At 71.0% G+C, this 112,731-nt stretch carries 102 protein-coding genes, 3 tRNA genes and 2 pseudogenes (2 of these 107 running past the window's edge); 62 read left to right on the top strand and 45 right to left on the bottom strand.

From position 1 onward, the window contains the following. From OG349_RS18070 to OG349_RS18050, 5 genes are all read left to right on the top strand, one after another. Positions 1-49: the 3' end of a DUF721 domain-containing protein gene (locus tag OG349_RS18070; RefSeq protein ID WP_327238610.1), read on the top strand. Its footprint begins 494 nt before the window's first position; the window shows 49 of its 543 coding nt (coding positions 495-543); its start codon lies off the left edge, out of view; the stop codon is at positions 47-49. A gap of 500 nt (positions 50-549) precedes the next feature. Further along, positions 550-2,628: a DNA topoisomerase (ATP-hydrolyzing) subunit B gene (gene gyrB / locus OG349_RS18065; RefSeq protein ID WP_327235599.1), complete on the top strand. Its 2,079-nt coding sequence runs from the start codon at positions 550-552 to the stop codon at positions 2,626-2,628. Between the two features lie 51 nt (positions 2,629-2,679). Then, positions 2,680-5,373 carry a DNA gyrase subunit A gene (gene gyrA, locus OG349_RS18060; RefSeq protein WP_327235598.1) on the top strand — a complete coding sequence of 898 codons (2,694 nt, stop codon included), beginning with the start codon at positions 2,680-2,682 and terminating at the stop codon, positions 5,371-5,373. Positions 5,374-5,460: 87 nt separating this feature from the next. After that, on the top strand, positions 5,461-6,081 hold the full coding sequence (locus OG349_RS18055; protein ID WP_327235597.1) for a DUF3566 domain-containing protein: 621 nt from the start codon (positions 5,461-5,463) through the stop codon (positions 6,079-6,081). A gap of 58 nt (positions 6,082-6,139) precedes the next feature. Next, positions 6,140-6,213 (top strand) — tRNA-Ile (locus OG349_RS18050). Between the two features lie 295 nt (positions 6,214-6,508). Here OG349_RS18050 and OG349_RS18045 read toward each other — a convergent pair. Then, positions 6,509-7,015: a hypothetical protein gene (locus OG349_RS18045; RefSeq protein WP_327235596.1), complete on the bottom strand. Its 507-nt coding sequence runs from the start codon at positions 7,013-7,015 to the stop codon at positions 6,509-6,511. A gap of 464 nt (positions 7,016-7,479) precedes the next feature. Between OG349_RS18045 and OG349_RS18040 the strand changes: the two genes are divergently transcribed. Beyond that, complete coding sequence (locus OG349_RS18040) at positions 7,480-8,367, top strand: methyltransferase domain-containing protein (RefSeq protein WP_327235595.1); 888 nt, start codon at positions 7,480-7,482, stop codon at positions 8,365-8,367. A 95-nt stretch (positions 8,368-8,462) separates the two neighbouring features. Beyond that, the gene (locus OG349_RS18035) at positions 8,463-8,894 is read left to right on the top strand and encodes a hypothetical protein (RefSeq protein ID WP_327235594.1); all 432 of its coding nucleotides are present in this window, start codon (positions 8,463-8,465) and stop codon (positions 8,892-8,894) included. Positions 8,895-8,929: 35 nt separating this feature from the next. On the opposite strand, the gene OG349_RS18030 is transcribed toward OG349_RS18035, so the two are convergent. Then, positions 8,930-9,571, bottom strand: a complete 642-nt coding sequence (locus OG349_RS18030; RefSeq protein WP_327235593.1) for an HAD family hydrolase — start codon at positions 9,569-9,571, stop codon at positions 8,930-8,932. Between the two features lie 228 nt (positions 9,572-9,799). Here OG349_RS18030 and OG349_RS18025 point away from each other — a divergent pair, with 228 nt between their 5' ends. Next, on the top strand, positions 9,800-9,934 hold the full coding sequence (locus OG349_RS18025) for a DLW-39 family protein (RefSeq protein WP_003958712.1): 135 nt from the start codon (positions 9,800-9,802) through the stop codon (positions 9,932-9,934). Between the two features lie 217 nt (positions 9,935-10,151). Beyond that, positions 10,152-11,465, top strand: coding sequence for a hypothetical protein (locus OG349_RS18020; protein ID WP_327235592.1), 1,314 nt, complete (start codon positions 10,152-10,154; stop codon positions 11,463-11,465). Between the two features lie 65 nt (positions 11,466-11,530). Here OG349_RS18020 and OG349_RS18015 read toward each other — a convergent pair whose 3' ends face one another. Next, on the bottom strand, positions 11,531-12,862 hold the full coding sequence (locus OG349_RS18015) for a serine/threonine-protein kinase (protein ID WP_327235591.1): 1,332 nt from the start codon (positions 12,860-12,862) through the stop codon (positions 11,531-11,533). Between the two features lie 169 nt (positions 12,863-13,031). Beyond that, complete coding sequence (locus OG349_RS18010; protein ID WP_161310305.1) at positions 13,032-13,580, bottom strand: helix-turn-helix domain-containing protein; 549 nt, start codon at positions 13,578-13,580, stop codon at positions 13,032-13,034. Positions 13,581-13,769: 189 nt separating this feature from the next. Here OG349_RS18010 and OG349_RS18005 point away from each other — a divergent pair. Beyond that, positions 13,770-13,842, top strand: a tRNA-Ala gene (locus tag OG349_RS18005). Positions 13,843-13,917: 75 nt separating this feature from the next. Here OG349_RS18005 and OG349_RS18000 read toward each other — a convergent pair. After that, positions 13,918-14,313: an SDR family NAD(P)-dependent oxidoreductase gene (locus tag OG349_RS18000; protein WP_327235590.1), complete on the bottom strand. Its 396-nt coding sequence runs from the start codon at positions 14,311-14,313 to the stop codon at positions 13,918-13,920. A 102-nt stretch (positions 14,314-14,415) separates the two neighbouring features. Between OG349_RS18000 and OG349_RS17995 the strand changes: the two genes are divergently transcribed. From OG349_RS17995 to OG349_RS17980, 5 genes and pseudogenes are all read left to right on the top strand, one after another. Continuing rightward, positions 14,416-14,751 (top strand): hypothetical protein, encoded by a 336-nt coding sequence (locus tag OG349_RS17995; protein ID WP_327235589.1) that lies wholly within the window; start codon positions 14,416-14,418, stop codon positions 14,749-14,751. A 142-nt stretch (positions 14,752-14,893) separates the two neighbouring features. Beyond that, a pseudogene (locus OG349_RS34850) lies at positions 14,894-15,499 on the top strand (alpha/beta fold hydrolase); the annotation flags it as partial. A gap of 25 nt (positions 15,500-15,524) precedes the next feature. Continuing rightward, positions 15,525-15,707, top strand: a complete 183-nt coding sequence (locus tag OG349_RS34845; RefSeq protein WP_442806394.1) for an alpha/beta fold hydrolase — start codon at positions 15,525-15,527, stop codon at positions 15,705-15,707. A gap of 87 nt (positions 15,708-15,794) precedes the next feature. Next, positions 15,795-16,241: a VOC family protein gene (locus OG349_RS17985; RefSeq protein WP_327235587.1), complete on the top strand. Its 447-nt coding sequence runs from the start codon at positions 15,795-15,797 to the stop codon at positions 16,239-16,241. A 201-nt stretch (positions 16,242-16,442) separates the two neighbouring features. Further along, complete coding sequence (locus tag OG349_RS17980) at positions 16,443-16,565, top strand: hypothetical protein (RefSeq protein ID WP_327235586.1); 123 nt, start codon at positions 16,443-16,445, stop codon at positions 16,563-16,565. Between the two features lie 11 nt (positions 16,566-16,576). On the opposite strand, the gene OG349_RS17975 is transcribed toward OG349_RS17980, so the two are convergent. After that, complete coding sequence (locus tag OG349_RS17975) at positions 16,577-17,467, bottom strand: NAD-dependent epimerase (protein ID WP_327235585.1); 891 nt, start codon at positions 17,465-17,467, stop codon at positions 16,577-16,579. 71 nt (positions 17,468-17,538) lie between these two features. Here OG349_RS17975 and OG349_RS17970 point away from each other — a divergent pair, with 71 nt between their 5' ends. The 4 genes from OG349_RS17970 to OG349_RS17955 all read left to right on the top strand — a co-directional run bounded on the left by OG349_RS17970 (position 17,539) and on the right by OG349_RS17955 (position 21,483). Next, entirely contained in the window at positions 17,539-18,486 is a 948-nt protein-coding gene (locus OG349_RS17970) for a GlxA family transcriptional regulator (protein ID WP_327235584.1), read from the top strand. A gap of 171 nt (positions 18,487-18,657) precedes the next feature. Further along, positions 18,658-19,182 (top strand): class I SAM-dependent methyltransferase, encoded by a 525-nt coding sequence (locus tag OG349_RS17965; RefSeq protein ID WP_327235583.1) that lies wholly within the window; start codon positions 18,658-18,660, stop codon positions 19,180-19,182. A gap of 67 nt (positions 19,183-19,249) precedes the next feature. Continuing rightward, positions 19,250-20,629 (top strand): hypothetical protein, encoded by a 1,380-nt coding sequence (locus OG349_RS17960; protein ID WP_327235582.1) that lies wholly within the window; start codon positions 19,250-19,252, stop codon positions 20,627-20,629. A gap of 413 nt (positions 20,630-21,042) precedes the next feature. Continuing rightward, complete coding sequence (locus OG349_RS17955; RefSeq protein WP_327235581.1) at positions 21,043-21,483, top strand: DUF6344 domain-containing protein; 441 nt, start codon at positions 21,043-21,045, stop codon at positions 21,481-21,483. 58 nt (positions 21,484-21,541) lie between these two features. On the opposite strand, the gene OG349_RS17950 is transcribed toward OG349_RS17955, so the two are convergent. Further along, on the bottom strand, positions 21,542-22,246 hold the full coding sequence (locus OG349_RS17950) for a DUF5324 family protein (RefSeq protein ID WP_327235580.1): 705 nt from the start codon (positions 22,244-22,246) through the stop codon (positions 21,542-21,544). Positions 22,247-22,633: 387 nt separating this feature from the next. On the opposite strand from OG349_RS17950, the gene OG349_RS17945 reads away from it, so the two are divergent. Together OG349_RS17945 and OG349_RS17940 are read left to right on the top strand one after the other, a co-directional pair. Continuing rightward, the gene (locus OG349_RS17945; protein ID WP_327235579.1) at positions 22,634-23,161 is read left to right on the top strand and encodes a peptidylprolyl isomerase; all 528 of its coding nucleotides are present in this window, start codon (positions 22,634-22,636) and stop codon (positions 23,159-23,161) included. 136 nt (positions 23,162-23,297) lie between these two features. Then, the gene (locus OG349_RS17940; RefSeq protein ID WP_327235578.1) at positions 23,298-24,164 is read left to right on the top strand and encodes a rhomboid family intramembrane serine protease; all 867 of its coding nucleotides are present in this window, start codon (positions 23,298-23,300) and stop codon (positions 24,162-24,164) included. 277 nt (positions 24,165-24,441) lie between these two features. Here the strand turns inward: OG349_RS17940 and crgA are convergent, their stop codons facing one another. Next, positions 24,442-24,699, bottom strand: coding sequence for a cell division protein CrgA (gene crgA, locus OG349_RS17935; RefSeq protein WP_161312913.1), 258 nt, complete (start codon positions 24,697-24,699; stop codon positions 24,442-24,444). A 139-nt stretch (positions 24,700-24,838) separates the two neighbouring features. Between crgA and OG349_RS17930 the strand changes: the two genes are divergently transcribed. From OG349_RS17930 to OG349_RS17910, 5 genes are all read left to right on the top strand, one after another. Continuing rightward, on the top strand, positions 24,839-25,642 hold the full coding sequence (locus OG349_RS17930) for a DUF881 domain-containing protein (RefSeq protein WP_442806269.1): 804 nt from the start codon (positions 24,839-24,841) through the stop codon (positions 25,640-25,642). 192 nt (positions 25,643-25,834) lie between these two features. Then, entirely contained in the window at positions 25,835-26,008 is a 174-nt protein-coding gene (locus tag OG349_RS17925; protein WP_202534728.1) for a hypothetical protein, read from the top strand. After that, the gene (locus OG349_RS17920; RefSeq protein ID WP_327235577.1) at positions 26,005-26,643 is read left to right on the top strand and encodes an aminodeoxychorismate/anthranilate synthase component II; all 639 of its coding nucleotides are present in this window, start codon (positions 26,005-26,007) and stop codon (positions 26,641-26,643) included. The genes OG349_RS17925 and OG349_RS17920 overlap by 4 nt, the downstream gene beginning before the upstream one ends. Continuing rightward, positions 26,640-28,157, top strand: a complete 1,518-nt coding sequence (locus OG349_RS17915) for a class E sortase (protein WP_327235576.1) — start codon at positions 26,640-26,642, stop codon at positions 28,155-28,157. The genes OG349_RS17920 and OG349_RS17915 overlap by 4 nt, the downstream gene beginning before the upstream one ends. 46 nt (positions 28,158-28,203) lie before the next feature. Continuing rightward, complete coding sequence (locus OG349_RS17910; RefSeq protein WP_442806268.1) at positions 28,204-29,001, top strand: class E sortase; 798 nt, start codon at positions 28,204-28,206, stop codon at positions 28,999-29,001. Between the two features lie 100 nt (positions 29,002-29,101). Here the strand turns inward: OG349_RS17910 and pknB are convergent, their stop codons facing one another. From pknB to OG349_RS17880, 6 genes are all read right to left on the bottom strand, one after another. Beyond that, positions 29,102-31,159 (bottom strand): Stk1 family PASTA domain-containing Ser/Thr kinase, encoded by a 2,058-nt coding sequence (gene pknB / locus OG349_RS17905; protein WP_327235575.1) that lies wholly within the window; start codon positions 31,157-31,159, stop codon positions 29,102-29,104. A 170-nt stretch (positions 31,160-31,329) separates the two neighbouring features. Continuing rightward, a complete protein-coding gene (locus OG349_RS17900) occupies positions 31,330-32,790 on the bottom strand; it encodes a peptidoglycan D,D-transpeptidase FtsI family protein (RefSeq protein ID WP_327235574.1) in 1,461 nt (486 codons plus the stop codon). Then, the gene (locus tag OG349_RS17895; RefSeq protein WP_327235573.1) at positions 32,787-34,184 is read right to left on the bottom strand and encodes an FtsW/RodA/SpoVE family cell cycle protein; all 1,398 of its coding nucleotides are present in this window, start codon (positions 34,182-34,184) and stop codon (positions 32,787-32,789) included. The genes OG349_RS17900 and OG349_RS17895 overlap by 4 nt, the downstream gene beginning before the upstream one ends. A 25-nt stretch (positions 34,185-34,209) precedes the next feature. Further along, positions 34,210-35,778, bottom strand: coding sequence for a PP2C family protein-serine/threonine phosphatase (locus OG349_RS17890; RefSeq protein ID WP_442806267.1), 1,569 nt, complete (start codon positions 35,776-35,778; stop codon positions 34,210-34,212). An 84-nt stretch (positions 35,779-35,862) separates the two neighbouring features. Further along, positions 35,863-36,381, bottom strand: coding sequence for an FHA domain-containing protein FhaB/FipA (locus OG349_RS17885; RefSeq protein ID WP_327235572.1), 519 nt, complete (start codon positions 36,379-36,381; stop codon positions 35,863-35,865). A gap of 10 nt (positions 36,382-36,391) precedes the next feature. Further along, on the bottom strand, positions 36,392-37,258 hold the full coding sequence (locus tag OG349_RS17880) for a DUF3662 and FHA domain-containing protein (RefSeq protein ID WP_327235571.1): 867 nt from the start codon (positions 37,256-37,258) through the stop codon (positions 36,392-36,394). Positions 37,259-37,572: 314 nt separating this feature from the next. On the opposite strand from OG349_RS17880, the gene OG349_RS17875 reads away from it, so the two are divergent. After that, a tRNA-Leu gene (locus tag OG349_RS17875) sits at positions 37,573-37,656 on the top strand. Positions 37,657-37,914: 258 nt separating this feature from the next. Here the strand turns inward: OG349_RS17875 and OG349_RS17870 are convergent. Further along, positions 37,915-38,529 (bottom strand): FMN-dependent NADH-azoreductase, encoded by a 615-nt coding sequence (locus OG349_RS17870; protein ID WP_327235570.1) that lies wholly within the window; start codon positions 38,527-38,529, stop codon positions 37,915-37,917. Between the two features lie 145 nt (positions 38,530-38,674). Here OG349_RS17870 and OG349_RS17865 point away from each other — a divergent pair, with 145 nt between their 5' ends. The 7 genes from OG349_RS17865 (at position 38,675) to OG349_RS17835 (ending at position 44,813) form a co-directional block, all read left to right on the top strand. After that, on the top strand, positions 38,675-39,052 hold the full coding sequence (locus OG349_RS17865; protein WP_327235569.1) for a winged helix-turn-helix transcriptional regulator: 378 nt from the start codon (positions 38,675-38,677) through the stop codon (positions 39,050-39,052). Between the two features lie 208 nt (positions 39,053-39,260). Continuing rightward, positions 39,261-40,757 (top strand): DUF2252 domain-containing protein, encoded by a 1,497-nt coding sequence (locus tag OG349_RS17860; protein WP_327235568.1) that lies wholly within the window; start codon positions 39,261-39,263, stop codon positions 40,755-40,757. Between the two features lie 83 nt (positions 40,758-40,840). Further along, positions 40,841-41,731 carry a J domain-containing protein gene (locus tag OG349_RS17855; RefSeq protein ID WP_442806393.1) on the top strand — a complete coding sequence of 297 codons (891 nt, stop codon included), beginning with the start codon at positions 40,841-40,843 and terminating at the stop codon, positions 41,729-41,731. A gap of 58 nt (positions 41,732-41,789) precedes the next feature. Beyond that, on the top strand, positions 41,790-42,134 hold the full coding sequence (locus OG349_RS17850; protein WP_327235566.1) for a rhodanese-like domain-containing protein: 345 nt from the start codon (positions 41,790-41,792) through the stop codon (positions 42,132-42,134). A 56-nt stretch (positions 42,135-42,190) separates the two neighbouring features. Continuing rightward, complete coding sequence (locus tag OG349_RS17845; RefSeq protein ID WP_327235565.1) at positions 42,191-42,898, top strand: DUF5819 family protein; 708 nt, start codon at positions 42,191-42,193, stop codon at positions 42,896-42,898. Next, positions 42,895-44,139, top strand: coding sequence for an HTTM domain-containing protein (locus tag OG349_RS17840; protein ID WP_327235564.1), 1,245 nt, complete (start codon positions 42,895-42,897; stop codon positions 44,137-44,139). Before OG349_RS17845 ends, OG349_RS17840 begins: the two co-directional genes overlap by 4 nt. Next, a complete protein-coding gene (locus OG349_RS17835) occupies positions 44,136-44,813 on the top strand; it encodes a TrmH family RNA methyltransferase (RefSeq protein WP_327235563.1) in 678 nt (225 codons plus the stop codon). Before OG349_RS17840 ends, OG349_RS17835 begins: the two co-directional genes overlap by 4 nt. A 65-nt stretch (positions 44,814-44,878) precedes the next feature. On the opposite strand, the gene paaN is transcribed toward OG349_RS17835, so the two are convergent. Beyond that, positions 44,879-46,591: a phenylacetic acid degradation protein PaaN gene (gene paaN / locus OG349_RS17830; RefSeq protein ID WP_327235562.1), complete on the bottom strand. Its 1,713-nt coding sequence runs from the start codon at positions 46,589-46,591 to the stop codon at positions 44,879-44,881. Between the two features lie 168 nt (positions 46,592-46,759). Between paaN and OG349_RS17825 the strand changes: the two genes are divergently transcribed. Both OG349_RS17825 and OG349_RS17820 read left to right on the top strand, forming a co-directional pair. Next, entirely contained in the window at positions 46,760-48,283 is a 1,524-nt protein-coding gene (locus tag OG349_RS17825; protein ID WP_327235561.1) for a 3-hydroxyacyl-CoA dehydrogenase, read from the top strand. Beyond that, entirely contained in the window at positions 48,280-48,879 is a 600-nt protein-coding gene (locus tag OG349_RS17820; RefSeq protein WP_327235560.1) for a TetR/AcrR family transcriptional regulator, read from the top strand. The genes OG349_RS17825 and OG349_RS17820 overlap by 4 nt, the downstream gene beginning before the upstream one ends. 52 nt (positions 48,880-48,931) lie before the next feature. Here OG349_RS17820 and OG349_RS17815 read toward each other — a convergent pair whose 3' ends face one another. Next, the gene (locus OG349_RS17815; RefSeq protein ID WP_327235559.1) at positions 48,932-49,546 is read right to left on the bottom strand and encodes an Lrp/AsnC family transcriptional regulator; all 615 of its coding nucleotides are present in this window, start codon (positions 49,544-49,546) and stop codon (positions 48,932-48,934) included. 173 nt (positions 49,547-49,719) lie between these two features. Here OG349_RS17815 and pdhA (OG349_RS17810) point away from each other — a divergent pair, with 173 nt between their 5' ends. The 7 genes from pdhA (OG349_RS17810) (at position 49,720) to OG349_RS17780 (ending at position 57,996) form a co-directional block, all read left to right on the top strand. Next, positions 49,720-50,931: a pyruvate dehydrogenase (acetyl-transferring) E1 component subunit alpha gene (gene pdhA / locus OG349_RS17810; protein WP_327235558.1), complete on the top strand. Its 1,212-nt coding sequence runs from the start codon at positions 49,720-49,722 to the stop codon at positions 50,929-50,931. Next, positions 50,928-51,932: an alpha-ketoacid dehydrogenase subunit beta gene (locus OG349_RS17805; RefSeq protein WP_327235557.1), complete on the top strand. Its 1,005-nt coding sequence runs from the start codon at positions 50,928-50,930 to the stop codon at positions 51,930-51,932. The genes pdhA (OG349_RS17810) and OG349_RS17805 overlap by 4 nt, the downstream gene beginning before the upstream one ends. Further along, positions 51,932-53,314: a dihydrolipoamide acetyltransferase family protein gene (locus OG349_RS17800; protein WP_327235556.1), complete on the top strand. Its 1,383-nt coding sequence runs from the start codon at positions 51,932-51,934 to the stop codon at positions 53,312-53,314. The genes OG349_RS17805 and OG349_RS17800 overlap by 1 nt, the downstream gene beginning before the upstream one ends. Positions 53,315-53,379: 65 nt before the next feature. After that, positions 53,380-54,270 (top strand): NTP transferase domain-containing protein, encoded by an 891-nt coding sequence (locus OG349_RS17795; protein WP_327235555.1) that lies wholly within the window; start codon positions 53,380-53,382, stop codon positions 54,268-54,270. After that, on the top strand, positions 54,267-55,862 hold the full coding sequence (locus OG349_RS17790) for a molybdopterin molybdotransferase MoeA (RefSeq protein WP_327235554.1): 1,596 nt from the start codon (positions 54,267-54,269) through the stop codon (positions 55,860-55,862). The genes OG349_RS17795 and OG349_RS17790 overlap by 4 nt, the downstream gene beginning before the upstream one ends. Then, positions 55,859-56,938, top strand: coding sequence for a potassium channel family protein (locus OG349_RS17785; RefSeq protein WP_327235553.1), 1,080 nt, complete (start codon positions 55,859-55,861; stop codon positions 56,936-56,938). The genes OG349_RS17790 and OG349_RS17785 overlap by 4 nt, the downstream gene beginning before the upstream one ends. 71 nt (positions 56,939-57,009) lie before the next feature. Next, positions 57,010-57,996, top strand: a complete 987-nt coding sequence (locus OG349_RS17780) for an NAD(P)H-quinone oxidoreductase (RefSeq protein ID WP_327235552.1) — start codon at positions 57,010-57,012, stop codon at positions 57,994-57,996. A 155-nt stretch (positions 57,997-58,151) separates the two neighbouring features. On the opposite strand, the gene OG349_RS17775 is transcribed toward OG349_RS17780, so the two are convergent. The 6 genes from OG349_RS17775 to OG349_RS17750 form a co-directional block, all read right to left on the bottom strand. Then, positions 58,152-58,694: a bacterial proteasome activator family protein gene (locus OG349_RS17775; RefSeq protein ID WP_327235551.1), complete on the bottom strand. Its 543-nt coding sequence runs from the start codon at positions 58,692-58,694 to the stop codon at positions 58,152-58,154. A gap of 23 nt (positions 58,695-58,717) precedes the next feature. Next, on the bottom strand, positions 58,718-61,552 hold the full coding sequence (locus OG349_RS17770; RefSeq protein WP_327235550.1) for an ABC transporter permease: 2,835 nt from the start codon (positions 61,550-61,552) through the stop codon (positions 58,718-58,720). Further along, a complete protein-coding gene (locus tag OG349_RS17765) occupies positions 61,549-62,298 on the bottom strand; it encodes an ABC transporter ATP-binding protein (protein WP_327235549.1) in 750 nt (249 codons plus the stop codon). Before OG349_RS17765 ends, OG349_RS17770 begins: the two co-directional genes overlap by 4 nt. A gap of 112 nt (positions 62,299-62,410) precedes the next feature. After that, positions 62,411-63,106 carry a PadR family transcriptional regulator gene (locus OG349_RS17760; RefSeq protein WP_327235548.1) on the bottom strand — a complete coding sequence of 232 codons (696 nt, stop codon included), beginning with the start codon at positions 63,104-63,106 and terminating at the stop codon, positions 62,411-62,413. A 130-nt stretch (positions 63,107-63,236) separates the two neighbouring features. Next, positions 63,237-63,884: a hypothetical protein gene (locus tag OG349_RS17755; protein ID WP_327235547.1), complete on the bottom strand. Its 648-nt coding sequence runs from the start codon at positions 63,882-63,884 to the stop codon at positions 63,237-63,239. Positions 63,885-63,976: 92 nt separating this feature from the next. Next, the gene (locus tag OG349_RS17750) at positions 63,977-65,659 is read right to left on the bottom strand and encodes a protein kinase domain-containing protein (protein ID WP_327235546.1); all 1,683 of its coding nucleotides are present in this window, start codon (positions 65,657-65,659) and stop codon (positions 63,977-63,979) included. A 398-nt stretch (positions 65,660-66,057) separates the two neighbouring features. Between OG349_RS17750 and OG349_RS17745 the strand changes: the two genes are divergently transcribed. Further along, positions 66,058-67,656 (top strand): protein kinase domain-containing protein, encoded by a 1,599-nt coding sequence (locus OG349_RS17745; protein ID WP_327235545.1) that lies wholly within the window; start codon positions 66,058-66,060, stop codon positions 67,654-67,656. 58 nt (positions 67,657-67,714) lie between these two features. On the opposite strand, the gene OG349_RS17740 is transcribed toward OG349_RS17745, so the two are convergent. From OG349_RS17740 to OG349_RS17730, 3 genes are all read right to left on the bottom strand, one after another. Beyond that, positions 67,715-68,794 carry a phosphotransferase gene (locus tag OG349_RS17740; protein ID WP_327235544.1) on the bottom strand — a complete coding sequence of 360 codons (1,080 nt, stop codon included), beginning with the start codon at positions 68,792-68,794 and terminating at the stop codon, positions 67,715-67,717. Between the two features lie 33 nt (positions 68,795-68,827). Further along, positions 68,828-69,250 (bottom strand): pyridoxamine 5'-phosphate oxidase family protein, encoded by a 423-nt coding sequence (locus tag OG349_RS17735; protein ID WP_327235543.1) that lies wholly within the window; start codon positions 69,248-69,250, stop codon positions 68,828-68,830. A gap of 111 nt (positions 69,251-69,361) precedes the next feature. Next, positions 69,362-70,021 carry a response regulator transcription factor gene (locus OG349_RS17730; protein WP_327238606.1) on the bottom strand — a complete coding sequence of 220 codons (660 nt, stop codon included), beginning with the start codon at positions 70,019-70,021 and terminating at the stop codon, positions 69,362-69,364. 337 nt (positions 70,022-70,358) lie between these two features. Between OG349_RS17730 and pdhA (OG349_RS17725) the strand changes: the two genes are divergently transcribed. From pdhA (OG349_RS17725) to OG349_RS17715, 3 genes are read left to right on the top strand one after another with little or no spacing between them, the layout of a single operon-like run. Further along, on the top strand, positions 70,359-71,537 hold the full coding sequence (pdhA, locus tag OG349_RS17725; RefSeq protein WP_327235542.1) for a pyruvate dehydrogenase (acetyl-transferring) E1 component subunit alpha: 1,179 nt from the start codon (positions 70,359-70,361) through the stop codon (positions 71,535-71,537). Positions 71,538-71,539: 2 nt separating this feature from the next. Then, positions 71,540-72,520, top strand: coding sequence for an alpha-ketoacid dehydrogenase subunit beta (locus OG349_RS17720; RefSeq protein ID WP_327235541.1), 981 nt, complete (start codon positions 71,540-71,542; stop codon positions 72,518-72,520). A 14-nt stretch (positions 72,521-72,534) separates the two neighbouring features. Continuing rightward, positions 72,535-74,025, top strand: coding sequence for a dihydrolipoamide acetyltransferase family protein (locus OG349_RS17715; protein WP_327235540.1), 1,491 nt, complete (start codon positions 72,535-72,537; stop codon positions 74,023-74,025). Between the two features lie 78 nt (positions 74,026-74,103). On the opposite strand, the gene OG349_RS17710 is transcribed toward OG349_RS17715, so the two are convergent. Together OG349_RS17710 and OG349_RS17705 are read right to left on the bottom strand one after the other, a co-directional pair. Continuing rightward, positions 74,104-74,721, bottom strand: a complete 618-nt coding sequence (locus OG349_RS17710) for a GNAT family N-acetyltransferase (protein WP_327235539.1) — start codon at positions 74,719-74,721, stop codon at positions 74,104-74,106. A 111-nt stretch (positions 74,722-74,832) separates the two neighbouring features. After that, positions 74,833-75,744 (bottom strand): D-alanyl-D-alanine carboxypeptidase family protein, encoded by a 912-nt coding sequence (locus OG349_RS17705; RefSeq protein WP_442806392.1) that lies wholly within the window; start codon positions 75,742-75,744, stop codon positions 74,833-74,835. Positions 75,745-76,004: 260 nt separating this feature from the next. On the opposite strand from OG349_RS17705, the gene OG349_RS17700 reads away from it, so the two are divergent. Continuing rightward, the gene (locus OG349_RS17700; protein WP_327235537.1) at positions 76,005-76,676 is read left to right on the top strand and encodes a GntR family transcriptional regulator; all 672 of its coding nucleotides are present in this window, start codon (positions 76,005-76,007) and stop codon (positions 76,674-76,676) included. Further along, positions 76,673-77,974, top strand: a complete 1,302-nt coding sequence (locus OG349_RS17695; protein WP_327235536.1) for an MFS transporter — start codon at positions 76,673-76,675, stop codon at positions 77,972-77,974. Before OG349_RS17700 ends, OG349_RS17695 begins: the two co-directional genes overlap by 4 nt. Positions 77,975-78,025: 51 nt before the next feature. Here OG349_RS17695 and OG349_RS17690 read toward each other — a convergent pair whose 3' ends face one another. Then, positions 78,026-78,850, bottom strand: coding sequence for a maleylpyruvate isomerase family mycothiol-dependent enzyme (locus OG349_RS17690; protein WP_327235535.1), 825 nt, complete (start codon positions 78,848-78,850; stop codon positions 78,026-78,028). Positions 78,851-79,023: 173 nt separating this feature from the next. On the opposite strand from OG349_RS17690, the gene OG349_RS17685 reads away from it, so the two are divergent. Continuing rightward, complete coding sequence (locus tag OG349_RS17685; protein WP_327235534.1) at positions 79,024-79,848, top strand: carbon-nitrogen family hydrolase; 825 nt, start codon at positions 79,024-79,026, stop codon at positions 79,846-79,848. 99 nt (positions 79,849-79,947) lie between these two features. Here the strand turns inward: OG349_RS17685 and OG349_RS17680 are convergent, their stop codons facing one another. Both OG349_RS17680 and OG349_RS17675 read right to left on the bottom strand, forming a co-directional pair. Beyond that, a complete protein-coding gene (locus OG349_RS17680; protein ID WP_327235533.1) occupies positions 79,948-80,442 on the bottom strand; it encodes an LURP-one-related/scramblase family protein in 495 nt (164 codons plus the stop codon). 9 nt (positions 80,443-80,451) lie between these two features. Continuing rightward, positions 80,452-81,150: a phosphotransferase family protein gene (locus tag OG349_RS17675; RefSeq protein WP_327235532.1), complete on the bottom strand. Its 699-nt coding sequence runs from the start codon at positions 81,148-81,150 to the stop codon at positions 80,452-80,454. Positions 81,151-81,219: 69 nt separating this feature from the next. On the opposite strand from OG349_RS17675, the gene OG349_RS17670 reads away from it, so the two are divergent. Continuing rightward, a complete protein-coding gene (locus OG349_RS17670; protein ID WP_327235531.1) occupies positions 81,220-83,067 on the top strand; it encodes an NHL domain-containing thioredoxin family protein in 1,848 nt (615 codons plus the stop codon). A gap of 45 nt (positions 83,068-83,112) precedes the next feature. On the opposite strand, the gene OG349_RS17665 is transcribed toward OG349_RS17670, so the two are convergent. The 4 genes from OG349_RS17665 to OG349_RS17650 all read right to left on the bottom strand — a co-directional run bounded on the left by OG349_RS17665 (position 83,113) and on the right by OG349_RS17650 (position 85,978). Continuing rightward, on the bottom strand, positions 83,113-83,877 hold the full coding sequence (locus tag OG349_RS17665; RefSeq protein WP_327235530.1) for a WbqC family protein: 765 nt from the start codon (positions 83,875-83,877) through the stop codon (positions 83,113-83,115). Beyond that, a complete protein-coding gene (locus OG349_RS17660) occupies positions 83,846-84,514 on the bottom strand; it encodes a YdcF family protein (RefSeq protein WP_327235529.1) in 669 nt (222 codons plus the stop codon). Before OG349_RS17660 ends, OG349_RS17665 begins: the two co-directional genes overlap by 32 nt. 14 nt (positions 84,515-84,528) lie before the next feature. Next, positions 84,529-85,629 carry a helix-turn-helix domain-containing protein gene (locus OG349_RS17655; protein WP_327235528.1) on the bottom strand — a complete coding sequence of 367 codons (1,101 nt, stop codon included), beginning with the start codon at positions 85,627-85,629 and terminating at the stop codon, positions 84,529-84,531. Between the two features lie 196 nt (positions 85,630-85,825). Next, entirely contained in the window at positions 85,826-85,978 is a 153-nt protein-coding gene (locus OG349_RS17650) for a hypothetical protein (RefSeq protein WP_327235527.1), read from the bottom strand. A 134-nt stretch (positions 85,979-86,112) separates the two neighbouring features. Here OG349_RS17650 and OG349_RS17645 point away from each other — a divergent pair, with 134 nt between their 5' ends. Together OG349_RS17645 and OG349_RS17640 are read left to right on the top strand one after the other, a co-directional pair. Then, on the top strand, positions 86,113-87,234 hold the full coding sequence (locus tag OG349_RS17645) for an adenosylhomocysteinase (protein WP_327235526.1): 1,122 nt from the start codon (positions 86,113-86,115) through the stop codon (positions 87,232-87,234). A gap of 5 nt (positions 87,235-87,239) precedes the next feature. Further along, positions 87,240-87,782 carry an NUDIX hydrolase gene (locus OG349_RS17640; protein WP_327235525.1) on the top strand — a complete coding sequence of 181 codons (543 nt, stop codon included), beginning with the start codon at positions 87,240-87,242 and terminating at the stop codon, positions 87,780-87,782. Between the two features lie 223 nt (positions 87,783-88,005). Here OG349_RS17640 and OG349_RS17635 read toward each other — a convergent pair whose 3' ends face one another. The 3 genes from OG349_RS17635 to OG349_RS17625 form a co-directional block, all read right to left on the bottom strand. Continuing rightward, positions 88,006-88,221: a hypothetical protein gene (locus tag OG349_RS17635; protein WP_327235524.1), complete on the bottom strand. Its 216-nt coding sequence runs from the start codon at positions 88,219-88,221 to the stop codon at positions 88,006-88,008. A gap of 131 nt (positions 88,222-88,352) precedes the next feature. Continuing rightward, positions 88,353-89,651 (bottom strand): M18 family aminopeptidase, encoded by a 1,299-nt coding sequence (locus OG349_RS17630; protein WP_327235523.1) that lies wholly within the window; start codon positions 89,649-89,651, stop codon positions 88,353-88,355. Positions 89,652-89,833: 182 nt separating this feature from the next. Continuing rightward, positions 89,834-91,660, bottom strand: a complete 1,827-nt coding sequence (locus OG349_RS17625) for an acyl-CoA dehydrogenase (RefSeq protein WP_327235522.1) — start codon at positions 91,658-91,660, stop codon at positions 89,834-89,836. A 236-nt stretch (positions 91,661-91,896) separates the two neighbouring features. On the opposite strand from OG349_RS17625, the gene OG349_RS17620 reads away from it, so the two are divergent. From OG349_RS17620 to OG349_RS17610, 3 genes and pseudogenes are all read left to right on the top strand, one after another. Beyond that, positions 91,897-92,382 (top strand): SseB family protein, encoded by a 486-nt coding sequence (locus OG349_RS17620; protein ID WP_161307010.1) that lies wholly within the window; start codon positions 91,897-91,899, stop codon positions 92,380-92,382. 164 nt (positions 92,383-92,546) lie between these two features. Then, complete coding sequence (locus tag OG349_RS17615) at positions 92,547-93,503, top strand: pirin family protein (protein WP_327235521.1); 957 nt, start codon at positions 92,547-92,549, stop codon at positions 93,501-93,503. A gap of 81 nt (positions 93,504-93,584) precedes the next feature. Next, positions 93,585-94,676: pseudogene (locus tag OG349_RS17610) on the top strand (AI-2E family transporter); the annotation flags it as partial. 800 nt (positions 94,677-95,476) lie between these two features. Here the strand turns inward: OG349_RS17610 and OG349_RS17605 are convergent. Next, positions 95,477-97,768, bottom strand: a complete 2,292-nt coding sequence (locus OG349_RS17605) for an ATP-binding SpoIIE family protein phosphatase (RefSeq protein WP_327235520.1) — start codon at positions 97,766-97,768, stop codon at positions 95,477-95,479. 135 nt (positions 97,769-97,903) lie between these two features. Here OG349_RS17605 and aspS point away from each other — a divergent pair, with 135 nt between their 5' ends. Continuing rightward, positions 97,904-99,700, top strand: coding sequence for an aspartate--tRNA ligase (gene aspS / locus OG349_RS17600; protein ID WP_327235519.1), 1,797 nt, complete (start codon positions 97,904-97,906; stop codon positions 99,698-99,700). A gap of 124 nt (positions 99,701-99,824) precedes the next feature. Further along, positions 99,825-100,208: a divalent-cation tolerance protein CutA gene (cutA, locus tag OG349_RS17595; RefSeq protein ID WP_327235518.1), complete on the top strand. Its 384-nt coding sequence runs from the start codon at positions 99,825-99,827 to the stop codon at positions 100,206-100,208. A gap of 11 nt (positions 100,209-100,219) precedes the next feature. On the opposite strand, the gene OG349_RS17590 is transcribed toward cutA, so the two are convergent. Next, on the bottom strand, positions 100,220-100,672 hold the full coding sequence (locus OG349_RS17590) for a DUF5707 domain-containing protein (RefSeq protein WP_327235517.1): 453 nt from the start codon (positions 100,670-100,672) through the stop codon (positions 100,220-100,222). Between the two features lie 330 nt (positions 100,673-101,002). On the opposite strand from OG349_RS17590, the gene OG349_RS17585 reads away from it, so the two are divergent. Next, positions 101,003-101,812 carry a L,D-transpeptidase family protein gene (locus tag OG349_RS17585; protein ID WP_327235516.1) on the top strand — a complete coding sequence of 270 codons (810 nt, stop codon included), beginning with the start codon at positions 101,003-101,005 and terminating at the stop codon, positions 101,810-101,812. Positions 101,813-102,012: 200 nt separating this feature from the next. On the opposite strand, the gene metG is transcribed toward OG349_RS17585, so the two are convergent. Together metG and OG349_RS17575 are read right to left on the bottom strand one after the other, a co-directional pair. Next, a complete protein-coding gene (gene metG / locus OG349_RS17580) occupies positions 102,013-103,617 on the bottom strand; it encodes a methionine--tRNA ligase (RefSeq protein ID WP_327235515.1) in 1,605 nt (534 codons plus the stop codon). Between the two features lie 168 nt (positions 103,618-103,785). Continuing rightward, positions 103,786-105,942, bottom strand: coding sequence for a VWA domain-containing protein (locus tag OG349_RS17575; RefSeq protein ID WP_327235514.1), 2,157 nt, complete (start codon positions 105,940-105,942; stop codon positions 103,786-103,788). A 444-nt stretch (positions 105,943-106,386) separates the two neighbouring features. Here OG349_RS17575 and OG349_RS17570 point away from each other — a divergent pair, with 444 nt between their 5' ends. Then, positions 106,387-108,462: a PhoX family protein gene (locus OG349_RS17570; RefSeq protein WP_327235513.1), complete on the top strand. Its 2,076-nt coding sequence runs from the start codon at positions 106,387-106,389 to the stop codon at positions 108,460-108,462. A gap of 88 nt (positions 108,463-108,550) precedes the next feature. Here the strand turns inward: OG349_RS17570 and OG349_RS17565 are convergent, their stop codons facing one another. Both OG349_RS17565 and OG349_RS17560 read right to left on the bottom strand, forming a co-directional pair. Continuing rightward, positions 108,551-109,564, bottom strand: a complete 1,014-nt coding sequence (locus OG349_RS17565) for a hypothetical protein (RefSeq protein WP_327235512.1) — start codon at positions 109,562-109,564, stop codon at positions 108,551-108,553. Positions 109,565-109,584: 20 nt separating this feature from the next. Then, positions 109,585-111,075, bottom strand: coding sequence for an APC family permease (locus tag OG349_RS17560; RefSeq protein ID WP_327235511.1), 1,491 nt, complete (start codon positions 111,073-111,075; stop codon positions 109,585-109,587). 251 nt (positions 111,076-111,326) lie between these two features. On the opposite strand from OG349_RS17560, the gene OG349_RS17555 reads away from it, so the two are divergent. Together OG349_RS17555 and OG349_RS17550 are read left to right on the top strand one after the other, a co-directional pair. Continuing rightward, positions 111,327-111,752 (top strand): RNA-binding S4 domain-containing protein, encoded by a 426-nt coding sequence (locus OG349_RS17555; RefSeq protein ID WP_327235510.1) that lies wholly within the window; start codon positions 111,327-111,329, stop codon positions 111,750-111,752. A gap of 347 nt (positions 111,753-112,099) precedes the next feature. Next, the gene (locus OG349_RS17550; protein WP_327235509.1) at positions 112,100-112,534 is read left to right on the top strand and encodes an ATP-binding protein; all 435 of its coding nucleotides are present in this window, start codon (positions 112,100-112,102) and stop codon (positions 112,532-112,534) included. Here the strand turns inward: OG349_RS17550 and OG349_RS17545 are convergent. After that, on the bottom strand, positions 112,527-112,731 hold the final stretch of the coding sequence (locus OG349_RS17545) for an FUSC family protein (protein ID WP_327235508.1). The gene runs 1,883 nt beyond the window's last position; 205 of the gene's 2,088 nt are visible here — the last part of the coding sequence; the start codon falls outside the window, past its right edge — the gene reads right to left on this strand; the stop codon is at positions 112,527-112,529. The two genes, OG349_RS17550 and OG349_RS17545, sit on opposite strands and share 8 nt — an antisense overlap.

The raw sequence follows: 112,731 nt of genomic DNA, 5'->3' as shown, positions 1-112,731 counted from the left end.
CCGGCTGCGGGCGCCGGGGAGCAAGGGTCCTGGCGACACGTACGGATGAGGTGTGGGGTCCGTGGTGGTTCGGTGCGGGGGCTCGTACGGCCTCTTGCGCGCCCCCGGGAGCCCGTACGCGCCTGTTTCGCCGCTGTCCATGATCCGCGCAGGTCAGCGGGGTGGGAGCGGGCCCGGCGCGGTCCCAAGAGGGTACGGGGGCCGGCGGTACGGGGCGGCCGGGCGGCGCCCCCGCGCGCGCGGGCGCGTGTTCCTCTCCGGCAGCGCTGTGACCTGGGGAAGCGTCCGGGGAGGGTGAGGTGTCCCTCACCGTAGCGGAAGGTTGACAGGCCGAAGCGCTCAATGCCCGTGTGAGCCTCTTGGAGCCCCTTCCCGAATATGGGGAGTCGGTAGGCGCTCATTCAGGGCGGCACATGAGGACTCAGGTACCGGCAAACCCCCATTCGGGTCGGCGCTACCGGTAGACTGGTAGGAAATCCCGCTGTGCTTGCGGGAGACGTCGCTACAAGCCGAACGACGCAGCCGTCCCCGCTTGCCGGTGAACGGCCTGTGCTGTGCCAGAAAGGGCGCTTCGTGGCCGATTCCGGCAACCCCAAAGAGAAGACTCCGTCCGCCTCCACTGGTGAGCACGGCGAGGTGACTTCCTCGTACAACGCCAGTGCAATCACCGTGCTGGAGGGCCTCGACGCGGTCCGCAAGCGCCCCGGGATGTACATCGGGTCGACCGGCGAGCGTGGTCTGCATCACTTGGTGTCCGAGGTCGTCGACAACTCCGTCGACGAGGCCCTGGCGGGGCACGCGGACACCATCGACGTGACGATCCTCGCCGACGGCGGGGTCCGCGTGGTCGACAACGGGCGCGGTATCCCGGTGGGCATCGTCCCGTCCGAGGGCAAGCCGGCCGTCGAGGTCGTGCTGACGGTGCTGCACGCGGGCGGAAAGTTCGGCGGTGGCGGCTACGCCGTCTCCGGCGGTCTGCACGGCGTCGGCGTCTCGGTCGTGAACGCACTGTCGACGAAGGTCGCGGTGGAGGTCAGGACCGACGGCTACCGCTGGACGCAGGACTACAAGCTGGGTGTGCCGACCGCCCCGCTGGCGCAGAACGAGGAGACGGCCGAGACCGGTACGTCGGTGACGTTCTGGGCCGACCCGGACATCTTTGAAACGACCGAGTACTCGTTCGAGACGCTGTCGCGGCGGTTCCAGGAGATGGCGTTCCTGAACAAGGGGCTGACGCTGACGCTGACGGACGAGCGCGAGTCGGCGAAGGCCGTCGCGGGCGCGGACGTGGCGGGCGCGGACGCCGCCGAGGACGCGGGCGAGGCGCCGGCCCGTACGGTCACGTACTTCTACGAGGGCGGCCTCGTCGACTACGTGAAGTACCTGAACTCCCGCAAGGGCGAGCTGATCCACCCCACGGTCATCGACATCGAGGCCGAGGACAAGGAGCGGATGCTCTCGGTGGAGATCGCGATGCAGTGGAACGCGCAGTACAGCGAGGGGGTGTACTCCTTCGCCAACACGATCCACACGCATGAGGGCGGTACGCACGAGGAGGGCTTCCGTGCGGCCATGACGGGCCTGGTCAACCGGTACGCGCGTGAGAAGAAGTTCCTGCGCGAGAAGGACGACAACCTCGCCGGTGAGGACATCCGCGAGGGTCTGACGGCGATCATCTCGGTGAAGCTGGGCGAGCCGCAGTTCGAGGGCCAGACGAAGACGAAGCTGGGCAACACCGAGGCGAAGACGTTCGTGCAGAAGATCGTGCACGAGCACCTGACGGACTGGTTCGACCGCAACCCGACCGAGGCCGCGGACATCATCCGCAAGGCGATCCAGGCGGCGACGGCCCGGGTCGCGGCCCGCAAGGCGCGTGACCTGACCCGCCGCAAGGGGCTGCTGGAGAGCGCGTCCCTGCCGGGCAAGCTGAGCGACTGCCAGTCGAACGACCCGGCGAAGTGCGAGATCTTCATCGTCGAGGGTGACTCGGCCGGTGGTTCCGCGAAGTCGGGCCGTAACCCGATGTACCAGGCGATCCTGCCGATCCGCGGCAAGATCCTGAACGTCGAGAAGGCGCGGCTCGACAAGATCCTCCAGAACACCGAGGTGCAGGCGCTGATCTCGGCGTTCGGTACCGGGGTGCACGAGGACTTCGACATCGAGAAGCTCCGCTATCACAAGATCATTCTGATGGCGGACGCCGACGTCGACGGGCAGCACATCAACACGCTGCTGCTGACCTTCCTGTTCCGCTTCATGCGGCCGCTGGTCGAGGCGGGGCACGTGTACCTGTCGCGTCCGCCGCTGTACAAGATCAAGTGGGGCAAGGACGACTTCGAGTACGCGTACTCGGACCGGGAGCGCGACGCGCTGATCGAGCTGGGCAAGCAGAACGGCAAGCGGGCCCGCGAGGACTCGATCCAGCGCTTCAAGGGGCTGGGCGAGATGAACGCCGAAGAGCTGCGCATCACCACCATGGACCAGGACCACCGTGTCCTCGGCCAGGTCACCCTGGACGACGCGGCGCAGGCCGACGACCTGTTCTCGGTGCTGATGGGCGAGGACGTCGAGGCCCGGCGTTCCTTCATCCAGCGCAACGCCAAGGATGTCCGCTTCCTCGACATCTGAGTCGGTCCCAGCTGACGGATTCGAAAAGGCCGAAAGGAACACTGACCAGCAATGGCCGACCAGAACACCCCTGAGAACGGCGAGTCTCCCGAGGCCGCCGACGGAGCGGCCCCCGAGGCCCCCATCATCGTGGAGACCGCCACCCCGGTGGAGGGGCTGGCGCTGCGCGTCGAGCCGGTCGGGCTCGAGACGGAGATGCAGCGCTCGTACCTCGACTACGCGATGTCCGTCATCGTGTCGCGCGCCCTGCCGGACGTACGGGACGGTCTGAAGCCCGTGCACCGCCGGGTGCTGTACGCGATGTACGACGGCGGCTACCGGCCCGAGAAGGGCTTCTACAAGTGTGCCCGCGTCGTCGGTGACGTCATGGGTACGTACCACCCGCACGGCGACTCCTCGATCTACGACGCGCTGGTCCGTCTCGCGCAGCCGTGGTCGATGCGGATGCCTCTGGTGGACTCGAACGGCAACTTCGGTTCTCCCGGCAACGACCCGGCGGCCGCGATGCGGTACACCGAGTGCAAGCTGATGCCGCTGTCCATGGAGATGCTCCGTGACATCGACGAGGAGACCGTCGACTTCAAGGACAACTACGACGGCCGCAACCAGGAGCCGACGGTCCTGCCGGCGCGCTTCCCGAACCTGCTGATCAACGGTTCCGCCGGGATCGCGGTCGGCATGGCCACCAACATCCCGCCGCACAACCTGCGGGAGGTGGCGGCCGGCGCGCAGTGGGCGCTGGAGCACCCGGACGCCTCGCACGAGGAGCTGCTCGACGCGCTGATCGAGCGCATCAAGGGCCCCGACTTCCCGTCGGGCGCGCTGGTGGTGGGCCGCAAGGGCATCGAGGACGCGTACCGCACCGGCCGTGGCTCGATCACGATGCGCGCGGTGGTGGCGGTCGAGGAGATCCAGAACCGCCAGTGCCTGGTCGTCACGGAGCTTCCGTACCAGACCAACCCGGACAATCTCGCGCAGAAGATCGCGGACCTGGTCAAGGACGGGAAGGTCGGCGGGATCGCCGACGTCCGTGACGAGACGTCCTCGCGTACGGGGCAGCGGCTGGTGATCGTCCTCAAGCGGGACGCGGTCGCGAAGGTCGTACTGAACAACCTGTACAAGCACACCGAGCTCCAGAACAACTTCGGCGCGAACATGCTGGCCCTGGTCGACGGGGTGCCGCGCACGCTGTCCTTGGACGCGTTCATCCGCCACTGGGTGACGCACCAGATCGAGGTCATCGTCCGGCGGACGAAGTACCGGCTGCGCAAGGCGGAGGAGCGCGCGCACATCCTGCGCGGCCTGCTCAAGGCGCTGGACGCGATCGACGACGTCATCGCGCTGATCCGGCGCAGTGACACGGTCGAGATCGCGCGTACGGGCCTGATGGGCCTGCTGGAGATCGACGAGATCCAGGCGAACGCGATCCTGGAGATGCAGCTGCGCCGCCTGGCGGCCCTGGAGCGGCAGAAGATCGTCGCCGAGCACGACGAACTCCAGCTCAAGATCAACGAGTACAACGCGATCCTGGCGTCGCCGCAGAAGCAGCGTCAGATCGTCAGTGAGGAACTGGCCGTCATCGTCGAGAAGTTCGGCGACGACCGGCGGTCCAAGCTGGTGCCCTTCGACGGTGACATGTCCATCGAGGACCTCATCGCCGAGGAGGACATCGTCGTCACGATCAGCCGTGGCGGCTATGTGAAGCGTACGAAGACGGACGACTACCGCTCGCAGCGGCGCGGCGGCAAGGGCGTGCGCGGGACGAAGCTCAAGGAAGACGACATCGTCGACCACTTCTTCGTGTCGACGACGCACCACTGGCTGCTGTTCTTCACCAACAAGGGCCGGGTGTACCGGGCGAAGGCGTACGAGCTGCCGGACGCCGGGCGGGACGCGCGCGGGCAGCACGTGGCCAACCTGCTGGCGTTCCAGCCGGACGAGCAGATCGCCGAGATCCTGGCGATCCGCGACTACGACGCGGTGCCGTACCTGGTCCTGGCGACCAAGGGCGGTCTGGTGAAGAAGACCCCGCTCAAGGACTACGACTCGCCGAGGTCGGGCGGTGTCATCGCGATCAACCTCCGGGAGACGGAGTCGGGCGCGGACGACGAGCTGATCGGCGCGGAGCTGGTGTCGGCGGAGGACGATCTGCTGCTCATCAGCAGGAAGGCGCAGTCGATCCGGTTCACGGCGACCGACGAGGCGTTGCGTCCGATGGGGCGCGCCACATCGGGAGTTAAGGGGATGAGCTTCCGCGAAGGCGACGAACTGCTGTCGATGAATGTCGTCAGGCCGGGTACGTTCGTCTTCACCGCCACAGATGGTGGGTACGCGAAGCGAACCGCGGTGGGTGAGTATCGCGTCCAAGGACGTGGTGGGCTCGGCATCAAGGCTGCGAAGATTGTGGAGGACCGCGGTTCTCTGGTGGGCGCGTTGGTGGTCGAGGAGACGGATGAGATCCTTGCCATCACCCTGGGCGGCGGTGTGATTCGCACGCGAGTCAACGAAGTCAGGGAGACCGGCCGTGACACCATGGGCGTTCAACTGATCAATCTCGGCAAGCGGGACGCCGTCGTCGGCGTCGCCCGCAATGCCGAGGCGGGCCGTGAGGCCGAGGAGGTCGACGGGGTGGTTGACCCGGCGGCCGACGAGGCGGGCACGGCAGAGGCCGGTACGGGCGAGGTGGCCGGTACGGCCGAGGTCGCCGAGGGCACTCAGCCCTCGGCAGGGGAGCACGAGGAGTAAAGCGTGAGTGGAGCCACGGGCGCCGGATCGGCCGCTTCCGGAGGGAACGGTGCTCGTGGCCCTGCCACGGACTCCCAGGGGGTTGGGGTGACGGACACCCGGGGGCAGCAGCCCCCGTTCGATACGTACGGCGCTGAGCAGCCGAAGCCGGCCGCGCAGCCTTATCACCCGCCACAGGCGTATCCCTCGCCGGGCGGCGGGACCCACGTCGGCGGGACCGGCGGGACGCAGGGCGGGCAGCACGGCTTCACGGGCGCCGCTGCCGGGGCCGGCGGTGTCGCCGGGGCGCCCGCCTCGGCGGTGCGTCTGCCGAGGACAGGGGCGCGTACGACCCCTCGTACACGCAAGGCGCGACTGCGGGTGGCGAAGGCCGATCCGTGGTCGGTGATGAAGGTCAGCTTCCTGCTCTCCATCGCGCTGGGCGTGTGCACGGTCGTCGCGGCGGCGGTGCTGTGGATGGTCATGGACGCCATGGGCGTCTTCTCGACGGTCGGCGGCACGATCAGCGAGGCCACGGGCTCCAACGAGTCCAACGGCTTCGACCTCCAGTCCTTCCTGTCGCTGCCGCGGGTGCTCCTCTTCACGTCGGTCATCGCGGTGATCGACGTGGTCCTGGCCACCGCGCTGTCGACGCTCGGCGCCTTCATCTACAACCTGTCGGCGGGCTTCGTGGGCGGCGTGGAGCTCACGCTCGCCGAGGACGAGTGAGCAGCGGGTATCGATTTTGGGGCTGGCCCCGGAGTGCGCTAATCTTTGGGGGCAGCGCGGGGCTATAGCTCAGTTGGTTAGAGCGCATCCCTGATAAGGATGAGGCCACAGGTTCAAATCCTGTTAGCCCCACCCGCGTGAAGACCCCTAGGCATTGATGCCTAGGGGTCTTTGGCGTCTGCGGTGACTTCACGGGACGGGGGTTCTCCCCGGAGATCCGTGAGAAGTCACGCGGCGAAAGTGGTGTGGCTCGAAGTATCCAATCCCCTGAACGGCTTTCGGACGTGCCTTCGGGGGTGCGCCTTTGGGAACGCGCCCTTGGGGAGGCGCCTTCAACTGGGCGGGCAGGCAAGGCCGGTGGTGTGCCGGACCGGCCGCGCTGTGACGTCTCTCACGGGGGCGCGTTTCGTGGGGCGGCCGGAGGGTTTCAGCCCGGCTGGGTCTCTGTGTGTACGGCTGCTTCGACGATGTAGGGGTTGAACAGTTCCTGGATGCAGAGGAGCGGGCGCTCCTTGGTGTCGAGGGTGTACGTCTTGACCGCGCAGGTGGTGCCGTCCGGCCAGGTGGCCCGGCCTACGTGGACGATGCGCCGGCGCAGGGTCACGCCCGCTTCGGCGAGGGCGAATCCCACCGGTTGGGAGGGGTCGGCGACGGCTCGGTCCACTCGGGGGTCCACTCCGGTGAGGGCCGCGACCATGTTGTCCGACACGGGCCGGCCGGTGACTGTCAGCAGGCGGGCCCGGCGGAGCAGGCAGTGGTCGGTGCCGTTCGGGCGGAGGGCGGCGCGGATGTCGGGGGGGAGGGCGGCCGGGCTGATGGTCCGTACGTCGCGGGCGCGGGCGCGCAGGGGGCCGCGTACGAGCGCCTGGAGGAGGGGGGTGGTCAGGCCCTCGCTGGTCAGGAGCATCCGCGTGGCGGCGGAGGAGAAGGCCATCGCGGCAGGATCCAGGCCGCGCAGCGCGTGCTCCGGTCCAGGCTGAAGAGTATGGGGGGACACGACATCCTCGGTCTGGTCGACAGCCGTACATCGGCACCAAAGGGGGAGCAGCAACGATCCTGCAATTCACCCGTTGTGGCGCCTGTGACAGGTTAGACGTTTTGCGGCGGTAGAGGTGGGTGTGTCGTGCGCTGCCGCGACGATCTGTGGTGGGTCGGCTGAGGCGGTCTTCGCTGGTCAGCGGTGGTCTCTGTGGTGGAGCGGGGTGGGCGGGGCCGTGAGGGATGTCCGGTGGTCCGACCGGCGCTCACTCGAAAGTGCCGTACGTCAGAAGGGTGTTCGAGGTGGTTCCCGGGGGTGGGTTTGCCAGGGCCTCCGGCGGCGGGATACTACTTCTCGTGACATTCTGGTCACCGCGTGTTTCCTTGCCGTGGTGGCCGTGCGAGCCGAATCGAGGACACGTGAGCCAGGCGCCGACGACCCCCGTACGAGAAGTGGGATCTTCGGCGGTGGCCGAGGGTGTCGGGGTGGCTGAGCTGGTCGAGGTGGTCGAGGTGGTCGACTACCGGCTCGGGTCCTCGGGTGCCGAGCAGGAACGTCTCCTCGCGCAGTGCGAGCTTCTGCGGCCGGCCGCGGCCGCCCTCCTGGACACGATCCCCCTGCCCCCGCAGGCGAAGGCGCTCGATCTGGGGTGCGGCCCGCTGGGCGTCCTCGACCTCCTCAGCGAACGAGTCGGCCCCGCGGGGTCGGTCACCGGCCTCGACACCGATCACCGGATGATCGGCTGGGCCCGGGAGTCCGTCGCCGAACTCGGCCTCGACAACGTGGACGTCCGCCACGAGGCGCTGGCGCCCGCGCCGGCCGCCGAGGCGGTGTACGACCTGGCCCACTGCCGGCTGCTGCTGATCAACACGACGCATCCGCGCCGGATCCTCGGCTCGATGGCTGCCGCCGTCCGGCCCGGGGGGTGGGTCGCCGTCCAGGAGTTCGACTGGGCGACCTGGCAGTGCGACCCGCCCCACCCCGCGTGGAGCCGCCTCAAAGCCCTGCTCACCGAGGTCTTCGGAGGGGACGTCCACATCGGCGCGCGGCTGCCCGGCCTATTGAGTGAAGCGGGTCTTACGGATGTACGGGCCACCGCCCACGCCTACTACTGGCGGCCGGGTGACCGTTACCAGACCCTGCTCCTGTCCTTCGCCCGGCTCTTCCGCGACCGCCTCCTGGAGCACACCCCGCTCACGTCCGGGGAACTCGACTCCCTGACCGGCGCGCTCCACGAGCACCTTGAGCAGCCTCGTACCACGGTCCGCGAAAGCCTTCTTGTGCAGGCGTGGGGCCGCAAACCCTGACGGCGGTTCTGGCCGACCGCTCATGCGCGTCGACGGTTGATGTGGGCTTCGCTTCAGACAAGCCGTGGTCCCCAGGCGGACTAGGGGGTCGTTCCATGGCTCAGCCCTTCGTCGTCGGCGACGGACAGCGGGCGTGCGGCATCTGCCCCGGTCGCGTCCTGCCGCTCGGGGAGTTCGACGTCGCCGAACGGCCGTCCCGGGACTTCCCCTTCGACCCGGCCGACGGACACCGGTATACGGCCGACGGCATTCCTGTCTGCGTCCACCCGGAGAAGGTCGGCATTCCCGCGGGGCGATACCGAACCGACGGGATTCCCCTCGCCTGTCCGCTCGACCTTCCGGGCGATGTCAACGACCTGGACGACTACCTCCGCGAGGCCGTGCACAGCGCGGCACCGGCGGCGCTGGACGTCCTCATCGCGCGCGCCATGGAGGAGATCCCTCTCCGCTGGCCGGGAGTCGACGCGACCACGGTGCTGCGCCGTGCGCTCAACCAGCCTTGTGGGGCGGCGAAGCGCCGGCAGTGATTCGCCGTCAGGCGAACGGCGGCGCGGGTGGGGGGTCAGCCGGTGACGACGTCGATCAGTTCCTCCAGCCCGTTCACCCGCCAGTCGGCGGCCGCCACCACGTCCGGGTCGTCGGCCCAGAGCCGGCCCCAGGGACCACGGCGGAGGTGGGCTACGCGGAGTCCCGCTGCCGCGGCGGGGAAGACATCGTTCGCCGGGTGATCGCCGACGTAAAGCGTCTGGTCGGCGATTGTGCCGGAGGCCGCGAGCACGCGGGTGAAGAAATCCTGATCGGGCTTGGCGCATCCCCAGTCGCCCGACGTAGCGATCAGGTCAGCCGGCAGATCGAGGCCACGCAGCAGCTCGCCGACCCGGGTCGTCTGGTTACCGGCGATCACGACGCGTACCCCTGCCCGGCGGAGACCGGCGAGGGCCGGACGAACGTCCGGGTACAGGTCTGTCTCGTCGAGGACCTCGCCGTACCCGGCGGCCTCGCGGGCTGCGTACTCGCTCGCCACGTCGATACCTGGCCGAATGAGGCGTAGCGCGTCGGCGTTGTCCCGGCCCTGGGCGACGACGGCGCCGACGACGGCCGAGACCGTGTGTCTGGACGCGCCCAGCCAGTCCGCCCACGATCCCCAGTACCGATCGTCGCGGACGAGCGTCTCGCCGATGTCGAAGACCACTGCGCGGATCATGCGCGGATCGTATTGCGCACTCGGCGATGCACGAAAACGCCGCTTGTAGGGCCTCGGTGTCCGAGAGGAGGCACCAATCGGCTGGGCGCGGTGGGGCACTTTTGGGTGGGGTTGTTCGTCGTTCAGTAGGGGGGAGTTGGCGTGTGGGGAGGTCACCGATCGGTATCGGTCGGTGTGTATAGTCGGGCGCCAGAAGTCCCCTACGTCAAGGAAAGACGAGGTCGCGCGGTGAAGAAGCTTCTCTTGGTTGCACTGGCTGCCATCGGCGGGCTCCTCGTGTACCGCCAGATCCAGGCGGACCGCGCCGAGCAGGATCTGTGGACGGAGGCGACCGACTCCGTGCCCGCAGGTTCGGGTGTGTGAGACGCAGCAGTCCTGAATGCGAGCCCCGGTCGCCGAGCGGCCGGGGCTTCGTGCTGTCCGGTTGCCTTGGCAAAGCGGCCCTCGGCCGGCGATTCGGGCGGCCGGGCGGACAGCGGTGAGGGGTGCGGGGCAGGATGGACCCGCTTCGTGTGTGGGTGTGTGTGGGTGTGCGGGTGTGGGTGCGGACGCGGGTGCGGGTGCGGGTGAGGGGGGAAGCGTGCAGTGGTGGGGCCGTAGGGGGCCGGCGGTCGCGGCGGTGTGGGGCGTGGCGTGCGCGGGTTTGTTCGCCCTGGTGGCGGTGCCCGGGGTGGCCTCGGGAGCCGGGGCGCCCGCTCCGTACGCCTTCCAGCCCGGCGCCCGGCCCGTCACCGGCGCCGCCACGACCAGCGACGCGCGGCCCCTCGACGCCGGGGCCACCTACCGGGACTCCATAGGGCCCGGCGACCGGCTCACCTACCGCGTGGACCTGGACGCGACGACCAACGCGTACGTCTCCGCCGTGGCCGTGCCGCCCGCCACCGCCAAGGTCGCCTACGGGGACAAGATCAAGGTGTCGTTGCAGAACCGCCAGGGCAACGATTGCAGCTCCAACGACGCGCGGTTCGGCGCGGCGGCGCAGTTCCCCCGGCCGCTCGCCGCCTACGCCTACCGGATGATCGAGAAGGGCGCGTACTCCTGCCAGGAGGCCGGTCCCTACTTCGTCGTCGTGGAGCGCGTCAGCGACGACGGCTCCACCGCCACCCCGTGGGACCTGGAGATCCGCCATGTCCAGGAGCCCGCGGTCACGGCGCCCGGAGGTCCCACCACGGCGCCGTCCGTGTGGCCCAGTGCCTCCCCCGTACCCGCCGCCGAAGGGCCGAGGGCGCGGGCGGGCGGCGCGGGCTTCTACGACGCCAAGGGGCTGACCCGCGGCGAGTGGACGGCGAAGATCGAGCCCGGCGCCTCCCTCTTCTTCCGGGTGCCGGTCGACTGGGGGCAGCAGCTGTTCGTCAGCGCCGACCTGGGCAGCTCCCCCGGGCAGGGTTTTGTGAGCGGCGCGCTGGCGATGTCCTTGTACAACCCGGCGCGCGGGCTCGTCGGCAGCTCCGGCTCGGTGTCGTACGACGGCAGGCAGAAGACGACCGCGCTCGACCCGCTGCCGCCGGTCGCGTACGAGAACCGCTTCGGCTCGCGCACCGGCGACAAGGAGATGCGGTTCGCGGGCTGGTACTACCTGCGCGTCAGCCTCAACCCCGAGGTCGGCAGGACGTTCGGCACGAAGGCGTACGGGCTGACACTGCGGGTGAACATCGAGGGCACGGCGAAGAGCGGGCCGGGGTACGCGGGCCCCGCGGGCGACTTCACCGTGGACGAGGGGAAGTTGGACGAGGCGTCCAGCGGGCTGGGCGGGCCGGAGGCCTCGGCGGACAGCGGCACGATGGCGCTGGTGGCGGCGGCCGGGATCGGGACGGGCACGCTGCTGGTGTTCTGGCTGGCGGCGTGGACGCTGCTCGCGCGGCGGCGCGCGGCGCGGGTGCGGATCGCCCGGTAGGGCGGTAGGCCGGAGTGGGTGTGGGGTGGGGCGGGTGTGGGGCGTGCCGAGGCCCGCTGGGCCCCTCAGGTCTGTGTCAGGGCCCAGATGCCCACGGCGAAGCACGCCAGCGCGAGCAGCAGCACCGGGACCGTCACCTTCGGGGGCGGTCCCGGACGTGTGTGAGCCACCGGACGCCTGTGAGAAGGGGGAACCTCCGGGGCGCGAGCGGTGTAGGGAGCGGTGAGGGCTGGTTCGTACGGCCGTACGGCGGCCGGCTGTACGGAGACCGTCGGGGCGTGGGACGCCTCCGGCGGCGCCCCGTACGACTGGAGCGGAGGGATGGACGGGAGTGGTGGCTGTGGGGGCTGGGTGGCGGATTGCTGCTGGGCCTGTGGCGGCTGGGGGAATGACTGCTGGGGGGACGACGGCCCGTGCTCGTGCCGGACCGGCGGGGGCGGGAGGTGGAAGCTGCCGGTCTCCGACATCGAGCCGTGGCCCGGCCCGGCGTCCGGCGGGGGGTCCTGCGGCGGGGCCGTGAGCGGGCCCAAGGGTCCGAACGAGGAGGGGAGCGGGCCGATCTGGTCGAAGATCTCGACGGGTTCGTCGTCGCTGTCGGGTTCCGGGAGCAGTTCCACCGCTTCCGCCAGCGCCTTGCGCGCGCCGGTGGCCGTACGGAACCGCACCCGCGGGTCCGGCTGGAGCAGGCCCGCCAGGACCTGCCACAGCGGCTCGGGGATGCCCTGCGGCGCCCCGGGGGTGCCGTGCGCGGCGAAGTACTCGATCAGGGCCCTGGCGTCCGGCTTCTGACCCTGCAACAGGTAGAGCGCGACCAGGCCGACGGCGAAGAGGTCGGCGGGGAAATCGGGCTCGGCGCCCATCATCTGCTCGGGTGCGAAATAGCCGGGGGTCCCCAGCACGTAGTCGGTCTCGGTCAGGCGCGGCTCGCCCTTGCGCATGGCGATGCCGAAATCGGAGAGGCGCAGATGGGGCCGTGCCTTTCCGGTGGCCTCCATCAGGATGTTCGCCGGTTTGATGTCGCGGTGGACCACGCCTTCCGCGTGTACGGCGGCGAGGCCGGAGAGCAGTTGGTCGAGGAGGGTGCAGACGAACTGGGGAGGAAGGGGACCGTAGTCCCCTATGACGTGGGCCAATGACCCGCCGCTCACCAGATCCATGGTGAACAGCACCTTGTCGTCGTCCGCGGACCAGCTGGCCGGGGCGAGGACGTGCGGGTGGTCGATCCTGAGGGCCTGTTCCCTGACGAACCGCAGCAGGGCGTGCGCGTCGCTCTGCTGGAGGACCTTCGCCGCGACGTAGCGGCGGCGCCGGTGGTCCCAGGCGCGCCAGACGGCTCCCGCACCCCCGCGTCCGATCGGGTCGACCAGTTCGTACCGCCCCGCGAAGACCTCACCCATGGCGCCGCGTCCGCTCCCCGTCGTCCCGCTCGCTCTGTCTGCCCGGCCCGCTCTGCCTGGCCCGCTCTGTCCGCCGAGTCCGTCAGTCTGTCTGCCCGGCCGCTCTGTCTGCCCAGCCAGTCTCTGTCTGCCCGGCCGCCTTGCCCCCTGGCCGCGGCCGGGCCCCCGGCTAGTTCTGGTGCGCCTCGTAGTGGGCGACCGCCTCGGCGGTGCGCCCCGCGCCGTACACCCGGAGGAACTCTGCCAGTTCGGGCTGGGTGGGGGCGAGGGCGGCGGCCGCGTCGATGATGTCGCCGGCCGCCGCGACCGACCGCAGCAGCGACTGGATCTCGCGGACGACCCGGCGCACCGTCGGGGCGCCCGAGGAGTTGGTCGTCTGGCCGGTGCCGGTGAGGACGGAGCCGCCCTGCGACTTCTTGATCTCATCCATCCGGTCGGTGGCCTCCCCGGCGCTGACGCTGCCGTCGCACACCTGGGCCGCCAGGTCCTGGAGGGACTGGACGCGCTGGACGACGGCGGGGTTGCCGATCTTCGCGCGCTGGCCGCTCATCAGCTGGGAGAGCATCGGGGCCGACAGGCCGAGAACGGCGGCGAGCCTGGCCTGGTTCAGGCCGAGATCGTCGATGAGACGGCGGAAGAGCGCCCCCAGCGGCTCTCCGTACCAACTTCGTTGGAGTTCTCTGGCTCTGGCCGTCGATTCCTGCTGTGCGGCATCCATGCGCGTCTCCCCATCGCTTCCCCAAACGCGGCAGCTTCGCTGCTGCGAACCTCGTGGGGCATCTTACGGAGCGTGGTCGGGGACGGGGAGCCCCCATTATTTTGGAGGATCCCGGGGTACAACCGGTACGCTGTTCCCCGGTGACGGCCGAGGGCTTCTCTGCTGCTCGGTCGTACCCGACCCGTTCGCGGGGCCTTAGCTCAGTTGGTAGAGCGCTGTCTTTGCATGGCAGATGTCAGGGGTTCGACTCCCCTAGGCTCCACAGCATGTACGCCCCCCTGACCTGCGGAAACGCGAGTCAGGGGGGCGCTTTGGCGTGGAGGCCGCGCGTGGTGGCTCAGGCGATCTCGGCCGGGGCCAGGTAGGAGGTCTTCGCGGCGGAGAGGGTGTTCTTGACGAGCCGGGCCTGCGCGTCGGCCAGTACCTCCTCGTCGCCGGCTTCGAGTCCGTCGAGGGTCAGTCCGGCGATGTGCCGGGGGTCGCTCTTCTTCACGTCGAGGCCCGCGACGAATTCCGTGTCCAGGAAGCCGACATGGAGGCCCAGCACCTGGGTGGCCTGCTCCCTCAGGTCGATGCGCAGCGCGTTGGTGTAGCTCCACGCGGCGGACTTCGACGCGGCGTAGGCGGCCGGGAACGGCCGTGCGAACCAGGACTGGTCCGAGAGGACGTCGACGATCCCGCCCCCGCCGTTGGCGTGGACGACGGGAGCGAACGCCTGGCTGAGCCGGATCACACCGTAGAAGTTCGGCCTGGGCCGCGGCCTCGACGGATTCCGCGACCGTCACGTCCAGGGGTACGGGAACCACGCCCGGGGTCGCAACCGATGCCACGTCCCGTGCGCCCACGTAGACCTTCTTCGCGCCCCGCGCCAACAGTTCGGGATGACCCACGGCGGGTTCTAAAAGCCCGGCTGCCGGCCGACAGCGCGCCGCGGCAGTCGTACAGCGAGGGCATCAAGCGGACTCTCGCGGCCCTGGAAGGGCTGGAGGCGGCGCCCGGGGAGGGCGAGGGGGACGCCCGGCGGGGCGCGATCGTCTCGCCGGCCGCCATGGTCGGCGCGCTGACGCTCGCGCGGGCGACGGCCGGGGACCCGCTCTCCACCGAGATCCTCGACCAGGTCCACTCGGCCCTGTCCGCCGGGCGGCCGGCGGCGGAGCGTCCCGCGTCGTGATCGGCGAAGCTCCGGGCGGGGCCGGTCCGCGATGAGGTGATCCGTACGTATCCCCAAGATGCGGCGGTATGCCCCTTCTGCTCACATGGCATTGGTCGCCGGCTCGGGGGAGGCCGGGCGGTGACGGACGGGAGAGAAGCGCATGTCTGAGACAGCCGGTCTGCTGACGGCACCGAACGAGGGTGTCGACGGATGGAACGGGGTGCGGTACGCGTATCGCCGCTACGGCAATACGGACAACGCGGCGTTGCCTCTGCTCCTGCTCCAGCACTACCGCGGCAATCTGGACACCTGGGATCCGATTGTCCTCGACACGCTCGCCCAGGAGCGCGAGGTCATCGTTCTCGACAACAGAGGCGTGGCCGGGTCGACCGGAGCGGTGCCCACCACGATCCGGGAGATGGCACACGATGTTGTCGTCTTCACCCACGCCCTGGGGGTGACGCGGTACGACCTCCTCGGCTACTCCATGGGCGGTTTTGTCGCGCAGAGCGTCGCGCTGATCCGCCCCCACCACGTGCGGCGTCTGGAAGGAAGACATCCTGGACGCCCTCACCGTGGACGAACCCGGTGCGGAGGAACTTCTGACGCTGTTCTTCGAGTCGACCGAGACCAGCCGCCGGGCCGGCGAGGAATGGCTGGGGCGCGTCTTCACGCGCGAGAAGGACCGCGACGGATCGCCCACCGACATTCCCTCACGCGAGGCGCTGTACACCGCGATCCTGGACTGGAGCGTCCCGGACGAATCCCGTCTCGCGAGACTCGCGCACATCGTGCAGCCGACGCTCGTCGCCAACGGCGACAACGACCGGGTCGTCCCGACGGAGAACAGCTATCGGCTGGCCCGGCTCATTCCCAACGCCAAGCTGAGCATCTACCCGGACGCGGGGCACGGATTCCTCTCCCAGTACCCGGCGGAATTCGGCGCGGAGGTCAACGCCTTTCTGGGCCGCTGACACACACAGCCGACCGATTGACACACAACGGACCGATCAACAGACCGTCACCGATCAACAGACCGTCAAGGACGAGGTGCGACGACCATGGACATGCGACTTGAAGTGGTGGTGCTGCCGGTTTCCGACGTCGACCGGGCCAAGGAATTCTACGAGAAGCGCATGGGGTTCCGGCTCGACGCCGACGTGGAGGCCGGTGAGGGGTACCGGGTGGTGCAGCTGACGCCTCCCGGCTCGGGATGTTCGGTCATCTTCGGCGCCGGTCTCACGACGGCGGAGCCCGGCTCGGCCCAAGGCCTGCAACTGGTCGTCTCCGACATCGGGGCGGCCAGGGACGAGCTGGCGGGCCGCGGGGTGAAGGTGAGCGAGGTGTTCCACGACGCCACCGGCGTCTTCCACCACGCCGGCGACGCGGGCCGCGTGGCCGGACCCGCGCCGGAGCGGGCCAGCTACGGGTCCTTCGTGTCGTTCAGCGACCCGGAGGGCAACGAATGGTTCGTACAGGAAGTGACCACCCGGCTTCCGGGGCGATGACACTTTCCGGGGCGGCGACTGCGGACGCGGGCGGTGACAGCGGACGCGGAGGACACATGACTGGGCTCCACAGCAGATGCGCGCCCCTGACCTGCGAAATGCGGGTCAGGGGCGCGCATTGGTTTGCGCTGGAGGGCATCTTCTGAAATGGCATACATTGATCATTCTTGAATGGGCTGCTGGCGTATGTGCCATTTTCTCGTGACCGGCGGCAGGGGCGACCTCTGCGTCGACGTCAACGGGCGGGTCGGCGGGCAGGGGACGATCGGGGTCGGCTACTGGAAGCGCACCCTCAAGGGCAAGGAGGTCTGTGCGCCCTCCTGACCGGCAGCCCCCTAGATCACTTCCCGGAGCACGTCGTCCGGTGGGGTGGCCGTCACGCCGAACGTCTTCTCGGTCTCCGAGTAGTCGATGACGAACGGGTGGCCGGGCTCGGTGAGCACTTCGTTCATCTCGGCCCAGAACGGATCGGTGAAGGCGAGCAGGGTCAGATCGCGTTCGGTCAGCTCCTCCATCCGCGGTTCCGGTGCCCCCGCGAGTCCGGCGAGCCGTACGGCCAGGTCCCGGACCGACAGGGTCGAGGTGGGTACGTGCCAGGCCCGGCCGTACGCCTGGTCGTCGCGGCTCACGGCGACCAGCGTGCGCGCGGTGTCGCCGATCGCCGAGTAGCTGTGGGGCAGGTCGAGTTCCTGCGGCACCAGGACCAGCTTTCCTTCCAGGACCTGCCGCTGCACCAGGAAGCTGAACACCGAGAAGGCGCCGGCGCCGTAGAACTGGGCGGCCCGTACCTCGGTGACCTTCACCCCCGAGGCGGCGGCCTCCTCCCAGGCCCGCGCTCTGGCCCGCCCCTTGGGGCCGGTCGCGGCCAGGGGGAGGTCCGGCGTGATCGGCCCGCTCACGGGCCCGTACGCGTAGTGGTTGCCGAGCATGACGTACGCGGCCCCGGTCCGTATCACCGCGGTCAGCAGCGACGCCGACAGGACCGGGAACTGCTCGGGCCAGAGGTGGTACGGCGGCGCGGCGGTGGTGAACAGCGTGTCGGCCCCGTCCGTCAGCCCGGTGAGCCGGTCGGTGTCGGTCGCGTCCGCGGCGACCCGGTCGATGAGCGGGTGGTCCGGCCCGCCGCCGGTCCGGCTGATCATCCGTACCCGCTCGCCGTCCTCGGCCAGCAGCAGGGCGGTCCTCGACGCGGCGGCCCCGCGACCCACGATCACATGAGATTTCATGCCGAGAACGGTCCCGCGTCCCGGCCTCGTACGATACTGGCCGGAATGCCAACCCTCCGGAGGATCTGGCCATGGATCTGGCCCCGCACCGCGTCGCCGCGGTGGTCGTGCCTCCCGTGCTCGGCTTCGACGTCTCGATCCCGCTCATGGTGTTCAACAGCGTCCCGTTCTACGACGTGCGCGTCTGTACGGCCCGGCCGGGACCGATGCCCACCGTCGGCGGCCCCGACATCGTGGTGCCGGACGGCCTGGACGCCGTCGAGGGCGCCGACACGGTCATCGCCGTCGGCAGCGGCGGCGAGGAGGCTCCTAGGGAAGCCCTCGACGCCCTGCGGAAAGCCGCGGCCGGCGGCGCGCGGATCGCCTCCCTGTGTACGGGGGCTTTCGTACTGGCCCAGGCCGGCCTGCTCGACGGGCTGCGCGCCACGACCCACTGGGGGCTGGCGGGCGACCTCGCCACCCGTTTCCCGTCCGTCGACGTGCAGCCCGACCTGCTCTTCGTCGAGGACGGCGGGGTGTTCACCTCGGCGGGCGCGGCCGCCGCCATCGACCTGTGCCTGCACCTGGTCGCCGTCGACTACGGCGCGGCGGTCGCCAACAGTGCCGCGCGGCTCGCGGTCGTCCCTCCCGTACGGCCGGGCGGGCAGTCCCAGTTCATCGAGACACCGCTGCCGCCGGAGCGCGGCTCCTGGCTCGCCCCGACGCGCGCGTGGGCGCTCGAACACCTCGACCGCCCGCTCACCCTGGCCGACCTGGCCGGTCACGCCAGGACGAGCGTGCGCACCCTCAGCCGGCGCTTCCACGCGGAGACGGGGCTGAGCCCGCTCCAGTGGTTGCTGCACCGGCGCGTCGACCGGGCCAGGGAGCTGCTGGAGACCACCGGGCTGCCCATGGACCAGGTGGCCCGCGAGAGTGGTCTGGGGAGCGCGGACTCCCTCCGCAAGCACATGGTCGGCCGCTTCGGACTGACCCCCACGGCGTACCGCGCGAGCTTCAACAGAGCGGCTGCCGGGTCGTAGAGCGCCTTGACGCCGCGCAGGCGCTGCGGTCTCACGCCCGGTGAGGTGCTCGTACGCGCCCGCTTCCGTGGGCGTTCAACGCGTTCACGCACCCGGTCCCGGATCCGTTTCGCCTGCCGGATCGGCGGAGGTTTGCTGGAAGGTGCCGGCCTCCACGCGGAAGGACCATCGATGAACCCATTCGACCAAGCAGCCCTCGTCTACGAGGAGTTCTCGGCAGGACCGTTCCGGCAGCACCTCGAATTCCCCAGTGTCCTCGGCCTGTTGGGGGACATCTCGCAGCTCCGCGTCCTCGACATGGGCTGCGGAAGCGGTGTCTACAGCCGCACGCTGGCCCGGGCCGGGGCCGGGCACGTCCTCGGGATCGACGCGTCCCGGGGCATGATCGAGCACGCCCGTGACCGGGAGTCGAAGGACCGGCTCGGCATCAACTACCTCACCGGGTCGCTCCCGCCCGCCCTCGCGGGCACCTTCGACCTCGTTCTCGGTGTGTACGTGCTCCCGTACGCCACGACCTACGACGAGCTGACGGCCCTGTGCCGGTCCGCCGCCGACGCCCTGCGGCCGGCCGGCCGGTTCGTCACGCTGCCCGTCCACCCCGAAGTGGCGTACGACGCGGACCATTACTTCAAACGGAGGTACGGGCTGGAACCCCGCACCCTGCGGGCGTACGTCGCGGACGTGGCCGACCTTTAGTGACTTTGAGCGGCGGGCATCCCCCCGGCATACGCAGCAACACGCCGGGAAGGGCAGGGAACAAGGTATGGGCCGCAGCGACCCCAACACACTCCTCGCCGCGCTGCTCGTGGAGGCCCGGTGGAGTTCCGGGGAACTGGCCCGCGCGGTCAACGCCCTGGGCACCGCGCACGCGTTGGAGCTGCACTACGACCGTACGTCCGTGGCGCACTGGCTCTCCGGATCCCGGCCGCGTCCGCCCGTGCCCGACCTGGTGGCCGCCGCCCTCACCACCCGCACCGGCCGGCTGATCACCGCCCAGGACACCGGGCTGGTCCCGCTCGCCCGCGACCGGGACCGGCCCCCGCAGGTCTGGCCGGGACACACCGATCCGGTGGCGCGGCTCGCCGCCCTCTCCCGCGGCGACACGGACCCGGCCCGCCGGGCCTCCCTCCTCAAGTCCGCCGGCGCCCAGCCCGCCTACCCGCTGACCACCGTCAACCGGCTCGCCTGGCCCGACAGACCCCCGGTCGCGGCATCCTGGGCGGGCCGGTCGCGCCGCGCCACCACGGCGGACGTGCAGCGGCTGCGGGACATGACGCAGGTGTTCTCCGACCTGACCGAGCAGCACGGCGGCGCCCACGCCAGATCCGCGCTGGCCGCCTACCTCGCCGACGACGTCAGCCTGCTCCTCAAACGGAGCGCGCCCGACCGGCTCCGCGGCGACCTGCTCACCGCAGGCGCCCAACTCACGCACGTCCTGGCCGCCATGACGGCCGACACGGGCCACCTCGGGCTCGCGCAGCACTACTACCGCACGTCCCTGAGCCTCGCCCACGCGGGCGGCAGCCGTTCCACGTACGCGATCACCCTGCGTGCCATGAGCACCCAGGCCCTGCGCCTGGGCCACCACCGGCCGGCCCTGCACCTCATGGACATCGCCCTACAGGCGGCGGGACCGGCCGCCCCGCCGGCCACCCTCGCCTTCCTGTACGTCCAGCGCGCGCTGGCCCGCGCCCACGACCGGCAGCGGCGCGCCGCGCTGGGCGACCTGAGCACGGCGGAGACCCAGCACGGAGAGTCCTCGGGGCCGCCCGGCCCCTTCACCGCGTACCCGCGCGTCGGGCTCGACTACCAGCGCGCCCAGACCCTGCTCACCCTCGGGCACGCCGCGGACGGCCTGTCGACGCTGCGGGACTCAGCCGCCCACCGCGCCCCCGGCCAGCGCCGCGCCTTCGCCCTCACCCAGGCGGGCCTCGCCGAGACGCTCCTGACCCTGGGGCACCTGGAGGAGGCGTGTGTCCACTGGCACGCCTTCCTCGACCACTACCCCCATCTGAAGTCCGTCAGGACCGAGCAGTCCCTCGCCCGGCTGCGCGCCCGCCTGCGTCCCTACCGACGCCAACGGCACGCCGCCGCCGTCTGGGACCGCGCCCGGCTCCTCACCGCCTCGCCGGGCGGCGGCTGATAAGAGAACGGGACCGAGAAGATGAAGTACCGAAGGATCGTCCATGCCTTCTGTATATGCCAGAGGCATAACCCCGAGGTCATCTCTCGCGTCGCCACCCCTCGAGATCCACCAGCGAAACAATTCTGCTTGACCCACCTGCCCGCACCTCCACGGGGTACGGCTCGACTTGCCGGGCGTCGCGAAGGGTGCTGGGCGGTGTTGGCGCAGGTCGGAGCGGCCTTTTCGGATGGTGGGGGCGGGCGCGGGGGGCTTGGCCCCGAGGGCCGGTTGGACCGTACGAGTGGTGTTCATCCGAAGAACTGCGCAGCTGCGGCGTCGCTCCCTGGATTCCCGGGATGCGTCCACATCATGAGGAAGGTATGTAGATCGACCAACCCGACATCGCACCATCAGAAAGTGAAAGAGGGGTCATGGCCGCCATCAAGGTCAAGAAGTTGTGGGCCGTCTTCATCACCGCGTTCTTCGCGGTGCTCGCCTCCCTGGGACTCACGTCCCCCGCGACGGCCGCCGGCAGCGCCGTGTCGGCGCAGCCGGCCGAGCAGCCCGCGCCCGCTCCCGCCGTCGCCGTCGAACCGCACCGGCTCGCCGAACGCGTACCCACGAGGGCGGTGTTGCCGGTCGCGGTGCCACGGGGCCGGGCTCTGCCGCCCACGATCAAGCAGCGCATCACCGCCGAGGCGCACGGGTCGTCACCGTCGGTCCGTCACCTGCCCGCCGTCCTGCCGACGGAGACCGGGGCGGACGACCGTACCCAAGAGGCGGACCGTACCGAAGAGGCGGACCGTACCCAAGAGGCGGACCGTGGCCGGGAGAACGCCTACGCCGCCGACGCGGCTCTCGTCGCAGCGTGAGGCGCCGGAAGCCTTTCGGTCTTCCGGCGCCCGACACCGCCGCGGCCGAACCGCGTGATCAGCCCCGGTCGTCCCGGTCCTCACGCTTCTCCCGCTCGGCGGCCTCCGCCTCGGCCTGCTTGGCCTGGACCTCAGGATCGAGCGGATCCACCGCCTCCCGGCTGCCGTCCACGGACGTCAGCGGTGCGCGGTCGGACAGCTCCGTGGCGGCCGGCGGTTCCACCAGCCAGTCCGGGTTGGCCTGCTTGTCCCACCACTTCCAGGCGGCGAAAGCCCCACCGGTCACCGCGCCGAGGACCAACAGGCCCTTGGCGAGACGTCCGGCCCTGGCCCGCCGCTGGTGCTTCTTCACCAGCTGTCGTACTTCCTTCGCGGTGATCTGTCCGCGCAGAGCGGCCAGCGCGGCCGCCGAACGCGCCGCGGCCTCCTGGGCCACGGGCTGTGCGGTGGCCACCGCCTGCTCGACCCGCGGCACCGTGAAGTCGGCCGCCTGACGGGCGGCCTTCCTGGTACGCGCCGCGGCCTGGTGAGCGGCGTCATCGAACTTCGGGGGCACATGGGGCGCCACATACGCGCCGTACTGGATACGAGCTTGCTGAGCGGCCTTCGACACGGTCGGGGCCAGTCGTACACGCGCCTCGTGCGCGTACAACGCGGCCTGTTCCTTGGCCGTACCGGCGTATGGCGCCACCGCTTCCGCGGCGTGCTGCACGCTCTCCTTCGCCGAACCGGTAGCGGCGCGCACGCTGTCCATGCGGGTCACAGGATCATCCTCCTCGGTGGCGTTCCGTATATCGCCTGTCCACCCTTTTCGAGATCATGCCCGCTGGGCTCGGTCTCGGCATGCGATGCGGGCATCCGGGTCATGGAAGGCGACTTGGGTGATGCTCGGGCATTGCGGTCCTTTGGGACCTCGTGCACGACAATGCCACGCTTCGCTTCGGCATGCGCCTGTCCCGGCGGGACCCGGCGAGCCTTTTTTCGGCGTGTGTACTGCGCGTGTACTGGTCCGCGCCTGTCCGCCGAAGTGCCTCCGTACACCTCGAAGTGCCTCCGTACACCTCCCGGCGCCTCCGTACACCTCTGTCCGGGCCGTGTCTCTTCCGTGCGAGGATCGCGGGAGTCAGCGAAGACACACGGAAGGCAGATCGTGGCCGAGCAGCTTTACGCCACCCTGAGGACCAGCCAGGGGGACATCGAGATCCGGCTCCTGCCGTATCACGCGCCCAAGACGGTCAAGAACTTTGTGGAGCTCGCCGAGGGCGGGCGCGAGTGGACCCACCCGGCGACCGGCAAGAAGTCGCACGATCGTCTGTACGACGGCACGGTCTTCCACCGCGTCATGAGCGGGTTCATGATCCAGGGCGGCGACCCGCTGGGCAACGGCACCGGGGGACCGGGGTACGAGTTCGCCGACGAGTTCCACCCGGAGCTGGCCTTCGACAAGCCGTACCTCCTGGCCATGGCGAACGCGGGGCCCGGCACCAACGGCTCGCAGTTCTTCATCACCGTGTCGCCGACCACCTGGCTGAACCGCAAGCACACCATCTTCGGCGAGGTCAGCGGCGAGGCCGGCAAGAAGGTCGTGGACGCGATCGTCGGTACGCAGACGAATCCCCGTACCAATCGCCCGTTGCAGGACGTGGTCATCGAGTCGGTCGTCATCGAGACCCGCTGACCGCGGGACCGGACCGCCGCCGAGACCCGCCGACCCTGTCGGGAACCTCGTGCCCCGTCCGTCCGTAGTGGTTACATGACGGCCCGGCGGCCCGGCGCGCTCCGTGCCGGCCGCCGTCACCAGGCGGGAGGGACCGATGGACCAGGCGAGCGGAAGCCTGCCCAGCTGCTACCGGCATCCTGGGCAGGAGACCGGCGTCCGCTGCACGCGGTGCGAGCGGCCCATATGCCCCGCCTGCATGGTCGACGCCTCGGTGGGATTCCAGTGCCCGGAATGTGTACGGCAAGGTTCCGGTACGGGGCACCCGCCGGCCGCCGGCCAGCCGCGGACGGTCGTCGGCGCGACCGTCGCCCGCGACCCCCGGCTGCTGACCAAGATCCTGGTCGCCCTCAACGTCGTGGTGTTCGTCATCGCCACGCAGAGCGGCGATTTCGTCGACCGCTTCGACTTGGTCGGGAAGTACTTCGACCTGATGGCCGGACACGACGTCGGGGTCGCGGACGGCCAGTGGTACCGGCTGATCACCGCCACGTTCCTGCACGAGCAGGTCTGGCACATCGGCTTCAACATGCTGAGCCTGTGGTGGATCGGCGGACCGCTGGAAGCGGCGCTCGGCCGCGCGCGCTACCTCGCGCTCTATCTGATCTCCGGACTCGCGGGCAGCGCCCTCACGTATCTGCTCGCCGCGCAGAACGCTCCCTCGCTGGGCGCGTCCGGCGCGATCTTCGGGCTCTTCGGCGCCACGGCCGTCCTGATGCGCAAACTCAAGTACGACCTGCGGCCCGTCATCGGACTGCTCGTGGTGAACCTCATCTTCACCTTCAGCATCCCGGACATCGCCTGGCAGGCCCACATCGGCGGCCTGGTCGCGGGCACCCTCGTGGCCGTCGGCCTGGTCCACGCGCCCCGGGAACGGCGGGCCCTCGTCCAGTACGGGACGGCCGCGCTCGTGCTGGCGGCGACGCTCGCGATCGTCGTGGTCCGTACGGCCGCACTCACCTGAGAGCGCGGCCCGCCGCTCCACGGGTGCTCCACCGGCCGAGTTGTCCACAGTGCGTGTCGGATCTTGTGCATGCTGTGGGGAACATCAGTGCCCCTTGTCGCTGATGTGGGTCTGACCAGCAACGACAAGGGGCGGCTGTACGGCGGGAACGGCGGACGCAGTCACACCGGCGTCAACATTCCGTGGAGTTATCCACAGATCTTCTGACCTTTTCCCCTGCTGTGGACAACGCTGTGGATAAGCCTGGGGAGAGCTTGACGCCCGGGGGGTGGAGCGGCTACTTCCACTGGGTGGAGACACCGAAGCCGATGGCGATGAAGCCGAAGCCGACCACGATGTTCCAGTTCCGGAAGCTCTCCAGCGGCAGGCTGCCGTCGGTCACATAGAAGAGGACGATCCAGACCAGGCCGATCAGGAACATGGCCAGCATGACCGGGGCGACCCAGCTGCGGTTCGTCAGCCTTATGTTGGTCGCCTGCTTCGCGGCCGGCGGCGGCGTGAAGTCGGCCTTCTTGCGGATACGTGACTTCGGCACGAGGAACTCTCCTGTCGATGCGCTGCGTGACCGCGCAGGGGACTGAAACGGGGTGCCGGGCGGGGAACAGGGGGAACGCTGCCTCCCCAGGCGTCCGTTAGCGTAGTGCTTCCGTGGCGTCTAAGGAGATAAGGGTACGTTGAGCAATTCCGCCGACTCTCCGCCAGGGGTCCCCGAGGGGACTCCGCGGCCCGCGCCGGAAGGGCCGCGCCGCCGCCTGGTCCCCCGGCCGGTCAGGCTGCTCACGGCCGCCGTCTTCGCCCTCGCCGGCCTGATCTTCGTGACCAGCTTCAACACGGCCAAGGGCACCAACATCCGTACCGACGCCTCGCTGCTCAAGCTCTCCGACCTGATCCACGAGCGCGACCGCAAGAACGCGGACCTCGGGCGGTCCGCCGCGGAGGTACGGCGCGAGGTCGACGCCCTCGCCGGCCGTGACGACGGCTCCACCGAGGCCGAGGACGCCCGGCTGCGCGCCCTGGAGAAGACCGCGGGCACCGAGGAGCTCACCGGCTCCGCCCTCACCGTCACCCTCGACGACGCCCCGCCGGACGCCACCGCCAACCCCGGCTACCCCGAGCCCCAGCCCAACGACCTGGTCATCCACCAGCAGGACCTCCAGGCCGTCGTCAACGCCCTGTGGCAGGGCGGGGCGCAGGGCATCCGGGTCATGGACCAGCGGCTGATCTCCACCAGCGCGGTGCGCTGCGTGGGCAACACGCTCATCCTCCAAGGACGCGTCTACTCGCCGCCGTACAGGATCACCGCCGTGGGCGACCGGGAGAAGCTGTCCAAGGCCCTCGCGGACTCCCCGGCCATCCAGAACTACCAGCTGTACGTGAAGGCGTACGGCCTGGGCTGGCAGGTCGACGAGCACAAGAGGGAGACCCTCCCCGGATACACCGGCACGGTGGACCTCCACTACGCGAAGCCCACCGGATAGCCGGACAGGACGGCCGCGGGCGGAGGCGGACAGTCCGTTACGTGGCCCGTGCGCGCCGCGTTCACGGCGGCCGCTGTGACGAACGGCAAACCCGAACGTCCGTACAGCTCGCCGGTGCACCGCCCATGTGCCCCCGCCGCCCTTTAGTCTGTTGCTGTACCGGCTGGCGCGGTACCGAACGGAAGGGACAGCATGTACGGCTGGATCTGGCGGCATCTGCCGGGCAACGTGTGGGCGCGGGCGGCCATCTCGCTCGTGCTGGCGCTGGCCGTCGTCTACGTGCTCTTCCAGTACGTCTTCCCGTGGGCGGAGCCCCTGCTGCCGTTCAACGACGTGACGGTCGACGGATCGGGGTCGGCCGGATGAGCGCCCGCATCCTGGTCGTGGACAACTACGACAGCTTCGTCTTCAACCTCGTCCAGTACCTGTACCAGCTCGGGGCCGAGTGCGAGGTGCTGCGCAACGACGAGGTCAGCACCGCGCACGCGCAGGACGGCTTCGACGGCGTCCTGCTCTCCCCCGGCCCCGGGACCCCCGAAGAGGCCGGTGTCTGCGTCGACATGGTGCGCCACTGCGCCACGACCGGGGTGCCCGTCTTCGGCGTCTGCCTCGGCATGCAGTCGATGGCGGTGGCGTACGGAGGTGTCGTGGGCCGCGCCCCCGAACTGCTGCACGGCAAGACCTCGCTCGTCACGCACGAGGGCCGCGGCGTCTTCGCCGGGCTGCCCTCGCCGTTCACCGCGACCCGGTACCACTCGCTGGCCGCGGACCCCGCGGAGCTGCCCGCGGAGCTGGAGGTCACGGCGTGGACGGACGACGGCATCATCATGGGCGTACGCCACCGTGAACTGCCGGTGGAGGGCGTCCAGTTCCATCCCGAGTCGGTGCTCACCGAGCACGGCCACCTGATGCTGGCGAACTGGCTGGCGCGGTGCGGGGATCCGGGTGCGGTCGGCCGGTCGTCGGGCCTCGCACCGGTGGTGGGCAAGGCGCTCGCGTGACGGCACTCCGCCCGGAACACGACGCGGGCGGCCAGGGGGCCCCGTACGCGCGCGAGGCGTATGAGGAGGCTGTCGAGGCCGCGGCGGCGGAGGCCGCGCTGAGGGCGGCGGTGGGCGGCCTGGCGGACCCGCTGAACGATCCGCTTCCGGGACAGGCGCCGGGGGTGCCTTCCGGGCAGGTCCCGGGCGCGATCCCGGGGCAGCCGTCGGGCCGGCCGGGGGCGGGCGGTGAGACGGCGGCTCCCCGGGCGCGTCACGGCCGTCACCGAGGGCCGGAGAGCCGGCAGGAGGCGGGGCAGGCTCCTGTCGCCCCCGAGGCTCTTGGGGGCGCCGGACAGGCTCCTGTGGCCCCAGCGGCCCCTGTGGGGCCTTCTGCCCCCGCCGCCCCGGTGTCCGTGCCGCTGCCGCCCGAGCGGCCGGTGGCCGGTCCGGGTGCGGGTCAGGAGTCCGTACGGGAAGCCGGGCCCGCCCCCGCGCCCGTACCGGGGTCGATGGACGAGACCCTCATAGCCGGGCCCCTCTCTTTCACTTCGCCGGTCCGTCCTCCGGCCGACCTTCCCGACGACGCGACCATCGGCCTCCGTACGGACGATCTGCGGCGGGCGACCGCGGCGCGGTCCGCCGAGTCCGTCACCGCCTCGTCCGCCACCGGGCAGGACCAGGCCGGTTCCGAGCAGGGCGGGCGCGCGGAACGCCGTAAAGCCGCCAAGGGTGGCCGGGGACGCAGGCGGCAGGAGCCGGGGGCGGCCGAGGCCGAGAACGGCCCCGGGACGGCCGCGCACGGGTCCGGGCGGGCCAAGCCGCTCTCCCGCGTCGAGGCCCGCCGCGCCGCGCGCGCGGCGAAGGACAGCCCCGCGGTGGTCGTGAGCCGTGTCGTCGGTGAAATGTTCATCACCTTCGGCGTGCTGATGCTGCTGTTCGTCACCTACCAGCTCTGGTGGACGAACGTCCGGGCCGACCAGTACGCCGGCAAGGAGACGAACAAGATCCAGGACAGCTGGGCCAAGGGCCGCAAGCCCGGGGTCTTCGCGCCCGGCCAGGGCTTCGCCATCATGCACATCCCCAAGCTCGACGTCGTGGTGCCGATCGCCGAGGGCATCAGCAAGTCGAAGGTCCTCGACCACGGCATGGTCGGGCACTACGCCGAGGGCAAGCTCAAGACGGCGATGCCGGAGGACAAGCAGGGCAACTTCGCGGTGGCCGGCCATCGCAACACCCATGGCGAGCCGTTCCGTTACATCAACCGGTTGCAGCCGGGCGACAGGATCATCGTCGAGACGCAGGACGCCTACTACACGTACGCGATGACCAAGACCCTGCCGCAGACCTCTCCGTCGAACGTGAGCGTGATCGACGCGGTGCCCCCGCAGTCGGGGTTCGCGGGGCCCGGCCGCTACATCACGCTGACGACCTGCACGCCCGAATTCACCAGTACGTACCGGATGATCGTGTGGGGCAAGATGGTGGACGAACGGCCACGCAGCAAGGGCAAGCCGGACGATCTCGTCGGCTGAGCCCGCCGGGGGGCCGGCCGACTGGACTGGGACGGGGGCGGGTGCGGTGGCAGCGAGAACCGAACACGACGAGCAGACCGGGGCACCACCGCCGGGACCGGACGAGCCCGCCGCGCCGACCGGTCCCGACCCGTCGCCGGGCCGGCCGCCCAGGAGCCGTATCGCGGCGGTGGTCAGCGTCTTCGGCGAAGTGCTCATCACGGCCGGCCTGGTGCTCGGCCTCTTTGTCGTCTACTCGCTGTGGTGGACCAACGTGCTCGCGGACCGCGAGGCCACCAAGCAGGGCAACGAGGTACGCGACAACTGGGCGCGCGGCGGTACGGACGGCACGGGCGGCGACGGCACGCCCCGGTCCTTCGACTCGAAGGACGGCATCGGCTTCCTGCACGTCCCCGCGATGAACAACGGCGAAGTGCTCGTCAAGAAGGGCACGGAGCCGAAGTCCCTGAACAACGGGATCGCCGGCTACTACACCGACCCGGTCAAGTCGGCGCTGCCCTGGGACAAGAAGGGCAACTTCACGCTGGCGGCGCACCGGGACGGCCACGGCGCGAAGTTCCACAACATCCACCAGATCGAGGTCGGCGACCCGGTCGTCTTCGAGACCAAGGACACCTGGTACGTCTACAAGGTCTACAAAGAGCTGCCGAAGACGTCCAAGTACAACGTGAACGTCCTGCTGCCGGTCCCCAAGGAGTCGGGCAAGAAGAAGCCGGGCCGCTACCTGACCCTGACGACCTGCACCCCGATCTACACCTCGGACTACCGCTACATCGTCTGGGCGGAACTGGTCCGCACGGAAAAGGTCGACAAGAACCGCACCCTGCCGCCGGAGCTGCGCTGAGGGTCGGGTCGGTCGGTCGTACGCGAGGAAGCCCTGGTCCCCCCACTGTGGGGGCCAGGGCTTCCTCGTTGTCCGCCGTGCGGCGGGTGCCGTGCGGCGGTCAGTCCTCCGTACGGAAGGCGACTCCGGACGCGCCTCCGAAGAAGCCTCCGTCGTTGCCGTCACCTTCGCCGCCGCCGCCGTTGTTGTTGCCGCCGTTCTGGCCGCCGGCGTTCACCGTGATCAGGACGACGGCCGACCCCTTGTCGACCTGTGTGCCCGAGGGCGGGGTGACGTTGAGGACGATGGCGTTGTCGTCCTGGGGCGAGTTCGGGGCGAAGGTCGCGCTGAGCCCCTGGCTCTGGAGGATCGCCTTGACCTCGCCGACCCGCTTTCCCGCCAGCTGGTCCGGTACGGCGACCTTCTCCTGCTGCGGGCCCTTGGAGACCTGAAGGGTGATCTGGCTGCCCTTCGGGGCCTTGGTGCCGCCGGGGGGGTCCTGTTTGACGACGATGCCCGCGGGCTGATCGCTGTCCACGTCCACCCGCTTGACGGTGAAGCCCAGCGTGTCCTCCAACTGCGACCTCGCGGAGTCGAACTGCTGGCCGTTGGTCACGTCGCGGACATCGACCAGGGCCTGCTTGGCGATCGTCAGCGTGACCTCGGCGCCCTTCTCGGCCTGGGCGTTGCCCGCCGGGTCCTGTTCCAGGACCGTGCCGGGGTCTTCGTCCGACTCGACCTGCTTCGGGTCGCCGACCTTGAAGCCCTTGTCCTCCAGGAGACGTGTCGCGTCCTTGAGGTCCTTGTCCGTGACGTCCGGGACCTCGACCTTCGGCGCGCCCTCCGAGACGACGACGTTGATCGTGTCGCCCTCGCTCATCTCACCGGCCTCCGGGGCCGGGTTCTGGCTGCAAATGGCGTTCTTTGGCTGGTCGCAGCGTTCGCTGCTGGACTGGGCGACCTTGACCCCGGCGTTGGTCGCCAGCGTCTCGGCCTCCGTCAGGGTCTTCCCGACGAGGGTGGGGATCGGCACCTTGCTCTTCGCGTCGCCGTCGCCGCTGAAGACCGCCTGGCCGATCAGGATCGCCCCGACCAGGACCAGCACACCGGCGACGATCAGCAGGATCGTCGACGTGTTGGACTTCTTCGGCTGGCGCCGACGGCCCGGGCCGCCCCCGTCGTAGCCGCCTCCGCCGAAGCCCCCGTCGTTCGGGTTCATCGGGGGGAGCATCGACGTGGCCGGGTCGGCCGTGCGCAGCGCGGTGGTCGCCTGGTCCACGTCGCCGCCGTACCCGCCGCCGTAGCCGACCGCGCCCATGGCGGCGGTCGCGCCGACGGGCTGGCCGTCGAGGCAGGCCTCGATGTCGGCGCGCATCTCGTCGGCGGACTGGTAGCGGTAGTCCCGGTCCTTGACGAGGGCCTTGAGGACGATCGCGTCCATCTCGGGCGTGATCTCGGGGTCGTACACGCTGGGAGGCTGCGGCTCTTCCCGTACGTGCTGATAGGCCACCGCGACCGGGGAGTCCCCGACGAACGGCGGCCGGACCGCGAGCAGCTCGTAGAGCAGGCAGCCGGTGGAGTACAGGTCGGAGCGCGCGTCGACCTGTTCGCCCTTGGCCTGTTCCGGGGAGAGGTACTGGGCGGTTCCTATGACGGCGGACGTCTGCGTCATCGTCATGCCGGAGTCGCCCATCGCACGGGCGATGCCGAAGTCCATGACCTTGACCTGGCCGGTGCGCGTCAGCATGACGTTGGCGGGCTTGATGTCGCGGTGGACGATCCCGGCGCGGTGCGAGTACTCCAGCGCCTGGAGGATCCCGACGGTCATCTCCAGCGTGCGCTCGGGCAGCAGCCTGCGCCCGGAGTGCAGCAGCTCACGCAGGGTCGAACCGTCGACGTGCTCCATCACGATGTACGGGAGGGAGACGCCGTCGACGTAGTCCTCGCCGGTGTCGTAGACCGCGACGATCGCCGGGTGGTTGAGCGAGGCGGCGGACTGGGCCTCCCGGCGGAACCGGGCCTGGAACGACGGGTCACGGGCCAGGTCGGCCCGGAGCGTCTTCACAGCGACGGATCGGCCGAGCCGGGTGTCGTGCGCGAGGTACACCTCGGCCATGCCACCACGGCCGAGCACCGCGCCCAGCTCGTACCGGCCGCCGAGGCGACGCGGCTCTTCCATAACTGTTCCGGCCCTCTCCGTCAGTCCCGATCGCACCGGTGAGTGGTCTCCGGCGATGTGCTGTACGCGCCTACGCTACCGGGCACGCCTCGTGCGGTCCGCCTGTACCAGTCACCTGATACGTGACCGGTATCGCAATGTGCAGATATGGACGTGAAGCGTGACCGGCGTCACTTCTTGCTGTCGATGACCGCCTTCATCACGTCCCTCGCGATGGGAGCGGCGAGGCCGCCGCCCGAGATGTCGTCGCGGCTGGCGTCGCTGTCCTCGACCACGACGGCCACGGCGACCGGGGACCCGGCGTCGGTCTTGGCGTACGAGATGAACCACGCGTACGGGTTCTTGCTGTTGTTCTCGCCGTGCTGCGCGGTACCGGTCTTGCCGCCGACCGTCACGCCGTCTATCTGCGCCTTGGTGCCGGTGCCTTCCTTGACGACCGTCTCCATCATCTGCTGGAGCATCTGCGCGTGCTCCTGCGTGAGGGGGCGGCTCAGCTCCTCCGGGTCGGTCTGGCTGAGCTGGTCCAGGTTGGGCGCCCGCAGCTGGTCGATCATGTACGGCTTCATCAGCTTGCCGTCGTTGGCGATCGCGGCGGCGACCATGGCCATCTGGAGCGGGGTGGTGCGGGTGTCGAACTGGCCGATGGAGGAGAGCGCGGTCTGGGACTCGTTGATCTTCTCGGGGAAGACCGACGCGTTGGCCCGGACCGGGACGAACTGCTCCGAGTTGAAGCCGAACTTCTTCGCCGTCTCCAGCATGTTGTCCGCGCCGACGTCCACGCCGAGCTTGCCGAAGACCGTGTTGCACGAGTACTGGAGCGCCACGCGGAGGGTGGCGTTCTTGCAGGGGATGTTGCCCTCGTTCGGCAGCTTCGTGGTGGTTCCCGGCATGACGTACGGGTCGGGCGAGTCGGTCTTGTCGTCGATGCCGCTCACGACGCCGTGCTCCAGGGCCGCCGCCGCCGTGACCACCTTGAAGGTGGAGCCGGGCGGGTAGGTCTCACGCAGCGCCCGGTTGAGCTTCGGCTGGTCCTTGTCCTCTTCGAGCTTGCTCCACGCCTCGCCGTCCTTGTCGCTGTTGCCGGCGATCGTGGAGGGGTCGTAGCTGGGGGTGGAGGCCAAGGCGAGGATCTTGCCGGTCTTCGGGTCGATCGCGGCGACCGCGCCCTTCTTCGTCCCGAGTCCCTCGAAGGCGGCCTTCTGGGCGGCGCCGCTGAGGGTGGTGATGACGTCGCCGCCCTGCTTCTCCTCGCCGGTGAACATCGCCAGGGTGCGGTCGAAGAACAGCTGGTCGTCGGTGCCGGTGAGGATGCCGTCCTCCAGCTTCTCGATCTGGGTGGCGTCGAAGGCCTGTGAGGCGAAGCCGGTGACGGGGGCCCACATGGGGCCGTTCACGTAGGACCGCTTGTAGGCGAAGTCGCCGACCTTCGTCTTGACCGACCCCGTTATCGGCTTCCCGTCGACGATGATGTTGCCGCGCTCGTGGGCGTACCGCTCGATCAGGACCCGGCGGTTGTACTTGCTGGAGTTCAGCTCGTCCGCGCGTACGTACTGGAGCCAGTTGTCGCGTACCAGGAGCGCGAGGATCAGCAGGCCGCAGAAGATCGCGACCCGTCGCAGGGGTTTGTTCACGGTCGGACCACCTGGGTCATTTCGGCGTCGGGTGACGGGGCGGGGGCCGGCGCGGGCCTGCGGGCGGTGTCGCTGATCCGGATCAGGATGCCGATCAGCGCCCAGTTGGCGATCACCGAGGAACCGCCGGCGGCCAGGAACGGCATGGTCATGCCGGTCAGCGGGATGAGGCCCATCACACCGCCCGCGACGACGAAGACCTGGATGGCGAAGGCGCCGGAGAGGCCGATGGCGAGGAGCTTGCCGAACGGGTCGCGGGCGGCGAGGGCGGTCCGTACACCGCGCTCCACGATCAGTCCGTACAGCAGCAGGAACGCCATCGTGCCCGCGAGACCCAGCTCTTCACCGACGGTGGCGAGGATGAAGTCCGAGTTGGCGGCGAAGCCGATGAGGTCGGAGTGGCCCTGGCCCCAGCCGGTGCCGAGCGTGCCGCCGGAACCGAAGGCCATCAGGGACTTCGCGATCTGCTCGCTGGCCGCGATCTTCCCGTACCCGGCGAAGGGGTCGAGCCAGGCGGTGACGCGGTCCTGGACGTGCGGTTCGAACGTGGCGACGCCGACCGCGCCGCCCGCGGACATCAGCAGGCCGAAGACGATCCAGCTGGTGCGTTCGGTGGCGACGTACAGCATGATCACGAACATGCCGAAGAACAGCAGGGAGGTGCCGAGGTCGGTCTCGAAGACCAGGATCAGGATCGACATGGCCCAGACGACCAGGATGGGTCCGAGGTCGCGGCCGCGCGGCAGGTAGAGCCCCATGAAGCGGCGGCTGGCGAGGGCGAGGGCGTCCCGCTTCACCATCAGGTAGCCGGAGAAGAAGACCGCGATGGCGATCTTGGCGAACTCGCCGGGCTGGATGGACTTTCCGGCGATGGTGATCCAGATCCGGGCGCCGAACTGCGCGGGGAAGAAGACCGGGAGGATCAGCAGGACCAGGGCCGCGAACATGGAGATGTACGTGTACCGCTGGAGGATGCGGTGATCCTTGAGGAGCAGCAGGACGGCGACGAAGAAGGCGATACCGAGCGCCGAGTACAGCAGCTGGTTCGTGGCGCCGGGGACGAAGTTCTGCGTCGACTGGAAGAGCTTCGACTGGTCCAGCCGCCAGATCAGCACGAGGCCGAGACCGTTGAGAAGTGTCGCCAGCGGGAGCAGCAGCGGGTCCGAGTACGGGGCGAACTTGCGCACCACGAGGTGCGCGATGCCCGCGAGCAGGCCGAGGCCGAGGCCGTAACCGAGCATCCCCGCCGGCACTTGGTCATTGATCGCGAGACCCACGTTCAGGTACGCGAAAATCGGGATGACGACCGCGAAGGCCAGCAGGGCCAGTTCGGTGTTGCGGCGGCTCGGTGCCTCGATGGCGCCGATGGTGGTGGTGTTCGTGACAACGCTCATGGTGGTGAAGAGGCCCCCTCGGCCGCTACTGCTTCCCGCAGTTCGAGGCCACTTTCTGCTCCTCTTCCGAGAGGCTGGGGCCCGGATGGGGAGTGGCTTTGTCGGGCTTGGTGGTGTCGGTCGGGCCGGTCGAGGGCTTGTCGGTCGGCTTGGTGCCGCCCACCTGCTCCTCGCTGTCGGCCACGTCGGCCGCCCGCTCGGCGGCGCGGCGCTGCTCGTCCTTCTTGCAGGCCGAGGCCTGGACGGCGAGCGCGTCGATCTTCTTGCCGGCCTCGCTCAGGTTGCCTTCGGTGATGGTGCCCTCGACCTGCTTGCGCTGGTAGTCCGGGAGGTACTTGAGTTCGATCTCGGGGTGGTCCTTGTGGACCTTCGAGAGCGAGACCCAGGCCAGGTCCTGGCTGATGCCCCGGTAGAGCGCGACATGCTGCTTGTTGGAGCCGACGTAGTACTGGGTCTGGGTCCAGCGGTAGCCGCCGTACAGGCCGCCGCCGACCACGGCGAGCGCCAGGACGACGTAGAAGGATCTCTTGGCCCACTTGCGGCCGCCGCGGGGCTTGACGAAGTCGTCGTCGCTGTAGGTCCCGTACCCGCCCTCGGGCGGCATGCCGCCGTACGCGGGGTCGTCGCCGCTGCCGGGCGGGCCGAAGCCGCCGGCGGGCTGCTGCGGTACGGCGCGGCCGAGGCCGGCCGCGCGGCCCGCGGGGGTCTGCATCGCGGCGGCGTTCTCCGCGGCGCTGGGCGGAAGCTGGTTCTCGGCGACGGCGCCGACGACGACGGGGGTGTCGTTGAGCTGGGCGGCGAGGGTGTCGTTGGCGTCGACGTCCAGGACGTCGGCGACGATGCAGGTGATGTTGTCGGGGCCGCCGCCGCGCAGGGCCAGCTCGATGAGGGTCTGGATGGTCTCCTGGGGGCCCTGGTAGCCGGCGAGGGCCTCTTCCATGGTCTGGTGGGAGACGACGCCGGAGAGACCGTCCGAACAGATCAAGTACCGGTCGCCCGCCCGTACTTCACGGATGGAGAGGTCCGGCTCGACGTGGTCGCCGCTGCCCAGCGCGCGCATCAGCAGGGAGCGCTGCGGGTGGGTGGTGGCCTCTTCCTCGGTGATCCGGCCCTCGTCGACCAGGCGCTGCACCCAGGTGTGGTCCTGGGTGATCTGCGTGAGGAGGCCGTCGCGCAGGAGGTACGCGCGGGAGTCGCCGACGTGGACGAGGCCGAGGCGCTGGCCGGTCCACAGGAGGGCGGTGAGCGTGGTGCCCATGCCCTCCAGCTGCGGGTCCTCCTCGACCATCAGGCGGAGCTGGTCGTTGGCGCGCTGGACCGCCGTACCGAGCGAGGTGAGGATGTCGGAGCCCGGCACGTCGTCGTCGAGCTGCACGAGGGTGGAGATCACCTCGGAGGAGGCGACCTCACCGGCGGCCTGGCCGCCCATGCCGTCGGCGATGGCGAGCAATCGGGGGCCGGCGTAGCCGGAGTCCTCGTTGCCCTCCCGGATCATGCCTTTGTGCGACCCGGCGGCGAAGCGCAGCGACAGACTCATGCGCACCTCGCCCGTCGGCTCGCCGGTCGACTGTCGCGCCAGCCGGTCTCGAGCCACACTGCCCACCCTCCGGTCGGGAGCCTGCTCCGGTCCGCTGTCGGGACCGCTGCGGCTCGCTCGCTCCGCTCGCTCATTGTCGTACTACTTCCGCAGCTCGATGACGGTCTTCCCGATGCGGATCGGTGAGCCCAGCGGAATCGGTGTCGGGGTCGTGAGCCGGGTCCGGTCGAGATACGTGCCGTTGGTGGACCCGAGATCCTCGACGATCCACTGGCCGTCACGGTCCGGGTAGATCCTGGCATGCCGGCTGGACGCGTAGTCGTCGTCCAGCACGATCGTGGAGTCGTGCGCGCGGCCCAGGGTGATGGTCTGCCCCTGGAGCGCGACCGTGGTGCCGGTCAGGATGCCTTCGGAGACGACCAGCTTGGTGGGTGCGCCGCGGCGCTGCCGGCCTCCCTGCTGCTGGCGTTGCGGCGGCGGGGCCGCCGCCGCGGTCTGGCGTGCCTGTTGCGGTCTGGCGTCCGCGGTGCGGCGTGAGCCGCGCTGGGTGACGCGTGTTCCGAACAGGTCGCTGCGGATGACCTGGACGGCCACGATCACGAACAGCCACAGAACGGCCAGGAAACCTAGCCGCATGACCGTCAGGGTCAGCTCTGACATTGCCCCCGCTTCACCCTTCGGCTTGCCGGTAAACGATGGTGGAATTGCCCACGACGATCCGCGAGCCGTCGCGGAGCGTAGCGCGGGTGGTGTGCTGTCCGTCTACCACGATGCCGTTGGTGGACCCGAGATCCTGGATAGTCGAGGGCGTACCGACCCGGATCTCGCAGTGCCGCCGCGATACGCCGGGGTCGTCGATCCGCACGTCCGCCTCGGTGCTGCGGCCGAGCACGAGCGTCGCGCGGGAGATCTGGTGGCGGGTGCCGTTGATCTCGATCCAGCGTCTTACCTGGGTGCCCGGCAGGCCGCCGGGTGCCGCCGCGGGGCCGGGTCCGGCCGCGTGGCCGGGTCCTGGAACCGGTCCCGGTCCGCGTCCCGGGCCTCCTGGCGGGGGCTGGTGGCCGCCGGGCGGGGGTGCGGCGGGCATGGGGGGCGCGGCGGCGGGCGGGTAGCCGTAGCCGCCCTGGGGGGCAGCGGGGGCGGGCCCCGAGGCCTGGGACGTACTCGACGCCAGGGTGCGGCTGCGCACCCGGTACAGACCGGTGTCGAGGTCCTCGGCCTTCTCCAGGTGGACCTTGATGGGGCCCATGAAGGTGTAGCGCTGCTGCTTCGCGTAGTCGCGGACCAGCCCGGACAGTTCGTCCCCGAGCTGTCCGGAGTACGGGCTGAGCCGCTCGTAGTCGGGCGTGCTCAGCTCGACGATGAAGTCGTTGGGTACGACGGTCCGCTCGCGGTTCCAGATCGTCGCGTTGTTGTCGCACTCGCGTTGGAGGGCGCCGGCGATCTCCACGGGCTGGACCTCGGACTTGAAGACCTTCGCGAAGGTGCCGTTGACCAAACCTTCGAGACGCTGTTCGAAACGCTTCATGACTCCCATGGGGCACCTCCTCGGTCGTTGCTGTCCTGGTACTGCTTACTGATCGTATCCACGCGCCGGGAAATAGGCTGGTTCCCCATGTCCGCCCCGTTGATGAGTGTCACCTCTCACACGGATCGTAGAGGCGGCCTCCCGACAGTGTCCCGCACCCCGGGTGCACGGAGGAGGAGTGGGGCCCGCCCCTGTTCGTTCCCTGTTCCAGGACCGGGCCGGCCAAACAAACGGATGTGATTCGACCCCCTCCAGCGTGCTAATCTTCTCGATGTCGCCAGGAGTTCACACCAGCAGGTGAGGCACCGGACGGCACACCCAATGCGCGGGTGGCGGAATAGGCAGACGCGCTGGATTCAGGTTCCAGTGCCCGAAAGGGCGTGGGGGTTCAACTCCCCCCTCGCGCACAGAGAAACCGAAGAGCGGGTCCCGGCCGGAGACGAAAGTCCTGGCGGGGGCCCGCTTCTCGTATGTACGGGGTGTAGGGCTGTACGGGGTGTACGGCGCTGTCTGTCCGGTGAACGGGGGCGGTGAGGGCCTCAGTGACGCATGTCACGGCCGGGGCCGGTCGTGGCGATGGCGAATGACGGGATGTCAGATGCTCCTGGCCTCGGGGGTGGCGTCCTGGGACGCCACCCCCGAGGCCCGTTCTGCGCTGTGACGCGTCAGGCCGCGTGGCGGGCGCCCAGGGCCTTGGCCTTCTGGATCGCCTCCTCGTGGGCCTTCGCGCGGGAGGCCTCGGCGAGGGGGATGAGGTCGGCCATCTCCGGCTTCACGGGGGCCAGGGTCAGCTCCGGGACGATGAAGTCGATCTCGGTGATGCCGAGCATGCCGGTCAGGACCTTCTCCAGGTAGTTCTGGACGAACTCGAAGTCCTCGCGTGGGGTGCCGGGGGCGTACGACCCGCCGCGGCTGGCGACGATCGTGAACGGGGTGCCCGCCACCGGGCTGTCGGGGCCCGTGTTGGAACCCACGATGATCACCTGGTCGAGCCACGCCTTGAGGGTGGAGGCGATCGTGAAGTTGTACATCGGGGCACCTATCAGGACGGCGTCGGCCTCCGCGAGCTCGGCGGCCAGCTCGGCACGCAGCTCGTGGTCCGGCCCCGCGCCGACGGCCGCGGCGTCCAGGTGGGGGATCGGGGAGGCGGCGAGGTCGCGGTAGACGACCTTGCCCTCCGGGTGCTGCTCCAGCCAGGACTTCACGAAGGCGGCCGTGATGTCGCGGGAGGCGGAGCCCTGGGGGAAGAGGGCGGAGTCGAGGTGCAGAAGCGTGGCCATGACGGATCTCCATCGGGCAGGGGCGGGGGTGGTCCACGCACAGAGGCGAAGCTCCGTAAGGAACCAAGATTCTGTGCGTACCTATGGATAACATAGTCGCTTACTTTTTTTCATCCCGATCGGAAGGCGCCAGTACTCTGGGGACATGGCGGAGCGGAACGCGGAGCACAGCGAGGACGCGTGTAGGAAGGTCGACGTGGGGATCACCCGCGTCTTCGAGCTGTTGGGCAAGCGGTGGACCGGCCCGATCGTTTCCGTGCTGATGCAGCGCGCGGTCCATTTCGCCGAACTGCGGCGCGCCATCCCGGGGATCAGCGAGCGCATGCTCTCCGACCGGCTCACGGAACTGGCGGCCGCCGGGCTGGTCGTACGGGAGGTCGACGACGGGCCGCCGCTGCGGGTCGCGTACCGGCTGACGGAGGCGGGGCAGGCGATGGAGCCCGCGCTCAAAGAGCTGAGGATGTGGTCGGAGTCATATCTGCGCGAGCCACCGCCCGAGGGGTCCTGCGTTGGGAACTGCTAGAGGGTGTCCGCGGGGGCTCGGCTTTCTTCGTGGGCTCGTTCGTGCGCTCATTCGTGGGCTCATATGGCCGGAACGGGTGCCTGTCCGCAGTTGTCCACAGGGGGAGGCGGCCGGCTTCGCCCGGCGGTAACGTCGTGCTCAGTTGATGTTGGCCTGATTCAGCAGGAGCAGGCACGAGCACGTACGAGCACGGGGGAGGCGGCACGCCATGGGCGAAGTCGGATCGGCGGTGTCGGAGCGGTCGCGGGGCGCCGGGGGACGGCCGGCTCACACGGACGGTCGCATTCCGGAGGTGTCCGGATTCGCGCCGCGCGCGTCCGTGGCCGGAGCGCCCACGCCCAAGGCGCGGGGGCACGCGCTGCGGGACCGGGTGCCGCGCTCGTCGCACGACTCCCTCGTCCTCGCGGCCGGGCGGCCCGACGCGCTGCGGGCGGTCGAGGAGTCCAGCCGCGGCCGGGTGCCGGGGCTGACGCCGCTGCGGGTGGGGCGGATGGCCGCCACCCCCTTCGCGTTCCTGCGGGGCTCGGCGGGGCTGATGGCCCACGACCTGGTGGGCACGCCGGTCACCGGGGTCGGCGCTCAGATCTGCGGGGACGCGCACGCGGGGAACTTCGGTCTGTACGGGGACTCGCGCGGGCAACTCGTCATCGATCTCAACGACTTCGACGAAACCGTCGTCGGCCCCTGGGAGTGGGACGTCAAGCGGCTCGCGACCTCGCTGGTGCTGGCGGGCCGCGAGGCGGGCGCGGACGAGGAGACGTGCCGGCGCGGCGCCTGCGACGCGGTGGGGTCGTACCGGCGCACGATGCGGCTGTTGGCGAAGCTTCCCGCGCTCGACGCGTGGAACGCGATCGCCGACGAGCAGCTGGTCTCGCACGCCGACGCGCGGGATCTGGCCGGCACGCTGGAGCGGGTCTCGGAGAAGGCGCGCAACAACACGAGCGCGCGGTTCGCCGCCAGGTCGACCGAGGCCGTGCCGGAGGCCGACGGCTCCCCGGGCGCGGACGGCCGCCGGGGCGGGACGCGGCGCTTCGTGGACGCCCCGCCCGTCCTGCGGCGGGTGCCGGACGAGGAGGCGGCGGCCGTGGCCGCCTCGCTGGAGGAGTATCTGGGGACCCTGTCGGAGGACCGGCTGCCGCTCCTCGCGCGGTACGCGATCCACGACGTGGCGTTCCGGGTCGTCGGCACCGGCAGCGTCGGGACCCGGTCGTACGTGGTGCTGCTCCTCGACCACCGCGGGGAGCCGCTGGTGCTCCAGGTGAAGGAGGCGCGCGGTTCGGCCCTGTTGCCGTACCTGCCGGCCGCCGGTTTCGAGGTGCCCGAGGTGACGCACGAGGGGCGCCGGGTGGTGCTCGGGCAGAAGCGGATGCAGGTGGTCAGCGACAGCCTGCTGGGGTGGACGACGGTGGCGGGCCGGCCGTACCAGGTACGGCAGTTCAGGAACCGCAAGGGGAGCGTGGATCCGGCCGCGCTGCCGGCCGACCAGATAGACGACTACGGGCGGATGACCGGGGCGCTGCTGGCGCGGGCGCACGCGCACAGCGTGGATCCCCGGCTGATCGCCGGGTACTGCGGCAAGAACGAGGAGCTGGACGTCGCGGTGGCGGCCTTCGCCGTCGCGTACGCGGACCGTACGGAGGCGGATCACGCGGAGCTGGTGGCGGCGGTCAGGAGCGGGCGGATCGCGGCGGAGTCGGGCGTCTGACGGCGGGGGTCACGGGCCGGGGCGGGGCCCGGTCCGGGAGGCGGGGCGGGGGCGGGTTCGATCGCCCGTACGCTGGACGGGTGATGCACGACGCCCCTGGGGAGCCGACGATCCGTAACGACGACGAGCAGGACGTACAGGACGCGACGAGCGCGCCGAGCGCGACGGCGGACGCGGGAGGTGCGGCCGAGGCCGCCGTGCCCCGGCCCGAGGCGCGGCTGGAGAAGGCCGTGCGCGCCGCCGAGCAGGCGCTCATCGAGTTCGAGATCGCGCTGGAGACCTTCCGGGTCGAGGTGGAGAACTTCTCCCGGCTGCACCACCAGCGGCTCGGGCCGATGTACGCCAGGCTCGACGAGCTGGACGCGATGATCGCCGAGGCGACGGCCGCCCGGACCGGCGACCCGGCGGACGTGCGCAGGGCCGAGGAGGCCCGGGCGCTGGTGCAGCCCATGCCGGGGGTGGAGGAGCTGTTCCACGACTGGCTCGACTCGGAGGGGCTGTCGCCCGAGGCGGCGGCGATGCTGACCGACCAGCCCGTACGGCCGCCCAAGCGGGTCAGGCCGAGTGACGAGGCGCGCAAGCTCTACCGGGATCTGGCGCGCAAGGCGCACCCGGACCTGGCGCAGGACGACAAGGAGCGGGCCAGGCGCGAGGAGTTCATCACGCGCGTCAACGCCGCGTACGGGCGCGGGGACGAGCCGCTGCTGCGGGAGCTGACCGAGGAGTGGGCGGCGGGGCCCGCGCCCGAGGAGCACCGGCGCAGCGAGAGCGAGGAGCTGTACGCCAGGCTGGAGTGGCTCTCGCACCGCAAGGAGCTGCTGACGCTGGTCGCCAAGGAGCTGGAGGAGAGCGCCATCGGCGCGATGCTGCGGATGGCGCCCGACGACCCGGATCGGCTGCTGGAGGAGATCGCCGAGCAGTTGCTCGCCGAGGTCTCCGAGCGAGAGAGTCAGCTGGCGCAGCTGGCGCGGTAGGTTTCCGGAGTCGGAATCACCCGGCCGGCTCAGACAGGTACGAGAGAAGGCGACACCCATGAACTTCGCCCCGCTGCCCTCCGTGGACGTCGCGGCGGTTCCGTCCGACGGCTTGGTGCTGGACGTCCGGGAGGACGACGAATGGGCGGCCGGTCATGTCGAGGGCGCGCTGCACGTTCCGATGAGTGACTTTGTCGGCCGGTTCGGCGAGGTGACCGAGGCCGTGGCCGACGGGCGGAAGGCGTATGTGATGTGCCGGGTCGGTGGCCGCTCCGCGCAGGTCACGCAGTATCTGGTGCAGCAGGGCGTCGACGCGGTGAACGTGGACGGCGGCATGCTCGCCTGGGACGGCGCGGGGCGTCCGATGGTCAGTGACAACGGCGGCCCGGCGTTTGTCCTCTGAGCGTGGAGTGACCGGGGACCGGGCCGGGACCGCTCCCGGGTGGCGATCGAGGTGGGATGGATTCGTACGACCGTGAGGGTGTGAAGGCCGGGCCGCCGCCCGGCGCGGGCATAGCCGGTCTCTCCCTTCCGTACCAGGTGGTGGCCGCTCTCGCTCTGGCGATCGCCGGAGTGCTGGCCTGCGTCCACCTCGGCATGGTCTTCCTGCACGTCGCCCCGTCCAACACGCTCACCAAGCAGCACGGCGCGGCCGTCGACAGCTGGATCTATCCCGAGTTCGAGCAGAACTGGAAGCTCTTCGCGCCCAATCCGCTCCAGCAGAACATCGGCGTGCAGGTACGGGCAGAGGTAGAGGCGCCGGACGGCGCGCGGACGACCACCGACTGGATCGACCTCTCCGCCGAGGACGGCGCGGCGATACGGGGCAATCCCTTCCCGAGCCACATCGACCAGAACGAGCTGCGGCGCGGCTGGGACTTCTTCACCGGCTCGCACGACACGGACAACCGTCCGCAGGGGCTGCGCGGCCAGCTGTCCGAGCAGTACCTGCGCCGGATAGTGATGCTGCGGCTGGAGGACCACCGGCTGGGCGGTCCTGTGCGGCGGATCCAGCTCAGGTCGGTCTCGACGACCGTGGACGCGCCCGTGTGGAGCAAGCAGAAGTTCGACACGCGGCCCGCCTACCGGGTCTGCCCCTGGTGGGGCGTGACCTCCGCGGATCTTCCCGGGGGCGCAGGGAACGGTCGTACGGAGGCGAGCGGGTGAGCGGGCAGCAGGCCGGGCGGCGGGCCGGGCAGCGGTACGCGTACGCCGTCCAGCGCGTCACGGGCACCGCCCTCGGGCCGTACCAGAGCGCGGTCGTCCGGATCGGATTCGCCGGCACGTGGCTGCTCTTCCTGCTGCGCGAACTGCCGCACCGCCGGGAGCTGTACGGGCCCGACGGGCCGTGGAGCTGGACCATGGCCCAGCAACTGATGGCCAGGAACGGCGCGTTCAGCGGGCTGATGTGGTCGGACAGCGCGGTCTGGTTCGAGATCGTCTTCGCCGTGGCCGTCGTGTCGGCCGCGCTGCTGATGGCCGGCTGGCGCACCCGCACGACGTCGGTGCTGTTCATGTTCGGCGTGCTGTCGCTCCAGAACCGCAGCATCTTCATGGGCGACGGCGGCGACAACGTCATCCACCTGATGGCGATCTATCTCGTGGTGACCCGCTGCGGTCAGGTCTGGTCGCTGGACGCCCGGCGCGCGGCGCGGGCCGCCCGCGAGGCGGATGCCGAGGCCGCTGAAGGGGAGGACAGGGCAGGCGCCGTACGGGACCGGGTGGGGCCCGTCCTGTGGGTCCTCATGGGCGCCTTCCTCCTGGTCGGGACGCTGACGGCGGACCGGTTCGAGATCGAGACCTGGCTGGCGGTCCTGTTCTGGGGCGCCTGGGCGGCGCAGGGGCTGTGGTGGCTGACGGGCCACTACGCGCCGGGCGGGCAGCCGCGCGCGCTGCTCGACGTCCTCGCGAACCTTCTCCACAACGCCGGACTGATGGTCATCATGGCCGAGGTCTGTCTCGTGTACGCCACCGCCGGCTGGTACAAGATCCAGGGCACGCGCTGGCAGGACGGCACGGCCCTGTACTTCCCGCTCAAACTGGACTACTTCACACCCTGGCCCGCGCTCTCCGGTGTCCTCGCCGCCAGCGGGGTGGTGGTGATGCTGGTGACGTACGCCACGGTGGTGGTCCAGGTCGCCTTCCCGTTCACGCTCTTCAACCGGCGCGTCAAGAACGTCCTGCTCGTCGCGATGATCCTGGAGCACGCGGGCATCGCGGTGCTGCTCGGGCTGCCGTTCTTCTCCCTGGCGATGATCGCCGCCGACGCCGTGTTCCTGCCGACGGCCTTCCTGCGGTGGCTCGGGGACCGGGTGTCGGGGCGGTGGCGCCGGCTGTTCCGCCGGACCACGGCCCTGCCAGGACAGCGCGGCGAGCGGGAACCGGAGCCCCGTACTCTCGTGGGGTGAGCAGCGAAGCACGGGCCGGGGACGAAGCGCCCGTCCAGTACGACGACGGGTTCGGCAAGGAGATCGGTGTCGGGCCCCATCCGGAGCCGTGGCCGAGGGGTGAGCGGTACGACCCCGGGCTGCTGGCCGGCGGCGACCGGCGCAACGTGGTCGACGGCTACCGGTACTGGACGCACGAGGCGATCGTCGCCGATCTCGACACCCGGCGGCACGACTTCCATGTGGCGGTGGAGAACTGGGGCCATGACTTCAACATCGGCTCCGTGGTCCGTACCGCCAACGCCTTCCTCGCGCGGGAGATCCACATCGTGGGGCGGCGGCGCTGGAACCGGCGCGGGGCGATGGTCACCGACCGCTACCAGCATGTGCGCCACCACCCCGGCACCGCCGAGCTGACCGCCTGGGCGGCGGCCGAGGGCCTGCCGATCATCGGGATCGACAACCTGCCGGGGGCCGTACCGCTGGAGCGGACCGAGCTGCCGCGCCGCTGTGTCCTGCTCTTCGGCCAGGAGGGTCCCGGGCTGACCGAGGAGGCCAGGAAGCACGCCGCGATGGTCTGCTCGATCGCCCAGTTCGGCTCGACGCGCTCGATCAACGCGGGCGCGGCGGCGGCGATCGCCATGCACGCGTGGATCCAGCGCTACGCGGACGTCCCGGCGCCGCCCACCGCCTGAGGCCGGCCACCGCCTGAGGCCGGCCGGCCCCGGAGGGCCAGGCCGGGCGGACGCCCCCTGAGACCTCACGCCTGGCGGCGGACCTCCACCACGCGGAAGCGGTGGGCGACGAAGGCCGCGTCGCACAGGGCGGCGTTGGCCGCCGGGTTGCCGCCGGAGCCGTGGAAGTCGGAGAACGCCGCCGTCTGGTTCACGTACACCCCGCCGGTGAGGTTCAGCGAGAGCTGCGCGGACTCCTCCAGGCAGACCTCCTCGACGGCGCGCTCGGTGGCCTCGGAGGTCGTGTACGCGCCGACAGTCATCGCGCCCCGCTCGCGCACGGTCCGCCGCAGCAGCTCCAGGGCGTCCTCCGTCGAGTCGACGGCGACCGCGAACGACACCGGGCCGAAGCACTCGGACAGATACGGCACCTCCGCCTCGATGCCCTCTTCCCAGGCCTTGTCCCACGCCTTGCGCGCGCCGTCGGCCCGGACGATCGCGGGCGTACGCACCACGGCGTCCGGGAAGTCCGGGTGCGGGACCTCGCGGGAGGCGAGCGCGACCTCGCCGAGCGTGCCGGCCGTCGCCAGCCGGTCCTTCACCCCGTCGTTCACGAGCGCGCCGAGCAGGGCGTTGGCCCGCGCGTCGTCGCCCAGCAGGCCGTCCACCGCGGCGGCGAGGTCCGCGACCACCTCGTCGTACGACTTCTCGCCCGCGTCGGTCGTGATGCCGTCCTTGGGGATGAGCAGGTTCTGCGGCGTGGTGCACATCTGGCCGCTGTACAGCGACAGGGAGAAAGCGAGGTTGGAGAGCATGCCGCGGTAGTTGTCGGTGGAGTCCACGAGGACGGTGTTGACCCCGGCCTTCTCCGTGTAGACCTGCGCCTGGCGGGCGTGGGTCTCCAGCCAGTCGCCGAACGCGGTGGACCCCGTGTAGTCGATGATCCGGATCTCGGGGCGGACGGCCAGGGTCTTGGCGATGCCCTCGCCGGGACGCTCCACGGCGAGCGCGACCAGATTCGGGTCGAAGCCGGTCTCGGCGAGCACTTCGCGGGCGACCTTCACCGTCAGCGCGAGCGGCAGGACCGCGCGCGGGTGCGGCTTGACGAGGACGGCGTTGCCCGTGGCGAGGGAGGCGAACAGGCCCGGATACCCGTTCCACGTGGGGAACGTGTTGCAGCCGACCAGCAGCGCGATGCCGCGCGGGACGGCGGTGAAGGACTTCGTCAGCTCCAGGGGGTCGCGCTTGCCCTGCGGCTTGGACCAGTCCGCCACCGACGGGGTGCGGGTCTGCTCCGCGAACGCGTACGCCACCGCTTCGAGGCCGCGGTCCTGGGCGTGCGGCCCGCCCGCCTGGAACGCCATCATGAAGGCCTGGCCGCTGGTGTGCATCACCGCGTGCGCGAACTCGTGCGTCCGGGCGCTGATCCGCGCCAGGATCTCCACGCAGACCAGGGCGCGGGTCTCGGGCCCCGCGTCCCGCCAGGCGGCCGTGCCCGCGCGCATGGCGGGGAGCAGGACGTCCACGTCGGCGTGCGGATAGGTGACCTCCAGCGCCGGGCCGTAGGGCGAGACCTCGCCGCCCGTCCAGCCGTCCGTGCCGGGCTGGTCCAGCTCGAAGCGGGTGCCGCGCAGGGCCTGGAAGGCGGCGAGGCCGTCGGCCGGCGCGCTCTCGCCGTACGCCTTCGGGTGCTCGGGGTGCGGCGACCAGTAGGCGCGGGTGCGGATCGTGTCGAGGGCCTGGTCGAGCGTGGGCCGGTGCTTCTCGGAGAGCTGCTGGGGGCTGAGACGGGCGGCCATGAAGGACCAACTCCTCGTCGAGCTGGGCGGGAACAGGGGCATGAGCGAACAGTCAGAGCTAGAGTAACCGAACGATCGGTCGGGACAAGTGGGCCGGGCCAACCTGTGGATAACCCGGCGTCCGGCGCCCGCTCATCTGTGGACAACTTATGCGGGAGGATTGCGTTCATGACAGCAATCGAGACGGGCCGTGTCGTCGCGGTCGTCGGCACCGGCACCATGGGCCAGGGAATCGCCCAGGTGGCGCTGGTGGCCGGCCATCCCGTACGGCTCCACGACGCGATGCCGGGACGGGCGGCGGAGGCCGCCACCGCGCTCCTCGCCCGTCTCGACCGGCTGGTGGAGAAGGGCAGGCTCGGCCCGGCGGAGCGGGACGCCGCCCGCACGCGGCTGCGTCCGGCCACCCACCTCTCGGAGCTGGCGGACGCCGCGCTCGTCGTGGAGGCCGTCCTGGAGGACCTCACGGTCAAGCGGGCCCTGTTCGCGGCTCTGGAGGACATCGTCGGGGACGACTGCGTCCTCGCCACCAACACCTCCTCCCTCTCCGTCACCGCCGTCGCGGGCGGCCTGCGCCGCCCCGGGCGCTCCGTGGGACTGCACTTCTTCAACCCGGCGCCCCTCCTGCCCCTCGTGGAGGTCGTCGGCGGCTTCGCCACGGACCCGCAGGTCGTCCAGGACGCGTACGACACCGTCCTGGCCTGGGGCAAGACGCCGGTGCGCAGCGAGGACACCCCCGGCTTCATCGTGAACCGGATCGCGCGCCCCTTCTACGCCGAGGCCCTGCGGGTGTACGAGGAGGGGGGCGCCGACGCCGCCACCATCGACGCGGTCCTGCGGGAGAGCGGCGGCTTCCGGATGGGCCCCTTCGCGCTGACCGACCTGATCGGCCAGGACGTCAACGAGTCCGTCACCCGGTCCGTCTGGGAGGCCTTCTCCTACGATCAGAAGTTCACCCCGTCACTGGCGCAGCGCCGCCTGGTCGAATCGGGGCGGCTGGGCCGCAAGTCCGGGCGCGGCTGGTTCCCGTACGGAGAGGGCACCGAGGGCCCGGCCGCGCCGCACACCGCGGCGCCGGCGGCCGCGCCCGCGTCCGTCTCCGTATACGGAGACCTGTTCGCGGCGGACGTGCTGCCCGAGCTGATCGCGGAGGCGGGCATCGGAGTCGTACGCGAGAAGAGCCCGGATGCGGACCGCCCCGGCTGGATCGAACTGCCCGGCGGAACGCGCCTGTTCCTGTCCGACGGCTCGGCCGCCGACAACGCCGACCTGCCCGTGATCCACTTCGATCTCGCGCTGGACTACCGCACCGCGACGCGGATCGCGCTCGCCCCCGCGTCCCGGGTGGACGAGGCGTCCCTCGCGCAGGCCGTCGGCCTGTTCCAGGCGCTGGGCAAGGACGTGAGCGTCATCGCCGACGTCCCTGGCATGATCGTGAGCCGTACGGTCGCGATGCTCGTCGACTTCGCGCTCGACGCGCGGGCGCGCGGGGTGGCGACCGGTGAGGCCGTCGACACCGCGATGCGCCTCGGCGTCAACTACCCGCGCGGGCCCGTCGAGTGGGGCGCGGAACTGGGCGCCCGCTGGGTGCTGACCGCACTGGAACTCCTCCACGACGAGTACCCCACGGGCCGCTACGCCCCTTCCCAGGCGCTCCGCCGCCTGGCCGCCGCGCTGGAGGACGACGCGTCATGACCACGCCCAAGCGGGACACGTACACGCCCGAGACCCTGCTGACCGTCGCCGTGCGGGTCTTCAACGAGCGGGGCTACGACGGCACGTCCATGGAGCATCTCTCCAAGGCGGCCGGGATCTCCAAATCCTCCATATACCACCACGTGGTGGGCAAGGAGGAGTTGCTGAGGCGCGCGGTCAGCCGGGCGCTCGACGGGCTCTTCGGGATCCTCGACGAGGACGGGGCGTCGCGCGGCCGGGCGGTCGAACAGGTCGAATACGTCGTCCGCCGCACGGTCGAGGTGCTGATGGCCGAGCTGCCGTACGTGACGCTGCTGCTGCGCGTGCGCGGCAACACGCAGACCGAGCGCTGGGCGATGGAGCGGCGCAGGGAGTTCGACCAGAGGGTGGCCGGTCTGCTCAAGGACGCGGCGGCGGACGGGGACCTGCGGGCCGACATGGACACGCGGCTGGCGACCCGGCTGCTCTTCGGGACGATCAACTCGCTGGTGGAGTGGTACCGCCCGCAGCCGGCCGGCGGGTACGACCGCGAACAGGTCGCGGACGCGGTGGTACGACTGGCCTTCGACGGGCTGCGCAGAGCACGGACGAAGTGAAGTAGGGGGCCGGGGGCCTGAGCGGGCGCCGGGGAGCTGAGCCGGCCGCCTCCTAAAGAGGCGCGCGCGGGGGCGGGCCCTGGGGGCCCGGAGTGCCCTGGTCCAGGTCCGTCTCCTCGAAGACCAGCAGCGTGCGGGTCGAGAGCACCTCGGGGATCGCCTGGAGCCGGGTGAGGACCAGTTCGCGCAGGGTCCTGTTGTCCGCCGTGTGGACCAGCAGCAGGACGTCGAAATCACCGCTGACCAGCGCGATGTGGGTGGCGCCCGGCAGCCCCTGGAGCTGCTCGCGCACCGTGCGCCAGGAGTTCTGCACGATCTTGAGGGTGATGTAGGCGGAGGCGCCCTGCCCCGCCCGCTCCTCGTTCACCCGGGCGCTGAACCCGCGGATCACGCCGTCGTCTATCAGGCGATTGATCCGCGCGTACGCGTTGGCGCGCGAGACGTGGACCCGCTCGGCCACGGACCGTACGGAGGCCCGGCCGTCCGCGCGGAGGATCCGCAGGATGTCGCGGTCTATCGCGTCCAAAGGACGCGGCGGCAGAGCGGCTGGTGGAGCGCTCGGCGGAACAGCCGGTTGCGGGGTCGGCGGCGGGATCGGTGCCGCGCCCTCGCCGCCCTCCGCGCCGGACGCCCGGTCCGTGCCCTCGGCCATTTGTTCAGCTCCCATGTCTCCCCGCCTCTCCCCCATGGACGACCTGTGTCCATCCCAGGCCGCCCGGCACCGTTTGTCCACAGGCTGAGGGCGTGTGTAGCCAAATTGCCGCCACGACCGAACAATCGGTAGGTGAGGCGTGCCACATCCCGGCACCCCAGGTTCGTTTCCCACGAGGAGGTGCACGCGTGAAGAAGAGCAGTACTTCGGTTCAGGAACTGCCGGGTGCCGCCGTCCGCCGGCCCACCCCGCCCCCGGCGTGGCAGCCGCGTACCGACCCGGCCCCGCTGCTTCCGGACCCCGAGCCGTTCCGCGTGCTCGGCACGCCCGCCGCGGCCGGCGCCGACCCCGCGCTGCTGCTGCGGCTCTACACCGAGCTGGTCCGTGGCCGCCGGTACAACACGCAGGCCACGGCCCTGACCAAGCAGGGCAGGCTCGCGGTCTACCCGTCCAGCACCGGCCAGGAGGCCTGCGAGGTCGCCGCCGCGCTGGTCCTGGAGGACCGGGACTGGCTCTTCCCCAGCTACCGCGACACCCTCGCTGCCGTGGCGCGCGGGCTCGACCCCGTACAGGCCCTGACGCTGCTGCGCGGCGACTGGCACACCGGGTACGACCCGCACGAGCACCGCGTCGCGCCCCTCTCCACGCCCCTCGCCACCCAGCTGCCGCACGCGGTGGGCCTGGCGCACGCGGCCCGCCTCAAGGGCGACGACGTGGTCGCGCTCGCCCTGGTGGGCGACGGCGGGACCAGCGAGGGCGACTTCCACGAGGCGCTGAACTTCGCGGCCGTGTGGCGGGCCCCGGTCGTCTTCCTCGTGCAGAACAACGGCTTCGCGATCTCCGTGCCGCTCGCCAAGCAGAGCGCGGCGCCCTCCCTGGCCCACAAGGCCGTCGGGTACGGGATGCCGGGCCGCCTGGTCGACGGGAACGACGCGATCGCGGTGCACACCGTCCTCGCGGAGGCCATGGACCGGGCCAGGCGCGGCGAGGGGCCGACGCTGGTCGAGGCCGTGACGTACCGCGTGGAGGCCCACACGAACGCCGACGACGCGACGCGCTACCGCGAGGACAGCGAGGTCCAGGCGTGGCGCGCGCACGACCCCGTGAAGCTCATGGAGCGCGAGCTGCTGGAGCGCGGTGTCCTGGACGAGGCCGGTATCAAGAAAGCGGCCGAGGGCGCCGAGGTGATGGCCGCGCGGCTGCGGGAGCGGATGAACGCCGAGCCGACGCTCGACCCCATGGACCTGTTCACGCATGTCTACGCCGAGCAGACCACCCAGTTGGCGGAGCAGGCGGCGCTGCTCCGGGCGGAGCTGGAGGCGTCGGCGGATCCGGCGCCGTCCGGAGACGCCCGGGACGCCGGGAGCACCGGCGGGGAAGCGGCGGGTGAGCGGCGATGACCACCACCGCGGTGAAGCCCGCCACGATGGCGTCGGCCCTCCAGCGCGCGCTGCGGGACGCGATGGCGGAGGACCCGTCCGTCCACGTCCTGGGAGAGGACGTCGGCACGCTGGGCGGGGTCTTCCGGATCACCGACGGCCTGGCGGCGGAGTTCGGCGACGACCGCTGCACGGACACCCCGCTCGCCGAGGCGGGCATCCTGGGGACGGCCGTCGGCATGGCGATGTACGGGCTGCGGCCCGTGGTCGAGATGCAGTTCGACGCCTTCGCCTATCCGTCGTTCGAGCAGCTCATCAGCCATGTGGCCAAGATGCGCAACCGCACACGCGGGGCGATGCCGCTGCCGATCACCGTGCGGGTGCCGTACGGCGGCGGGATCGGCGGGGTCGAGCACCACAGCGACTCCTCCGAGGCGTACTACATGGCGACCGCAGGGCTCCACGTCGTGACACCGGCGACGGTGGACGACGCGTACGGCATGCTGCGGGCCGCGATCGCCTCCGACGACCCGGTGGTCTTCCTGGAGCCGAAGCGGCTGTACTGGTCGAAGGCGCAGTGGTCGCCGGACGAACCGGCCGCGGTCGAGCCGATCGGGCGCGCGGTCGTACGGCGCCGGGGCACGAGCGCCACGCTCATCACGTACGGGCCCTCCGTGCCGGTCTGTCTGGAGGCGGCCGAGGCGGCCCGCGCCGAGGGCTGGGACCTGGAGGTCGTCGACCTGCGCTCGCTGGTGCCGTTCGACGACGAGACGGTGGCCGCGTCCGTACGGCGTACGGGCCGGGCGGTGGTGGTCCACGAGTCCACCGGTTTCGGCGGACCCGGCGGGGAGATCGCCGCCCGGGTCACCGAACGGTGCTTCCACCATCTGGAGGCGCCGGTGCTGCGGGTCGCGGGATTCGACATCCCCTATCCGCCGCCCATGCTGGAGAGGCACCATCTTCCCGGGGTGGACCGGGTGCTGGACGCGGTCGCGCGGCTCCAGTGGGAGACGGAGAGCTGATGGCCCAGGTGCTCGAATTCAGGCTGCCCGACCTCGGGGAGGGACTGACCGAGGCGGAGATCGTCCACTGGCTGGTGGAGGTGGGCGACGTCGTCGCCATAGACCAGCCGGTCGTGGAGGTCGAGACGGCCAAGGCGATGGTCGAGGTGCCCTGCCCGTACGGGGGTGTGGTCACCGCGCGCTACGGCGAGGAGGGCACGGAGCTGCCCGTCGGGGCCCCGCTGCTGACCGTCGCGGTAGGCGCGTCCGAGCCCGTGGCGGACGGGGGGCAGGCACCGGAGAAGGCCGCCGCTCCGGAGACGTCGCCGGCCGACGAGGGGTCGGGCAATGTGCTGGTCGGGTACGGCACGGGCGCGCCCGCCGCGCGCAGGCGCCGGGTCCGGCAGGCGTCCCCGGCGGTCGCTTCCGTCCCCGCCGCGCCGGCGGTGGCTCCCGTGCCCGCGCCCGTTGTGGCGCGGGCGAACGGGTCCGCCGGTCCCGCCGGTCCTGTCGCGGTCGTGTCGCCGCTGGTCCGCAGGCTCGCGCGGGAGAACGGCCTCGATCTACGGACGCTGACGGGTTCGGGGCGCGAGGGCCTGATCCTGCGCTCGGACGTCGAACAGGCCGTCCGGCGGGCGGCCACGGAGGCGCAGACCCCTGCCTCCGAGTCCACGGAGGCGGCGGGAACCGCCGGATCCGTGAGCGCGCGGCCGGACGTCGTCCGGGTGCCGCTGCGGGGCGTACGGGGCGCGGTCGCGGACAAGCTGTCCCGCAGCCGCCACGAGATCCCGGACGCCACCTGCTGGGTCGACGCGGACGCGACGGAGCTGATGGCGGCCCGTACGGCGATGAACGCGGCCGGCGGCCCGAAGATCTCCCTCCTCGCGCTGCTCGCCCGGATCTGTGTCGCGGGCCTCGCCCGTCACCCGGAGCTGAACTCCACGGTGGACCTGGCCGCCAAGGAGATCGTGCGGCTGCCCGGCGTCCATCTGGGCTTCGCCGCCCAGACCGAGCGCGGGCTGGTGGTCCCGGTCGTGCGGGACGCGCACCGCCGTGACGCGGAGTCCCTGAGCGCCGAGTTCGCCCGCCTGACGGAGGCGGGCCGCTCCGGCACGCTGACACCGGGCGACCTGACCGGCGGGACGTTCACGCTCAACAACTACGGGGTGTTCGGGGTCGACGGTTCGACGCCGATCATCAATCACCCGGAGGCCGCGATGCTCGGGGTGGGCCGGATCATCCCCAAGCCGTGGGTGCACCAGGGGGAGTTGGCCGTACGGCAGGTCGTCCAGCTGTCCCTCACCTTCGACCACCGGGTCTGCGACGGCGGTACGGCGGGCGGCTTCCTCCGTTATGTGGCGGACTGCGTCGAGAACCCGGCGGTGCTCCTGCGGACCCTCTGAGAGAAGCAGGTGACCCGGACCGGGGTCCGTGCTTCGAAAGGCCGATCGCGGCTCATACTTCTGGCATGACCGCGTATGACGCCATCGTGCTCGCCGGAGGCGCCGCCAAGCGCCTCGGCGGGATCGACAAGCCCGCCGTGCGTGTCGGTGGCCGTGCTCTGCTCGACCGGGTCCTGGCGGCCTGTGAAGGGGCCGGCAGGACCGTCGTCGTGGGCGGCCGGCGCCCAACGGTCCGACCCGTGCGCTGGGCGCGGGAGGACCCGCCGGGCGGCGGGCCGCTCGCCGCGCTCGACGCGGGGGTGCGCGACGTCGAGGCGGACACCGTGATCGTCCTCTCCGCCGACCTGCCGTTCCTGGGCGCCCCGACGGTCCACCGGCTGATCGGGACGCTGGACACCAGCGGCCGGGAGGCGGCGCTGCTGGTCGACGCCGACGGGCGGGACCAGCCGCTGGTCGCCGCCTACCGGGCCGAGCCGCTGCGCCGTGAACTGGCCCTGCTGGCCACGGAACACGGGAACCTCACCGGTCTGCCCCTGCGTCTGCTGTCGCACGAACTCGACCTCGCCCGCGTCGATGCCGATCCCTTCGCCTCGTTCGACTGCGACACCTGGGAAGACATCTCCACGGCCCGGGCCCGTATCAGAGAGCATGGGACCGTGCTGGACGAATGGATCACCGCAGTCAAGGACGAACTCGGCATCGAGCTGGACGTCGACATCCCTCTCCTCCTGGACCTCGCCCGTGACGCCGCGCACGGCGTCGCCAGGCCCGCCGCCCCGCTGACGACCTTCCTGGTCGGGTACGCGGCGGGCCGGGCCGGCGGAGACGGTCCCGAGGCGGTGGAGGCGGCGACCCGCAAGGCGGTGGCGCTGGCCCTGCGCTGGGCCGACGAGGCGGCCGGGACCGACGGTCCCGCCGCGGACGCCGGGGGCGCCAAGGGGGCCGACGCCGGATGACCGCCCAGGACCGCGAGGTCGAGGGCGTCGAGGAGGCTCTGGCCCTGGTGGCGAGGGACCGGTCCCGCGCGCACCCGTCGCCGCGCGCGCCGTACCACTCGCCGGACGGGTACGTCCCGTACGACGCCGACGTGCCGTACGACATCGACGCCCAGCAGATCCACGACCAGAAGGACCCGTCCGACGCGCGCCACACGCCTGCCCCGCACGGCCAGCCCCGCGATCCGGCGTCCGAGGTCGATCACGACCACGGCCACGACCAGGGGCACGATCACGGCCACGACCACGCGCACCGCCAGGACCCCGGCGGTGACCGGCCCGCCGGTGACCGTGCGCCCGGGGGCGATCGGCGCCACGGTACGGACTGGGCCGACGCGCGGGACCTCGCCGGGGCTTCGGGGCGGGCCGCCCCGGCCGCGCGGGCCCGGCGCGTGGCCCTCGAACACGCCCTGGGCGAGGTGCTCGCCGAGGCGCTGGTCGCGCTCACCGACCTCCCGTCGTTCGACACCTCCGCCATGGACGGCTGGGCGGTCGCGGGCCCCGGCCCCTGGACCGTCAGGACTCCGGAGGGCACGCCCGTAGGGGGTGACGCGGCCGAGCGGTCCGGCATCCTCGCCGGAGACGGCGAGTCCGTACCGCTTCCCGACGGCTCCGCGGTACGGATCGCCACCGGCGCGCGGGTACCGCCCGAGGCGACCGCCGTGATCCGCAGCGAGCACGCCCGTACCGACGGCACCGGCCGTCTCCACGCCGAACGCGTGGTCGTCCCCGGCCAGGACATCAGGTCGCGGGGCCAGGAGTGCCGCTCGGGCGAGCCGTTGCTCCCCGCCGGGTCGCCGGTGACCCCGGCCGTGCTGGGCCTGGCCGCCGCCGCCGGTTACGACGAGCTGCTGACCGTCCCCCGGCCCGCCGTCGAAGTGCTCGTGCTCGGCGACGAGTTGCTGACCGAGGGGCTCCCCCGCGACGGGTTCATCCGGGACGCACTGGGGCCGATGCTCGCGCCCTGGCTGCGCGCGCTCGGCGTGGAGGTGGTCGCCACCCGCCGGATCGGTGACGACGAGGACGACCTGTACCGCGCGGTGACCGGGTCCACGGCCGACCTGGTCATCACGACCGGCGGTACGGCCGGCGGCCCGGTCGACCATGTCCACCCCGTACTCCGGGCCGCCGAGGCCGAGTTGCTGGTCGACGGGGTCGCCGTACGTCCCGGACACCCCATGGTCCTGGCCCGGTTGCCCTCGGGACGGCATCTGGTGGGGCTGCCCGGCAACCCCCTCGCCGCCGTCTCCGGACTGCTGACGCTCGCCGAACCCCTGCTCCGGGCGCTCGCCGGCCGCCCGGCGCCCCCGCCGTACCGGGCGCCGCTGCGCGACGAGGTGCGGGGCCATCCGTACGACACCCGGCTCGTCCCGGTGGTCCACCGCGACGACGCGGTGGTGCCGCTGCACTTCAACGGTCCGGCCATGCTGCGGGGCGTCGCCGCCGCAGACGGGCTGGCGGTCGTCCCGCCGGGCGGCGCGCGGCCCGGTGAGGACGTCGACATTCTTGACCTGCCCTGGACCGCTTCGACCGACGGCGGGTGTTTCACGTGAAACTTCCCGGCCATGACGCCATAGCCAGGAACGCCGACGAGCATTTGGTCAGCGCTCGGGTGCAGTTGCCACGTCAGCAGGTCAGCCGACCGCTCGTCCAGGTGACCCGCCGTCTCGTGATGGCGCTGGTGGTGCTGTTCGTGACGGTCTTCATCGTCTGGATCGACAACAAGGGCTACCACGACAACTCGGACGACTCGGTCGACTTCCTCGACGCCGTCTACTACGCCACCGTCACACTCTCCACGACCGGTTACGGCGACATCGTCCCGTACAGCGACAGCGCACGGCTGGTCAATGTGCTGCTCGTGACCCCCCTGCGCGTGCTGTTCCTCATCATCCTGGTCGGCACCACACTTGAGGTCCTCACGGAACGCACCCGTGAGGAATGGCGGCAGAACCGCTGGAGGTCCCACTTGCGCGAGCACACGGTCATCGTCGGATACGGCACCAAGGGGCGGTCGGCGATGCAGACCCTGTGCGCCACGGGTCTCAGGAAGGACCAGATCGTCATCGTCGACCCGTCGGCCAAGGTGATCGAGGCCGCCAACGCCCAGGGGTTCGTCGGGGTCCTCGGCGACGCGACCCGCAGCGAAGTGCTGTTGCGTGCCGAGGTCCAGAAGGCCCGTCAGATTGTCATCGCCACCCAGCGGGACGACACGGCCGTGCTGGTCACGCTGACCGCGCGCCAGCTCAACCGGTCGGCGAAGATCGTCGCCGCCGTCCGCGAGGAGGAGAACGCGCCGCTGCTGCGCCAGTCCGGCGCCGACGCGGTGATCACCAGCGCCAGCGCGGCCGGCCGGCTCCTCGGGATGTCCGTGCTCAGCCCGATGGCCGGCACGGTGATGGAGGACCTGATCCAGCAGGGCACCGGGCTGGATCTCATCGAACGGCCCGTCATAAAGGCGGAGGTGGGCCGGAACGTACGGGAGACCGAGGACCTGGTGGTGAGCGTGCTGCGCGGGCACCGGCTGATCGGTTACGACGATCCGTCCGCGAGCCCGCTCCAGCTGACCGACCGGCTGATCACCATCGTGCGCGCCCAGAACCCCACGGATCCGGAGGCCGGGAGCTGACCGTCGCGGGCGCCGGAACCTGACCGTCGCGGACGGATACTCCCCGGGAAGTGGCGGGTAGCCTCACGGCCATGCATGCGATCACGATTCCGGAACCCGGTGGCCCCGAGGCGCTCGTGTGGGCCGAAGTCCCCGATCCCGTCCCCGGCGAGGGCGAAGTGCTCGTCGATGTCGTGGCGAGCGCGGTCAACCGCGCCGATGTCCTGCAACGGCAGGGCCACTACGACCCGCCGCCGGGTTCCCCGGTCCACCCCGGCCTGGAGTGCGCGGGCCGCGTGGCCGCGCTCGGCCCCGGCGTCATGGGGTGGGCCGTCGGCGACGAGGTGTGCGCCCTGCTGGCCGGCGGGGGGTACGCCGAGAAGGTTGTCGTACCGGCGGGCCAACTGCTGCCGGTGCCTGCGGGGGTGACCCTGGCGGAGGCCGCCGCGCTGCCCGAGGTGGCCTGCACGGTCTGGTCCAACGTCTTCATGCTCGGCCGGCTCACCGCCGGGGAGACGCTGCTGCTGCACGGCGGCGGCAGCGGCATCGGCACGATGGGGATCCAGGTCGCCAAGGCGCTCGGCGCGCGGGTCGCGGTGACGGCGGGCGGCCCCGAGAAGCTCGCGCGCTGCGAGGAGCTGGGCGCGGACATCCTGATCGACTACCGCGAGCAGGACTTCGTGGCGGAGATACGCAAGGCGACGGACGGGGCGGGCGCGGACGTCATCCTCGACATCGTCGGCGCGAAGTACCTGGCCCAGAATGTGAAGGCGCTGGCCGTGAACGGCCGGCTCGCGGTGATCGGGATGCAGGGCGGGGTGAAGGCCGAGCTGAACATCGGTGCGCTGCTGAGCAAGCGCGGCACCATCACGGCGACCTCGCTGCGGGCGCGTCCCCGGGCGGAGAAGGCGGCCATCGTCGCCGCCGTACGCGACAACATCTGGCCGCTGATTGCCGAGGGGCGGGTCCGTCCGATCGTGGACCGGACGCTGCCGATGGCGGAGGCGGCCGAGGCACACCGCGTGCTGGAGTCCAGCACGCACGTGGGCAAGATCCTGCTGCTCGCGCCGACGGCCTGAACGATCCGATCGGCGGAGGGTGTGCCGCACCCCACCGGCGGAGGGTGTGCGGCACCCCACCGGCGGAGGGTGTGCGGCACCCCACCGGCGGAGGGTGTGCGGCACCCCACTGAGGGGTGCCGCACACGACCTGTCCCAGAGGTACGGGCCGGATCTCAGAGGTACGGGCCGGAGCGGATCGCGCCGTGGCCCTGTTCCTCGTCGTCCTCCTGCACCGAGCCCGGCGGGAGGGCGCGGCGCATCTGTTCGAGCTGGGCCCTGGCCGCCATCTGCTGGGCGAACAGCGCCGTCTGGATCCCGTGGAAGAGGCCCTCCAGCCACCCGACCAACTGGGCCTGCGCGATGCGCAGCTCCGCCTCGGAGGGGATGGCCTCGTCGGTGAAGGGGAGGGAGAGCCGCTCCAGCTCCTCGACGAGCTCGGGGGCGAGCCCGTCCTCCAGTTCCTTGACGGAGCTGGCGTGGATCTCCTTGAGCCGTACCCGGCTCGCCTCGTCGAGAGGGGCCGCGCGCACCTCTTCGAGCAGCTGCTTGATCATGCTGCCGATGCGCATGACCTTGGCGGGCTGTTCGACCATTTCCGTCACCGGGATCTCACGCGGCTCGTTGTCGGTTCCACCGCCGCCGAGCGCCGTCCCGTCCTGTCCCACCACCAGGACGTGAGGGCTCTCCTGCGACCGTTCGTTCCTCGACATTTCCATGTATTCATTGTCTCGCACCCTGCCTACGTGGCCGCGCGGCGGCCCAGTGTTCCGTGCGACCGGGTGACCACGGCGGCCAGCAGGGCCGCGCCCACCGGGACCGCGATCAGCAGGGCGGCCAGCGTCCCCCACGGGACGATGATCGGGACGTGCGGCGCGACGGCGTCGCTCAGGCCGTCGGTGAGCGCCTGCCGGTAGCGGCTCTCCCCCTCCCGCCGCTCGGTCAGCCGGAGGGCGACGGCGGGGAGCAGCCCCGCGGCGGTGCCGAGCAGGACGCCCATCCCCGCCACCAGCCCGCACTGGAATCCGCTGAGGGTCCTGCGGACCCGGGACGGCGCGCCGACCGCGGCGAGCGTCTTGAGGTCGGCTTCGGCGTCGGCCTGCGCGAGACCGGTGGCGATCCCGGCGGCGCCGATGGTCACCAGCCCGGCGAAGACGCCCAGGGCGAGGAGCACGATGTTGTTCTCGCCGACGTACCCCTTCTCGATGTCGAGGGAGGCGTTGGCGCCGAACGCGTCGAGATCGGAGGTGAGCCGCTGCTCCTGCGCTCCGCCGGGCATCTCGGTGGTCGACCAGTAGCCGCCGATCGGGACGACGCCGAAGCCCGCCGCCTTGGCCGCCGCGGCCGGGACGATCATCTTGAACCCGTACGCGTTCTGCTTGCCGGGGACCTTGTGCGCGGTGAACTTCTTGATGTCACCCGGCGGCTTCGTGCCCTGCCCCCTGGCCTTGTCGGCCGCGCGGATGTCGGGGATCAGCTGGATGCCGATCTGTCCCCGTGTGTCGACGTTGCGCGGGTCGAACGAGATGATCTCGCCCGCCGCCAGTGCCTTCTTCGCGCCGGGGTCCTTGATCCCGAGCACCTGGAGGAGCGCGCTGTCACCGACTACCACATCGCCCGCCGAGGGGTAGACGGCCACGTCCTGGCAGCGGGCATCGGCACGCAATTTCAGGCGTTCGGCGGAGGTGAACTCCTTGTCGGCGTTCTCCTCCTTCCACAGCGGGCACTGGTTCGCGTCCGGTACGACCACCTCGGCGGCCCCGCAGCCCTTGCCCGAGCTGTCGGACGAGCAGCGCGGCGGACCGACGACAAGACGGTCGACCTTCGCGGACACGGCGACGGGCAGCTCCCGCTGTACGGCGGCGCGGGCGGCCGGCACGTCCCGGCCGCCGTCGTCGGTGATGACGAGCGATATCACGCCGCTCGGCAGGTCGGGGACGTACGCGGCCCGGTTCTGGGCGTCGCTGCTCGCGGTGTACGTGGCCACCGCCACGGTCCCCGCGACCGCAGCCAGGACGGCGGCGACGGCCGGAGCCGTACGGCCCCGGTTGCGTACGGCGTCCCGCAGGGCCAGCCGGGGCGAGAGCGGCAGCCAGCGGCCCATCCTGCCGAACAGTCCCACCAGGGCGGGGGTCATCGCGACCACCCCCAGCTCGGCGACGGCGCTGCCGCCCGCGACGATCACATAGCTGTCCGACACGGTCGATCCGTACAGCGCGATCGCCGCACCGATCAGGATCGCGACCAGGCCCACGGCCGGCAGCACCCGGTTGCTCCGGCGGATGCCGCGCCGGCCGGTGAGGGACGCCAGGACGGTCTGGCGGGACGCGGTGACCGCCGGGACGATCGCGGCGAGCAGGCCGGTGAGCACGGCGAGCGCCGCGATCCCGAGCAGTTCGAGCGGTCGTACGTCGAAGCTGCCGAAGCGCTTGCCCAGATAGCTCTCCAGGACCGGTCGCAGGGCGAAGGTGAGGGCGACGCCGAGGACGGTGCCGACCACCGCCGCGACCACCCCGATGACCAGACCGCCGCCGAGGACGATGGCCCGGATGTGGCGCCGGTCGCCGCCGTTGGCCCCGACCAGGCCCAGCTGGCGGCGCGAGCGGCGGGCGCCGACGGCGAAGGCGGGGCCGGCCAGCAGGCAGATCTCCAGCATGGCGAGGCCGACCACCGTGCCCGCCGCGGCGAGCGCGGCCGGATCGGTCGCCGTGTCCCGGTAGCTGGTCCAGTCGGACTTCTGGTAGAGCGGCACGTCGGCGTCGGCGGGCGGCGAGAGGATCACGGCGCGCGAGACGACCGCCACGCCCTTGGTGTTGGCCTGCTGGACCATGTTCCACGTGAAACCACCGGGAACGGAGACCAGCTGGGTGGTGTCCGGGGGCGAACTGTCCAGCCCCTGGGCCTGGAGCGCCTGGTCCAGCGGTGCGAGCAGCGCGCCGGGGAGGGCGTTGATCTGCGCGGTGTTCAGTTCGTCGGGCAGTTCGTAGGCGCCGACGATCCGGTAGGGAGTGTCGAGTCCGCGTGCGGTGAGCTTCGAGCCGACGCGCAGTCCGCTGGTCTCCAGGAACTGGGTGGTCGCGGCGACCTCGTCGGCGCGGGCCGGGAAGCGGCCGTGGTCCAGGTGCAGGATCCCCTCGGCCGCCGGGTCGGTGGCCTTCAGCTCACGGACCTGGGCCTGGAGCAGCCCATGGGTCGTACGGAGCTTCGCGCTGCCGCTCGAATCCGTCAGCGTGGTGGCACCGGCGGGAAGCGCCTTCCTGAGGTCGGTCGCCCCGTCCGGCCACGCCTGGTCGCCGTAGTCCTTCGCGGGGGCGTAGTCGTTCCCCTGGGGCCCCTGGAGGAGGGGTGCCCCGCCGAGCCCCGGATCGGTGAGCCGGGCGTCGGCGCGACCGAGGTCGCGCGTCAGGGTCTCCTGCGGGGAGAGGTCCGCGCTCCGTACGGTCAGATCCACGGCGCTGACCCCGAGGATGGGCAGGGCGATCATCGCGAGAACGAGGAAGCTGCGGCCCTTGAAGCGCCAGGCGTCGCGGCGGGCGATGCGCAGGGCGGCCCGCCAGGAGTGGAACCAGGTGATCACAGGTCCGCCGCCTGACCGGTGAGCAGTGAGTCCGCCTCGCTGCGGATGGTCTGGTCGACGACGGAGCCGTCCCGCAGGAAGACGACCCGGTCCGCCCAGGCCGCGAAGCGCGGCTCGTGGGTGACCAGGACGCCGGCGGCTCCCGCGTCGCAGCGGCTGCGCAGCAGGGCGAGGACGGATTCCCCGGTCTCGGAGTCCAGGGCGCCGGTGGGCTCGTCGGCGAGCACCAGCCTGCGGTCGCCGACGAGGGCGCGGGCTATGGCCACCCGCTGCTGCTGCCCGCCGGACATCTCGTCGGGGAAGCGGTCGGCGAGCTGGCCGAGGCCCATCTCGTCGAGCGCGGCGAGCGCTTCGACGCGGGCCTTGCGGGCCGAGGTGCCGTCCAGCTCGCGGGGGAGCGCGATGTTCTCCGCCGCCGTGAGGGCGGGGATCAGGTTGTAGTCCTGGAAGACGTAGCCGATGCTGCGGCGGCGCAGGGCCGCGAGCCGCCTGCGGTCGACGGTGGTGATGTCCGTCCCCTCGACGATCACGCGCCCCGAGGTGGGGTGGTCGAGGCCGCCCGCGATGGTGAGCAGCGTGGACTTCCCGGAGCCCGACGGGCCCATGACGGCGACGAGTTCGCCGGGGAACACGTCGAGGTTGATGCCCCGCAGGGCGTGCACCTCGGTGGCTCCGCTGCCGTGGACGCGGGTCAGTTCCTGGAGCCGCAGCACCGGCTGCTGCGGTGTGTGGGCTGTTTTGGGCATGGGTGGGTCCCAATCTGTGCGTACGCGGTCGTGTGCGCGCGTACGGAGGGTGAGCTGAAGACGAGGGGGCGGGCGGAAGGCGTCCGCCCGGGACAGGTGGGGCGAGGTCCGGTCAGCGGCGGCGGCCCCGGCTGGTGGGGGCGGACGCGGTCGGCTCCGGGGGTGTCGGCGCGGGGGGCGCCGGGGCGGCGGGGACCTCCGCAGCACCGGCGGGCGTCGTAGGGGCCGTGTCGCCCGCCGTCCCGCCCGCCGTCCTGCCCGCCGCCGTCTCCTGACGCCTCGCGAGGCGGATCAGCCGTACCTCGCAGTGGTCGAGCCACCGGGCCTCGGCCTCGGTCTGGAAGATGAGCTGGTCCAGCACGAGCAGCCACGCGACCTCGTCCCGGTCGGCCGGCGTGCTGTCCAGGGTCTGGGCCTTGAGGCGGGTGTAGTCCTGCATCGCCTGGATCGTGTGGTGGCGCTGGGACTGGATGACCTCCCGGATGTCGATGCCCGGGGCGCCCACCGCCATGGCGAGCTTGATGGCCAGCTCGTCCCGGGGCGGGCTGGTGCGGTCGACGGGCCTGCGGAACCACGACCGCAGCTCGCTCCGGCCCGGTTCCGTGATCACGTAGAGGGCGTGGCCCGCCTCGTCCTCGCCGTCCTGCGTGACCATGCCGTCCCGCTCCAGACGGTTCAGGGTCGTGTAGACCTGGCCCACGTTGAGCGGCCAGGTGGCTCCCGTACGGGATTCGAACTCCGTACGGAGCTGGGAGCCGTAGCGCGGGCCACGTTCCAGGAGGGCGAGAAGCCCGTGGCGAATCGACATACTCAGTATGTATACCCGGTAGGTCGTCGGCCGCAAGCGACCTGAGAGGGACCTCACGCGTCAGTCGTGAGAGGGATGCAGCCCGGTGACAGCGCCGCGACAGACCTGGGACGGAGTCGCGGGAACCGTGTCAGCGGCGGCGGAGCCGCAGGCCGAGGAAGCCGAGACCGAGGCCGATCAGCGTGATGCCGGTCCCCAGGGTCAGGATCGCCACCGGCTCGGCGACGGGCTCCGGGAACGCGCTCGCGCCCGGTTCGCGGGCAGCGGCGGGCGGCGGGGAGGTCGTTCCACGGGAGGGGGGCGCCGAGTCCCGTGGCCGCTCGGCCGGGTCGTCGGAGCCGCGCGTCCGCCGGGGCTCCGACGGGACCGGGGACGCCTTCCCGCGCGGGCGCCCGGAGGTCGGCGGCGGGGTTGTCGCGGAGGGCCGGGGGCGGGACGTTCGGGAAGGCCCGGCGGGCGAGGGGGACGGGGTGAGGGAGGGGGACGCGGGGGCCGGGCTGTCCGGCGGTGCGGTGGATTCCGGGTCCGCGCTGTCCTCCGGCAGGTCTTCCGGCAGCTCCTCCGGCGTGTCCCCCGGCCGTGAGACCTCGGGCCCCGTCGGCCTGCCGGGCCGGGAATGCCCCTCCCCGGCCTCCCGCCCCGCCAGGGACGTCGTCGGGTCGGGGGAGACCGAGGGGCCGGCGGACGGGGAGGCGGATTCCTCGGCCCGCGCGAGCGGCGCGGCCAGCAGCAAGGACGCGACCGCGAGAGCGCAGTGGGTGCGGAGCCTGGGCATCACGGACCCAGCGTCACATGGAGTGACAACTCCGGCATCCCGGGCGACCGGCCTCCCCCGTAAGGACTACGCGAAGGACCAGGCGCAGGACCGCGCTACTGCGCCGACCCCGAAGCGAGCCGCAGCGTGAAGGTCACCGTCTTGGGATCGACGCCGGTGCCCTGCGTCGGGTACTGCTCGATCACCGTCTCCTTGGCGTACTGCCCGTTCTGGACCGTCGTCGGCGGTTCGTACGTCCAGTGGGCCGCGTTCAGGCACTTCTTCACGGAGAGGATGTCCTTGTACCGGAAGTCCGGTACGGAGATCTTGCCCGGGTCCGACGGGTCCTCCTGCGGATCCGTGCACGCGTCCTCGTCGATGGTCCGGCTGCGGTCCGGCGCCCGGTAGCCGTCCACCGCAGGGCCGCCGCTGGAGGTCGGGCCCGCCTCGCCGCCGTTGCCGTTGTCCTTGTAGTCGCTGTCCCACGACATGGCCGTGGCCAGCCCGCCGATCGCCAGCAGCGAGACGACGATCGCGCCCACGATGACCGGTACGTTCCGCTTCCTGCCGCCGGTGCCGCCCCCGGCCTGCTGCGGAGCGATCCCGTACGGCGGCGGGGTGTGCTGCGCCGGATTCTGGTACGCGGCGGCCTGCGGGTACCCGTAGCCGGGGCCGGCCACCTGAGGCGCCGGGGCCGGCGGCCCGTACGCGCCCGGGTGCTGAGGGAGCTGGGGCTGCTGAGGCTGTGTCTGAGGCGCCGGCGGCTGGTACGGGGTCTGCACGCCGTACGGCCCCGGCGCCTGCGCGGACTGGTCGACCGGGGGGAAGACCGCCGAGCTGACCCCCGCCCCGCTGTTCGGCGCCGCGCCCTGGATGATCACCGGCGCGCCCGCGGGCTCTGACGGCAGCACCCGCCGGCACTCGGCGCTCATCGCGGCGGCGCTCGGGAAACGCTCGTTCGGGTTCTTCTTGAGCGCCCGCGCGACCAGCGCGTCGATCGCGGGTGTCAGCGACCGGTTGATCGAGGACGGCGCGACGGCCTCCTCCTGCACGTGCGCGTACGCGATCGCCAGCGCCGAGTCCGCGTCGAACGGCAGACGGCCCGTCAGCAACTGGAAGAGCATGACGCCGACCGAGTAGAGGTCGGAGCGGGCGTCGACGCCGCGCCCCAGCGCCTGTTCGGGGGAGAGGTACTGGGGGGTGCCGACGACCATGCCGGTCTGTGTCATCGACGTGACACCCGACTGCATGGCGCGCGCGATGCCGAAGTCCATCACCTTGACCACGTCACGCCGGTTGATCATCACGTTGCCGGGCTTGATGTCCCGGTGGACCAGCCCCATCTCGTGGCTGGCCTCCAGCGCGGCCAGCACGTCCGCCGTCACGCCGAGCGCCCGGTCCGCCGGCATCGCGCCGAGCCGCGTGATGTCCGCCTGGAGCAGGGAGCCGAGCGGCTGCCCCTCCACGTACTCCATGACGATGTACGGCATCATCGCGCCGGTGCCCCCGGCGGCGCCGTTCTCGAAGAGCGTGTCCTCGCCGGTGTCGAAGACCGAGACGATGTTCGGGTGCGACAGTTTGGCGACCGCCTGCGCCTCGCGGCGGAACCGCTCCCGGAACGACTGCTCGCGCGCCAGTTCCGTATGGAGGGTCTTGATGGCGACCTGGCGGTCGAGCGCCGAGTCGTAGGCGAGGTAGACGGACGCCATGCCGCCCTCGCCGAGCAGGTCGCGAAGCTGGTACCGGCCGCCCGCGACCGAACCGCCCGCATAGCGGCCCCGTGCGCCGTCCTGGCTCATGACTGTGCTTCCCCCTCGGCGCGCCGGCGTTGGACGCTGAATGCCGTGCCGCTGACGCGATGTTCCCGTTGTTGCGCGATGACGGTCGCGCGATGACGCGCCAAGTCTGCCCCAGGCCTCGGACACGTCAAGCCGGGTGCCCGTTCCGTGACCGTAAGCACGACAGAGCGTCTCGGAAGCGTTACAGGAACCGCCTGTAATTTGCGCGGCCCCGTCCGTACGGGTTTCATGACCGGTCCATCCTGAACCGGCGTGTCACACGAAGGCTGTAGCGTGACGTGGCATAGGACCCTTGAGAATCCCCGTACCCCCGAAAATTCCCGTACCCCTGAAAATCCCCGAACCACCGCGGGCCGCGCTGGCGGACTTGACGCGGACAGAAACGACGGCGAGGACTGATGGCACCCGAACCGGAAGCAAGCGGCGGCGGAGTGTCGGATGCCGCGGACTCCTGGGGCGAGGGCGGACTGGTCGGCGACGGCCGCTACCGGATGACCCATCGCCTGGGCCGCGGCGGTATGGCCGAGGTGTTCGCGGCCGAGGACGTACGGCTCGGGCGCACCGTGGCGGTGAAGCTGCTCCGGGCCGATCTGGCCGAGGACCCCATCTCCAAGGCCCGCTTCACCCGTGAGGCGCAGTCGGTCGCCGGGCTCAACCACCACGCGGTGGTGGCGGTCTACGACTCCGGCGAGGACGTCGTCAACGGCCAGGTCGTGCCGTACATCGTGATGGAGCTGGTCGAGGGCCGCACGATCCGCGAGCTGCTGATGGAGGCGGAGGCCCCGCCGCCCGAGCAGGCGCTGATCATCGTCTCCGGGGTGCTGGAGGCCCTGGCCTACTCGCACCAGCACGGCATCGTGCACCGCGACATCAAGCCCGCGAACGTGATCATCACGCACAGCGGCGCGGTCAAGGTCATGGACTTCGGCATCGCGCGTGCCCTGCACGGCGCGCAGTCGACCATGACGCAGACCGGCATGGTCATGGGCACGCCCCAGTACCTCTCCCCCGAGCAGGCGCTGGGCAAGTCGGTCGACCACCGGTCCGACCTGTACGCGACGGGCTGCCTGCTGTACGAACTGCTGGCGCAGCGGCCCCCGTTCACCGGTGAGACGCCGCTGTCCGTCGTCTACCAGCATGTGCAGGACATCCCGGTGCCGCCCTCCGAGGTCTCCCCGCTGGCGCCGCCGGAGCTGGACGGCATGGTGATGCGCTCCCTCGCGAAAGAACCGGACGACCGGTTCCAGAGCGCCGAGGAGATGCGCGGGCTCATCCAGTACGGCATGCAGATGCTCCAGCAGCAGGGCAGCCACACCCACACCTGGAACACCGGCCCGGTCGACGCGCACGGCGGGGGCACCCCGCCGATGGGCATGGCCGCGACGACCGCGATGGGGCACCCGCCGCACGGCGAGACCTCGCAGCGCCCGATCCTGCCGCCGATGAACCCGAACGACGGCGCGTACGTGAACAGTCACGGCGGCCAGGGCGGTGGCGGGCGCGGCAAGATGCTGCTCTTCGTCGCGCTGGCGCTGGTCGCGATCGTGGCGGGCGTCGCCTTCGCGGTGCAGGGCATGGGCGCGAAGGACGACAGCGACAAGAACCCGAAGCCCACGCTCAGCCCGAGCGAGTCGGCGCCCAGCGACAAGCCCACGCCGAGCGAGTCGGAGACGGAGGAGACCGACGAGCCCGACACGTCGTCAGGCGGCCAGCAGCAGCCGGACTACACGCCTCCGCGCAAGCCGACCCCGTCGTTCTCCCCCTCCGACGAGCCGTCGGAGACACCGTCCTCGCCGGACACCGGCACGGACGCGGGAGGCACCGAGGGCGGTACGACGGACGGGGGCACCACGGACGGCGGCAGCACCAACGGCGAACCGTCGGGCGGGCCTTCGGAACCGGCGACGACCGGTGACCCGGGTGCCACCGACGGTGGTGTGGCCGCAGGTGCGGACGCCGGGGCCGTGGCGGGTACGGAAGGCGCCACAACTCCCTGACCCCGCACCCGCGCCGCGTGAGGCGTTCGCACCACCGCGCGTTCACCGCGCTTTCGCGTCACCCCGCGAACGCCTCACGCACCGCCTCGTACTCCCTCGTCCACCACACCGCCAGGGCCGACACCGCGGCGAACTGCGGGTCGGCCCTGCGGTCGTCCAGCTGGTACCGCCACCGGAGTATCCAGAAGTCGTTGAGCCGCTCCCACCACACCCGGTGCACGGCGGCGGCGAGTTCGGCGGAGCCCGCGCCGGCCGCCCGCCGGTAGCCGCGCGCGTAGGCCCGTACCTTCGTCAGGTCCAGCTCACCGGTCGGCCGGACGAAGAAGATCGCCGCCGCCCGTACGGCCTCCTCGGCGCGCGGCTGCACGCCCAGCCGGTCCCAGTCCACGATCGCGGCCGGCTCGGCGCCCCGGTAGATCAGGTTCAGCGGGTGGAAGTCGCCGTGCACCCATCCCGTGGCCGGTTCCGCGCCCGGGGGCGGGCGGCGGTGGGCGTGCCGTTCGAGCAGGGTCCGCCGCTCGGTCAGGCGGTGCTCGGCCAGTTCGTCGAAGGCGTTGCGGGGGGCGTGGTGCTGTGCCAGGGCGAGGAGTTCGTCGATGAGGGCGAAGGTCGAGGCGGGGTCCTGGCTGTCGTACGTGAGGGCGTGGGTGAGGGCCACCGGGTCCGCCTCCATCACCTGCTCCAGGCCGGTGTGGACGAGCCCGAGGAGGGCGCCGAGGCGCTCCGATCCGGCGCGGGTCAGCTGGGCGCCGTCGCGGTGGCGCCCCTCGATCCAGGGGTGGAGGGCGAAGCAGTGGCCGTCGATGACGGTGACGGTCTCGCCCGCGGTGTTCGCGACGGCCTCGGCCACCGGCACGCCGAGGCCCGGTAATCGCCGGGTGGCGCGATGCTGGCGGGCGACGGCCTCGTGGTCGCCGTCCAGGTGGTGCTTGAGGAAGTAGGAGCCCCGGGTGGTCGCCAGCCGGTAGCCGCGGTTCAGCAGCCCCTGGGCGACGGGTTCGCAGGAGAGCGGCTCGCCCGCGCCGTGGTAGCGGCGGAGCAGCGCTCCGACGGGCGGACGCGAGTGAGGGGTGGGCTGAGGGGCGGGTGGGACGAACGTGATGGAGGGGATCGCCGAGATCGCGGCGGGCACAGCCATTGCATATGAGCGCAGCACATGTCAGATGTTAGATCACACTGCGTGCCGGGTCTGTCGCCCTGCGGAGTAGTCGAGCGTGTGTACGGAGAAGAACTGCGGCGTCAGTCGCATATACGCCGGTTCGTAGGGTTCGCCGTCGATCAGGGACGGGACCGGACCGAACAGCTCCAGCTCCCCGGGGGTCGGTTCGATGATCTGTGCGGTTCCCGTGAGCTGCACCGACCAGAGGTCGGAACCCTCCACGTTGAAGTTGTCCGCGCCGAACGCCACCACCCCGCCCGCACAGGCCCGGTGGTAGCCGTGGCCGGCGTGCATCCGCAGCAGCACGTCCCCGTCCGCCACGACGTGGCGCGCCGGCGCGACGAACGGCATCGCCCGCATCGTCGTCGACACCCGTCCGTACGAGACGAGGGTGAGCAGCTCCAGTGCGCGGAGTTCCTGGGTCGTGGTGGGCATGCCCTCCACTCTCCGTCACCGCGCACCGCCCTCACCAGGGGAGGCAGCCCCCGATGCCGCGGGACGTTGGTCCCGAAAGGGCCTGCTCGCACCGGGCGGAATCGGGGCGGATCAGTGCCTTTCGGCCTGGAGGCGTGCCACGTACGCCGCGGCCTGCGAGCGCCGTTCCATGCCGAGCTTGGACAGCAGGCTGGACACATAGTTCTTGATCGTCTTCTCGGCGAGGTGCAGCTGCTCGCCGATGGCGCGGTTCGTCATGCCCTCGCCGATCAGGTCGAGGATCCTGCGCTCCTGGTCCGTCAGCCCGGACAGTTTGTCGTCCGGCTTGGGGCCGCTGCCGTCCCGCAGGCGCTGGAGCACCCGGGCCGTCGCCACCGGGTCGAGCAGCGAGCGTCCCGCCGCCACGTCCCGTACGGCGCTCAGCAGTTCGTTGCCCCGGATCGCCTTGAGCACATAGCCCGAGGCCCCGGCCATGATGGCGTCGAACAGCGCCTCGTCGTCCGAGAACGACGTCAGCATCAGGCACTTGATGCCCTCGTCGCGCGAGCGGATCTCGCGGCAGACCTCGACCCCGCTGCCGTCCGGCAGCCGTACGTCGAGCACCGCCACGTCCGGACGCGTGGCGGGGATCCTCGCCATCGCGTCGGCGGCCGTGCCCGCCTCGCCGACCACCTCGATGTCCGGCTCCACGGAGAGCAACTCGTGGACACCGCGGCGCACGACTTCGTGGTCATCGACCAGGAATACTGAGATTTTTCCATCTTCACCCACATAAATCAGTCTCACACACTCACCCTCCGCCTGCCCTTCCCTGGCACGGATCCGCCGGGATAACGTGCCGTTGTTCCGGCGGCCTGCAAGGCTGTGACCAGTGGGTGTTTCCGACTTCCCTCGATTTACTTGGATATCCGAGCAAAATCGCAGGTCACAAGGGGTTTCGCGGGAATGCCGCCCACTGGGTAACGTGCCTCTGACAGGGCGCTCGCCGGGGCAACTTGTCACGCCGATCCCGGCCGGACCGCACCCACCCTGTGCGGACGGACGGAAGCGGCGAGCCGCACTGGTTCCCGGCGGATCCCGGGGGCCGGACAGACGGAGGAGCACGCACGTGACCGTGGAGAGCACTGCCCCGCGCAAACCGCGACGCAGTAGCGGCACCAAGCGCACCAGCGCCAGGAGGACGCCGCAGCAGCAGAGTTCCGAGCCCCAGCTCGTACAGCTGCTCACCCCTGAGGGTGAGCGCGTGGAGCACCCGGAATACGAGATCGACCTGACCCCCGAGGAGCTGCGGGGCCTGTACCGGGACATGGTGCTGACCCGGCGCTTCGACGCCGAGGCCACCTCGCTCCAGCGCCAGGGAGAGCTCGGGCTGTGGGCGTCGCTGCTGGGGCAGGAGGCCGCCCAGATCGGCTCGGGCCGCGCCCTGCACGACGACGACTACGTCTTCCCCACCTACCGTGAGCACGGGGTGGCCTGGGTCCGGGGAGTCGACCCGACCAACCTGCTCGGCATGTTCCGCGGCGTGAACCACGGTGGCTGGGACCCGGGCACCAACAACTTCCACCTGTACACGATCGTCATCGGCTCGCAGACCCTGCACGCCGTCGGTTACGCCATGGGGGTGGCGAAGGACGGCGCCGACAGCGCCGTGATCGCCTACTTCGGCGACGGCGCCTCCAGCCAGGGCGACGTCGCGGAGTCGTTCACCTTCGCCGCGGTCTACAACGCCCCGGTCGTCTTCTTCTGCCAGAACAACCAGTGGGCGATCTCCGAGCCCACCGAGAAGCAGATGCGGGTGCCGCTCTACCAGCGCGCGCAGGGGTACGGCTTCCCCGGCGTCCGGGTCGACGGCAACGACGTCCTGGCCTGTCTGGCGGTGACCCGCTCCGCGCTGGAGCGGGCGCGCCGGGGCGAGGGGCCGATGCTGGTCGAGGCGTTCACGTACCGGATGGGCGCCCACACCACGTCCGACGACCCGACCAAGTACCGCGCCGACGAGGAGACGGAGTCCTGGCGGGCCAAGGACCCGATCCTGCGGCTGCGCCGCCTCCTGGAGCGGGAGGGGCACGCCGACGAGGCGTACTTCACCGGTCTGGAGGAGGAGAGCGAGGCGCTCGGCAAGCGGGTGCGTGAGGCCGTACGGGCCATGCCGGACCCCGACCGTCTGGCGATCTTCGACCATGTGTACGCGGACGGGAGCGCGCTCGTGGACGAGGAGCGCGCGCAGTTCGCCGCGTACCAGGCGTCGTTCGCCGATTCAGCCGACTCCGCCGAGGGGGGTAAGTGATCATGGCCGTACAGAAGCTTCCTCTCGCGAAGGCGATCAACGAATCGCTGCGCAAGGCCCTGGAGACCGATCCCAAGGTCCTGATCATGGGCGAGGACGTCGGAAAGCTCGGCGGGGTCTTCCGGGTGACGGACGGGCTCCAGAAGGACTTCGGCGAGGGCCGGGTCATCGACACCCCGCTCGCCGAGTCGGGCATCGTCGGCACGGCGATCGGCCTCGCGCTGCGCGGCTACCGCCCGGTCGTCGAGATCCAGTTCGACGGATTCGTCTTCCCCGCGTACGACCAGATCGTCACGCAGCTCGCGAAGATGCACGCCCGCGCGCTCGGCAAGATCAAGATGCCCGTCGTGATCCGCATCCCGTACGGGGGTGGCATCGGCGCGGTCGAGCACCACTCGGAGTCCCCCGAGGCGCTCTTCGCGCACGTCGCCGGGTTGAAGATCGTCTCGCCGTCGACGTCGTCGGACGCGTACTGGATGATGCAGCAGGCCATCCTCAGCGACGACCCGGTGATCTTCTTCGAGCCGAAGCGGCGCTACTGGGACAAGAGCGAGGTCGACCCCGAGGCCATCCCGGGCCCGCTGCACAAGGCGCGGGTCGCGCTCAGCGGCTCCGACCTCACCCTGGCGGCGTACGGCCCGATGGTGAAGGTCTGCCTGGAGGCCGCCGCGGCGGCGGCCGAGGAGGGCAAGTCGCTGGAGGTCCTGGACCTGCGGTCGATCTCCCCGATCGACTTCGACACCGTCCAGACGTCGGTGGAGAAGACCGGCCGGCTGGTGGTCGTGCACGAGGCGCCGGTGTTCTACGGCTCGGGCGCGGAGATCGCCGCTCGGATCACGGAGCGGTGTTTCTACCAGCTGGAGGCCCCGGTGCTGCGCGTCGGCGGCTTCCACGCGCCGTATCCGCCGGCCCGCCTGGAGGACGAGTACCTCCCGGGCCTGGACCGGGTGCTCGACGCCGTCGACCGCTCGCTCGCGTACTGAGGAGTGCCGTGACCATGACTGCTGACACGTCCACGCGCTATCGCGAGTTCAAGATGCCCGACGTGGGCGAGGGACTCACCGAGGCCGAGATCCTCAAGTGGTACGTACAGCCCGGTGACGTCGTCACCGACGGCCAGGTGGTGTGCGAGGTCGAGACCGCGAAGGCGGCGGTCGAACTGCCCATCCCGTACGACGGGGTGGTGCACGAGCTGCGCTTCGCCGAGGGCACGACCGTCGACGTCGGGGAGTCCATCATCACGGTGGACGTGGCGCCGGGGAGCGGGGGGGCGGAGCCGGTGGCCCCGCCGGCTCCGGAGGCTCCGGCGCCCGCTTCTGACGGGGGCTCGGGTGCCTCGTCCTCGTCCTCTTCCTCTTCCGGTTCCGGTTCCGGTTCCGGTTCCGCCGGGACCGGTACGGCCGCCTCCGCCGGTCGTACGCCCGTCCTCGTCGGGTACGGCGTCGCCGAGGCGTCCACCAAGCGCCGCGCCCGCAGGGGCCCCGCCGCGTCCGTCCCCGAGCAGGGGGCGGCGGCAGCCGCCGTACAGGCGGAGATGAACGGATACGCGACCGCACCGGCCGTACCGGTCCAGGAGCCCGCGCGGACCCGGCCGCTGGCCAAGCCGCCCGTGCGCAAGCTCGCCAAGGACCTCGGCGTGGACCTGGCGACGATCACCCCGACCGGCCCGGACGGGGTGATCACCCGCGAGGACGTCCACGCGGCGACCGCGCCGGCCGAGCCCGTCCAGGCGCCCGCCCCCGTACCCGCGACCGCTCCTGTGGCGCCCCCCGTCCCGGCGGCCGGCGCGCGGGAGACCCGTATCCCCGTCAAGGGGGTACGGAAGGCCACGGCGGCGGCGATGGTGGGCAGCGCGTTCACCGCGCCGCACGTCACGGAGTTCGTCACCGTCGACGTGACCCGCACGATGAAGCTGGTCGAGGAGCTGAAGGCCGACAGGGAGATGGCGGGCGTGCGGGTCAACCCGCTGCTCCTCATCGCCAAGGCCCTGCTGGTCGCGATCAGGCGCCACCCCGAGGTGAACGCGACCTGGGACGAGGCGCGCCAGGAGATCGTGGTCAAGCACTACGTGAACCTGGGCATCGCCGCCGCGACCCCGCGCGGTCTGCTCGTCCCGAACATCAAGGACGCGCACGACAAGACCCTGCCCCAACTGGCCGCCGCGCTGGGCGACCTGGTGTCCACGGCCCGCGAGGGCCGGACGACGCCGGTGGCGATGCAGGGCGGCACCGTGACCATCACCAACGTCGGGGTCTTCGGCGTGGACACCGGTACGCCGATCCTCAACCCGGGCGAGTCGGCGATCCTCGCCGTCGGCGCGATCAAGCTCCAGCCCTGGGTGCACAAGGGCAAGGTCAAGGCCCGCCAGGTGACCACCCTGGCGCTGTCCTTCGACCACCGCCTGATCGACGGCGAGTTGGGCTCCAAGGTCCTGGCGGACATCGCCGCGATCCTGGAACAGCCGAAGAGGCTGATCACCTGGGCCTGACGGCACCGGAACACAGGCGGGCCGCGGACGTTCGACGTCCGCGGCCCGCTGTCCGTATGCGTTCGGTTCGTCGGCGCGTCAGCTTCTCAGCGCGCCGGATCGCGCCGGATCTCGCCACATCGGGTACAGCGTCGGCCCGTCCGGCAGATCGGTGGTGACGTCCAAGTGGGCGTAGCCCAGGCGCGCGTACAGTTTCGCGCTGCGCTCGTTGCTCGCCTCCAGGTACGACGGCACGCCCTGCCGGTCGAGGTCGTCGAGGCGGTCGGTCAGCAGGGCCGTACCGAGCCCCTCGCCCAGCCGCTCCGGCCGTACGGCGACGAACGGCAGGTACTGGTGGTTCGTGTGGGTCGGGTGGTTGGCCGAGGAGCGCGCGTCGAACGCCCCGATCCGCTCCGCGTGGTACGCGCCGAGCGTGGGCTCGTACAGCGACCTGAGGTCCGGCTCGTCGCCGTGCGCCGTGACGTCGACCGGCAGCCAGAGCGCCACGGCCGCGCGGTCGGGGGTCGTCCAGATCGCGCCCTCGGCGAGCGTCAGCTCCACGAAGGGGCGGAAGAACGCCGGGTGCAGCCGTACGCGGTCGGCCTCGTCCGGGAAGAGCCAGCCGCTCACGGGGTCCTGGTGGAACCCGGCCGAGAGGACCGACGTCACCTCGTCCGCGTCGGCCTCGTCCGCCCGCACGATGGATACGTTCGACATTCCGGTCATCCCTCTTCGTCATGAGGGGGCGGGCCCACCGCCGTGGCCCCGCCCCCGTACCGGTGCGCGATCAGTGGATCGGCGCCCCAGTCAATCAGCCGTGCCGCGCGGTCAGTCCTGCTGGGCGGAGGCCGGCAGCGTACGCAGCTTCATTGTCTTGGCGGTCTTCGTGCCGAAGCCGTAGTCGAGCAGCTTCGCGGCGTCCGCGTAACGGTCCGAGCCGTTCAGGACCACACCCACCAGCGTCTTGCTGCCACGGGTGGCGGCGAAGACCAGGCAGGGGCCCGCGGCGGTGCCGGTGCCCGTCTTGATGCCGATGGCGCCCTTGTAGGAGCCGAGGAGCTTGTTGGTGTTGTACCAGGTGTACGTGCGCTTCTTGCCCGTGCTCGTCGTCGCGGGGGCCACGTACTTCGTCGCCTTCACGACGGCGCGGAAGTTGCTGTTCTTCATCGCGTACTGCGCGATCTTCGCGAGGTCGCGCGGGGTCGTGTAGTTGTTGCCGCCCGACGAGATGCCGTCGAACGAGTCGAACTTGGTGTTCTTGAGGCCGAGCGACTTGGCCTTCGCGTTCATCTTCGAGATGAACGACTTCTTGCGGGCGGCGACGGTGCTTCCCGTGCCGTACGTGTCGGCCAGCGCGTACGCCGCGTCGCAGCCGGAGGGCAGCATCGTCCCGTACAGGAGCTGGCGGACCGTCACCTTGTCGCCGGTCCTCAGGTCGGCGGTGCTCGCGCCCTCCTTCGTCACGTAGTCGCGGTACGCCTGCTTGACGGTGACCTTCTTGTTGAGGTCGACGCCCTTGGTGCTGAGCACCACGGCGGCCGTCATGATCTTCGTGGTGCTGGCCATCTGGCGCTTGGTGTCAGGGGCCTTGCTGAAGACCGTGGCGCTGGACGAGTTGTTCAGCAGGAAGGCGCCCTTGCCGCCGACCGTCGGTTTGGTGGCGGCCTGCGCGGAGGAGGCCAGGGGAGAGGCGGCCAGCAGGAGACCGGCGCTGAGAGCGACCACGGCGGCCTTGCGTATGCCCGGGAGGGTGGATATCAAAGGAAACGCTCCGAGTTCGCGAATGCGTTGAAAAACGAAGTGTGCGGGCCCTCCTGAAAGAGGGGTCCAGATGTGTGACTCCTGAGCATCCCCGAGGGATGTACGAGGCGCACGAGTTTGCGAATGTTTGGTGTTCGGCGGAACGCGGCGGGTGGGGGCGGCGACGGGGCCGGGGCCGTGCGCGGTCCGCCATGCGGACGGAGGTTCTGTTGCACCTCTGTTGTATCTAAGCTGTGCGCATGCCTTCCGCCGCCCCCGTCGACCAGTCCCCCGTCAAGCAGCCGCCCGCCGCCGACCGTGTCTACAGCCACCTCAAGCAGGCCGTCCTCGACCGCCGCTACGAGGGCGGCACCCTCCTCACCGAAGGCGAACTCGCCGAGGCCGTCGGGGTGTCCCGTACCCCCGTCCGGGAAGCGCTGCTCAAGCTGGAGGTGGAGGGGCTGATCAAGCTCTACCCCAAGAAGGGCGCGCTGGTCCTCGCTGTCTCCGTGCAGGAGATCGCCGACGTCGTCGAAACGCGCCTGCTGGTCGAGGAGTTCGCCGTACGGAAAGCGGTACCGGCCTCCGCCCGGCTCATCGCCCGGCTGGAGGAGGTGCTGGAGGAGCAGCGCGAGAAGGCCAGGATCGGCGACCTCGCGGCCTTCGCCGTCACCGACCGCTGCTTCCACGCGGAGATCGTGCGCCACGCGGGCAACGAGATCCTGTCGAAGCTCTACGACCAGCTCAGGGACCGGCAGTTGCGGATGGGTGTGGCCGTGCTGGAGGCCCATCCCGAGCGGGTCGCCAAGAGCATCGAGGAGCACGCCGAACTCCTCGACGCCATCAGGTCCGGCGACGCCGAGGGCGCCGCGCGGAGCATCCGCCGCCATGTGAGCCGCGTCAAGGTGCTGGTCCGGGGTGAGGACAGGTGAGCGCCGCCGCCGTCGGCCTGCCGGGCGACCCGCCGGGCGGGCGCCGCGCCCTGGGCGTCTGGGGCATCGGCGTCGCGGTCTACTTCGTCGCCGTCATCTTCCGTACGAGCCTGGGGGTCGCCGGCCTCGACGCGGCGGACCGCTTCGACGTCAACGCCTCCGCCCTCTCGACCTTCTCGATCCTCCAACTCCTCGTGTACGCGGGCATGCAGATACCCGTCGGCCTCCTGGTCGACCGGGTCGGCACGAAGCGGATGCTGACGTTCGGCGTGGTCCTCTTCACCGTCGGCCAGCTGGGCTTCGCGTTCTCGACGTCGTACGGCACGGCTCTCGCCTCGCGCGCCCTGCTCGGCTGCGGCGACGCGATGACGTTCATCAGCGTCCTGCGGCTCGGCACCCGGTGGTTCCCGGCCCGGCGCGGGCCGATGATCGCGCAGGTCGCCGCGTTCTTCGGGATGGCGGGCAACCTCGTCTCCACCGTCTTCATCTCCCGCACCCTGCACGGCCTCGGCTGGACCACGACCTTCGCGGGCAGCTCCCTGGCGGGGGTGGTGGTGCTCGTGCTGCTGCTCCTGTTCCTCAAGGACCACCCCGAGGGCCACGAGCCGCCGCCCTCCCAGCACGCCGGAACGGCCTACGTACGCGAGCAGATAGCCGAGTCCTGGCGCGAGCCCGGCACCCGCCTCGGGCTGTGGGTGCACTTCACCGGGCAGTTCCCCGCGATGATCTTCCTGCTGCTCTGGGGCATGCCGTTCCTGGTGGAGGCACAGGGCATGTCCCGCGCCTCCGCCGGCGAACTGCTGACCCTCGTCGTGCTCTCCAACATGGTGGTCGGGCTGGTGTACGGGCAGGTCATCGGCCGCCACCACGAGGCCAGGATCCCGCTCGCCCTGGGCACGGTCGGCGCGACGGCGGTGCTGTGGGCGGCGACCCTCGGGTACCCGGGCGCGCACGCGCCGGTGTGGCTGCTGATCACGCTCTGCGTGGTCCTCGGCGCCTGCGGCCCCGCGTCGATGATCGGCTTCGACTTCGCCCGCCCCGCGAACCCGCCCGAGCGTCAGGGCACGGCCTCCGGAATCGTCAACATGGGCGGTTTTGTCGCCTCGATGTTCACGCTGCTCGCCGTCGGTGTCCTGCTGGACGCGACCGACGGCGACTACCGGATCGCCTTCTCGTCCGTCTTCGTCCTCGAAGCGCTCGGGGTGGTGCAGATCCTGCGCTTGCGGGCGCGTACGCAACGGCGGGAGCGGGAGCGGCTGGTGGCGAGCCGGGTGGAGGCCGTGCACGTACCGGCGTGACCGCGGCCGCGTGAGGCGTGCGGGGCCTCGCGGACCGACTGCCCCGAACCGCTAGCGCGTGACCGCGAACTCGCGCAGGATCGCGGCCGCCAGCTCCTGGTCGCCGTCGATCTTCACGCGGTCCGCCACCGCGTTGTACCGCACCCGGCCGCACGCCAGCCGGTAGTACGTCTCCCAGTCCAGCGCCAGCGTCACCAGCGGGCCGAGCGAGGGCGAGCCGTCGATCGAGCCGCGGCCGTCCGCGTCCACCCGGACCGTCCGCAGGAACTCCAGCGGGCCGTGCACATCGATGACCACCGCCGAATTGGGCGGCAGGCCCGCGTCCTTGGCGACGACCTTCGGCAGCGCGGCCAGCAGCGCGTCCCGGGTCACGTGGGCGCCGGGGGAGTCGAGGTTGCCCGGCCGGTTCAGGGTCGTACGGAGATCCTGCTCATGGACCCAGACGTCGAACGCCCGCCCGCGCAGGGCGGTTTCGAGGGTCTGCTCCTTGCCGAGAGGGGCCCGGACCATCGTGTCGGGCGAGCGGGTCTCGTTCCGCAGCTGACGGTTGCGGCGGATGATCGTGTACTCCAGCTCGGCGGTCATCTCCGGCGCGGTGTGGTGCCGCCGCACGTCGACCTGCATCTCCATGTACCGGGCGAACTCGTTCTGCACATGGTAGAGATCACGCGGCAGGGAGTGGATCGGACGTGGGTCCCCGAGCATTTCAGATTCCATGCCGATGACATGCGAGACGACATCGCGTACGGACCACGCGGGGCACGGTGTGCGCCAGTTCCATTCGCCCTCGACGAGCGGCTGCACCAGCTCGACTATGGCCTCGATGGAGTGGGTCCAGGCATCGGCGTAGTTTTGAAGGCTGGGATGGACGGTCACGGGACCCCTCGGCGGTTCTGCGGTACGCGGGCTGGCTTGCTTGCTGGCTGCGGTCTGCGGGCTGCGTGGGAGGCTCGGCAGCTAAGTTACGCTGCCCGATGGCACCCCGGCAGTGCTTTCGTGTGACGATCGTAGGCCCGTGTTGACGGCTCTCATGCCAGGACGGTGGTACTGTGCGCGCCTCTCTCCTCCAGATCGCAGTAGACCCGGACGAATCGGTCCAATCCCGCAGACGGCGGGTGGCGGCGCTGGTACGTGAACAGCGCGGCGCGGACCTGGTGGTGCTGCCGGAACTGTGGCCCATGGGGGCATTCGCGTACGAACTTTTTGCCGTGGAGGCGGAAACGCCGGACGGGCCGACGTTCGAGGCGATGTCGGCGGCGGCGCGTGACGCGGGGGTCTGGCTGCACGCGGGGTCCATCGTGGAGCGGGTCCGGGACGGGGGTTCCGACCGGCTGTTCAACACCTCGCTGGTGATCTCCCCCGCCGGCGAGCTGGTCCGTACGTACCGCAAGATCCACCGCTTCGGCTTCGACAAGGGCGAGGCGACGCTGATGGACGCGGGCGCCGAGCTGGTCACCGTGGCGCTCCCGGACCCCACGATCGGCGACCCCACGATCGGCCTCGCCACCTGCTACGACCTGCGCTTCCCCGAACTCTTCCGGGGTCTGGTCGACGCGGGCGCGCAGGTGCTCGTCGTCCCGGCCGGCTGGCCCGCGAGGCGGCGCGCGCACTGGTCGCTGCTGGCGCGGGCCCGCGCGGTGGAGAACCAGTCGTACGTCCTGGCCTGCGGGACGGCGGGGACCCATGCGGGCGTGGAGCAGGCGGGGCACAGCGTGGTCGTGGACCCGTGGGGCGAGGTGCTGGCCGAGGCGGGGGACGGCGAGGAGGTCCTGACGGTCGACCTGGACCTGGCGCGGGTGGCGGTGACGCGCGAGGAGTTCCCGGCGCTGAAGGACCGGCGGCTGGGGCTGGCGGTCCCGCCGGTACGCGACTGAGCGTGCCCCGCAGCCCGCAGCCCGCAGCCCGCAGCCCGCAGCCCGCAGCCTCAGCCGTTCGCCGTCACTCTTCCCCCGTCATCCGACATCCGTCCCCCGTCACCCGTCCTCCCGCTCCTTCTCCGCCATCCGGATCACGCACACCGCCACCGCGAGGAGCAGGGCGTGGTCCGAGTCGTCCCGTACGACCTCCACGCCGTACGTCTCCCGTACCCGCAGCCAGCGGCGCGAGATGTCCGCCAGCAACTCGCCGTCGTACTCGACCGCGAACTCCCGGTCCAGGATGCGGCCGCTGACCTCCAGGCCGGAGCCGTCGGCGAGGCTCACCCGGTAGTGGTTGCGCAGCAGCGACAACCGCTTCTTGCGGATGGTCGCGAGCGTCTCGCCGTCCCGCTCCAGCGTCATCGTGTCCCGCAGGCTGACCAGCTTCTGCCGCAGCGTGATCAGCACGCGTCCGTCGGCGTCCTTCAGCTCCAGCGTGTCGCGGAGCCGCATCGCCTTCCCGTCGACGAGGAAGGCCTTGCGGCCGTCCTCGTCCTCGATCCAGTAGTCGTCGCCGATCGCGAAGATCTTGTCGCGCACGAGATATTTCATGCGGAACGCCTACCCGGGGACCACCGCGTCGTACCGGTGACGCAGCAGAGTCACCGCCTCGTCCAGCTGTTCCCGTTCCCCGTCGGAGAGGGTGGGATTGGCGGCGCGCCGCTCCTGTACGTCCAGGAGGAGGCTCTCGAAGGACTCGCCCGGCCCGTCCACCCGCCCCGCTGCCCGCAGCAGCGCCACCAGCCCCGCCCCCGCGCCGCCGGCGAGGGGCGCGCCGCTCACCGCGACCTGCGCCAGGATGAGAGCGGACATCGCCAGGTCGAGGCCGGGCGCGCCCTCCTCGGTGTTGCTCCAGTCGATCACCATGGGTCCGCCCGGCGTGAGCATCACGTTGTCGGGGTGGAGGTCGAGATGCAGCACCCGGTCCCCGGGCCGGGCCCCGACCCGCGCCGGCACCGCGTGCAGCCGCCGCAGCAGCCCGGCCAGCTCCGTACCCATCGCCTCGGGAGTCGTCTCGCCGCGCACCAGCGTCTCCAGCATCGTCGGCCCCGACAGCCGCTCCATCACCAGCTCCCGGGGCACCTCGGGCCGGGGCGGCCGGACGCGCGGCACCGGATAGCCGTGCTCCCGCAGATGCCCCATGACCACCGCCTCGTGGCCGGCGTCCAGCCCGACCCGGTAGCGCCGGAGCACCCACCCCTCGCCGTACGCGTACACGTCCGCGCTTCTGCCCGTCCCGAGCAGCTCCCCAGTTCGCATCCCGAGAAGGTAAGCGGCACCCGCCCTCCCGGTCGAGAGGGTCCCGGGCCTAAATGGCACCCTTGACACATGAACGATGTTTCCCCGGCCCCGCGCCGTGTCCGTGTCCGCGCTCCCGAGCTGGTCGGGAAGGGTGGGTGGCTGAATACGGGTGACACCTCTTACACCCTCGCCGACCTGCGGGGACGTATCGTCGTTCTCGATTTCTGGACGTTCTGCTGCATCAACTGCCTGCACGTCCTGGACGAGCTGCGGGAGCTGGAGGAGAAGCACCGGGACACGGTGGTGATCATCGGGGTGCACTCGCCGAAGTTCGTGCACGAGGCCGAGCACCAGTCGGTGGTCGACGCCGTCGAGCGGTACGAGGTGCACCACCCCGTCCTGGACGACCCCGAGCTGGCGACCTGGAAGCAGTACGCCGTGCGGGCGTGGCCGACGCTGGTCGTGATCGATCCCGAGGGGTACGTCGTCGCGCAGCACGCGGGCGAGGGGCACGCGCACGCCATCCAGAAGCTCGTGGAGGAGCTGGAGGCGGAGCACGCGGCCAAGGGGACGCTGCGGCGCGGGGACGGGCCGTATGTGGCGCCCGAGGCCGTGGCCACGGATCTGCGGTTCCCCGGGAAGGCAGTGGTGCTGCCGGGGAGCGGGAACTTCCTCGTGTCCGACTCCACCCGCCACCAGCTGGTCGAGCTGGAGCCGGACGGCGAGACCGTCGTACGGCGGATCGGGACCGGCGGGCGCGGGTTCGGGCCGGATTCGTTCAGCGAGCCACAGGGGCTGGCGCTGCTGCCGGACGGCACGGTGATCGTCGCCGACACCGTGAACCACGCGCTGCGTACGTACGACCCGGTCAGTGGCGAGATCAAAACCGTCGCCGGGACCGGGCGGCAGTGGTGGCAGGGCTCGCCGACCTCGGGGCCCGCCCTGGAGGTGGACCTCTCCTCGCCGTGGGACGTCGCGTGGTGGGCGGACCGGGTGTGGATCGCGATGGCCGGCGTGCACCAGCTGTGGACGTACGACCCGGCGACCGGGACCGTCGAGGTGGCGGCCGGCACCACGAACGAGGGGCTGGTGGACGGCCCCGCCGCCGAGGCGTGGTTCGCGCAGCCTTCGGGGCTCGCGGCGGCCGGGGACCGGCTGTGGGCGGCGGACTCGGAGACGAGCGCGCTGCGCTACGTGGAACGAACTCCGGCAACAGAGGACTTCACCGTACACACGGCGGTCGGCACCGGCCTCTTCGACTTCGGCCACCGCGACGGCCCCGCCGAACAGGCCCTGCTCCAGCACCCGTTGGGGGTCACCGCGCTACCGGACGGCTCCGTCGCGGTCTCGGACACGTACAACCACGCCCTGCGCCGCTTCGATCCGGCGACGGGTGAGGTGACGACGCTCGCCACGGACCTGCGCGAGCCCTCCGCCGCCGTGCTGGTCGGCGAGGACATCGTCGTGGTGGAGTCCGCACGCCACCGGCTGACCCGGCTGCGGCTGCCCGACGAGGCCGTACGGGTCGAGTCCGTCGCCCACCGCACCCAGCGCGCGGCCACCGAAGTCGCCCCGGGGGCGCTCCGGTTGGACATCGTCTTCACGGCCCCGTCCGGCCAGAAACTCGACACCCGCTACGGCCCGTCGACCCGCCTGCTCGTCTCCGCGACCCCGCCCGAACTCCTGGCGGACGGCTCCGGCGCCGGCACGGACCTCCACCGCGCCCTGGTCCTGTCCGACGCCGCCACGGAAGGCGTCCTGCACGTCTCCGCGATGGCAGCGTCCTGCGACGACGACCCGTCGAACGAATACCCGGCCTGCCACGTCCACCAACAGGACTGGGGCGTCCCGGTCCGCGTGACCACCGAGGGCACCTCCCGCCTCGCCCTGGTCCTGGCCGGAATGGACACCGCCCACCCGGAGACGGGCGCCTGAGCGGGTTGTCAGCCGGGCGGTCACAACGGTGCGCCCTGATCGCGTTCACTGCGGCGGCAGAAGGCCGTGATCCAAGGCAACTCTCCGCAGGCACGCGGCCAGATCTCGCGGGCCGAGTGCCGCCAACGCCCACATGGCACTGAGCCGTCGGCTGGAGGACCACATGGTGGTCGTCGGCGGCCGGAACGGTACGACGGCGATGCCGTCGGCGGCGAACGGTGCCGGGTCGAGGTAGGTCATGCCACCGGTCCCGCACACGTACGCGCGGGCTCCGGTTACGGCGGAGAGATCGGCGAGCCTCTGGGAGCGTCCCGGGCGGGAAGGCAGATCGCTGCTTGTGAGGATCTGGCCCTGCCAGCCGAGGATGTCGAGCAGAACGCGGGTGGAGGTCTTGGCGACGATCGCGGTCCTGCCGGTGCCGAAGGCGTTCAGTACGGGGTCCATGGCCTGTGTGAGTACCGGCCAGTGTGTGCTCCCTCCGTAGTGCTGCCGCAGCATCCCGGCGGTCTTCCGGCGGGTCCGGTCCGGATCATCGATCAACGCGTCCCTGATCAGGGTCGGCCGTCCGTGGGGAAGGCGTGTGGGAACGGTGAGCCACTGCGAACGGTTCGGCCCATCGAGGGCACCGAGGCGGGCTCGGTGCTGGTAGTCGCGGCGGGTGAACTGCACATCGTCCAGGACGATCCAGTAGTCCGCCGCGAACAGCTTCGCCAGTGTGGTCAGTCTCGGGAACAGATTGGGCTGGTGAATTGCGCACAGCCCGCCCGGTCGGGGCAGGTCAGGAAGAGATGAGACGGCTGGTGAAGCCATCCTGGATGAGGGATTCGTACGCTCCATGGACGTCCTCCGGGACCTCCTGCTCGATGGCGAATCCGAGCTTCGGATACTCGATGACCCGCTGGAGGTCGCCGACGAGCATGTCCAGGACGAGCTTCTCGTCGCCGATGGACTTCACGTAGTCATCGAACTCCAGGGGCTCCGACGCGCAGAGGATCTCGACGTCGGGCCACAGCTTTCGGGCGGTCGCGAACGACCGCCGTTCCATGTAGGGCTTGGAGACCAGCAGCACCGTCGCCGGGGTGATGCCGGCAGCGGCGAGGACTTCTCGGGAGAGAGTGATGTTCTGCCCTGTGTTGCCGGCCTCCGGTTCCAGCAGGATCGCCTCGGCGGGGACGCCGAGGCCGATGGCGTGCTCGCGGAAGTGGACGGCCTCACCGCGCGGGAAGACCTTGGCGGTGGTGGGGCTGTTGCCGCCGGTGAAAACGAGAGTCGGAAACAGCCTGGCGCGGTACAACTCGACGGAGTGGGTGGCGACGCCCAAGTCGTGGCTGCCCAGCCCGATCGCCACGTCGACCGGCCGAAGCCGGTGATGCATCTGGTGGTAGTCCCAGATGAGCGCGGCCCGGCGCCACTGGTCCTCCGTGATGGCCTGCTGGTTGTCTCTCACACGTTTCTCCCTGGTCACCGTCGCCGGGGCCCGGTCGGCCCCTCGTTCATGGCCTTGACGCCCTCGATACTGCGCAGTTGGTGTACGAGTCCGTACTGCGCGGCCGCGCGGGTGGCCCGATCGAGGACGTGGTGTCCATCATCCCGGGTCGCCGCGTCGGAGAGCAGGATGTGGCCGTGAGCGGTGTCCAGCCGTACGCGTTGCATCGGAGAGTCGGTGGCCCCGCTGCTGCGGGCGATGTCGATGAAGTACAGGGCTTGGGTGAGGTCGCCGGCGCCACGGCGGGCGAGGGCGAGTTTCTGGTGAGCGACCGACCAGTCGTCGGGTTCGGTGAGGTCCTCGAAGTCGCGGGTCGCGGCCCGCATGACGCGGGTCGCGTAGTCGTGGCGACCGTTCTTGCTCAGCGCCGTACCCACCCACAGGCGGGCCCTGGCGCGGTCCCGGCGGGAGAGCCGGTCGTCAACCGCGAGCGTTTCGTAATGGCGGGCGGCAACCTCCAGCCTGCCGGACATTTCCGTGATCACCGCGAGGGAGAGGTCGAGCTGGGCGACACGACGCGGGATGTCGAGCTGGGTGAAGACCGCGCGAGCTCCAACGTAGGAGTGCTGGGCGGAGAGTGGGCCGAGCACCACCCCTTGGTCACGTTTGAGATCCCCGAGCAGCGCCGTCGAGCGAGCGAAGAGGTACAGGCCCTTCTCATCCAGTCTTTGGGCGTTGAACCGCACCAACCAGCGGCTGAGCAGGCTGTCGGCGAAGACGAAGTTCTGACGGGAGAGAGCGACCACGACACGGTCCAGGTCATCGGCCCACGATTCGTACTCCCAGGCTCGGGGACCGACGGCGGTGACGCGCCGTCCGGCGCCTTGCACGGTGCCCGCCATCTCGGACAGGAGTGTCTCGAAGCGCAGGTGGGCGTGGGCGTCCGCGCGTCCTAGGGCCGTGTCGAGGATGGCCTGGGTGTCGGGTCTGGGCTCGGTTTCGGCACGCTTGCTCTCCCACTTCGAGACCGTCGCGACGGCCACGCCGAGGTGCTCGGCAAAGGCCCGCACACTGAAGCGCAGGGCGAGACGCAGTGCCCTGGCCTCCAGGCCGGTCCAGTGGTGCACGGTCGCCACGCTCACTCCCTTCCACCGTCATCGAAGCAGACACGTGTAAGGGGCGGGACAAAAGTGGAACGGAAGTAGAACGGAGGGTGATTGGCCGGAAGTCCGGCAACCTCCATGCTCAGGATCGTCACCACGTGCCGACCCTCTGGACGGTCCCCCGCATGCAACCCCTCACGGAACATCGCCCGGTCAGTGGGCCTGTCGTCTACGGTTTTCTGCGGCTGGTGCGCGTCTCCGAAACCCGGCGGGCGGCGCTGGTCGCCTCGCTCGCCGAGTACTGCCGCAGCCACGAGCTTGAGCTGTCCGGGGTCTTCACCGACCGCGAGGCGAGTGCCGACGCCGATTCTGTGGCCTTCATCGGTCTCCTGGACGCGTTGGCCTTGCCGGACGTCTACGGCGTGCTCGCCCCGGCCCCAAGCTTCGGCCAGTGGTCTCGCGTGCCGCCCGGAACCTCCTGCAAGGCCCCGGTTGTACGGATGAGAGGGAACTGCCATGGAAACCTTCGAACGCGCGAGGCTGGACGCCTACTTCGCCCGGATCGCATCCCAGTTCGCCCCCGACGAGCTGACCTCCTCGTTCCTGATCACCCACCTGTTGTCCGAGCGCCCGGCATTCGTCCGCGCCGTTGCCGCGATGTCCCGGCTCACAGCTGTGCTGCCCAAGCCGAAGTCCGTCCACCCGGCTGCCCAGCGCGAGACCGAGCGGACCGTCGCTGTCGACACCCTGACGCGCGAACTGTTCACCGACCCGGACACCGCGCTGGACTACTTCGAGTCCCGGGCCGCCGGGGAACCCATCTCCCTCCTCGACGTCGGCGGCTACTTCGCCCCCACCCTCACCGACCTCCACAGCCACTTCACCGGACGCCTGGTCGGCGTCGTCGAGGACACCGAGAACGGCCATCGCCGCTACGAAGCTCTCGACAAACTGCGCTGCCCCGTCATCTCGGTGGCCCGCTCCCCGCTCAAGGACCCCGAGGACTACCTCGTCGGCCAGTCCGTCGTGTTCTCCACCGAGGCCGTCATGCGCGGCCGCGGCGACATCCTCCATGGTCGCCCCGCCCTCGTGATCGGCTTCGGCAAGCTCGGCTCCTCCATCGCCCGGCTCCTGCATGCCAAGGGTGTTCAGGTCACCGTCTTCGACATCGACCCCGTACGGCGTACCCAAGCCCTGTCCCAGGGCTTCACCGTCGCCCGCGACCGCGAGAGCGCGCTCACCGGTGCCGGCCTGGTGCTCTGCGCGACCGGCGCGGTCTCCCTGCGCGGCGAAGACTTTTCCCACCTGCGCAATGGCGCCTACGTCGCCACTGTCACCTCCAGCGAGGACGAGCTCGACCTCGCAGGCCTACCGGACGTCTACACCCGCACGGTCGTCGGCGACCACATCACCCGCTTCCAAACCATCGGCCATTACTTCTATCTGGCCAACGGCGGCAATGCGGTCAACTTCATCCACGGCGCGAGCGTTGGGCCGTTCATCTTCCTGATCCAGGCCGAAATCCTCGCCGCGATCAGGATGCTCACCCGCAGAGATCTCGCACCTGGCATCCACGAGGTCCCCGCATCCGACCGCGAGGCCATCGCGGCGACCTGGCTCTCCTACTTCAACAGGTGATCACCATGCCCATCACGGCCAACCACATCCGCACCACCCTCACCGCGTACCTCGACCAGCACCCCGAGGACAAGCACGAGATCGACATCGTTCAGGGCCTCCTCGACAGCGGCGACGACCTCACCAGCCGTGAGTCCCTGCCGGGACACGTCACGGCAGGCGCGATCCTCGTCGGCCGCGACGGCCGTGTCCTGCACATCCTCCACAACGCCACCGGGACATGGCTGCTGCCCGGCGGCCACATCGAGTCCTCCGACCACACGCTCCTGCAAACCGCCGGCCGTGAACTCGCCGAAGAGACCGGCATCCCGCCCTACGCCGTCACCCCGCACAGCGAGACCCCGCTGCACATCGACGTCCACCCCATCGACGCCAACCCCGCCAAGGACGAGCCCGCCCACCAGCACTTCGACTTCCGATTCCTTTTCCGTACCACCGCCGACATCGGCGAACTGCAGACCGAAGAGGTCACCGACGCCATGTGGCGCACGGTGGAAAGCCTCATCGACGAGCGGCTGAAGCAGCGGGTCACCAGGGCGCTTCTCTGACCTCGGTGGCGGCGTCGACGTCGTCCGCTTTCGGGGCCTCGGCCGCTCTCCCTGCACACAGACACGCCCCGCCGACGAAGTACCGGCGGGGCGTGTCCGAGCGACGCGTGGCTGTCTGTGGGGTCAGGCGGCGACAACCACCGGGAGCGCTCGGAGCCGGAGCGGTGCGCCCGGATAGGCGCTGGGGGCTTGGCCACAGCCGCCCCCGAGCCAGGGGCCTGGGTCAGAAGCCCCTGCGGTCGTCCTGTTGGACCACCGTGGGGGCGACCACGGCGCGCCTGCGGCGGGCGATGCTGGTGAAGGTGGCTATGCCGATGATGCCCACCGCCATCATGATCAGGCCGACCAGGTCGACGTTCACGCTGTCGGAGTGCCAGTCGGTCGCGAACGTGAGGATGGCTCCTACGCCGATGAGTCCGATACATCCACCGATGCCCATGAATTCCGCCTCCTGTTGACCGTTGACAGTTGGCCGTTCCGGGCCTGTGCCTCGGGTACCCCGGTCCGGAACAGCCATGCGGGAGGCGGAAGTTCGTCTTGCGGGGAGGGGCTCCCGGGCTCGGTCCTCGCTCAGCCCTCCAGGAAGGCGACCAGCGTGTTGGCCAGCATGTACGGGTCGTCCGCGCCGCACAGTTCGCGGGCGCTGTGCATCGACAGGATCGCCACGCCGATGTCGACCGTCTGGATGCCGTGCCGGGCTGCGGTGATCGGGCCGATCGTCGTGCCGCACGGCATCGAGTTGTTGGAGACGAACGACTGCCACGGCACCCCCGCCTTCTCACAGGCAGCCGCGAACACCGCCCGGCCGCTGCCGTCCGTCGCGTAGCGCATGTTGACGTTGACCTTGAGGATCGGGCCGCCGTTGGGGCGCGGCCGGTGCGTCGGGTCGTGGCGGTCGCCGTAGTTGGGGTGCACGGCGTGGCCCGTGTCCGACGACAGGCAGACCGTACCGGCGAAGGCCCGCGCGCGGTCCTCGTACGTACCGCCCCGGGAGAGCACCGAGCGCTCCAGCACCGTACCCAGCAGCGGGCCGTCCGCGCCGGTGTCCGACTGTGAGCCGTTCTCCTCGTGGTCGAAGGCGGCGAGGACGGGGATGTGGGGGAGGACGCCGCCGCCGGGGCCGGCGACCGCGGCCAGGGCCGCCGTCGCAGCGTGCACGGACAGGAGGTTGTCCATCCGGGGTCCCGCCACCAGCTCCTCGTCGCGGCCCAGGTACGAGGGGCGCTCGATGGCGTGCGGCATGAGGTCCCAGCCGGTGATGTCGTCGGCCTCGACGCCGGTCTCCTCCGCCACGAAACGGATCAGGTCGCCCTCCTCGGGCTCGCCGAGCCCCCAGATCGGCTGCATGTGGCGCTGTCTGTCGAGCTTGAGGCCCTCCGTGTTCACCGACCGGTCCAGGTGGACGGCGAGTTGGGGGACCCGCAGCAGCGCGCGGTCGACGTTCACGAGCCGGTTCGAGCCGTCGCGCAGGGTGATACGGCCCGCCAGTCCGAGGTCGCGGTCGAGCCAGGTGTTGAGCAGCGTCCCGCCGTAGATCTCGACGGCGATCTGCCGCCAGCCGTACGAACCGGTGTCGGGAAGGGGCTTGACCCGCAGGTTCGGCGAGTCGGTGTGCGCGCCGACGATCCGGAACGGGGTGTGCGGACGGGCGTCCTCCGGTACGAACCAGGCGATGATCGCGCCACCGCGCAGGACGAACTTCCCGCCCGTCGTCCCGTCCCAGGCGTCCGTCTCCGCCACCTGCCGAAACCCGGCCTTCTCCAACCGCTCCGCAGCGTTGGCCACCGCGTGGTACGGCGAGGGGCTGGCCGCGAGGAAGGACATGAGGTCGTCGGTGTGGCCGCGGTCGAAGCGGGCGGAAGTGCTCATGGGGTTCACCATAACGACGGGGCGTGACAGTGGGATCGCCCCAGGTTGTTACGGGGAGAATGCGGGGTGGGTACGGGGGCGGGGAGCCGGTCGTGAGCGGCCGGAGGACCCGGACGCGCCGCTGGACGCCTCCCCGGGGGGAGGCGTCCAGCGGTCGGCCTGCCTGGTGTGCCCGGATGCGCTCAGAACGCCGACTCGGGCAGCTCCATCAGCGAGTTGTCCACCGACTCCGCGAGTGTGCGCTGCGCCGACACCCCGGGCAGCACGTTCGCCGCGAAGAACTTCGCCGCCGCGATCTTGCCCTGGTAGAACGCCACGTCCTTCGCCGCCGCCGTCTCCAGCTTCTCCGCCGCGACGGCCGCGCCGCGCAGCAGCAGGTACGCGACGACCACGTCACCCGAGACCATCAGCAGGCGTGTGGTGTTGAGCCCGACCTTGTAGATGTTCCTGACGTCCTCGCCGGTGGCGGTGAGGTCCGCCAGCATCCGGCCGACGATCGCCTCCAGGTCGACGGCGGCCTTGGCGAGCGCGTCCCTGGCCGGCGCCAGGTCCGTACCGCCCGTGGAGACGGCGAGGAACTTCTTGATCTCCTCGGCGAGGGTGTTCAGCGCCTGCCCCTGGTCGCGGACGATCTTCCGGAAGAAGAAGTCCTGGCCCTGGATGGCGGTGGTGCCCTCGTAGAGGGTGTCGATCTTGGCGTCCCGGATGTACTGCTCGACCGGGTACTCCTGGAGGTAGCCCGAGCCGCCGAACGTCTGGAGCGACTGCGCGAGCTGTTCGTACGACCGCTCGGAGCCGTACCCCTTGACGATGGGCAGCAGCAGGTCGTTGAGCCCGGCGAGCGCCTTGACGTCCTCGCCCGCGGCCTCCTTGAGGGCGATCTCGTCCTGCACCGACGCGGTGTACATGACGAGGGCGCGCATGCCTTCCGCGTACGCCTTCTGCGTCATGAGCGAGCGGCGCACGTCGGGGTGGTGCGTGATGGTGACCTTGGGCGCGGCCTTGTCCATGAACTGCGCGAGGTCGGGGCCCTGGACGCGCTCCTTGGCGTACTCCAGCGCGTTCAGGTAGCCGGTGGAGAGCGTGGCGATGGCCTTCGTACCGACCATCATCCGGGCGAACTCGATGATGCGGAACATCTGGCGGATGCCGTCGTGCTTGTCCCCGATGAGCCAGCCCCGCGCGGGGCGGCCGTCGCCGAAGGTCATCTCGCACGTGTTGGACGCCTTGAGGCCCATCTTGTGCTCGACGTTCGTGGCCTTCACGCCGTTGCGCTCGCCCAGCTCGCCGGTTTCCCAGTCGAACTCGTACTTCGGTACGAGGAAGAGGGACAGGCCCTTCGTGCCGGGTCCCGCGCCCTCGGGGCGGGCGAGGACGTAGTGGAGGATGTTCTCCGACATGTCGTGCTCGCCGGACGTGATGAAGCGCTTCACGCCCTCGATGTGCCACGTGCCGTCGTCCTGCTGGACGGCCTTCGTGCGGCCCGCGCCGACGTCCGAGCCCGCGTCCGGCTCGGTGAGGACCATCGTGGAGCCCCACTGCCGCTCGACCGCGAGCGCGGCGACCTTCTTCTGGGCCTCGTTGCCCTCCTCGAAGAGGATGCCGGCGAAGGCCGGGCCCGACGTGTACATCCACACCGCCGGGTTGGCGCCGAGCACCAGCTCCGCGTACGCCCAGATCAGGGAGCGGGGGGCGGTCGTGCCGCCGATCTCCTCGGGCAGGCCCAGCCGCCAGTACTCGGCGTCCATCAACGCCTGGTAGCTCTTCTTGAAGGCCGCGGGGACCGGGGCGGTGTGGGTCTCCGGGTCGAAGACGGGCGGGGTGCGGTCGCCCTCGGCGAAGGACGCGGCCAGATCGTTCTCCGCCAGGCGGGCGATCTCGCCGAGGATGGTCTTGGCCGTGTCCACGTCCATCTCCGCGAACAGACCCGTGCCGTAGAGCTTGTCGCGCCCGAGGACCTCGAAGAGGTTGAACTCGATGTCGCGGAGATTCGACTTGTAGTGCCCCATGGCGACTGCTCCGTAAGGCTCGGGGAGGCGGATTCCTCAGACAGGTACCAGTTGGTAGCTCCGATGATGCTACCCATGGGTAATAAGATGCAACCCCGTCCGGACTTCTGTGACGAGGCCGACCGGGGGGCGCTCGGGGGCGTCCAGGGGCATCGGGGAGGCGCCGGGGAGCATCGAGGGGCATCCAGAGGCGGACCGGGCCCCTGCGGGCGCTGATTCTCAGTACTCTTGCGGTCATGTACGGCTACGACCAGACCCCGGGCGCTCAGCAGCAGTACGCGCACCCGCAGCAGCAGCCGCAGCAGCCGATGGGCGGTGTCGGTGTCGGCGGGTACGGCGAGCAGCCCCTGTATCCGGAACCATCGCCTCCGTCGCTGGGTGACGCCGTGCGGGCGTTCACGACCGGGTCGCTGTCGGCCGAGGACTTCCAGCAGATCTTCGCGACGTCGAAGGTCTACTGTCCGCGCGGCGACAACCCGGGGTTCCTGGCGCTGCACAACACGCAGCAGCCGGTGATCCCGATGTTCAGCACGCTCAAGGAGCTGCGCCGGTACGCGGGCAAGGAGTCGAAGTACTTCGTGATCACGGGCGCGGAGGTGATCGACCTGCTGCCGACGGGGTACGGCTTCGTGCTCGACATGGAGGGGGACCACCGGATGGTGTTCGACGCGAAGGCGGTCGAGCAGATGGTGGACTTCGCGATGAGGCGGATGTACGGCTGAGGGCTTCGGTTCTGCCGAGGGCTCGTACCGAGAGGTACGGGCCCTCTCGCGTACCCGGCGACAGGGCCGCGACGGCCGGGCGCGAGGGCCCGGGAATGAAGCGTGCCTTGCCAGATGTTCACCGTTCAACTAAATTGAGCGTTGACATCATCGAGGAGGACCTCATGCCCGCAGTGACCGTCGAAAACCCGCTGACCCTGCCGCGCGTCGCTGCCCCCGCCGACGCCGTGGCCCGTCCCGTGCTCGCCGTCTCGACGGCGCCCGGCGGCTTCGAGGGAGAGGGCTTCCCGGTGCGCCGCGCGTTCGCGGGGATCAACTACACCCATCTCGACCCGTTCATCATGATGGACCAGATGGGTGAGGTGGACTATCAACCCGGGGAGCCGAAAGGCACCCCGTGGCACCCGCACCGCGGCTTCGAGACCGTCACGTACATCATCGACGGCACCTTCATCCACCAGGACAGCAACGGTGGCGGCGGGACGATCATGAACGGCGACACCCAGTGGATGACGGCGGGCTCCGGCCTGCTGCACATCGAGACCCCGCCGGAGTCGCTCGTGCTGTCGGGCGGGCTGTTCCACGGCCTCCAGCTGTGGGTGAACCTGCCGGCGGCGGACAAGATGATGAACCCCCGCTACCAGGACATCCGCGGCGGCCAGGTGCAGCTGCTGACCTCGCACGACGGCGGTGCGCTGCTGCGGGTGATCGCGGGTGAGGTGGACGGCCACGAGGGACCCGGCATCACGCACACGCCGATCACGATGGTCCACGCGACGCTGCGGCCCGGCGCGGAGGTCACGCTGCCGTGGCGCGAGGACTTCAACGGGATCGCGTACGTGCTCGCGGGGCGCGGCGCGGTCGGTACGGACCGGCGGCCGGTCCACACCGGGCAGACCGCGGTGTTCGGGGCGGGCGGCTCGCTGACCGTACGGGCGGACGAGTCGCAGGACTCGAACACGCCGGATCTGGAGGTCGTGCTGCTCGGCGGGCGTCCGATCCGTGAGCCGATGGCGCACTACGGGCCGTTCGTGATGAACAGCCAGGCGGAGCTGAAGCAGGCGTTCGACGACTTCCAGGCGGGGCGGCTGGGGACCGTGCCGGTCCCGCACGTGCAGTAAGCAGGGTCCACCGGCCTCCGGTGCGGCGGGCGCGTCAGGCCGCCGGACCGGGGGCCGGCGTGGTCGGGTGGGCGGGTGAAGATGCCCTCGCCGTCGCCGCTGCTGCCCCGGGGTGCCTCGCGGTTCGCCGCCTGGTGCGGGGTGATCGTGCTGGCCGCCGCGGTGGGGGCGGTGGTGATCTGGCTGTCGCTGACGCTCAAGGCGGTCGTGACGCCGGTGCTGCTGGCCATTCTCGGTACGGCGCTGCTGGGCCCTGTGTACGGGTGGCTCGTCCGGCTGAAGGTGAACCGGTCGGTCGCGGCCTTTCTCACGTGCCTGTGTGTCGTGGTGGTGGTCGGCGGCGCGGGGTACATCGTCGTCAACGCGCTGGTCGACAACGGGAACCAGATCGTCGCGTCGGTGCGGGACGCGGCGAAGACGCTGTCGGAGCACTTCGGGTTCGCGGGGGCGTCGCTGGACGACCTCGCGAAGAACGCGAAGTCGCTGCTCTCGCGGTACGGGGCGACGGCGGCGTCCGAGGTGGTCAACGGGATCAGCCTGGTGGCGGAACTGATCGCCACGGCGGTGCTGGCGCTGCTCCTGATCTTCTTCTTCCTGCGGGACGGGGGGCGGATCGCGCGGGCGTTCCGCTCGCTGGCGCCGGCGTCGACGGGGGAGACGGTCGAGGCGATGGCCCGGCACGCGTTCCGGGCGGTGTCGGGGTTCATGCACGGGACGACGCTCATCGCCCTTATCGATGCCGTCTGCATTACCGCCGGGCTGCTGATCCTGCGGGTGCCCGGGGCCATCGGGCTCGGTGCGCTCGTCTTCGTCGGGGCGTACATCCCTTTTGTCGGCGCGCTGCTCTCCGGCTCGGTCGCCGTCCTGGTCGCGATCGCCGACCGCGGCTTTGTCATCGGGCTGTGGGTGCTGGCGGTGCTGATCGTGGTGGAGGCGGTGGAGGGGCACCTGCTCCAGCCCCTGATCCAGAGCCGTACGGTCCAGATGCACCCGGCGGTGATCCTCCTGGCGATTACCGCGGGGGCGGGGACGGCGGGGATTCTGGGGACGCTGTTGGCGGTGCCGCTGACCGCGGCGGCGCTGGGGGTCTTGTCGGAGGCCCGCCTCCGCATGGGCCCGGGCGGCCCGCCTCCGGGGGGCCCCGACACCCCTGGCGGAAGCGGTCCGCCTCCCCCGGAGGCCCCTGACGACCCGACTGCGCCGGGCGATGTGCCGCAACCTGCGGCCACGCTTGGTCCTCAATCGCCGGACGGGCTTGATATGGGTGCCCCGGATCGTGAATCCGCAGGTGAGCCGGCGCGGCCTGCGGCCTTGCCTTGTCCTCAATCGCCGGACGGGCTTGGAGTGGCCGACCCGGGTGGTGGGTCTGCGGGTGGGCCGGCGTGGCCTGCGGCCTTGCCTTGTCCTCAATCGCCGGACGGGCTTGGAGTGGCCGACCCGGGTGGTGGGTCTGCGGGTGGGCCGGCGTGGCCTGCGGCCTTGCCTTGTCCTCAATCGCCGGACGGGCTTGGTGTGGCTGGGCTGGGTGGTGGGTCTGCGGGTGGGCCGGCGTGGCCTGCGGCCGCGCTTGGTCCTCAAGCGCCGGACGGGCTTGATGGGGCCGTCCCGGGTCGTGAATCCGCACGTTCGCGTGGGTTCGGTGGCTCGGGGTGGTGGGAGCGGTGGCGTGGGTGGTTCAGGTGGGGGCGGGGGGCCCGGCGGAGCCGCTGACGCGGGGCGGGCGAATCAAGCCCGTCCGGCGATTGAGGACAAAGCGCGGCCGCAGGCCGCGTTCCGCGTCCAGCCGGGCCGGGAGTCGGCGGACCCGGTGACGCAGGGGCCCTGCCCAGCCCGTCCGGCGCTTGAGGACAAGGCGTGGACGTCGGCCGCGTCCGGTCAGGGTGGGCCCATCAAGCCCGTCCGGCGATTGAGGACAAGGCAGGCCGCAGGCCGCGTCAGGCGTCAGGGGCACCCACGCCAGGCGCCCCGCCGCTTCAGGCCTCAGGCCCGCCCGCCTCAGGCGCCCCCACGTCACGCGTCCGTCCCGGCAGGGAGTCGTCGGGCTCGTGGTCCTCCGACTCGTACAGCTCGAACCAGATCGACTTCCCCTCCCCCCGCGGATTCACCCCCCACGCGTCCGCCAGCACCTCCATCAGCACCAGCCCACGCCCACTGGAGGCGAGTTCGCCCGGCCGCCGCCGATGCGGAAGTTCGTCGTTCACGTCCGCCACCTCCACCCGCAGGCGGCGATCGCCGCGTTCGCCCGCCGCCTCGGCGACCAGCAGCGCGTCCCCGTCCGTGTGGACCAGGACGTTCGTGACCATCTCCGAGACCATCAGCACCGCCGCGTCGACCTGCTCGTCGTCCGACCAGTCGTGCAGCAGGTCCCGCAGCTGCCGCCGCGCCCCCGCGATCCGCTCCGGCTCCGCCTGCGCGATCGTCAGCGCCGTGCGCCGCGGCGGCGGCTGCCGGTCGGCGCGGGGCTGCGAGCCGTCCCTCGCGAGCAGGACGAGCGCGATGTCGTCCTCCCGGTGCTCCGGCAGCGGCCCGGTCATGTAGTGGGAGCCGGGGCCGTGCACCACGCCCATCAGCGCGTCCGCCAGCTCTTCCAGGGACGAGCCCGTGTCCCCCTCCAGCACCGGCCGCAGCCGGTCCCAGCCGGTCGCCAGGTCGTGGCCGCCCGTCTCGACGAGCCCGTCCGTGCAGAGCATCAGCAGCTCCCCCGGCTGGAGCGTGATCTGCGTCGTCGGATAGTCGGAGTCCGCCTCGATGCCCAGAGGCAGCCCGCCCGCCGTCTGCCGGATGAACGCCGTCCCGTCCGGCATGCGGAACACCGGGTCCAGATGCCCCGCCCGCGCGATCTCCAGCGTCCCGTTCTCCGGGTCGACCTCCATGTACAGGCAGGTGGCGAAGCGCGGGCCTGTCTTCTCGTACTCCTCGTCGGTCATGGTGGAGTCCGCGGAATCGTCCCCGGCCACGGTGTACGGCGCCACCGCCCCCGTACCTCCGTCGCTGTCCGGCCCCGGGAACTGCCGCATCCCCGCGAGGAACCGCGACGCCCGCGACAGCACGGCGTCGGGCCGGTGCCCCTCCGCCGCGTACGCGCGCAGCGCGATCCGCAGCTGCCCCATCAGCCCCGCCGCCCGTACGTCATGCCCTTGTACGTCCCCGATGACCAGCGCGAACCGCCCGCTGCCCCGCCCCTCCGCCTCGGTCGTGCCGCCCGGCAGCGGGATCATGTCGTACCAGTCGCCGCCGACCTGGAGCCCGCCGCCGGTCGGCACGTACCGCGCCGCCACCGACATCCCCGGGATGTCCGTGTTCAGCGTCGGCATCATCGAGCGCTGGAGCCCCAGCGACAGCTCGCGCTCGCTCTCGGTGACCCCCGCGCGCGCCAGCGCCTGCGCCAGCATCCGCGCGACCGTGTTCAGTACGGAGCGCTCGTCCGGCGAGAACGCCACGCGGTTCTTGAACGCGGCCATCCACGTGCCGAGCGTGCGGCCCGCGACGGTCAGCGGCAAGAAGGCCCAGGAGTTGCGCGCGAACGGCTCGATGCGCGGCCATATGCCCGGGTAACGCTCCTTGTACGCCTCCGCCGTCGGCAGGTAGATCGCCCGGCCCGTCCTGATCACCTCGGACGCCGGATAGTCGGAGGCGACCGTCAGGCCGGCGAAGTTGTCCGCGTCCGCCAGCGTGTTCCCGAGCAGGCCGACGATCCGCAGCGGCTCCTGCGACGGCGAGGTGCTGAACACCGCGAGACCGTCCGGCGAGAAGCCCGGCATGGACAGCGACGACGCGACCCGCAGCACCTCGGCCGTGGAGCGGGCCTCCGCCAGCGCCCGCCCGGCGTCGAGCAGGAACGCCTCGCGGGACCTGCGCCAGTCCCCGGTGATCGAGCCGCCCTCGATGGCGGTGCCGGGACGCGGCTCGGCGACCTCCTGGAGGGTGCCGATCAGCTCGTACACCTGGACCCCGTCGGGCAGCGTCCTGACGACCGGCTTGGACCGCGCCCGTACGGTACGGAGCACCCGGCCCTTCTCGTTCATGATCCGCAGCCGGGCCTCGGCGAGGGTCCCCTCCGTGACCGCGAGGCTGACGATGCCCTGGATCTCGTTCCAGTCCACGGGGTGGAAGTGGGAGCGCGCGCCCGACGCGGTGAGGGAGGCGGGTTCCGCGGGCAGGCCGAGGAGCCGGGCCGCCTCGGCGTCCAGGGTGACGCGGCCGGTCGCGTCGTCCCAGCGCCAGATGCCGGTCGCGATCGCGGCCAGGACTTCCTCGGTGCGCATTGTCACACTTTATGAACATCTGTAGAGCAAACGCCAATGAGGAGGCCTCAGCGGCGGGCGATAAGGTTATGGCGGTCACACACCAGCGCTGTCAAACCACCATGACCCCGAGTTGCGAAGACTGGATGAAAGACGATGCATCGGTACAGGTCCCACACCTGCGGCGAGCTCCGCGCCTCTGACGTCGGCACCGACGTCCGGCTGAGCGGCTGGCTGCACAATCGCCGAGACCTGGGCGGCATCCTCTTCATCGATCTGAGGGATCACTACGGTCTCGTCCAGCTCGTCGCCCGTCCCGGCACCGCCGCGAACGAGGAGCTGTCCAAGCTCACGAAGGAGACCGTCGTCCGCATCGACGGTACGGTCTCGGCGCGCGGCGCGGAGAACGTGAACCCGGACCTCGCGACCGGCGAGATCGAGATCGAGGTCTCGGAGGTCGAGATCCTGGGCGCGGCGGGCCCGCTGCCCTTCACGATCAACACCGAGGACGGCGTCAACGAGGAGCGGCGCCTGGAGTACCGCTTCCTCGACCTGCGCCGCGAGCGCATGCACCGCAACATCATGCTGCGTACGGCGGTCATCTCCGCCATCCGCCACAAGATGACCGCGCTCGGCTTCAACGAGATGGCCACGCCGATCCTCACCGCGGCCTCCCCCGAGGGCGCCCGCGACTTCGTCGTGCCCTCCCGGCTGAACCCCGGCAAGTTCTACGCGCTGCCGCAGGCGCCGCAGCAGTTCAAGCAGCTGCTGATGGTCTCCGGCTTCGACCGCTACTTCCAGATCGCGCCCTGCTTCCGCGACGAGGACGCCCGCGCGGACCGCTCGCCGGGCGAGTTCTACCAGCTCGACGTCGAGATGAGCTTCGTCGAGCAGGAGGACGTCTTCCAGCCGATCGAGAAGCTCATGACCGAGCTGTTCACCGAGTTCGGCGAGGGCCGCGAGGTCACCTCGCCCTTCCCGCGGATCCCTTTCCGCGAGTCGATGGTCAAGTACGGCAACGACAAGCCCGACCTGCGCGCCAAGCTCGAACTGAGCGACATCTCGGACGTCTTCGAGGACTCCGACTTCAAGGCGTTCGCCGGCAAGCACGTGCGCGCCCTGCCGGTGCCGGACACGGCCGGCCAGTCGCGGAAGTTCTTCGACGGCCTCGGCGACTACGCCGTGGGCCTGGGCGCCAAGGGCCTGGCCTGGGTGCGGGTCGGCGAGGACGGCGCGCTGAGCGGCCCGATCGCCAAGTTCCTCACCGAGGACAACGTCAAGGTCCTCACCGAGCGCCTCTCCCTCGCCCCCGGCCACGCGATCTTCTTCGGCGCGGGTGAGTCCGGCGAGGTCTCCAAGATCATGAGCGCGGTCCGGGTCGAGGCCGCCAAGCGCGCCGGGCACTTCGAGGAGGGCGTCTTCCGGTTCTGCTGGGTCGTCGACTTCCCGATGTACGAGAAGGACGAGGAGACCGGGAAGATCGACTTCTCGCACAACCCGTTCTCGATGCCCCAGGGCGGCCTGTCCGACCTGGAGACGAAGGACCCGCTGGACATCCTGGCGTGGCAGTACGACATCGTCTGCAACGGCATCGAACTGTCGTCCGGCGCGATCCGTAACCACGAGCCCGAGCTGATGATCAAGGCCTTCGAGATCGCCGGCTACGACCGCGACACCGTCGAGCACGAGTTCGCGGGCATGCTCCGCGCGTTCCGCCTCGGCGCCCCGCCGCACGGCGGCATCGCCCCCGGCATCGACCGCATCGTGATGCTGCTCGCGGACGAGCCGAACATCCGCGAGACGATCGCCTTCCCGCTCAACGGCAACGCCCAGGACCTGATGATGGGCGCGCCGACGGAACTGGACGAGTCGCGGCTGCGGGAACTGAACGTGGCGCTGCGGAAGCCGGTGGCGAAGTCGGAGCCGAAGCCCGTCGTCAAGCCCGCCGAGTAGCGGCGGCCGGTACGGCTCCGACGCTCTTCCGGTCACATCGGCCCCCGGAACCACCAGGTTCCGGGGGCCGACCCCTGTCCCGGGCCGGGCAGAATCGGTGTCGGACCGAACCAGGGAGGCAGACATGGCCACGGACCCCGTGCCCGTCACCGAGACGCCGATCGTCACCGAGACGCCGATCGTCACCGACACGGTGATCGCGCAGACGACGATCGACGACGAGACCCGGGCGCAGGCGTTGGCGCGGGGCGCGGTCGAGAACAGGCTGGCGGCCTGCGCCCACATCGACGCGCCCTTGACCGCCTACTACCGGTGGCAGAACGAGATCGAGACCGCGAGGGAGTGGCGCATCTCGTACAAGACGACGACCGCCCGGCTCGCGGAGCTGGAGGCGTGGGTGGCGGAGAGCCACCCGTACGACCTCCCCGAGTGGATCACGATCCCCCTGACCGGCGGCTCGGCGGCGTACCGGGCCTGGATCACCCAGGAGACGACCGAGCCCGGATAGCGGACGCGTGGTCATGCCACGGTGAAGTCGGCCGCCTTGTCGTTCAGGGTTGTTGTGCCGTTCCTGGCGTGGACCAGAACGGCGACGTGCCAGGTGCCGCGCGGGGACTCCGCCGCGTCGGCGCCGGTGACGGCGGTGGTGTAGGTGCAGCGCAGGGTGTCCTCGCCCGAGGGCTCGCAGACGGCCGATTCGACGGCTGCCATGTCCTTGGCGGTCAGCCCGTCCTTCGCGAAGGAGGACTTCGCCGGCCAGGCCAGGACCTTCACGTCCTTGACGCCGGAGGGCGAGGTCACGTCGGTGGTGAAGGTCAGGGAACCGTCGCGCCCGCCGTCGGGCGCCGCGTAGCGGGCCGTGCTGTGCGTCAGGGAGAGAGGCTGCTCCCCGGTCTGCGAGAGCGCGAAGGCCCCTGCGCCTCCGACCACGACGACGGCGGCGGCCAGCGACAGGATGATGCGACGGGACATGAGGGGTTCTCCATGGTCGTTTCGGCGGGATCCGGTCGGCGCTCTTGGCTGCGCCGCTGCACCGATCCTCGCCGCGCCGGGCGCGCCGGGCATGAGCACTCCCACTCAGGCCGGCCTGAGTAGGGGCGGCAACCCGACACCGGGGCCCGGCGGTGGGGCGGTTCTCAGGTGGTCACATTTTTGATGTCTATGGTGACTTTATGTATGGATGATGTGGAGTGAGGTGAGATAGTTCTGTACGTGCCGTTTTGTGCGCAGCTGTGATCGTGCGGGCTCAACCGCTCGGCTGACGCACCGTCTGTGTTCGCTGCTGCTTCCCCGGAAGGCGAAATGAGACCCCGCTCCCGTTCGACGCATCCGGCGCGCCTCGTCGGCGTGCTGCTGGCCACCGGACTGCTGCTCACCGGGTGCGCGGCGCCCGATCCCGACCGGGGCGACGCCGACTCGCGCGGGAAGGGGCCGGTGGAGGCCGTGGCGGCCGGCGGTCCCCCCGCCCAGCGGGCCGCCGCCGAGCACCGGGGCGCCGACGTGCTCCGTACCGACGCGCCGGCGGAGATTCCCGGCCTCGGCCCGAAGACCCGTGCCGGCCTCCCGGAGGACAGCAACCAGGCCGTCGTGGCCATCGGCCGCTCCCGGAACTCCAACCGCTCGACCGTCCTCGTCTACGAGCGGGACCCGGTGGCGGGCTGGCAGGTCGTGTCGGGCCCGTGGCCCGCCCACAACGGGCTGCGGGGCTGGACCGACGACCACGACGCGGGCGACCGGCGCTCGCCGATCGGGGTGTTCGGCCTCACGGACGCGGGCGGCGAGCTGCGCGACCCGGGGTCGAGACTCCCGTACGACCGCTCCTCCGACTACGCGATCTCCGGCACCGGCTTCGAGGACGAGCCGCTGGAGGGGTCCTTCGACTATGTCGTCGCCATCAACTACAACCGCCGCCCCGGCCACACCCCCCGCCACCTGGGCCGCCCCCTGGGCGAGGAGAAGGGCGGCGGCATCTGGATCCATGTGGACCACGGCGGGCCGACGCAGGGCTGTGTCTCGCTGGCGCGCCCCCGGATGAAGGAACTGCTGCGGACGCTGGACCCGGGGAAGCGGCCGGTGGTGGTGATGGGGGACAAGGTTTCGCTGGCGCACTGACCGGGCCTGGCGCCGGGGGCCGTCCCGCGCCGCGAACGGCGGCAGGCCCGGAACCGCCGGGGTTCCGGGCCTGCCACTACGGTTCTGCCGCGGTACGGAGGGCCTGCGCGACGGTTCCGTACCGCCACGGGCACGGACCGCCGGGGGTACGACCGCCAGGACTGCGCGACGGTCGTACCCCCTGCCTGCGCGCGCCGCGCCTACGCGGGCTTCTCCTCCAGGCGGGGGAAGAGCACCGCGCCCTTCGTCACCGTCGTACCGACCGCGAGGCGGCCCCAGTCCGCCGCCTCCTGGACCCGCTGGTCCGCGAGCGCGCCCAGCGACTCGGCGGCGCCGAGCGAGTCCCACAGCTTCTGCGAGGTGTCGGGCATGACCGGGTTGAGCAGGACGGCGACCCCGCGCAGGGCCTCGGCGGCCGTGTACAGGATCGTCGCGAGGCGGGCCTGGCCGGCCTCGGACGTGTCCTTGGCGACCTTCCAGGGCTCCTGCTCGGTCAGATAGCCGTTGACCTGCTTGACGAAGTCGAAGACCGCCGCGATCCCGCCCGCGAAGTCCAGCTCCTCACCGATCTTGCGGTCCGCCTCGGCGAGGGCCTTCGCCAGCCCGTCCCGTACGGCCTGCTCGGCGTCGCCCGGCGCCGTGGCCTCCGGCAGCTTGCCGCCGAAGTACTTGCCGACCATCGCGGCGACGCGCGACGCGAGGTTGCCGTAGTCGTTCGCCAGTTCGGAGGTGTAGCGGGCGCTGAAGTCCTCCCAGGAGAACGACCCGTCCTGGCCGAAGGCGATGGCCCGCAGGAAGTACCAGCGGTAGGCGTCCACGCCGAAGTGCGAGGTGAGGTCCTGCGGCTTGATGCCGGTCAGGTTCGACTTGGACATCTTCTCGCCGCCGACCAGCAGCCAGCCGTTGGCGGCCACCTTGCCCGGTACGGGCAGGCCCTGCGCCATCAGCATCGCGGGCCAGATGATCGCGTGGAAGCGGAGGATGTCCTTGCCGACGAGGTGCACGTCGGCGGGGAAGGTGGTGTCGAACTTCTCCTGGTTGGCGCCGTAGCCGACGGCCGTCGCGTAGTTGAGCAGCGCGTCGATCCACACGTAGATGACGTGCTTCTCGTCCCACGGCACCGGGACGCCCCAGTCGAAGGTCGAGCGGGAGATGGAGAGGTCCTGGAGGCCCTGCTTGACGAAGTTCACGACCTCGTTGCGGGCGGACTCGGGCTGGATGAAGCCGGGGTTGGCCTCGTAGTGCGCGAGGAGCTTGGGGCCCCAGGCGCTGAGCTTGAAGAAGTAGTTCTCCTCCTTGAGGATCTCCACCGGTGTCTTGTGGATCGCGCACAGCTTGACGCCGTCGGGGTCCTCGATCAGTTCACCGGGGAGCTTGTACTCCTCGCAGCCCACGCAGTACGGGCCTTCGTAGCCGCCCTTGTAGATCTCGTCCTTGTCGTACAGGTCCTGCACGAACTCCCGTACCCGGTCCGTGTGCCGCTTCTCCGTCGTACGGATGAAGTCGTCGTTCGCGATGTTCAGGTGCTCCCAGAGGGGTTTCCAGGACTCCTCGACGAGCTTGTCGCACCAGGCCTGCGGGGTGACGCCGTTCGCTTCCGCGGTGCGCATGATCTTCTGACCGTGCTCGTCCGTGCCGGTGAGGTACCACACCTTCTCGCCGCGCTGGCGGTGCCAGCGGGTGAGCACGTCCCCTGCGACGGTCGTGTAGGCGTGGCCCAGGTGAGGAGCGTCGTTGACGTAGTAAATGGGGGTGGTGACGTAATACGCCTTCCCACCCTGCTCTTCGGATCCAGTGGCCGCCATGGTCGAAATGGTATAGGGCCGGTGGTGGTGGCTTCACATCCATAAAGTGGACCGCCCATAGAGTGGCCCCCCATAGGCCCCCCATAGGCCCCCATAAAGCGGACCGCCGCCGGTCGCGCGTGGGGACGCGGGGCCGGCGGCGTTTCGCTTGTGCGTGCTCGGTCTCGCTTACGGCTTCGCGGGCTTCCAGCCGGCGAGGAGGTCGCGGTAGAGGTCGGCGTCGGGGACCTCGCGGGGGGTGGGGCCCGCGTGCGTGAACCCGACGTTGCCGAGTCCCAGCTTGCGGAGGAAGTCGAACGCCTTGGAGTCGTGCTCCCCGAAGGCCACGAAGGCCCAGTGCAGGGGCTTGCCCGCGGCGTCCACGAGGGCCTGGCGGGCGGGCTGCTTGGCGTCGGGGGCGCCGTCGGTCTGGAAGACGACGAGCGCGGGGTCCGTCGCGCCGGACTTCTCGTAGTGCGCGACGACCTCTTCGACGGCGCGGTGGTAGCTGGTGCGGCCGAGGCGGCCGAGGCGCGCGTGGGTCGCGTCGACGACGTTCTCGTAGGAGGAGAGGGAGAGGTCGGCGGTGCCGTCGATGTCGGTGGAGAAGAAGACGGTGTGGACGGTGGTGTTCCCGTCCCCGAGGTGGGCGGCGAGGGCGAGGGCCTGCTCGCCGAGGTGCTGGGCGCTGCCGTCCTTGTAGAAGGGCCGCATGGACCCGGAACGGTCGAGAACGAGATACACGACGGCGCGGGCCCCTTCGAGCCCGTGGGTACGGAGGGCCTCGCCGGCGGCGGAGTGGTGGGCGAGGAGCGCTGCGGGCAGGGTGCCCGCCGTGCCCGCCGTGCCCGCGAGGGCGACGGGCGCCGGGGCGATGTCCGCCGGGGCGGACGTTTCGGCGGCGGTGTCGTCGTTGTTCAGGGCGATGGGCTCGGTCGCGACCGGTGTCGTGTCGGCCTCGGTGGTGTCGGTCGTGGCGACCGGCTCGACCGGGGCGTTCGCGTCGGTCGTCGGTACGACGGTCTCGGCGGCGGTGTCGTCGTGGTTCAGGGCGATCGGCTCGGTGGCGACCGGGGTGGTGTCCACTGGGAGGGGCTCGGTCACGGCGACCGGCTCGACGGCGTGGTCCGCGTCGGCCGCCGGTTCGTCAGCGGCCCCGGCCACGGGGGTTGTTGCGGCCGTAGTCGCCGTCTCGGTCTCGGCGGCGAGGTCGTCGTCGTTCAGAGCGATCGGTTCGGTCGCGACCGGCTCGGTCGTGGTGGCGTCGGCCGCCCCCTCGACCGTCTGGTCGTCGGTGCCCAAAGCGGCCGGCTCGGTCGCGACCGGCGTGGTGTCGGCCTCGGGCGTCGGTACGACCGCCTCGGCGGCGGTGTCGTCACTGTCCAGCGCGATCGGGTCGGTCGCGACCGGCGTGGTGTCCGGCGTCGCCAGGACCGCCCCGGCCTCGCCGGGGTTCTCGTCGCCCTGCGGGGCGGTGGCCTCGGGGGCGTCGTCCGCGTCTGCGGCGGCTGCGCGGGTGTTCTCGGCGGGCGCCGCCTCGGCGGCGTGGTCGTCGCTGTCCAGCGCGACCGGGTCCGTCGCGACCGGTGCGGTGTCCGTGGTGCTCTCCGTCGCGACGGGCTCGCGGGCGGACACCGGCTCGGCGGCGGTGTCGGCGTCCATGTCGGCCGCCGATTCGTCAGCGGCCCCGGCCACGGGGGTCGTCGCGGCCGCAGGTGCCGTCTCGGCCTCGGCGGCGAGGTCGTCGTTGTCGAGGGCGATCGGGTCGGTCGCGACCGGCTCGGTCGTGGTGACGGCGCCTGCGCCGGCGCTCTCGGCAGGTGCCGCTTCTGCCGTGAGGTTGTCGCTGTCCAGCGCGACCGGCTCCGTCGCGAGCGGCGTCGCCTCGGCGACCGGCTCGGGCGTGGCGGCGGGTGCCGCCTCCGGCTCCGTCCCCACCGTCGGCTCCGAGGGCCCCGTCGACTTCTGGGTCGGGAGTGTCGGGGTCGGCTGGGGCTCCTGGGGGCGGGTCGCCTGGGGTGGGACCGTGGGGTCCGGCTTCGGGGGGCGGGGGTTGTCGAACGCCGCCGCCACCAGTTCCGCCGCCGCATCCTCCGGCGACGGCGTCTTTCGCGCGGGCGCGGGCGCGGGCACCGTCGTCGCCTGGCTCGCCGGCGGGGACGACGCCGAGGCCGAGGCCGACGCCGTCGCCGACGCCCTCACCGGTTCCGGCGTCGACACCGGCTCCGGCGTGGACACCGCTTCCGTACGGTCGGCCTGGGGCGGGACGGACGCTGCCGACGACTCGGGACGCTCCTCCGCACGGTCGCGTCCGAACACTTTGCGCAGCAAGCTCCGAATGCCCATGGGCGAGGCCTTTCAGATGAGTTGGGTGCGTGCCCGCCCCCGGGAAAGCGGCATCCCTGGCCAGGGCGGATACGTAAGGTTAGCGGCCGTCCCCGGCGATCTTCGGCAGGGTCGGACCGGGCGTCGGACCCGGCATCCGATCGGGTGAGCGATCAGCGGCCAGAGGTGTGCGCGGTCAGCGTCAGCGTCAACGTACCTCCCGGCTACGACAACCCCACCATCAACACCGTCAACACGTGGTACAGCCATGGGTCTGCCATGACCATCCGTCCGCCCCGCGTTCATCCCGCCTTCACCCCCGCGCCGCCACCGTGGTGGCCGCCGCACCTAGCGTCACCGCCGGGACATCCCGACACCTTGTCGGATTGTCAGGGCGAGGACCTGCCCGGCGACCTGCCCGGCGACGCGACGACGTGCGAGTTCACGCACCATCGGAGGGGTAAAGTGCGCAAATTTCTGCCGCTGATCAGTTCATCGTCACACCCGGGTGGGCGCTCCGCCCTCACCTGCAAGTACCGCTGCGGCGACGCCTGTTTCCACGAGGTCCCGAACAAGACCGACAACGAGTACCTCGGCGACGTCATCGCCGGTGCGCTGTCGAGACGTTCCCTCGTGCGCGCCGCCGGCATCGTGACCGTCGCCGCCGCCACCGGCACCGCCCTCGCCGTCGGCACCGGTGACACCCCGGCCTCCGCCGCCGCGGCCACCGGCGGCCACGGTCACGGCGACAGCGGACACGGCAACACCCCCGACGGCGCCCGCGGCCTCCGCTTCACCCCCGTCGCGCCCAACCTCGCCGACCAGGTCACCGTCCCCGCCGGCTACAGCCAGCACGTCGTCATCCGCTGGGGCGAGCCCATCCTGCGCGGCGCCCCCGCCTTCGACCCGGACAAGCAGACGGCCAAGGCGCAGGCGGGCCAGTTCGGTTACAACAACGACTTCCTGAGCCTCCTCCCGCTCAAGAGCGAGCGCGGCCGCCAGGTACTCGTGGCCAACCACGAGTACACCGACGAGATCCTGATGTTCAAGGGCTACAGCGCCGCCGCGCCCACCCGCGAGCAGGTCGAGATCGCCTGGGCCGCGCACGGCCTGTCCGTCGTCGTGGTCGAGGAGGACCGCGGGAGCGGCAAGCTCACCGCTGTCACCCGCCACCAGCTCAACCGCCGCCTCACCGCCACCAGCGAGTTCCGCCTCACCGGACCGGCCGCCGGCGGCGAGCTGCTCCGTACCTCCGCCGACCGTACGGGCACCAAGGTCCTCGGCACGCTCAACAACTGCGCCGGCGGCACCACCCCGTGGGGCACCACGCTGCACGGCGAGGAGAACTTCAACCAGTACTTCGCCAACGCCTCCAGCACCACCGACCTGCGCTACGGCATCGGCACGGGCGCCACCGAGCGCAAGTGGGAGCTGTTCGACAAGCGCTTCGACGTCAAGCAGGAGCCCAACGAGGTCCACCGCTTCGGCTGGGTCGTGGAGCTGGACCCGTACGACCCGGAGTCCACGCCCCGCAAGCGCACCGCGCTCGGCCGCTTCAAGCACGAGGCCGCGCAGCCGCGCCTGACGGCCGACGGCCGCCCCGTCGTCTACATGGGTGACGACGAACGCTTTGACTACTTCTACAAGTTCGTCTCCTCCAAGCGGATGCGCAAGGGCGGCAGCCGCGCCGACCACGCGTACAACCTCACGCTCCTGGACGAGGGCACGCTGTACGTCGCCAAGCTCACCGGCGACTCCCCGGCGGGGGAGTTCGACGGTACGGGCAAGCTCCCGGCGGACGGCGAGTTCGACGGCTCCGGCGTGTGGATCCCCCTCGCCACCGGCGACGTCTCGCACGTCCCCGGCATGACCGCCGAGGAGGTGTACGTCTTCACCCGCCTCGCGGGCGACAAGGTCGGCGCCACCAAGATGGACCGCCCCGAGGACGTCGAGCCCTCGCCGCGCACCGGCCGCGTCTACATCGCGCTGACGAACAACACCGACCGCGGCAAGGCGGGCAAGGCGGGCCCCGACGAGGCCAACCCCCGCAACGCCAACAAGCACGGCCAGATCCTCGAACTGGCCGAGAACTGGGACGACCCGGCGGGCGACGGCTTCGCCTGGCGGCTCTTCCTGGTCGCGGGCGACCCGAAGGACCCGGCGACGTACTTCGCGGGCTTCCCCAAGGACAAGGTCAGCCCGATCTCCTGCCCCGACAACGTCGCCTTCGACCCGCACGGCAACCTGTGGATCTCCACGGACGGCAACGCGCTCGGCACGCACGACGGCCTGTTCGGCGTGGCGACGCAGGGCGAACGGCGCGGTGAGCTGAAGCAGTTCCTGACCATGCCGAACGGCGCGGAGACGTGCGGTCCGATCATCCAGGACCGCCGCGTCCTGGTCGCCGTCCAGCACCCGGGGGAGCTCGACGGCGCGAGCGTCGAGAAGCCCGCGAGCGCGTGGCCGGACGGACCCGGCAGGATCGTCCGTCCGTCGGTGGTCGCGGTGTGGCGCAAGGACGGCCGGGACATCGGCGTCTGACCGGCCCGACCCGCCTGACCCACCCCGGGGTGGCGCCGACTCGGACCGGCGCCACCCCGGTCGTACGCGAGCCATGTCAGCGCGTACGTCAGCCCTCCAGCCGCGCCGCCCTGAACGCCGTGAACTGTTCCGCCGCGTCCCCCGTGTACGACCACGGCACCCGCGCCGCCCGCGCGCCCAGCAGCTCGAACAGCGCCCGCGCCTCGCCGTCCAGCCCCGCGTAACAGGCCGCGTGCGTCAGGTAGTTCAGCTCCCCCACCTCCTCCGGTACGACAGGACCCGCCGCCCGCCCGCCGATCCAGCGCTCGAACGTCCTGCGCACCTCGGTCACCGCCAGCTCGTGGTGCCAGTGCTGCCCGAAGTCCCGTACGGGCCGCCGCCCCCGCGCGCCCTCCGCGACATGCCGGAACTCCTCCACCCGCGCGATCTGCACCAGCACCGACAGCGAGGACCCCGGCGGCGCCGCGCCCGCCGCGTCGCGGGCGAAGTCGTACATCCGGCCGTGCGTGCCGTGCCACCGCGCGGAGAAGTACCGCAGCAGCTGCACGTGCCCTTCCATGTTGTACGGGTCGCGCCGCCGCATCTCGTCCCACCAGCGCCGCAGCTCGCTCTGGGTGATCCCGCCCTCGTACAGCCGGGCGACCGTCAGCAGCGAGACCCACGGCATCGGGTCGGCGGGGCTGGCGTCGGCCGCGTCCAGGCAGGTCAGGACCGCGCCGTCGAGCCGCGCCTGGTCGATGCCGATGCCGCGCCCGGCCGCGATCGCCTGGTTGAAGACCCGTACGACCTCGGTCGCCGCCCGCAGCACCGCCGCGTCCGGACTGTCCGGTTCCGCCGCCCGCCAGGACTCCACGGCCGAGCTGCCCGCCGCCGCGTGGGACAGGATGCGCTGGCGGTGCGTCCGGCGCGGCCAGTCGGTGCCGGTGGCGCGCAGGAGGTCACGTACCCCCTGCCAGCGGCCGATGACGATGTCCTGGCGCGCCTCGGTGAGCGGCAGGTCGCCGAAGTCCGGGTCGAAGTCGGGCGCGCTCTGCTTCCCGGGCGTGCGGCCCTTCCCCGGCGTGCGGCCCTTGCCGGGGGCGCGGTGACGGTGCTCCGCCATGGCTGCGGTCCCTGTCCCCGTCAGAAGTCGGTCGACAGGGACTCGCCGGACCGGTCGGACCGGTCGGGGCGGCCGGCGGCGGAGTCGGCGTACGGCTCGTGATGGTGGTCGTCGGGCACCCGCGCGGCGTCCAGTTTCGCGGGGCGGTAGTACGGACTGCCCTTGCGCCAGTACCAGATCATGGGTGCCAGGCCGACGGCCAGACCGCCGATCCCGATGGTGATCGCGGTCGTGGTCAGCTCGCTCAGCGACTCGAAGAAGATCCAGAACATGAAGAGCGCGCCGAGCAGCGGCCAGAGCACCCCGAAGAAGAAGTCGCCGAGGGAGCGGAACATCACCTTGCGGTACGCGACGACGGCCGCGATGCCGGCCAGGCCGTAGTAGACGGCGATCTGGAGGGAGATGGCGGTGACGGCGTCGGAGAGGATCTCGGTGACCGAGCCGAGCGCGCTCGCCGCCGCGAGCAGGGCGAACGCCACGATCCCGACGGCGGTGATGGCGACCCAGGGGGTGTTCCACGTGCGGTGGACCCGGCCGAGCGCGGACGGCATCGTACGGTCCCGGCCCATCGCGAACAGCGACCGGGTGACCTGGATGAGGGTGGTCTCCAGCGTTGCGACGGTGGACAGCATCACGGCCACGATCAGCAGCTTGCCGCCGACGCCGGGCCAGATGGCCTCGCCGAGGATGCCGAGGACGTTGGCGCTGCCCGCCATGATCTGGTCCTCGGTGAGGATGACGTTGACGGCGATCGTGAACGCCTCGAAGAGGAGGAAGACGATGCCGATGCCGACGAGGGCGGCGAGCCCGGCGGTCCTGCGGCTGTTGCGGGTCTCCTCGCTGAGGTTGCTGGTGACGTCCCAGCCCCAGTAGTAGAAGGCGGCGACGAGGGCGCCCGAGGCGAAGCCGGACGGCCCGTCGAAGTGGCTGAACCCCAGCCAGGACCAGTCGAAGGCGACGGCGGCGCCGTGGTGGGCGAGGGCGGCCAGCACGAACATCAGGAGCAGGGCCAGCTCCACGCCGGACAGCAGGAGCTGCGCCCGTACGGTGAGCCGGGCGCCGCCCAGTACCACCAGCAGCATGATCAGGAACCAGCCGCCGCCGACCAGCAGCGCGAGCCCGGTGTTGTTGGCGAGGTCGGTGTCGAAGAGCGCCAGGGTCATCGCGCCGGCGGGCAGCGATCCGGCGACCATGAAGATCGTGGCGGAGACGACGAGCGCCCAGCCGGAGAGGAAGCCGAGCGCGGGGTGGAGGGTGCGGCCGACCCAGGAGTACGCGGCTCCGGCGTTCGCGTCGAGCCGGCCGAGGCGGCCGTACGCGAGCACGATGCCGAGCATGGGTATCGCGCAGTAGAGGAGCGCGGCGGGCGCGGCGAGTCCGACGGAGGCGACGAGGACGGCGGTGGTGGCGGCGAGGGAGTAGGCGGGCGCGCTGCCCGCGACCGCCATGACGATGGTGTCGAACGTACCGAGGACATTGGGCTGGAGCCCTCTGCCGGAGTTGCTGCGCATGGCGTTCACTGCTTCCGGAAGTGCGTCGTGCCGCGGTGGGAGGGCCCCGTGTCCTGCGCGTCCTTCTCTGGCACGACATGTGTCGGCATGTCAGAAACAGATCTTTTTCTGCGGGTCGGTCCGGCCGCGAAAATGGAAGATCGAGCGCATAGTAGCCGCGAGTGCGCGGTGAGGTGCCACGGATGCGTTGCGGACTTGTTGCGGTGTCCGGAGTCGCCCGGGGGGCGGCGGGGTCTCGATACGCTGGAGGCATGGCTTCTTCGGCTGAGGTACCGGACGGGACGGCGTCCGTCGGCGTGGGCGTCGGCGTCGGCGTCGGCTCGGCGCGGGCGGACACCTGGATCTGGTCGGTACGGCTCACCAAGACCCGCTCCCAGGCCGCGGCGGCGTGCCGGGCGGGGCATGTCCGCGTGAACGGCGAGCGGGTCAAGCCGGCGCATGCGGTTCGGGTGGGCGACGAGGTGCGTCTGCGGCACGCGGGGCGTGACCGGGTGGTGGTCGTCTCGCGCGTCGTCCGCAAGCGGGTGGGGCCGCTGGTGGCGGTGGAGTGCTTCGTGGACAACAGTCCGCCGCCGCCTCCGAAGGAGTTCGTGGCGCCGGTCGCTGCGCGGGACCGGGGGGCGGGCCGCCCGACAAAGCGCGAACGCCGCGATATGGACCGCCTCCAGGGGCACTGACGGCTGCGCCGCGCACGAATGGCCCCCGCGGGTGTTGCCCGCTGCCGGTCACTGTTGTCCTCAAACGCCGGACGGGCTTAGTGGTGCCGGCCGGGCTTGAGGAAGCCTCGGTCTCGCCCGCGTATGTGCCAACAGCCCGCAGCGGCAAAATCCAAGCCGGTCCGGCGTTTGAGGACAACGGTGACCTGCACGGAGCGCGGCCCGCAGCCGCAAATCAAGCCCGTCCGGCGATTGAGGACAACAGTGACCCGCGGGTCACCACCCCCGCACCGCACCCCACCGCATAACCCTTCGTCACCCTTGTTGTACGGAAAGTAAAACGGGCCGCCGAAGGGAAGGTCCCTTCCATGAACCTCGACGGCGACCCCCGCCCCCGCTACGACCGCTCCGTGACGTTTCGCTTCCCCCGCCACCCCCGCAGCGTCCCCCGCGCCAGGGACGCGCTCCGGAGGTGTACGGGGCTGACCGGCGACACCGCCGCCGTCGCCGCGCTGCTGCTCTCCGAGCTCGTCACCAACGCCCTGCGCCACGGCAGCCCGCCGGGACGGCAGATCGCCGTCACCCTCCACCGCGCCGAGGGGCTGCTCAGGCTGGAGGTCGAGGACGCCGGCGACCGCCTGCCCCTGCCCCGTACCGCCGAACCCGACCTGGACGACGAGTGCGGCAGAGGCCTCGCCCTCGTCGCCGCGCTCGCCGACGACTGGGGGGTGACTCCACGGCGCGGTCCCGGCAAGTGCGTCTGGGTGTCGCTGAAGGTGTCGGGCGACACGGGCCTCACATGAGTGAGGTCCCCCGCCCCGGCGACGCGATCGCCTTCGCCGCCCCTACCTCCTGCCGCAGCCCCGCCAGCACGCTCTCCTCCCCGTCCCCGGCCGGCTCCCCCCGTACCTCCACCAGCACCTCGCTCGACCGCAGGCGCTCCGCCATGTCCGTCAACTGGTCCGCGATATCCGCCGCCTCCGCCAGGGCGGGCGCCCGG

The organism is Streptomyces sp. NBC_01317, assembly GCF_035961655.1.
Taxonomy (GTDB): Bacteria; Actinomycetota; Actinomycetes; order Streptomycetales; family Streptomycetaceae; genus Streptomyces.
Note: the sequence above shows the minus strand (reverse complement) of the source record. Positions and strands in the feature narration are given on the sequence as shown.

What these genes read in the sequence shown, in the direction of transcription:
- OG349_RS17640 (WP_327235525.1), top strand. Translation starts at nt 87,240, where the DNA reads ATGCCCATCACGGCCAACCACATCCGCACCACCCTCACCGCGTACCTC.
- OG349_RS17920 (WP_327235577.1), top strand. Translation starts at nt 26,005, where the DNA reads ATGAGCGCCCGCATCCTGGTCGTGGACAACTACGACAGCTTCGTCTTC.
- OG349_RS17550 (WP_327235509.1), top strand. Translation starts at nt 112,100, where the DNA reads ATGAACCTCGACGGCGACCCCCGCCCCCGCTACGACCGCTCCGTGACG.
- OG349_RS17940 (WP_327235578.1), top strand. Translation starts at nt 23,298, where the DNA reads ATGGACCAGGCGAGCGGAAGCCTGCCCAGCTGCTACCGGCATCCTGGG.
- OG349_RS17815 (WP_327235559.1), bottom strand. Translation starts at nt 49,546, where the DNA reads ATGGGAGCTGAACAAATGGCCGAGGGCACGGACCGGGCGTCCGGCGCG.
- OG349_RS17560 (WP_327235511.1), bottom strand. Translation starts at nt 111,075, where the DNA reads ATGCGCAGCAACTCCGGCAGAGGGCTCCAGCCCAATGTCCTCGGTACG.
- OG349_RS17885 (WP_327235572.1), bottom strand. Translation starts at nt 36,381, where the DNA reads ATGTCAGAGCTGACCCTGACGGTCATGCGGCTAGGTTTCCTGGCCGTT.
- OG349_RS17775 (WP_327235551.1), bottom strand. Translation starts at nt 58,694, where the DNA reads ATGGAAATGTCGAGGAACGAACGGTCGCAGGAGAGCCCTCACGTCCTG.
- OG349_RS17605 (WP_327235520.1), bottom strand. Translation starts at nt 97,768, where the DNA reads ATGCGCACCGAGGAAGTCCTGGCCGCGATCGCGACCGGCATCTGGCGC.
- cutA (WP_327235518.1), top strand. Translation starts at nt 99,825, where the DNA reads ATGGCCACGGACCCCGTGCCCGTCACCGAGACGCCGATCGTCACCGAG.
- aspS (WP_327235519.1), top strand. Translation starts at nt 97,904, where the DNA reads ATGCATCGGTACAGGTCCCACACCTGCGGCGAGCTCCGCGCCTCTGAC.
- OG349_RS17715 (WP_327235540.1), top strand. Translation starts at nt 72,535, where the DNA reads ATGACTGCTGACACGTCCACGCGCTATCGCGAGTTCAAGATGCCCGAC.
- OG349_RS17650 (WP_327235527.1), bottom strand. Translation starts at nt 85,978, where the DNA reads ATGAAGGCCACAGAATCGGCGTCGGCACTCGCCTCGCGGTCGGTGAAG.
- OG349_RS17670 (WP_327235531.1), top strand. Translation starts at nt 81,220, where the DNA reads ATGAACGATGTTTCCCCGGCCCCGCGCCGTGTCCGTGTCCGCGCTCCC.
- OG349_RS17895 (WP_327235573.1), bottom strand. Translation starts at nt 34,184, where the DNA reads ATGAGCGTTGTCACGAACACCACCACCATCGGCGCCATCGAGGCACCG.
- OG349_RS17740 (WP_327235544.1), bottom strand. Translation starts at nt 68,794, where the DNA reads ATGGCTGTGCCCGCCGCGATCTCGGCGATCCCCTCCATCACGTTCGTC.
- OG349_RS17805 (WP_327235557.1), top strand. Translation starts at nt 50,928, where the DNA reads ATGACCACCACCGCGGTGAAGCCCGCCACGATGGCGTCGGCCCTCCAG.
- OG349_RS17575 (WP_327235514.1), bottom strand. Translation starts at nt 105,942, where the DNA reads ATGGGCATTCGGAGCTTGCTGCGCAAAGTGTTCGGACGCGACCGTGCG.
- OG349_RS17965 (WP_327235583.1), top strand. Translation starts at nt 18,658, where the DNA reads ATGAACCCATTCGACCAAGCAGCCCTCGTCTACGAGGAGTTCTCGGCA.
- OG349_RS17760 (WP_327235548.1), bottom strand. Translation starts at nt 63,106, where the DNA reads ATGTCGATTCGCCACGGGCTTCTCGCCCTCCTGGAACGTGGCCCGCGC.
- OG349_RS17565 (WP_327235512.1), bottom strand. Translation starts at nt 109,564, where the DNA reads ATGGCGGAGCACCGTCACCGCGCCCCCGGCAAGGGCCGCACGCCGGGG.
- OG349_RS18045 (WP_327235596.1), bottom strand. Translation starts at nt 7,015, where the DNA reads ATGGCCTTCTCCTCCGCCGCCACGCGGATGCTCCTGACCAGCGAGGGC.
- OG349_RS17790 (WP_327235554.1), top strand. Translation starts at nt 54,267, where the DNA reads ATGACCGCCCAGGACCGCGAGGTCGAGGGCGTCGAGGAGGCTCTGGCC.
- OG349_RS18015 (WP_327235591.1), bottom strand. Translation starts at nt 12,862, where the DNA reads ATGGGTGAGGTCTTCGCGGGGCGGTACGAACTGGTCGACCCGATCGGA.
- OG349_RS17865 (WP_327235569.1), top strand. Translation starts at nt 38,675, where the DNA reads ATGGCGGAGCGGAACGCGGAGCACAGCGAGGACGCGTGTAGGAAGGTC.
- OG349_RS17780 (WP_327235552.1), top strand. Translation starts at nt 57,010, where the DNA reads ATGCATGCGATCACGATTCCGGAACCCGGTGGCCCCGAGGCGCTCGTG.
- OG349_RS17745 (WP_327235545.1), top strand. Translation starts at nt 66,058, where the DNA reads ATGGCACCCGAACCGGAAGCAAGCGGCGGCGGAGTGTCGGATGCCGCG.
- OG349_RS17765 (WP_327235549.1), bottom strand. Translation starts at nt 62,298, where the DNA reads ATGCCCAAAACAGCCCACACACCGCAGCAGCCGGTGCTGCGGCTCCAG.
- OG349_RS17925 (WP_202534728.1), top strand. Translation starts at nt 25,835, where the DNA reads ATGTACGGCTGGATCTGGCGGCATCTGCCGGGCAACGTGTGGGCGCGG.
- OG349_RS17590 (WP_327235517.1), bottom strand. Translation starts at nt 100,672, where the DNA reads ATGTCCCGTCGCATCATCCTGTCGCTGGCCGCCGCCGTCGTCGTGGTC.
- OG349_RS17800 (WP_327235556.1), top strand. Translation starts at nt 51,932, where the DNA reads ATGGCCCAGGTGCTCGAATTCAGGCTGCCCGACCTCGGGGAGGGACTG.
- pknB (WP_327235575.1), bottom strand. Translation starts at nt 31,159, where the DNA reads ATGGAAGAGCCGCGTCGCCTCGGCGGCCGGTACGAGCTGGGCGCGGTG.
- OG349_RS17970 (WP_327235584.1), top strand. Translation starts at nt 17,539, where the DNA reads ATGGATCTGGCCCCGCACCGCGTCGCCGCGGTGGTCGTGCCTCCCGTG.
- OG349_RS17850 (WP_327235566.1), top strand. Translation starts at nt 41,790, where the DNA reads ATGAACTTCGCCCCGCTGCCCTCCGTGGACGTCGCGGCGGTTCCGTCC.
- OG349_RS17845 (WP_327235565.1), top strand. Translation starts at nt 42,191, where the DNA reads ATGGATTCGTACGACCGTGAGGGTGTGAAGGCCGGGCCGCCGCCCGGC.
- OG349_RS17720 (WP_327235541.1), top strand. Translation starts at nt 71,540, where the DNA reads ATGGCCGTACAGAAGCTTCCTCTCGCGAAGGCGATCAACGAATCGCTG.
- OG349_RS17675 (WP_327235532.1), bottom strand. Translation starts at nt 81,150, where the DNA reads ATGCGAACTGGGGAGCTGCTCGGGACGGGCAGAAGCGCGGACGTGTAC.
- OG349_RS17645 (WP_327235526.1), top strand. Translation starts at nt 86,113, where the DNA reads ATGGAAACCTTCGAACGCGCGAGGCTGGACGCCTACTTCGCCCGGATC.
- paaN (WP_327235562.1), bottom strand. Translation starts at nt 46,591, where the DNA reads ATGGCCGCCCGTCTCAGCCCCCAGCAGCTCTCCGAGAAGCACCGGCCC.
- OG349_RS17750 (WP_327235546.1), bottom strand. Translation starts at nt 65,659, where the DNA reads ATGAGCCAGGACGGCGCACGGGGCCGCTATGCGGGCGGTTCGGTCGCG.
- OG349_RS18030 (WP_327235593.1), bottom strand. Translation starts at nt 9,571, where the DNA reads ATGATCCGCGCAGTGGTCTTCGACATCGGCGAGACGCTCGTCCGCGAC.
- OG349_RS17825 (WP_327235561.1), top strand. Translation starts at nt 46,760, where the DNA reads ATGACAGCAATCGAGACGGGCCGTGTCGTCGCGGTCGTCGGCACCGGC.
- OG349_RS17620 (WP_161307010.1), top strand. Translation starts at nt 91,897, where the DNA reads ATGTACGGCTACGACCAGACCCCGGGCGCTCAGCAGCAGTACGCGCAC.
- OG349_RS17585 (WP_327235516.1), top strand. Translation starts at nt 101,003, where the DNA reads ATGAGACCCCGCTCCCGTTCGACGCATCCGGCGCGCCTCGTCGGCGTG.
- OG349_RS17700 (WP_327235537.1), top strand. Translation starts at nt 76,005, where the DNA reads ATGCCTTCCGCCGCCCCCGTCGACCAGTCCCCCGTCAAGCAGCCGCCC.
- OG349_RS17955 (WP_327235581.1), top strand. Translation starts at nt 21,043, where the DNA reads ATGGCCGCCATCAAGGTCAAGAAGTTGTGGGCCGTCTTCATCACCGCG.
- OG349_RS17665 (WP_327235530.1), bottom strand. Translation starts at nt 83,877, where the DNA reads ATGGCTTCACCAGCCGTCTCATCTCTTCCTGACCTGCCCCGACCGGGC.
- gyrA (WP_327235598.1), top strand. Translation starts at nt 2,680, where the DNA reads ATGGCCGACCAGAACACCCCTGAGAACGGCGAGTCTCCCGAGGCCGCC.
- OG349_RS17795 (WP_327235555.1), top strand. Translation starts at nt 53,380, where the DNA reads ATGACCGCGTATGACGCCATCGTGCTCGCCGGAGGCGCCGCCAAGCGC.
- OG349_RS17820 (WP_327235560.1), top strand. Translation starts at nt 48,280, where the DNA reads ATGACCACGCCCAAGCGGGACACGTACACGCCCGAGACCCTGCTGACC.
- OG349_RS18035 (WP_327235594.1), top strand. Translation starts at nt 8,463, where the DNA reads ATGGCTCAGCCCTTCGTCGTCGGCGACGGACAGCGGGCGTGCGGCATC.
- OG349_RS17855 (WP_442806393.1), top strand. Translation starts at nt 40,841, where the DNA reads ATGCACGACGCCCCTGGGGAGCCGACGATCCGTAACGACGACGAGCAG.
- OG349_RS17625 (WP_327235522.1), bottom strand. Translation starts at nt 91,660, where the DNA reads ATGGGGCACTACAAGTCGAATCTCCGCGACATCGAGTTCAACCTCTTC.
- OG349_RS17710 (WP_327235539.1), bottom strand. Translation starts at nt 74,721, where the DNA reads ATGTCGAACGTATCCATCGTGCGGGCGGACGAGGCCGACGCGGACGAG.
- OG349_RS17870 (WP_327235570.1), bottom strand. Translation starts at nt 38,529, where the DNA reads ATGGCCACGCTTCTGCACCTCGACTCCGCCCTCTTCCCCCAGGGCTCC.
- OG349_RS17630 (WP_327235523.1), bottom strand. Translation starts at nt 89,651, where the DNA reads ATGAGCACTTCCGCCCGCTTCGACCGCGGCCACACCGACGACCTCATG.
- OG349_RS17860 (WP_327235568.1), top strand. Translation starts at nt 39,261, where the DNA reads ATGGGCGAAGTCGGATCGGCGGTGTCGGAGCGGTCGCGGGGCGCCGGG.
- OG349_RS17555 (WP_327235510.1), top strand. Translation starts at nt 111,327, where the DNA reads ATGGCTTCTTCGGCTGAGGTACCGGACGGGACGGCGTCCGTCGGCGTG.
- OG349_RS17635 (WP_327235524.1), bottom strand. Translation starts at nt 88,221, where the DNA reads ATGGGCATCGGTGGATGTATCGGACTCATCGGCGTAGGAGCCATCCTC.
- OG349_RS17735 (WP_327235543.1), bottom strand. Translation starts at nt 69,250, where the DNA reads ATGCCCACCACGACCCAGGAACTCCGCGCACTGGAGCTGCTCACCCTC.
- OG349_RS17985 (WP_327235587.1), top strand. Translation starts at nt 15,795, where the DNA reads ATGGACATGCGACTTGAAGTGGTGGTGCTGCCGGTTTCCGACGTCGAC.
- OG349_RS17680 (WP_327235533.1), bottom strand. Translation starts at nt 80,442, where the DNA reads ATGAAATATCTCGTGCGCGACAAGATCTTCGCGATCGGCGACGACTAC.
- OG349_RS17960 (WP_327235582.1), top strand. Translation starts at nt 19,250, where the DNA reads ATGGGCCGCAGCGACCCCAACACACTCCTCGCCGCGCTGCTCGTGGAG.
- OG349_RS17615 (WP_327235521.1), top strand. Translation starts at nt 92,547, where the DNA reads ATGCCCGCAGTGACCGTCGAAAACCCGCTGACCCTGCCGCGCGTCGCT.
- OG349_RS17975 (WP_327235585.1), bottom strand. Translation starts at nt 17,467, where the DNA reads ATGAAATCTCATGTGATCGTGGGTCGCGGGGCCGCCGCGTCGAGGACC.
- metG (WP_327235515.1), bottom strand. Translation starts at nt 103,617, where the DNA reads ATGGCGGCCACTGGATCCGAAGAGCAGGGTGGGAAGGCGTATTACGTC.
- OG349_RS18010 (WP_161310305.1), bottom strand. Translation starts at nt 13,580, where the DNA reads ATGGATGCCGCACAGCAGGAATCGACGGCCAGAGCCAGAGAACTCCAA.
- OG349_RS17880 (WP_327235571.1), bottom strand. Translation starts at nt 37,258, where the DNA reads ATGGGAGTCATGAAGCGTTTCGAACAGCGTCTCGAAGGTTTGGTCAAC.